Source organism: Thiorhodococcus drewsii AZ1, from assembly GCF_000224065.1.
Taxonomy (GTDB): domain Bacteria; phylum Pseudomonadota; class Gammaproteobacteria; order Chromatiales; family Chromatiaceae; genus Imhoffiella; species Imhoffiella drewsii.
In genome coordinates, this window is the sequence record NZ_AFWT01000015.1 from 1 (window position 1) to 115,343 (window position 115,343).

Here is a 115,343-nt window from a genome sequence, read left to right on the forward strand (position 1 = left end):
CAGGAACTCGCGATGGTCTCAGTATGCGCCGACTCAGCACTCGTAGGCTGAGCTTCGTAAATAATCAGGAGAGCTGATTTCCGTTTAATCCATCCATAATCACATCCCATGGCAATAAAAAATCTATTACGCTTCTCGCCACGTCCACCTGACTTCTTAGATCTTCATCAGGCTGGCCGACCGGCCTGGAGTGCGGGACGGGGAACGAAGCATCGCTTCTGACTGCTCATTTCAACTTGCCAATAACTACGCAGTAGAAGGCGGACTAAATACTCGCTCTTACCCGATTAGGCGATTGATGCCGCATTGATTTACTGACGAATAAAATGCTCTCCAGACCCTTTGATCAGGCATGATTATTTGATTATAGGGTATCAAGCAACCTAGAAATATTACCGACAGCTGTATCACAAGCACTGCTATCGACTGTGATCATTTCCAGCACTTGTGCTCCGAGAAAGCGAAGTTTTTCCTGTTTCGCAGTCGTCAGTTGACTATATACGATCCCACGCCGAGCTTGTTCGGCAGCAAAGGCCAATCCAACTTGAACCCGATAACCAAAACGTTCCATATCGCTTGCCGCTTCGGCATTCGCCCAACCGCCTTCAATCAAGGCGATGATCATTTGATTGCGCTGTACATGACCGGAATTGAGTTCGGCCAACCAGTACGCATAGCCAGCTTCATCTGGAGCGCGCCCGAAGAGATTCTGATAGAGCGAATCGATGAATGAGCCATAACCTTGGTCGATTGGATACATTTCTTGAACTAGTGGTCCATCAAAAAAACTCTGAGCCACATCATTCGGCGTCCAACTACCATTTTGAAGGTTATTCACCCAATATTGCAGCCCTTCGTTATCAGGAGCATATCCAAGGGTAGCCGTATAAATCTCGACTACACGCCAAGCTGAGTCGCGCTGGATATCTCTTCTACAAATATCGGTTGCGGGATTCCAATAATTAGCAGTGACAGCAAGCAAGGCGAGCAAATTAATAGAATCCTCGTAATAGTCTTCCGTTTCATTATGGATGTAAGTATATATTTCATTCAGAAAATCTTGTTGACTTCCATCTAGCATGGCAGCCACAGCAAAGGGTGCAGCAAAGAAAGTCGTGGAATAATCACCTATCGCTGAACCATCAAGCTTATAACCAGCCTTGATATTATTGGCGTTACTGTTGGTGCTGACAGCCAACCAACTAATCATTTTCTGTGCTTCTGCTCTAGATTGGACATCATCGTTTAATAAAGCGTCCAAACCGATACGCCAAGGGGCACGTCCTGCGTTGTAGTAATAGTCGCCATCATTAGGACCTTCAAGAAAGCTTTCATTGGCAGGACGGCAGTTATCAACGCTTTGACAATTAATAATAAAATCAGGCAGCAGACCTGTTGAGCTACTGTAGTTATTTTGAATACTATCAATGACTGCTTGAGAATTTATAACAATATTATTCCATACCGCATCACCTGTCGCACGGGCAAAGGCATGGAAATGCGCGGGCATAAAGTCTGAAGAGCGTGGGGTATACTGGTTGTAACGGCTACCAGAATCATCTGTCCAATCCCCTAGCTTTGGCAGAAGGCTGTCTGCCCCAATGGTTGAAGCCAAAATACCATCTATGACTTGAGCCGCCTCCGCTTGGTAATTGAGATCACCGGCACTGCCCCATTGTTCATGAGCAAGAAGCAGACCATAGGCAATATCAACATCACCATCAAATGCACTGTCATTCCTCCCAACAATACTTCCGTTCTGAATTTTCCAGCTCATTAGACGACCATCTATGCCACTTGGGAATTCACGTGAAAAATACCAGAGCCCATCAAACAAATTTTGTGCGTCGGGATCATGCCCCGCCATCAGAGCCACAATAACCATTCCATAGCCCTGACCTTCAGAAACAGTGACATCAGAACCTTGTCCAAAAGCAACTCGGTACAAAATCTTTCCTGCTGAGTTTGTTCCAGCAGAAACTAGATAATGGCTTTTCCAGTAATCATAAAAATTACGTACATGCTGGTCCTGTTGAGCTTGAGAAAAATTAGAAGGATAAATCGTGCCAGAAGCATAACTGACATGTTGAGGAAAAGGACGTTTTGGGTCTGCAAGAGAAATTGAAGAATAAAACGACAAAAAACTGTATATGACAAAAGTTATTGTTGTGAAGAATTTTAAAAACACACAAAGTTCCTCTATGATTTTTATCAAGCGGAAAACCAAATATACTGGCAATAGCAAGGAGAAAGAAGCATCAAGCTTCACATATCTGACGTATTGGAGCTATAAATTTCAATAAAAAGAGTTTCAGTTATGGGACAGATTACCTCTCCATAACCAACTGTTACGTCCCGCGTGATTATCTGCCGCAGCGGAGCTATCCTTTGTTCCGAGCCCGCGAGGTGCTAGGCCATCTGGTTCACGAAGCCGCCGCTCGCGGAACGACAGTCTACAGCCCTCGACCCTTGCGATGTGATCCGCCCATCCGATGCTGAACCCGTCATTCCGCAACGTCTCGATGTTCATTTCGCGCGCTCCCATCCGTTTGAGGACACCAACCGTACTGCACCGACATATTTCCCTCAGGGGTTTAATTCTTATGAATAATTAGCGAGCGATACAAAGCAATCGTTGCAACCCGCATGTGACCGATAACGCTTTGCCGGTTATCGGATAACAGACTACCCTTAATCGTTGCCCGATAACGAAGGCAAGGGTATCCCATGGCTACCAACGCAGAACGTCAACGCGCCTACCGCGAGCGTCTAAAAACGCGCGGATTGATTCGGGCAACGCTTTGGTGTGACCCGAAAACAGCCAGCGCACTAGGCAGGATGAGACCGGAAGAACTCACGGCTCTGGTGGCGGGAGCCAATCGCCCACCTGTTACCGACAACGCCGAACTGAAAGCCGCACGCGCCGAGATTGAGCGCCTGAAACGCGACATTTCAGTTATGAGCGCGATGATTCAAAATCTACCGCCCGAGCGTCGCCCCGCTCCCGCGCCAGCACCTAGCAGGACACCCCCCTACCCGGACGACGCCAAAGCCATAGCGGTCAGGATGAAGAGCGAGGGGCACGCTTACCGCGACATCTGCGCCATGCTGGCCGAGCGGGTCGGACGCGCTCCGAACCCGTCGAACATCGGCAGGCACCTGAAGAAATGGTCTGCCGATCCCGCCGTCCTGGCGATCTTGAACCACCCTACATCACACAATGACATTGTGTGATGTAGAGGAAGAGACGGTGAACGAAGTCGATGCCATCGCCAACAAAGCCGAGATCGCGCTAATCCGGGAAACCCGCCGATGCGGTTTTTTGTTGTCCGCGCACTCTCAATACCTCGCAACATGCACGGCGACCAGACCAATCCCGGCAAGCTATTTGGCTTGAACGCCAGTTCATGTCGATCATTCTCCTTGGGAGTCAGAACCGACCCTTAAAGCCGGCACAAGATGACCAGCCTTGCCGCCCTCGCCCCTCGTCCCTATAGTTGACTCCATGCGAATCCCCCGCCGCCCAGCCGCTCTCATCCTGATGCTGACCCTGCTCGTGCTGCAGGCGCAGGTGTGGGCGGCAGCGATACTGGGCTGTCGGCATGAGGGGCAGATGACCGCGCAGACGATGACGATCTGCCAGCATCATCTACCGGGCAGCATGTCGCCGGAGCCAGCACGCTCCTCGCTCTTCGACTGCCAGAAGTGCGCCCTGCACAGCCTGGTCACAGTCGCCGTGCCGATGACATTCGCGCTTGCGGTTCCCGACCGTTTCGATCCGCCAACGCCTGTCGTCCGGGCGGAACAGCATTTCTATCGCTTCGTCCCACGACTTCCAGAACGACCTCCACGCGCCTGACGTCCTTGCGAACGACCGATGCGGTGATGGCCCCGAGCCGCCACCGCCCTTGACGTTTGTCTGCGGGAGACACCCATGTTCACCCATTCGAAGACCCGCATTGGCGCGGGCCTCGCCGGGGCTGCTGCCCTGGCGCTCATCTGTGCGGCCCTCTCCGGCTGCGACGGACCGGCATCCGATGTCGGCTCGACCGACACAGAACACTCGGCCCAGGAGACGGCGCTGGAGCACGCCGCCAAGCATCTGGACCCCACCTACATCTGCCCCATGCACCCGCAGATCCAGCAGGACCATCCGGGAACCTGCCCCATCTGCGGCATGGATCTGATCGAGAAGCGCGTCACGCCGAAGACCGCAATGCCGAAGGTCGATCCGCATCCCGAAGTCGCGCTCAGCGGCACCATGCAACAACGCCTGGCGGTGCGCACCGCCAAGGTGGAGCGCGGAACGCTCGCCCGCCAGATACGGGCCGTCGGCCGGATCGCCTACGACGAGACCCGCCTGGAGCATCTGCATCCGCGCGCGACGGGCTGGATCGAGAAGCTGAACCTGCGCGCCGAGGGCGAACCGATCACACAGGGCCAGACACTCGCAGAGCTCTATGCCCCGGACATCCTCTCGGCGCAGGTCGACTTCCTTATCGCGCTGGAACGACAGGGCGGCAACGCACCCAGGATCAAACCGGACAAGGCTCGCAATATCCTACGTCTGCTGGGGGTGCCCGAACCGGTGATCCGCGACATCGAGCGAACCCGTCAGACCCGCAATACCATCCCGGTTCTGGCCCCATCGGATGGCATCGTCACCCGGATGACGGCCCGCGACGGCATGTACGTGACCCCGGCGAGCGAGATGTTCACCATCGCCGCGCTCTCTGACGTCTGGGTCATGGTCGACGTTTTCGAGCACCAGCTGGCCTGGGTCCAGCCCGGCATGAGCGCAGAAATGCGGGTGCCGGCCTACCCCGGTCGGACCTGGACGGGCAAGGTCGACTACCTCTATCCGGATCTGGACCCCGAGACCCGCACGCTGCGGGTGCGACTGGTCTTCGCCAACCCAGGGCTCGATCTCAAGCCCAACATGTTCGCCGACCTGGTCATCGCGGGCGAACCCAGGCCGAACGTACTGAAGATCCCGCGCGACGCACTGATCGTCACCGGCGAGCGCGAAAGCGTCGTCAAGTCGCTCGGCGAGGGGCGCTTCCAGCCGGTCGACGTGGTGAGCGGGATGGAGTCAGAGGACCAGGTCGAGGTGATCTCGGGTCTCGCGGCGGGCGATGAGGTCGTCGTCTCCGGACAGTTCCTGATCGACTCCGAGTCGAGTCTCCAGGCCAGCTTCCGGCGGATGCGGTAAGCCTATGAGTCAGATCATCGACTGGTCGATCCGCAACCGTTTCCTGGTCCTGCTCGCCACCCTGATCCTGACGCTCTGGGGCATCGCGGCGGTCAAACAGACCCCGTTGGACGCCATCCCGGACCTCTCGGACGTGCAGGTCATCATCCGCACCAGCTTCCCCGGCCAATCGCCGCAGGTGGTCGAGGATCAGGTCACCTATCCCATCACCACCACCATGTTGGCGGTGCCAGGGGCGCAGACGGTACGGGGCTATTCCTTTTTCGGCGACTCCTACGTCTATGTCATCTTCGAGGACGGCACGGATCTCTACTGGGCGCGCTCGCGGGTGCTGGAATATCTGAACCAGGCGGCCTCGCGCCTGCCCGATGGCGTGAGCCCACGGCTGGGACCGGATGCCACCGGGGTCGGCTGGGTGTTCAGCTATGCACTGGTCGACCGAACCGGCCGGCACGATCTGGCCGAGCTGCGTAGCCTCCAGGACTGGTTCCTCAAGTTCGAACTGCAGACCGTCCCCGGCGTCGCCGAGGTCGCCTCGGTCGGCGGCATGGTGCGCCAGTACCAGGTGGTGGCCGATCCGGAGAAACTGCGCGCCTATGGCATCCCGCTCGCCAAGCTGTCGAGCGCCATCCGCAACGCCAATCAGGAGGTCGGCGGCTCGGTCGTGGAACTGGCGGAGGCCGAATACATGATCCGCAGTCGCGGCTATCTGCAATCGGTCGCCGATATCGAGACCATCCCGATCGAGGTCACGCCAGAGGGCACGCCTCTGCTGCTGCGCGACTTGGCGCGGGTCCAGATCGGGCCCGAGATGCGCCGCGCGGTCGCCGACCTCGACGGCGAGGGCGAGATCGCAGGCGGCATCGTCGTGATGCGCTACGGCGAGAACGCGCTCAGCACCATCGCGGCGGTCAAGAGCAAGCTGAACGCGCTCGCACAGGGGCTGCCCGAGGGCGTCGAGATTGTCCCGACCTACGACCGCTCCGAGCTGATCCTGCGAGCGGTGGACAACCTCAAGGACAAGCTGCTGGAAGAATTCATCGTCGTGGCACTGGTATGCCTGGTCTTCCTCTTCCATCTGAGGTCGGCCTTCGTCGCCATCGTCAGCCTGCCACTCGGGGTCCTGGCCGCCTTCATTCTCATGCAGCACCAGGGGATCAACGCCAACATCATGTCGCTCGGCGGGATCGCGATCGCCATCGGGGCCATGGTGGACGCCGCCATCGTCATGATCGAGAACGCCCACAAGCACCTGGAATGCTATCGCCATACCCACGGCAAGGCGCCGCGCGGCGAGGCGCACTGGCGCGTCATCGGCGCGGCGGCGACCGAGGTGGGGCCGGCGCTCTTCTTCTCGCTGCTGATCATCACACTGAGCTTCCTGCCCGTCTTTGCCCTGGAGGCTCAGGAGGGACGCATGTTCGCGCCGCTGGCCTTCACCAAGACCTACGCGATGGCGGCAGCGGCCGGACTCTCGGTGACCCTGGTGCCGGTGCTGATGGGCTATTTCATCCGGGGGCGCATCCCGAGCGAGGACGCAAACCCGTTGAACCGTACGCTGATCTGGATCTATCGCCCGCTGCTGCGGGCTGTGCTGGCGGCGCCGCGCACGACCATCCTGATCTCGACCCTGATCGTGGCGAGTCTGCTGGTGCCGCTCCAGGGCGTCGGCGGTCTGCTCGCACCCCTGAAATGGCCGTTCCAAGCGGCCGAACTGGTCCGCCAGGATGCAGGGGCCTCGACGCTGGAACGCCTCGACGGCTGGCAAAAGGATCTGTCGAACGGCTGGCGCGGCCTGACCAGCGGTCTGCCTTGGCTTCAGCGGCTGGGGACAGGGCTCGGCTCCGAGTTCATGCCCGAGCTCGACGAGGGCGATCTCATGTACATGCCGACCACCTTACCGGGACTCTCCATCGGCAAGGCCCAGCAGCTGCTGCAGCAGACCGACCGCATGATCGCCTCGCTGCCCGAGGTCAAGCGGGTCTTCGGCAAGATCGGCCGGGCCGACACCGCCACGGATCCGGCACCACTGACCATGATCGAGACCCTTATCCAGCTCAAGCCGCGCGATGAATGGCGCCCCGGCATGACGCTGGACAGGCTGATCGAGGAACTGGACGCGACCCTGGACATCCCCGGGGTCACCAACGCCTGGGTGATGCCGATCAAGACGCGCATCGACATGCTCGCCACCGGCATCAAGACCCCGGTCGGGATCAAGGTCGCGGGACCGGAGCTGGACGAGATCGAGCGTATCGGCGAAGAGATCGAACGTGCGCTGCGTGAGATTCCCGGCACGGCATCGGCCTTCTCGGAGCGGGTCGCCGGCGGTCGCTATATCGAGATCCAGCCAGACCGGGTCGCAGCGGCGCGGGTCGGGCTCAACATCTCGGACATCAACGCGGTGGTGGCCGCCGCCGTCGGCGGCGTCAACATTACCCAGACCGTCGAGGGGCTGGAACGCTACCCCGTCAATCTGCGCTTTCCGCGCGAAGAGCGCGACGACCCGCACAAGCTCCGCGAGCTGCCGATCGTGACCCCGACCGGCGCACAGGTCCCGCTCGGCCAGATCGCCAGGGTCGAAATCGTCGACGGCCCCCCCATGCTCAAGAGCGAGAACGGGCGGCTCAACGGCTGGACCTTCGTCGACATCCGGGGCGTGGATATCGGCAGTTATGTCGCCGCCGCACAGATCCGGATCCGTGATCTGGTCAAGCTGCCGCCAGGCTATTCCATCACCTGGTCGGGACAGTACGAGTACATGCTGAGGGTGAAGGAGCGGCTGACGCAGGTCGTGCCCTTCACCCTGGTCATCATCTTCGTGCTGCTCTATCTGATCTTCCGCCGGCTCGGCCAGGTGTGGCTGGTGATGCTCTCGCTGCCCTTCGCCCTGGTCGGCGGATTCTGGCTGATCGCGGTGCTGGGGTATCACCTCTCGGTCGCGGTGGCGGTCGGATTCATCGCCTTGGCCGGCGTGGCGACCGAATTCGGCGTGGTGATGCTGGTCTATCTCGACAACGCCCTGAACGAACGGCGTGCACGCAAGGCACTGCGCGACTCCCGGGATCTGGAGGCCGCCATCATGGAGGGCGCGGTGCTGCGGGTGCGGCCCAAGGCGATGACGGTCGCGGTCATCATCGCCGGCCTGCTGCCCATCATGATCGGACATGGAACCGGATCGGAGGTGATGCGGCGCATCGCCGCCCCCATGGTCGGCGGAATGCTGACCGCCCCCCTACTCAGCCTCTTCGTCATCCCGGCCATCTATCTGGTCTGGCAGCGCAGGGGCCTGAGCAAGACGACCGACGGCCGACCGCCCGAGGCCGACGACACCATCGACACGACCAAACGAGGAAACGGATGAAAACGCTGATCGCATTGACAACAGTAATAAGCCTGAGCGCCTTTCCGGCCGGCGCCCAGACCATGGACCATCAGACGATGGGCCACGAGGCCATGGGATCCATGGAGCAGTCCGAGCAAAGTGGCGTGACCATGGGGAAAGGGGTGATCAACTCGGTGGATGCCACCAAGGGCGAGGTCAACATCAGCCACGACCCGATTCCGGCCCTGAGCTGGCCGGCCATGACCATGGACCTTCCGGTCACCGAGCAGGTCGATCTAACGGGTGTGAATCCGGGCGACAAAGTCGACTTCGGCATCCTTCTGGGTGACGACAACGTCTACCGCATCACGGAGCTGAAACCGCGCGACTAACCTCGCTCGCAGCAAACGTCGAGCCGGCGCTCAGACCGGCTTGGCGTTCATCATCCAAATCGCGATGATGAGAGGGACGCTCGCGATGATGCCCCAAACCACCCAACGTAGCGCGTCGCGTTTGTAGGTCGCCGGGATATCGCCATCGACCGCGAAGACACGGGCCTGACGCGCTTGTCGAATCTGTGCGGGAACCAGTATGCCGAGCCAGAGCCCGCCGGAGAGGAAGAGCATCGCCTGCCCCCAGACCAGCCAGGTGCTGCCGAAGAGGTCGAGCCCGCCGACTGCGGCGGCCCCGTAACCGCCAACCATGAGGAACGCAGCGCCGCCGACGGTGAACCACCAGTCGGTGAGCGTGACCAGACGTTGGCCAAAGGCAACGAGTCTCGGGTCGTCGGTACGATCTGCGGCCATCTTCCAGATCATCGTGACGATGGCGTTGCCGAGCAGCATAATCACGCCGAATACATGAAGGGACTTCAACAAGGCGTACAGCATCCGTATCTCCTGGCTTTCCGAACAGTAAGTGGAGCCGCATCCCAGTTGCGCGGCGGGTTTTTCAGCTCATTCGCTTATGAGATACTTTCGAGGTAAATAGGGCAGCCTGATCGATCCTAACAGGATCGTTGAGCCTGACGATGGCGGAGCTCGATGGCCTGCGGTCGGAAAACCTGGGACGACATCCGCACCCTCCTCCCGCACAACCTCCGCTGCCACCGATCGACCGGAGGTACCCACGTTGCTTTCCCTCCTATCCATCTTTTCAGGCGCCGGACTGGGCGCGCTGCTGCGCTGGTATATTGGGGCGCGGCTGAACCCTGTTTTCCCGACCCTACCGATCGGGACCCTGACGGCCAACCTGCTCGGCGGCTTCCTGATCGGCCTGGCGATCACCTGGTTCGCGCGTCACCCGACCGTGCCCCCGGAACTGCGCCTGATGGTCGTCACCGGATTTCTGGGCGGGCTGACCACCTTCTCGACCTTCTCGGCCGAGGTGGTCAATCTGCTGATGCGAGGCGAGTATCTCTGGGGACTCGGCGCCATCGCCGCGCATCTGACCGGATCGCTGAGCATGACCGCCGTAGGCATCGTTCTGGCTCAGTTGCTGATGCGAACCTGAGGGAATGCCCGGCTGGCCTCCGCAGGTTTTGCGGTGCTCCACCCAGGCTACGGAATGAAGTGAAACCTGGACGACCCGAACGTCCGTCACTGTTGCCATGACCGAGAGGGCCTCAACCATGTCTGGCTGTTTTCTCAAATTCTACGTGGCCGAAAACCGCCACCACCAGCACAAGCTGGCCTATGAATGGCTGCTGGAGGAGGCGCAGACGTTCGGTCTGAGCGGAGGCTCCGCCTTCCGCGCACTGGCCGGCTTCGGTCGGCACGGACGGTTGCGCGAAGAACATTTTTTCGAACTCGCCGGAGACACCCCGATCGAGGTCGGCTTCGTGCTGACCGACGACGAAGCCGACCGTTTCGTCGCCCATATCGGCCAGCAGGGACTGAACCTCTTCTACCTGCGGGTACCGGTCGAATACGGATTCACCGACACCAAGCAGGACTGAAAAAGGCGCGAAGAAAAGACGGCTCCGTATCGCACGCATGCCTTGACGCTGGCAGCCCCCGACCGCGAGCTGCATGCCGTTGCAGCTCGACACTAGAACCCATTCCACCATTCGCACCGTACGTGCGATTCAACCCACCAAGGAGACATCCCAATGCCAAGCGTCCCGAGCAAATCGCTCGAGATCTTCCCCAATCCGCAACCGGAGCGCGACTACACCATCCGCATCCGGGTGCCCGAATTCACCTGTCTGTGCCCCAAGACCGGCCAGCCGGATTTCGCCGAGCTGACCCTGGAGTACATCGCCGAGCAACACTGCGTCGAACTCAAATCGCTCAAGACCTATGTCTGGTCTTACCGTGACGAGGGCGCCTTCCATGAGGCAGTCACCAACCGCATCCTGGACGATCTGGTCGAGGCCACTCAGCCACGCTTCATGCGCCTGACGGCAGACTTCAATGTGCGTGGCGGAATCTACACGACGGTGGTCGCCGAGCATCGGGCCAGCGGCTGGCAGGCACCGACGCCCGTATCGCTGCCCTGATTGCCCCCTAAGGAATCGTCGAAAGACAGATTCCCGATTTTCATAGGTGCGAATGTATTCGCACCTCTGCCGTCTCACCCCGCACCAACCATCTCCATCGACTTCGGACAGTCCGTCCGCTCGTCGCGAAATCTGCGTTCCGCCGGATAGGGAAAGACATCCTCCAGATGACCGGCGCGGATGTGCGCCTGGCGCTCGCGCCACCAGGCAGGATCGAGCAGTTCGCTGTGCAGCTCAAGGAAGACCTGGCGGATACGCGGATCCGTGAGCAGAAAGGTCTCGAACTCCTCCGGGAAGACGTCGTCCGGCCCCGGCGTGTACCAAGGCTCGTCGCTCATTTCCATCTCCGGATAGGGCGCCTCCGGGATATAGCGGAAGTTGCACTCGGTCAGATAGCACAGCTCATCGTAGTCGTAGAAAACGACGCGGCCGCGACGGGTCACGCCGAAATTCTTGAACAGGAAGTCGCCAGGAAAGATGTTGGCGGCGGCGAGCTGCTTGATGGCATCACCGTACTCGCGAATGGCGTGACGGACGTCCTCGTCGTCGGCGCCGTGCAGATAGAGATTGAGCGGCGACATGCGCCGTTCGATGTAGAGATGCTTGATGATGAGCTGGTCGCCGACCAGTTCGATGCTCTCGGCGCACTCGGTCTCCAGCAGCTCGCGTAGCTCGGGCGAGAAGCGCTCCAGCGGAAAGGCGACATGCGAGTATTCCCAGGAGTCGGCCATACGGCCGACCCGGTCGTGCATCTTCACCAGCTGGTACTTCTCCTTGACGCCCTCGCGAGTCATCTCCTTGGGCGGCGGGAAGCGGTCCTTGATGAGCTTGAAGACGAAGGGAAAGGACGGCTGTGTGAAGACGCACATGACCATGCCGCGAATGCCGGGCGCGACGACGAAGTCGTCCGATGAGTAGCGCAGATGCTTGAGGAAATCGCGGTAGAACTCGGCCTTGCCGAACTTCTGCAGTCCGATGGCGGTATAGAGCTCGGCCTTGCCCTTACGCGGCATCAGCGGGCGCAGGAAGTCGACGACCGCCGCCGGCGCCTCGGTGTCCACCATGAAATAGGCGCGCGAGAAGCTGAAGACGTCCGAGATCTCGTCCGAACCGGTAAGCAGGCTGTCGATATAGAGCCCGTTGCGCTCATCGTTGAGGATGGGAATGGCGAACGGGATCTGGTCGGCGCCATTGATGGCCTTGCCGATGATATAGGCGCCCTTATTGCGGTAGAAGGGCGCGCAGAGCACGGCGAGCTGGAAATTCTGATGGATGGCGCGATTGGTCGGAAAGCGCGTGCGAATCGCGAGCAGCAGGCAGCGGATGTCGCATCTCAGATCGCGGAAGGGCCGCTTGAATCCCATGTCGCGCAGAATGCGGAAGATAATCCGGGTAAAGCCGTCGCGCGCGGGATAGTAGGGCCGAAAGATGGGGACCTGAGCCTCCAGATGCTCGGTCGAGATCAGAGGCCAGACGAAGATATAGCTGTTGTTGTAATAGTGCCGGTCGAACAGGCGGCAGAAGACCGAGTTGTAGAAGGTCTCGGCCAGCTCGGGCTGATTGAGCTGAGGCAGCAGACGCAGATACTCGACCTTGATCCGGCGCCAAAGGATGTCGCCCGGATCGCGCAGATGAAACTCGCGCTGCAGCAGCGCCACCGTTTCGCCGACCCGCGTGTCGTAGAAGCCGATGCGCGCGCGCGCGGCGCCCTGAACGGCCGGCCAGTCGGCGGACTCGAAACGCGCCTGCGCGCCCTCGCTGATTTCTCGGAACAATCGATAGTGACGCTCGAACCCTTCGAGGATGGCCTCGGCGATGAGCTTGGCTTCGGTCCAGGCCATGTCTCTCCTACAACTCTAGAATCGGACGATATCAGCCAAGCAGCGACTGTTCGGCGACCAGGATACCGTCCTCGTCGCAATAGACCTGATCGCCTGAGGCGAAGCGCACGCCGGCAAAGGTGACTGGGATGTCGCGTTGGCCCTCGCCTCGGCGCTGACTCTTGCGCGGGTTGGTGGCAAGGGCCTTGACGCCGAGCGGCATCTCGGCAATCTCGGCGCTGTCGCGCACGCAACCGAAGAGAATGACTCCCGCCCAGCCCTGCTCCACGGCGCTGGCGGCGATGAGATCACCGAGCATCGCGCAGCGCAGCGAGCCGCCGGCATCCACGACCAGGACCCGCCCCTCACCGGGCTCGGCCAAGGTCGATTTGACGAAGGAATTGTCCTCGAAGCACTTGACCGTGACAATCGGACCGCAAAAGCGGACCCTGCCACCGAAGTCGCGGAAGATGGGTTCGCAGACACGGAGCGACTCGCCGTGGCTGTCGTAGAGATCGGCCGTTTTGAAGTCCATAACACCCTCACTGACACTGACTGATTCCAACTCCAGGCAGGGTGCAATAGGCCGCCTTCCATTGGCGACGGCATCACGCGGCCGTCGGTGACGTGCTTCATGATCTGCGCCGCCCGAACGTTTGAGGCGGCCGTATTGCGCCGGATGCGGGGCGGCGGAGGGTTCGATCGAAACCTCACCGCCTGTCACATACGGCGCAATACGCTGTCGCTATTGCGCCCGACTCTGGATCAGAGTCCGTACCCCTCGGGGATCAGAACTGCTCTTCCTCGGTGGAGCCGGTCAGCGCGGTGACGGAGGAGATGCCGCCCTGGATCACGGTGGTGACGTCGTCGAAGTAGCCGGCACCCACCTCCTGCTGGTGCGAGACGAAGGTGTAGCCCTTGTCGCGCGCGGCGAATTCGGGACCCTGCACCTTCTCGACATAGTGGCGCATGCCCTCGCCGCGGGCGTAGTCGTAGGCGAGGTCGAACATGTTGAACCACATGTTATGGATGCCGGCCAGGGTGATGAACTGGTACTTGTAGCCCATGTCGGCCAGCTCGTCCTGGAAGCGGGCGATGGTCGCGTCGTCCAGGTTCTTCTTCCAGTTGAAGGAGGGCGAACAGTTGTAGGCCAGCAGCTTGTTGGGATTCTTCTCGAGCACCGCCTGGGCGAACTCGCGGGCGAACCCGAGATCCGGGGTGCCGGTCTCGCACCAGACCAGGTCGGCATAGGGCGCGTAGGCCAGACCGCGGCTGATCGCCTGCTCCAGGCCGTTCTTGACCCGGTAGAAGCCCTCGTCGGACCGGGCGCCGGTCACGAACGGGCGGTCGTTGTCGTCGACGTCGCTGGTCAGCAGGGTGGCCGCCTCGGCGTCGGTCCGGGCCAGCAACAGGGTCGGCACGCCCATGACGTCGGATGCCAGACGCGCGGAGATCAGCTTCTGTACCGCCTCGCGGGTCGGCACCAGGACCTTGCCGCCCATATGGCCACACTTCTTGACCGCGGCCAGCTGGTCCTCGAAATGAACCCCGGAGGCGCCGGCGGCGATCATGTTCTTCATCAGCTCGAAGGCGTTGAGCACACCGCCGAAACCTGCCTCGGCATCCGCCACGATCGGCAGGAAATAGTCGACGAAGCCGTCCTGGCCAGGCTCGATGCCCTTGGCCCACTGGATCTCGTCGGCGCGCTTGAAGCTGTTGTTGATGCGCCGCACCATGGTGGGCACCGAATCGTAGGCGTAGAGCGACTGGTCAGGATACATGGTTTCCGAGGTGTTACCATCGGCAGCCACCTGCCAGCCCGACAGGTAGATGGCCTCGATACCGGCCTTAGCCTGCTGCATCGCCTGACCGCCCGTGATGGCGCCCATACAGTTGACGTAGCCCTTCTTGGCCTCGCCGTGGATCAATGTCCAGAGTTTCTCGGCACCGCGCTTGGCATAGGTGTGCTCCGGCTGAACCGATCCGCGCAGACGCACGACGTCTGCGGCGGAATAGCCGCGAGTCACGTCAGTCCAACGAGGATTCTCTGCCCAGTCCTGCTCGATAGCGTTGATCTGATCTTGGCGGGTCATCTGCAATGCTCCTTGGATAGTCGTTGTCGGCCGCTCGATACACACTTTCAGATCGACTAGACGCAAGTCTCAGTGGTGATATCCGGAAGCGAAGCGACCTTTTGTTTGACCAACATACTTGGTCTTAGATCAAAAACCTACCGGGACGTTCAGCATTTGACGAGTCAATTATCCTAATTTCTTTTATTGGAATTGATAATTTTCAATGAACCCTTATAAGACACATGGTCTTCACCAAACCCCAAAAACACGCGCATTCACATACAGCCGTCAGGAGCGCGCATGAACGCCAACCCGGAGACCCTAAGACGCGAACTGATGGCGCACGGCCTATCCCACTCAGAGCTCGACGCCGACCCGATCCGACAGTTCCAGAGCTGGTACGAACTTGCCATCGGCACGGATCTGCCCGAACCCAACGCGATGAGCCTCTGCACGGTCGGCCCCGACGAACAACCCTCGGTGCGCACCGTGCTACTCAAGCTCTACGACGCGCGCGGATTCGTCTTCTTCACCAACTATGAGAGCCGCAAGTCACGCGAAATCGGACAGAACCCTAAGGTCGCCCTACTCTTTCCCTGGGTCGCCCTCGCCCGTCAGGTTCATATCACCGGACGCGCCGAGCGCATCTCCAGCGCGGAGTCGCTCGCCTATTTCGTCACCCGTGCGCGCGGCAGCCAGATCGGGGCCTGGTCCTCGCCACAAAGCCAGGTGATCACATCGCGCTCCTTCCTCGAATCCAAGGTCGCCGAGATCACGCGCAAATTCTCGCAAGGAGAGGTCCCGCTTCCGGATTTCTGGGGTGGATACCGGGTGGTACCCGAGTCGATCGAGTTCTGGCAGGGACGCGACAGCCGGCTGCACGACCGCTTCGTCTATCGTCGTTCGAATGAGGAAGAGTGGAGGATCGAACGTCTGGCGCCTTGAGCCGAGCGAGCGACTCGCCCAGGCATCCGAGGATCAGAGCGAACGGCCGCTCGGCGTATCAGCGACCAGGATAGGGCCGGACGTCGCAGCGGATAGCGTTGCTCACGCGGTGCTTTCCAGGCTTGGGACCTCGTCGGCCTCGTCGCCATCCTGGTCATCCAGAATCTGAAGCGCGCGCGGGTTGCGGATCTCCCACCGCTGCCCAGTTGGAAAGAGATCACCGCGCAAGGAGATCGCCGATTTGTCCTGGAAGGCTTGGATGACCTGCGGATAGACCGCTTCCTCGAAACGCACCCGCACCCGGCGCGGTCGCTCGTCGATCAGCACACGCAAGGTGGCGTTACCGTCGAACTGGTCGACCGGGCGATCGAGGGCAACCACAAACCCTGTCACGCGACGGTCCGTCATCGGCTCCGAGCGACGAAAGATCGCTGCCGCCTCTCGCAGCACCTCACCCACCTCGGGGGTAAAGTGGACGCTTTGGCGTGGTCGTCCCGCAGGTCGGGTACGCGCCCAGGTCAGACCGATATCAACCCCGCGCGCCGTTTCAGCCAAGCGGGCAATCGCGTCACACAGATTCGCGCTCACTCCCTGCGACACAGCGGCATCAAAGGGGTCAAAGGCATTGTCGGCGAGCGCGCGATCCGCCGCGCGCTTGGCGGCGCTCAAGGCATCGGCCAACCTCAGAGTCACCGTGCGCGCGAATGGCTCCTCACCCAAATCGAGTTGTTGCTGACGACCGAGACGCGGCTGTACCGGCGACAAGACGGTCAGCACATAACTCCCACGCTCGCTCGGCCCGAGACGAACCGTTTTGAGATAGTCGGTCGCCTCGGTTACCTTGCGCAGATGGTAATTGCGTCGCGCATCGACGACCGAGCAGGCCGCCGACAACATCAGGTTTTCGGTCTCGCGATAGAGCACCACACCGTCCTCGATGGCAATCGCACCACTCGCATCGGCGCCCGGCGCACACAGCCGCACCACGTCGAGCCCCGAGGTTGTGAGATCACGATAGACAGCCAATGCCGAGCGTTCCTCCCGCTCGGCGAGGATCTGGATGGCCTCAGCCATGCGTGAGGCATAATCGCCCAGGTCATCCCGGGCCGGTACCAAGATTTCCACCGCATCCGTCGCCGTCGGATCAGGCACATAGACCAGCGCCTTGTCGCCGATGCGCCCGGTCAGATGCCACCCTTGAGCGTCCAGATAGGATTTGAGGTCGCCCCATGGGAGTTGCCGCAAGGCGGATTGGTCCGTCAGTTCGAGTTTCATAGACAGCCCTTCGCTTCGATCCAGCTCATCATTGTCCGCAACATCTCGGGCGTGAATCGCTGTGCACGGGGAATACGGACGGTGACACTGGTCGAATTCTCCCGCTCGGGTGCACCGGCGAGCGAAAGCCAATACCCGCAGTGACGAATGATCAGCGCGTCCTCGCTGTGACTCAGCCAGTCCTCCTCGCACTCGGGCAGCACGACCAGAATCAGCAGGCGCGGGATAATCACATCCATGCGCAGGTCGTTGTAATTCTTCATCGGCAACGGGAAGGTCACGACCTCGTCGCCAACCAGATCGCGCGCCGTGGCCTTGGCCTGAAACTCAAGCCGGGGGCGGCGTCCCTGGTGAGCGAGCAACATCCCATCGACACTGTCGATATCCACCTTCGGCTCGACCACATCGAATCCGGCGTAGGCGGCAACCGCGTTGATGTAAGCCAGTGAGAATCGGGCCTTGCGGTCGTTCGAGTGCATCAGTGCTGCCTACTCCCCATCGAGCCAAGCGCAAAATCTCAGCTTAGAGAACCTCTTTCGATCCGATGCCGCCCGGCATGCTTGGCGGCGTAGAGCGCACGGTCGGCGGCCTCGACGATCTCGCGTGGGCTTGCATGCGCGTCGGGTACCGAGGTCACCACCCCCATGCTGAGGGTGACCCAATCAGCGACGCGACTGGCCGAGTGAGGTATGGCCAGTTCGTCCACGGCGCGATTCAACTCCTCGGCGAGATGCCAAACCTGTTCCTCGTCCGTATAGGGCAGCAGAACCATGAACTCCTCGCCGCCGTAGCGGGCGATGAAATCACCCGAGCGACACAGCCTTTTGGACAGCGTCGAGGCGAGACGCCGCAGACAGTCGTCGCCCGCGCCGTGACCATAGGTGTCGTTGAACTGCTTGAAATGATCCACGTCGAGATAGATGAGCGAGAGCGGACGCCCCGAGCGCTGCGCGCGGTTCAGCTCGCTTTCCAGCATCTGATCGAAGCGGCGCCGGTTGCCGACCTCGGTCAGCGCGTCGACGAAGGCGTAGGACTCCAGCAGTTCGTACTTGTGCTTCAGGTCCAGGTGCACTTTCACCCGCGCCTTGACCATGGGCGGATGGAAGGGCTTGGTGATGTAGTCGACCGCCCCGGCGGCGAATCCGCGCGTGGAGTCCATCACCTCGGAGACGGCGGTGACGAACACCACGGGGATCGACCGCGTCGCCTCGTCTTGCTTCAGGAGGGCGCATAACTCGTAGCCGTCCATCTCGGGCATGAGGATGTCGAGCAAAATGATATCGGGCGGGGTCTCGGCATGGGCGAGCTTGAGCGCGCGCTCCGGCTTGGTGGCCGCGCTGACGCGAAACTCTTCGCGAAAGACCTCCATGAGGAGATCGATGTTCTCCTTGGTGTCGTCGACGATGAGAATCCTGGGTCGGTCATCCCGTTCGGTCAAGGTCCAACTCCTCGGCTAGCGTATGCAGGGTTTCGATGGCGGCATCGATGTCGAAGTCCTCGATCTGATCCAGGATCGACTGAAGCCGCTCCGAGCCAAACCTGCGCTCCAACGGGGCGTGCAACCGATCTAGACGGTCGCGAGCCTGGGCCAAATCCTCGTCGAGCAGCCGGCTCAGCTCGACGATCGCCTCCTTGAGCGCGTCGCCACTCATCTCTGCCTCGGCACCGGAGGCAACGGGCTCGCGCACGGTCTCGCCGGGCAGGGCGCTCAAACCATCGAGCACCTCGTTCAAGGCGACGGCCAAGTTCCGCCAGTCATCGGAGTCGGCATCGCAGCCGCCACCCGAGGCGATTCGCTGTTCGACGATCTGGGCGGCCTCATAGAGTGCGACCGCGCCGATGTTTCCCGCAACGCCCTTGACCGAATGAATCCGTCGACGGGCCTCTTCGAGCCGGCCGGCCGAGAGATCCTCGCGCGTTTGGACCAGCGTCTCGCCCCAAGCCGAGACAAAGCCGCGCAGCAGCTTCAGATAGAGCGCCGAGTTCTGGTTGGCGCGCGCCAGCCCCATAGCGACATCGATCCCCGAAAAATGCAGCCTTGAGAGCCCCTCATCGGGAGACACTTCGACATCCGGCGTCTTGTCCGGAACGCCGGGCGTAACCCGACCGCTCGGGTTGACCCAGCGCGCCAACGCGGCGAAGAGTCGATCCGGATCGATCGGCTTGGCGACATAGTCATTCATGCCGGCATTCAGACAGCGTTCAAGGTCGCCCTTCAATGCATGGGCGGTCATGGCGATGATCGGTATACCGGCCTTCTCCGGATTGGCCCGGATGCGTCGGGTCGCCTCCAGACCGTCCATCACCGGCATCTGCAGATCCATCAGGATCACGTCGTAGCGTGCCGGATCGGCCTCGGAGACCGCTTGCAGACCGTTCTCGACCGACTTCACCTCGAAGCCCGCCGAGGTCAGCCACTCGATCGCCACCAGACGATTCATCTCGATGTCCTCGACCAGCAGAACTCGGCGCCCGGTGAAATCCGGCAGCCCGGTGTCGGTCTGGACGCCGCGCTGGAGCGGCGCGCCGGTAACGGCCGCGTCCTGATGGCCGAACAGCCCCATGATGGTATCGAACAGGAAGGATTGATTGACCGGCTTGTTGAGAAAGGCGTCGAGGATCGAGCGCTCCGCCGGCTGCATCAGATCCTCGCGCGCATAGGCCGACACCATGCAGACCACCGGGGTCTTGTCGAGCTTGAGATCGGCACGCAGACGGCGGGTGGTTTCCAGCCCGTTCATTCCGGGCATCTTCCAGTCCATGAGAACGAGATCGAACGCATGCGCCGGATCCGACATGAGCGCCAGTGCCTCCTCGCCGGAGGCTGCGGCCTGGGCTGACATCTGAAAGGATTCGAGCTGTCCGACCAGGATTTCGCGCGATGTGGCATTGTCGTCCACCACCAGCACCTTGAGGCCGCGCAGATCGAGCGGAGTGGTCGGCATGTGCTGCTGGCGCTCGGGCTGACGGCCGAGCACCAGGGTTGCGGTAAAGGTGCTGCCCTCGTCCAGCCGGCTTGCGACCGACAGGTCGCCGCCCATCAGCCGACTCAGATCGCGCGCGATCGCCAGCCCGAGTCCCGTGCCTCCGTGGCGCCGGGTGATGGTCTGATCGGCTTGAGAGAAGGACTCGAAGATAGCGCTCAGCCGATCCTCGGGGATCCCGGCCCCCGTATCGCGCACCTGGATACGCAGCATCGTCTGTTCTGGCACAAGATCCGGCGGCGGCGGATCGACCAGATCGACCGAGACCATCACCTCGCCCCGGTCGGTGAACTTGATGGCATTCGAGGTCAGGTTGATGAGGATCTGTCCGATTCGGGTCGAATCCCCGATCAGGGCGCGCGGTACCTGGGCGTCTGCCGAAACGATCAGCTCGATCTCCTTCTCGTGGGCGCCGTAGGCAAACATCTCGGTCAGATTCGCCAGTACCTCGTCGAGCGAGAAAGGAGCGCTTTCCAGCTCTAGCCGTCCCGCCTCGATCTTGGAGAAGTCGAGGATGTCGTTAATCACCGAGAGCAAAGATTTGGCCGCGATGCGCGCCTTGCTCAGATAGTCGCGCTGACGCTGATCCAGCTCGGTGCGCAGCACCAGATCGGTCAGCCCCATGACGGCATTGAGCGGGGTGCGGATCTCGTGGCTCATGTTGGCGAGGAAGCCGCTCTTGGCCTCGCTGGCGAGCCGCGCGGCCTCGCGCTCGGTCTCCGCCTGCTGGCGCTGGCGGCGATCGGTGTGATCCGACACCATGCCCTCCAGCATCGGCGGGCCGTCCGCCCGCTCGACCAGCCGCAACGAGATCCCGGCCCAGAAGCTGGATCCATCGATCCGGCGCAGCTCGACCTCAAAACCCGTCACGCTGCCTCGCTCACGGACCTCGGCCAGCAGACGCTCACGGTCCTCGGAACGGGCGTAGAATCGCTCGCCCAGACCGCCCACCTCGGTCAGATCCAGCGACAGCGTCTGATCGCCAAGCATGCGCCGTAGCGCGGGATTGACGGTGACCACCTTGCCGTCCAGTGTGGTCTGAAAGATACCTTCGGCGGCATACTCGAAGATGCCGCGATAGCGAGCGGCGCTTTCCTCGATTCGGATCCGGCTCTCCATCAGCCGTTCGGCCATACGGTCGAAGGCCCGCGCCAGGGTACCGATCTCGTCGTTGCGCGCACTGTTCAGCCGCACGCTCAGATCGCCGCCGGCAATGCGTTCGGCACCATCGGTCAACGTCGCGATCGGCCGCGTCAGCACACGCCCCATCCACCAGCCGGACAGCAGAATCAACGGCAGAGTGGAAAGAAAGACACCCATGGTGAGCCAGATCAGACTCCGCCCGTAGGAGCGCACCACCTCGGCTGAAATATCCGCTCCGAAGACCCCGACCCGCGTGCCGTCGGAGGCGCGGATAGGGGCATAGGCCGAGAGCCAGGTTCCCCAGGGATCGGTATAGAACTCGGTCTCCACCAGCGGGGCGTCGAGGGTCGCGAAATTGGCGCGGAGCAGGTCACTGGCATTCGTATAGAGCCCGCCTAACGGAACCGCCCGCTCCGGGTCGTCCTCGGCATCGACGGCGAAGCGAATGCCACCGCTCGCATCCGCGCGCATACTGTACACATCGTCCAGATCGGGAACGCTGGCGAGCATGGACTGGAATGTCGCCTGCAGGCGTCGGTAAGGTTCGCTTGTGGTTCCCGCCGCGAAGGACAGACTGCGATGCAGATCGCCGTCCAGATTGGCAGCACCCACTCCGACGATGTTCGCCAGCCGCAACCGCAGGACGGACAGGGCGTAGTCGCTCTCCACCCGATAGACTGCGGCCGAGATGACTGCGGCGACCAACAGGGCGATCGCGAAAAAGGTCAGCGAGAACTTCCCTTGAAGACCGAGCCGGCGAAACCCCTTAGCTGGAAAAGACATGAAACTCAAGATAAGCCGTCGAGCAACAAGAAAGGCACAGAATACACCACCGAGCGTCCGGCGGCCGAACCGTCATCGGGGCGAAAATGCCGTGAGCGGTATGCCCTCTCGACTGTGCATGCCAGGGATCTGAGACCAATACACCCCATACCAGACCCACGCAAGCCAATGACCCAGTGCCAACACCCTGAATCGGTCCTGCTCGCTGCGGCAGATTTCGTCTCAGCCAAGATCCGCGACTCCTTCGTCGAGGACCTGGTCGCGCATGCCGCGCGCACGCTCGGACTGGACCACGTGCACATCGCCCTGCTCGACGCCAGCGGTGAACGGATCGAGGTCCGCGCCGCCTGGCACGATGGCGAACCAGTTGACACCTGGACCTACGACATCCCGGATTCGGCCGGCGGCGCCGTGCTGCGCCAAGGCCACCATCAGATCGAGTCCGGGGCGCAAACCGCTCACCCTCGCGACCGCGACCTTCAGCGGCTGGCGGCCGAAGCCTATATAGGCGCGGCCATCCCCGACGCCCACGGACGCGCCGCCGGCCTGATCGTCGGCATCAGCCATGCGCCGCTGAAGCGGCCCGATCTACCACTGTCGGCGCTGCGGATCCTCGCGGCCCATGCCGGAGGCGTCCTCACCGTCTCCGCCACTCATGAACGACTGCGCCTGAAACAGGAGACACTCCAGCGCATGCTCGACCGCGCCGAGCGTCAGATCCGCGAAAGCGAACGCCATTTCCGCCTGCTGGCCGATTCGGGCCAGGCCCTAGTCTGGACGAACGGAACCGACAAGGGCTGCGACTACGTCAATAAGGTCTGGCTCGATTTCACCGGACGTACGCTCGAACAGGAATACGGCTACGGCTGGACAGAGAGCATCCATCCGGACGACCGGCAAGGCTGCATGGATATCTACGTAGCGGCCTTCGATCGACGCGAACGTTTCAGCATGCAATACCGGCTGCGCCGTCACGACGGCGAGTACCGCTGGATCCAGGACGATGGCTGTCCGCGCTATGACGAACATGGCACGTTCATCGGTTACATCGGCCATTGCCTGGACATCACGGCGGCGCGTCGGAGCCAGGAGGCGCTGGCCCAGAAGGAGCGCTACCAGCAGGCCCTGCTCGACAACTTCCCGTTCGCGGTTTGGCTGAAAGACACCGAGCGCCGCTTCCTCGCGGTGAATCAGGCGCTCGCCGACTCGGTCGGAGCCGCGAGCACGGACGCGCTGATCGGAAGAACCGAGGACGATGCGGTCATCTGGCCGACGGGGATCTCGGATCAGCCCATCAGCGATCACGAGGTGATGGACGGACGGCGCAAGCTCAATGCCGAACACGAGATCCTCGGCCCAAGCGGCTCGACCTGGATGGAGATCTACAAGGCCCCGGTGGTCGACGCCAACGGCGACCTGCTCGGGACCGTCGGCTTCACACGCGATATCAGCGACCGCAAGCAAGCCGAACAGGCATTGGTCAAGCAACGTGAGCGCATGCGGCTCATCCTCGACAACGCACCGTTCGGCATCTGGCTGCAACAGCCGTCCGGGCGCCTGGAGTTCGTCAATCGAACCTTCTGCGAGGCGACTGGAATTCCGGAGGAGACATTCCTCGCGCTATCTCATTACAGAGAGGTCATACCCAAGGAATCCATTGAGCAGTGCCTGGAGTCGGATGCACGCGCGATGGCCGAGCCAGGCGTCGTCGTCGCCCATGAGCGTAAGGCCTTCGCGGACGGAAAGATCCACGATCTTAGGGTGTTCAAGCGCGTCAAACGCAACGAACAGGGCGAACCCGAGGCGCTCGTCGGCATCTGTCAGGACATCACCGACGAGTTGCGCAACGAGCGGGCGCTGCGCGAAAGCGAGGCCAAGTTCCACACCATGCTGGACTGGAGCCACGACTGGGAGTACTGGATCCTGCCCGACAGGCGATTCTGTTATATGACCCCCTCCGCCGAACGCGTCACCGGGTATCCGGTCGAGGCGTTCGAGCAGGACCCTGGACTGATCGATGCCATCATCCATCCCGAAGACCGTCCCGCCTGGGATCGACACATCCAGCAATCGCTGAAGGCGACACCGGACCATGACATCTGCGAGTTCGAGCTCCGCATCCGGAGGCGAAACGGCGATTTTTTCTGGGCGACGCACCGCTGTCGCCAAGTCCGGGATGCGGCTGGAAACGACCACGGCCGACGCGTCACTGTGCGCGACATCAGCGCGCGCAAGGAGGCCGAGGAGCAGATCCGCAACCTCGCCTACTTCGACTCACTGACCGGACTGCCCAACCGACGCCTGCTGCTTGAGCGGCTCGGACACGCGCTCATTGCCAGTCGCTGCAACCAGCATTACGGCGCCTTGCTGATGATCGATCTCGATCACTTCAAGACGCTCAACGATACCCAGGGACACGAAAAGGGGGACCGCTTACTGATCGAGGTCGCGCACCGGATGAGCCAGATCATACGTGCACAAGACACGGCGTCGCGTCTGGGCGGAGACGAATACGTGCTGCTGCTGGAGACCCTGGGTCAGGACGAAGCAACGGCCGCCAACAGGGCGGAAGGCATTGCGGAGAAGATCCACCACAGACTCAGCGCCCCCTATGTCATCAGCGGGGACGACAAGACGCACTATTGCACATGCAGCATCGGACTGACCCTGTTCAACGGAGAGGAGGAGCAGACGGTCGAGGTACTGCTCAAACAGGCCGACGTCGCGCTGTACCAGGCCAAGGACGCCGGGCGCAACACCACGCGCTTTTTCAACCCGGCGATGCAGATGGCCATCGAATCGCGAATGGCGCTGGAGACGGCGCTGCGTCAGGCGCTAGCGCGCGACGAGCTGCAACTCCACTACCAGCCCCAGATCGATCAGAACGGCCGTTGCATCGGGGCTGAGGCACTCCTACGGTGGCAGCGACCGGATCTGGGACTGATCTCTCCGATGCAATTCATCCCGCTGGCCGAGGAAACCGGCCTGATCTTTCCGATCGGACGTTGGGTCATCGACACGGCCTGCGCGCAACTCAAGACGTGGGAGGCACAGCCGGCGACCCGCTCGCTGCAACTCGCAATCAACGTCAGCGCCCGCCAGTTCCACCAGCCCGATTTCGTGGCCCAGGTGAGTGACAGTCTCGAGCGTTCGGGCGCCAATCCGGCACGGCTCAAGCTGGAACTGACCGAGAGCGTGATCCTGGAAAACGCCGATCCGGTGATCGAACGCATGCGACAGTTGCACGCGCTGGGCGTCGGCTTTTCCATGGACGATTTCGGAACCGGCTATTCATCGCTCTCCTATCTCAAACGTCTCCCGCTCGACCAACTCAAGATCGACCAATCCTTCGTGCGCGACATCACCACCGACCCCAACGACGCGGCCATCGTACGAGCGATCCTGGCGATGAGCCATTCGCTCGGATTGCAGGTCATCGCCGAGGGGGTGGAGACCGAGGAACAGCAGATCTTTCTGCGCGAGAACGGCTGCGACGCCTTCCAGGGGTATCTCTTCGGCAGACCGATTCCGATCGGCGAGTGGCCGCTCGATCCAAACCAGTCCGACTTCGTCGATACAATCGCTTCGGCAGAACGACTCCGGTCAGCGACGGGGGTCATCAACCGACCCTGAACACCCAAACCAGGCGAAGTCGACCGTCCGTCCACGACCCGACCGACCAGCGTCGCCGAGCAGACTCGGCGACGCATCGCCCGGAATCGGGCTCAGAACCTCGGCTTCGGTGTCGTTGCGGTTTCGACCGGCAGGATCGGATACTCGACCTTGGGCATCTCGCCGGTCAGCGAATTGAGGAAGGCAACGATCTTGCCGGCCTCGGCCTCGTCGATCTCCGCCCCCAGTTGCGCCGCTCCCATGACCTCGACCGCCTGCTTCAGATCCCACACCTGGCCCGAGTGGAAGTAGGGCGCGGTCAGCGCCGTGTTGCGCAAGGGCGCGGCGCGGAAGACGTATTCGTCGGAAGCGGAGTGGGTCACCTTGAAGCGTCCCTTGTCGTTCGGCGGCAGGATGTCGGCGCCGGGGCGCTTGATGAGACCGAAGGGGAAATAGCTCTGACCACCGACGTTGACACCGGTATGACAGGCGGTGCAGCCACGGTCGACGAAGAGTCCCAGTCCATCCTTCTGTTCCGGGGTCATGGCGGCGTCGTCACCCTCCATGAAACGGTCGAAGGGCGCGCCCGGTGTGACGAGCGTGACCTCGAATGCCTCGATGGCCTTGGCCATGTTGTCGAAGGTGACCGGATCGGCCTCACCGGGGAAGGACTCACCGAAGCGCTCGACATATTCCGGCATGCTCGAAAGCGTCTCCACAACGAATTCAGGCTGATTGGCCATCTCGACGCCCGCCTGAACTGGCCCCTTGGCCTGTGCTTTCAGATCCTCGGCGCGGCCGTCCCAGAATTGGGCGACATTGAACACCGCATTGAAGACGGTGGGCGCGTTACGCGGCCCCCTCTGCCAGCCGTGACCGATCGAGGTCGGCAGATTGTCGTCCCCCCCCATCCCCAGGTTGTGGCAGGTATTGCAGCTGATGAGTCCGCTGGCCGATAGGCGTGGATCGAAGAAGAGCATCTTGCCGAGCGTGATCTTCTCGGGCGTGATGGGATTATTGGCGGGCTGCGGCATGGTGGTCGGGAGCGCCTTCAAACCGGCCGAGGCAGCCTTTTCACGCAAGGATTGGTCGTCCGCAGAGGCGGGCGCGGAGGCGATGGCTGCGAAGATAACGAGCGCGAGGACGGATGTCTTCATCTGAGATCTCCTTCGTTCGAGTGGTGAGACACACGTCGAATTCCAGAGATTCATAAAATGATGAAATACTGGATGCGTGTACATCAACCCTAGAAAAAGGATGGACTCAGGGCCAATTCGGATTATCTATCGTGACCATCGGCTAACTCGATGCACGTATGCCGCTGACCGCTCGGGCGAGGGAGGCCGACCCTCGATACCGAGGGTCGACCTCAGGATCGGCGATCAGAGCCCCATGCAGTTGGCGTAATAGGTCACGGTCGCGGGCCAGTCGGAGAAGATGCCATCGATACCGACGTCCCAGGTCAGCACGTCGAGCAGCCTGTAGGTATCACCGTCGTTGTCGATGGCGTCGGTGATCGACTGATAGTAGTAGCCGCCCCCGTCCTTGAGCAGACCGGAGCGCTCGAGTGTCCAGGCGACGATACCCAGCCCGGCCGCCTTGGCCTGCTGGGCATAGACCGAGGGCACGATGTTTTTGTCGGCATCCAGCGTAACCAGCATCCAGGTCGGCGGGGCGATGATATTGACCCCCATGTCGGCCAACTGCTGCATGCTCGGCGACCAGGTCGAGGGCTTGGAGGTATCGAAGGCGGGATCCGAGTCACGACCGTCGAGATAGACCGCCTGCCGCCCGAACGCCGGATCCGCCTTAAGCCAGTAGAGCACGTCGTCCAGGTTGAACGACTGGGCGAACACTCGCTCGGGACGCACCCCCAGACTCTTGTACTCGTCGATCATCTGCTGGGCGTAGGCCTCCTGCGTGTAGTCGCCCTGGAAGGGCATGGTCACGCTGGCCTCCTTGAGTTCAGGGGTGAACTTGGCGCCGAGCGAGGCGATCAGCTCGATACTCTCGCGATGGGTCATGACCGTGCCACAGGTCGCATAGAGATCGGTACGGAAATTGGGCGTGCCGCCCATATAGTCCTCGACCGTGAGGGCATCTGGATCGCTGGCGTCCATCTTGCCGCAGAGCGACTTGAACTCGTCCAGGGTGATATCGCTGGTGCAGCAGACCGCGGACGCGGCCTTGGTGCGCTCGCCGTTGGCGTCGAACTCGGCCGGGGTGAAGGGCTGGGTGCATTTCGCCGCCAGTTCGGGATGGGCGAGGATGTCGGTCGTGGTCTGCAGATCGCACTGGGAGTGACGACAGACCAGCTGACGATCCTTGGTGAAGGTCACGTCGCACTCGATGATGCCGGCACCCATGCGGGCGGCGGCGACATAGGACTCACGCGTGTGCTCAGGGAATTGCAGGGCTGCGCCGCGATGACCGATCGAGAAATCGCTCTTGGTCATCGACATGTCGCGACAGGAATCGAGGGTCGACTTCAGCCAACCATTCTCCATGTCGTCGATCAGATAGAACGGCCGAGGCCCAATTTGGACGTCGGCGAACAGGGTCGGCGCGACCAGGAGGGCGCCAAGTCCAAGGATCCTGCTTATCGTGCGCATTGCGGACTCCGTTATGGCGAGAGAGAAACCGAGAAAAGCGGAGCCTGCAACGATATAGCGCCTCGATGACACGCGTATGCCGCTTGTGTGACGATCACACCTAACGTGCCACGCGGGCTAGGCGCGCGGCGATGCCGATGATTCAGCAGGGCCGAGCCATTTGAGCAGGACGGCATAGACACGCCCAGGTTCGAACGGTTTGCCGATATGGTCGTTCATACCCGCCGCCAGACAGTCAAACCGATCCTCGTCGAAGGCATTGGCGGTCATCGCCAGAATGGGGAGATCACGCGCTCCGGGCAGCGCCCGGATATGGCGGGTCGCCTCGAATCCGCCCATAACGGGCATCTGCACGTCCATGAGGACGAGCGCGTATCCACCCAGCCCCACCCGCTCGACTGCCTTGGCCCCGTTATCGACCACGTCCACCTCCAGCCCCGTGTCCCGCAGCAACTCGACCGCAATCATCCGGTTCACCGGATCGTCCTCGACGAGCAGGATGCGTCGGCCGCGATGCTCTTCGACGAGTAGACGCAGATCGGACTCCGTGCGTGTCTGCTCCACCGCAAGCGGCTCTCCGACGGGAGCACGTCCGAAACGCGCCGTCATCCAAAAGGTGCTGCCGACCCCCAGCGTGCTCTCGACGCCAACCTCGCCCCCCATGAGTTTGGCCAACCGCTTGACGATCACCAGCCCCAATCCGGTTCCGCCATAGCGTCGGGTGGTCGATTCGTCCGCCTGGGTGAAGGCGGTGAAGAGACGCTCGCACTGGCCGGGCGAGAGGCCGATCCCCTGATCCTCGACCGAAATCCGCAGCAGCACCAAATCGACAGCCTCCTCGACGAGCGCGCCCCTGACCCAAATGGTGCCCCGCTCGGAGAACTTGATGGCATTGCCGACAAAGTTGAGCAACACCTGACCGAGTCGCATGGAATCGCCGAGCAACAGTTCGGGCACACCGGGATCGAGCTCCTGGGTCAGGACCAGTCCCTTCTCTCGGGCAGACGCGTCGAGCAGACCGAGCGCCTGATCGAATACACGCGCGATCGAGAATACCCGCTGCTCCAGCGTGAGGCGTCCGGCCTCGATCTTGGAGAGATCCAGGATGTCGTCGATGATGCGCAGCAGATCCGCCGCAGCCTCGCCCGACGTACTCAGCAGATCGCGCATCTTGGGATCGGTCACGTCCCGCAACAGCAAATGATTGATGCCCATGATGGCGTTCATAGGCGTGCGAATCTCATGACTCATGTTGGCGAGAAAGGCGCTCTTGGCGCGATTGGCCGCATCGGCAACATCGCGTGCCTCGATCAATTCATGGGTGCGGGATTCGACGAGGGACTCCAGATGAGAGCGATATTGCTCCAGCTCCGCCTCGGCCTCCTTGAGCGAGCTGATATCGAAGAAGGTCACGACGATCTGGTTCAATCGGCCTTCCTCGTCCAAGAGCGGGTGGGCCTCGCACTGGACCCAGATCGCAGAGGGGTGCCCCTCGTTCGGTCTTCCGATAACAAGCCCCTGCTGCGCCTGGCCGGAAGCCAGCACACGGTTGACCGGATACTCGGGAGGTGACAGACGGCGTCCGCGCTCGTCAAGCAGATGCAAAACCAACTCCTCAGGACAACAACCGATCAGCCGATCCGCGTCGATTCCCATGAGACACGCCGCCATCGGATTGACGAATCGAATGCGTCCATCGGGTCCATGCACCACGACCCCCCCATGCAATGTATCGATGAGTCCGCGATAGTTGCGCTCGCTCTCGCGCAACGCGATCTGGGACTCGAAGCGCTCGATGGCGTCGGCCACGGTATCGGCCACCGTGCAAAGCATCTCCAGCATGGCGGGCGCATCGGGACGACGACGGGAATCCGCTAGGGACAGCGCTCCGAAACAGCGCTCGCCCAGCACCAGCGGAACGCAGACGAATGAACGTACCCCCAGCCGTCTCAACGCATCGAAGCGGTATTCGGGACGGCTGCCGGCATCCAGTTCCACCAGAGGTTCACCGGTGCGCACGACCTGACCGGAGAGTGTGTCGTCGCGCGGCACCCGCAGGCCCGCAAATGCCCCCGGCAGCCCCGTAGACCCGGTAAAGCGCATCTCCGCGCGCTCGGCATCGTAGCGCTCCAGAACCACGATCGGGAACCGGAGACGGGATGTGAGCAGCGGGGGAAGCGCGCCCCGGAAGGCATCGAGCGAATCGGAGGAGACGGCGAGCCGCGCCACGGCGCCGAGGGTCTCGCGCGATAGATCGGCCGCTATCTGCTCGCCGATATCACGTAGGGTCAGAAGGTATCCGTAGCCCTCCAGCGACAGCAGCGTCACCGTGACGCTGAGCCAGGCGACCGAATCATCTGCGCGCAGCAGACCGATCTCGGTTTGATACTCTCCATTCAGGGACTGGCGAGCGCACACGCAAGGAATCTCGTCCGGTGGCATGGGGGTGCCGTCGCGGCGAATCATCCAGCCCGAACGGGACTCGACCTCATGCAGCAGATTGGCCCCTATCGGCAGACCGATCAGACGCTCGGCGGCCGAATTCTGCTCTACGATCAGGTTCTCCACGTCGATGACCACGACTCCGAGGGACAGGCTCGCGAACAGGGTTCGATACTTGGTGAGGGCGACGTCGCGCGACAGTTCAGCGCGCTTGCGCTCGGTGATGTCGGTCATAGAGCCGCGATAGAGGCTGACGCGGCCAGTGGAATCGCGGATCGCCGAGGCGTTGATGGAGACCCAGAACTCCGAGTCATCGCGCCTGCGGCCCCGCACCTCGAACCCCTCGACCTTCCCGTTCATTTCGAGCAGATGCCCCAAGCGCGCTCGGTCCGCCAAATCCGCATACACCTGCCGACCGATGTCCTCGACCTCCGCTCGGAGCAGTGAGGGACTGTCGAAACCAAGGATCCGAGCGAAGGCGCTATTGACGTCCAGATAATGCCCCTCGGGAGAGGTTTGATAGATGCCCACCAACGAGGTCTCGAAGATCTCGCGATACTTGCGCTCGGCCTCAAGCAACGCCCTTTCGGTCTGCTCGTGCGCCGCCAGTTCGCCGCTCAGACGCCGCGTTTGATTGCGCGAGCGTGACAAGGCGAGCGTCAAGGCGACGAGCAACAGGGTGACGACCGTCCCGAAGAGCGCAATCGAGAGCACACGCGGATCCATCCACGCCTGATGTTCACCCTCAATCCAGGCGAACAGCAGGGTCCAGCGATAGCCATTGAAGTCGAGCGACAGACGCTCGGCTCTGGACGAAAATCGTTCGCCCGAACGCGTATCGTAGAGCAACCGGGTATCGGAGATTCGATCGCCGTCATAGATGGCGAATCGGAATGGACGCCCCTGCTCCGGCAGATGCACCGCCGGGATACCCTGCATCAGGTCGCTCGGTCGAAACGTTCCGAAGACCCAGCCGATCAGCGCACGACGGCGCTCATCCACGTCGCCCACCGGGGCACCCGAGCGGTAGACCGGAACGAACATGCGCAATTCGACCCCGGCATCCGAATCCCGCCCAAGCCGGCTGGCGACCACAGCCAAGTCCTCATCCCCCGAAACATCCATGGCAGAGCGCCAAGCCGGCTCGGAGAAGAGGTCGCGTCCGAGGGCTTGAGGATCGCGATCGGAGAAGGACATCCGATAGAGGATAGGAGCATGTGGCGCGTCCCCTGCCCACGCCTCCTCCTCGGCGGCGTGCCCCGACGACACCAGATGCGCGAAGCCGATGTCCTGGATGCCGGCCCCCCCCGGATGGGAGCGGGCGATCTGGACGTAGGCCTGCCAACGCTCGCGCGACACATGACTCGTGACGGACAAAAAAGCGGATGTGCCCCGCAGGAACTGGGCGTGATCCTGCAACCGTTCCCGGACCCAAACTGCCAACTCATCGCCGAATTCGACGAGGGCATGACGATGCACCGCCACCACATCCGACCAGGCGTAGAAGGTCGCAAACGAGGTGATGCAGGATCCGAAAACCAGGATCAGCCAAATCCTCCAGTGACGATACGACAGGAAGCCGATTCTGCTCATCACATCCATCCTCGGCCGCTATTGAGGCGACGCTCGAATCAGGGCGAAGCGGCAACCCGCCCACACAGAGTTCAGGCGTTTAAGGCGAGCCCGACATTCGCCAGCGCCTCGATCAGCCCCAGAAGATCGCGCTCCAGATTCATGATGCCGGAGTCGATGACGGCTGGCGCCGCGCCCTCGCGCAGTGCCAGCTCGATCTCGGCGGCGCGCTGACGAACGGCCTCCGCGCCTAGCGTTGCGGCGACACCTTTGAGCGTATGGGCGAGCAACCTGGCCTCGGCCGGATCTCCCGCGACCAGAGTCTGGCGCAGCTTGGCCGCGTCATCACCGTGGTTGGCGACGAACCGACCCAGCAGCTTGAGATAGATGGTCTGGTTTCCCGCGACCGAAGCCAAGCCTCGGGCCGTGTCCAGGCCAGCAATGACGACGCCATCCAGCGACGCAGGAGGCGTTGCTGGCGTCTTGGAGGCAGAGGCGGCATCGGTCCTCCCCGAGCCGCTCGGAAGCCAGCGCAGAAGCGCCGCGTAGAGCCGTTCCGGCTCGACGGGCTTGCCGATATGATCGTTCATACCGGCCGCCAGACACTGCTGGCGATCCTCGTCGAAGGCATTGGCGGTCATGGCCAGGATCGGCAGGTCGGCCCTATCCGGCAGGCGCCGGATCGCGCGCGTCGCGGAGAGCCCATCCATGACCGGCATCTGCATGTCCATCAAAACCAGGGCGTAATTCTCCTCGCGTACCTTGGCCAACGCCTGCTCGCCGTTGTCGGCGACATCGACCACCAGGGCGGTATTCTTGAGCAGCGCCAAGGCGACCTCCTGGTTGATGAAGTCGTCCTCAACCAACAGAATGCGCGCCCCGGCATGACGACGAGCCAGAATCAGATCGGAGGGCGGCACCGAACCGTCGGATCCGGAAACGGACGGCTCCCCGACCGGAGTCTCGTTAGCCAAATCGAACGGCAAGCACACCCAAAAGGTGCTGCCCCGGCCCACCTCGCTGTCCACGCCGATGTCTCCACCCATGAGCGAGGCCAGACGCTTGCAGATAGCCAGCCCCAGACCCGTGCCGCCGAAACGGCGGGTCGTCGAATCGTCGGCCTGGACGAACGCATGGAAGAGCCGCTCGCGCTGGTCATCGGTCAGGCCGATCCCCTCGTCGCGCACCGAGAGCCGAATCCAGCAGCGCTGCTCCGAAACCTTTTCGGCACGGATCTCCACCAGGATTTCGCCCGAATCAGAGAATTTGACCGCGTTGCTGATAAAGTTGAGCAGGATCTGTCGGAGCCGCAGCGAGTCGCCCCACAGCGCCTGGGGCACCTCAGGCGCCACGCGACGCAGCAACCGCAATCCCTTGGCGTTGGCGCGATCCGCCACCAGGGCGCAGGCGTCTTCGATCAAACGCTCGGGAACAAATCGACTCCGTTCCAGGACCAGCTGGTCCGCCTCGATCTTGGAGAAATCCAGGATGTCGTTGATGACGTCCAGCAGATGGTTGGCTGCCTCCTTGATCTTGGCCACATGCGCGCGCGGGTTCCCCGCCGTAACCTCGCGTTCCAGCAGATGGGCGAGCCCGATGATGGCATTCATCGGGGTACGGATCTCATGGCTCATGTTGGCCAGGAAGGCGCTCTTGGCCTGATTGGCGACCTCGGCCGCCTCCTTGGCCTCGGCCAGCGCGATCTCGGCCCGTCGGCGCATCCGGATCCGCCAGAGGTCCTCGGCGAAGAGCCGCAACTGCCGAACGTCGCTCGCTTCGTAGTCGTTGGGTTTATTGCCGACCCCGACCAGCAGGCGCACCTTCCCGCCCTCCAGCACCGGAACGACGAGATGTCGGATCAGATCGCACTGCCCCAAGGGATATCCGCCTTGGTCGGGAATCTCTCGACAGTCGTTATGCAACACCGGCCGTCGGTCGCGTACCGCGTCCGCCCAAAGGCCCACCCCAGAGACCGCATCCGGGATCTCGTGGCCCACCGAGCACAGCCGCTCGGCACCGCTCGACCAGACGCACAAACCGATGCGTTCCTGATCCTCCTCGACGAAGCACAGATAACCGATCCGGCTCTCGGAGATCTCGACCGCAGCTTCGACGCCCCGTTGCAGTAACGCCTCCTCGTTCAGATCGAAGGCGAGCTGCCTCAGCTCGAACAGCACCTCAAGCCGGCGGTCGTTCTTACGTAGCGCCCGATTCGCCGCTTCCAGCTCGTTCGTGCGCGAATGCACCAGCGCCTCAAGACCATTGCGATGCCGGTCCAATGCCTCCGCAGCCTGCTTGCGCTCGGTGATATCGCGAGCGATTCCCAGCACGCCGATCAGACGACCGGAGGTATCGAACATCGGGGTCTTGGCGGTCTCGAACAGTCCCCGGTAGCCATCCGTCGCAAAGGTCAGCCATTCCTCGTTGAGACGAGGCCCGCTGGATTTCAGCGCCTGGAGATCATTCGTGCGAAAGAAGTCCGCGAGTTCCCGGTCGACGAATTCGTAGTCGGTCCGCCCGATGATGGCCGCCCTCGGAGCCCCAAAGAGCCGCTCGAAGGCCGGATTGCAGGCGAGGTAGATCCCGTTCGGATCCTTGAGCCAAACGAGATCCGGAACGGCATCCAAGATCGCCTGCAAGCGATCCTCGGTCGCCAGGATCTCGGATACCTCGCTCGCGAGCTGGAGGCCATGCTCGGCGAGCGGCGTATCGTTCGACGGACGATCGACCTGATACCAGGCGTGATTCTGCAGCAGGATCGCACTGATCCGCTCCATCAAGCGATGCAGCGTCACCATTCCGATCAGTAGCCCATCCTCGTCGACGACCGCGAGATGCCGCACCTGCAGGTCCTGCATCAGCCGAGCGGTCTCGGTCACCGAGGTGTGGTGCGCGATGACCTGGACCGGCGCCTGCATCACCTCGTGCAGCAACAGCTGACGGCCCGTATAAAGCATCCCGGAGGCGAGCAGCCGCGGGATATCGCGCTCGGTGAGGATACCGCGCGCCAGTCGTCCGTCCGCCGCCAGTGCATAGGAGGTGCGTCGCTGCATCATGAGCGCCAAGGCATCGTCCAGCGGCGCCTCCGGGGAGAGGAGCGGCAGATCGCGGTCCATCGCATCGGTGAGATCGTCGAGTCGGCGCAGGAAACTGAATCCCAGGTGGCGCCGGAAATCGGTCTCGGTGGCGACCCCGACCAGATCGCCCGCGTCATCGACCGCGATCAGATGGCGCACCCGCTGGGCCAGGGCTGTGCGATAGGCATCGGGGAAGGATATTTTCTCAGAGAGCGTGATGACCGGGGAGGTCATCAGCTCGGAGACGGGGGTTCGCGGATCCCTGTGCTGGTGCGAGAAACGCAGCAGATCGCGCTCGGTCATGATCCCGACTGGATGGCCATCCTCCAGCACCAGAAGCGACGAGATGCGCGACACGGCCATCTGACTCGCCGCCTCCTCCAATGGGCAGTCTGGAGGAACATGCCGAATCCGCCGATTCATGATATCCGCGAGCGTCAGATCGGTCACCGAAAGCATGCGCAAATCCCTACAGCAAAAAGAAAAGGGCGCGATGTCTGTGTCTGACAAAGGCGGACACTGCGCCGGATCCCATAAAGATAATGAAGCCCCAGTACTGGCGCCCCACCCCTGCCGCTCGAAACGCCGAACGATGGATGCCGCAGATGCGATGACGGTGAAATGGTCCAGTCTGCCCGTGATCGAGCATCCCCGGCGTCACTGGAATGCGCTCAAGAACCCCTCGCGCTCTTGCGGCGCATCCTAGCATGGCGGCGCAGGTCGTCACCCTATCGTAACAGCCCTACCCCATCCGTCAGGGGTCCACCGATCCGATCCGAGCCGCGCCACGTCGCGGTCGCGCATGCCGAGCAGATAAAGGATGCCGTCGAGGCCCACGTTGGCGATGGAGTGACGCGCCTGTCGGGTGACGATGGGCTTGGCGTGGAAGGCGATGCCCAGACCGGCGATGGAGAGCATGGGCAGATCGTTCGCACCGTCGCCGACCGCGATCACCTGTTCGAGCCGGATACCCTCGCGCTCGGCGATCTCGCTCAGCAGATCCGCCTTGCGCCGACCGTCGATGATCTCACCCGAGACCTCGCCGGTCAGCTTGCCGTCGCGGAAATCGAGCCGGTTGGCATAAACGTAGTCGACACCGAAACGCCGCTGCAGATGCTCGGCGAAATAGGTGAATCCGCCCGAAAGGATGGCAACCTTATAGCCCAACCTTTTGAGCGACGCGATCAGTCGATCGGCGCCTTCGGTGATCGGCAAACGCTCGGCGATCCCGGCCAGCACCGACTCGTCGAGCCCCTTGAGCAGAGCCATGCGACGGCGAAAACTCTCCTGGAAATCCAGCTCGCCACGCATCGCCGACTCGGTGATGGCCGCGACCTGATCGCCGACACCTGCGGCGGCGGCCAGTTCGTCGATCACCTCGGTCTGGATCAAGGTGGAATCCATGTCGAAGCAGACCAGCCGTCGGTTGCGCCGGTAGATGTCGTCCTCCTGCACCGAGACGTCCACGTCGATCACCCGCCCCAGTGCCAGGAACTCCGCGTGCAGGTCGGCCAGACTCTCAACCGCGCCGCGCACCGAGAGTTCCACGGAGGCCAGTGGATGCTCGCGCCGATCGCGCCGCGAGATACGCCCGGTGAGCCGCACGATACGATCGACGTTGAGCCCACGCGCCGCGACCACGCCGGTCACCTTGGCGATATGTCCCGCGTCGATCTCACGTCCGAGCAACGTGAGGATATGGCGCGGTCTGCCCTGTTCATGGACCCAGTCCTCGTAGGCCTCGACGGCGATCGGGGTGAAGCGGATGTCGAGCCCCATTCCGTGGGCGCAGAAGAGAAGATCCTTGAAGACGCCGCAGTCGGCTCCGGCGGCGGGGAGTTCGACCATCAGGCCGAGCGCCAAGGCGTTGTGGATGGTCGACTGGCCAATGTCGAGGACGGGGACGTGATAGCGGGCGAGGATCTCGGTCAGGGAGGCAATGATACCGGGCCGGTCCTCGCCGGTGACGTTGATCAGGACGATTTCGCTCATCGTTGGAATCAGACTGCACTCAGCGAAAAGCGCCTATTGTAGGCGCTCGGCGCCAGCCTGGAACCGCCGAGTTGCACTCGGCGGTTTCACAAGACCCGATGCGACGGACCTCACAGAGGGAGGATCTCGGCCCAAACCCAGAGAGGATCGGGCAGGACCCGGCCAGTGCTATTCCCCAGCGATGGTCATGCGATCGATGAGCCAGGAGCCGGTGCGGGTGCCTCCGGGGAAGTCGCAGTCGTTACCGACCGCGACCAACCCGGCGAACATGTCCTTGAGATTGCCCGCGATGGTGATCTCCTCGACCGGGTACTGGATCTCGCCGTTCTCGACCCAGAAGCCGGAGGCCCCACGCGAATAGTCTCCGGTGACGTTATTGACCCCGTGCCCCATGAGTTCGGTGACCAGCAGTCCCGTCCCCATCTCGCGCAGCATGCCGGCGCGGTCCAGCTCACCCATCTCGATGCGCAGATTGCGCACCCCGCCGGCGTTGCCGGTGGTCGGCATGCCCAACCGACAACCCGAATAGGTATCGAGCACATAGGTCTGCAGGATGCCGTCGCGCACCAGATCCTTGGCGCGGGTCGCGACGCCATCCCCATCGAATGGCGCACTGGAGAGACCGCGCCGCAGATGCGGCTCCTCGTGGATACGGACGAACTCGGGGAAGATGCGTTCGCCGAGCCGGTCGAGCAGAAAGCTGGAGCGACGATAGATGCTGCTACCGCTGATCGCTCCCAGCAGACTGCGCAGCAGCCCGGTCGCCACCTCGGCCCGGAACATGACCGGCGCCTCGCGGGTGTCCAGACGCCGACCGCCAAGCCGCGCCACGGTGCGCGCGGCGGCCCTCTCGCCAACCGAGCGGGCCGTATCGAGATCGGCGGCGCAGCGCGCCGTAGTCCACCAGAAGTCGCGCTGCATCGCGTCGCCGTCCTGTCCGATCACGGCGCAGTTGAGACCATGCCGGGTGGTGGGATAGCCGCCGATGAAGCCCCGACTGTTGCCGGCGATATGGATACCGAAGTGGGTCGAGAGGCTGGCGCCTTCGGAATTGACGATACGCGTATCGTAGGCGCGGGCGGCATCCTCGCAGCTCACCGCCAGCTCGATGGCCTCATCCACCCCGATCGACCAGGGGTGATAGAGATCCAGATCTGGGACCTCGGTCGCCATCAGCTCGGCCTCGGCGAGATGGGCGCAGCGGTCCTCCTGGGTATGGGCGGCGATGGCGCAGGCCGCACTCACGGCGTCTCGGATCGCGCCAGGACTCAGATCGGAGGTGCTGGCCGACCCCTTACTGTGGCCGAAATAGACGGTGACGCTCAGACCGTTGTCGCGGGTGTGCTCGACCGTCTCCACCTCGCCGAGCCGCACCGCCACTTCCAGCCCGGCGCTGCTGCCGACCGATGCCTCGGCATCGCTCGCGCCCTGGCGCTTGGCCTCCTTGAGCATGTCTTCGATGATCTCTTGCAATCGGGTCAGGCGCTCGGCCGTGTCCTCGGTCGTCAGGATGGGCATGGCGGGTTCGAGTCCTCGGATAGACGAAATTGAATGATGAAGCCGGCACTTGCTGGCCGGCTCAAATAACCTGTTGGGTATGCTCTGCGATGCGAACCAACGGCCGAAAGATGGCCGAGTATCGAACGCACGTTACTGGCTGGTTCCACCGACGGTCAGACTGTCGATGCGCAGCGTGGGCTGGCCGACACCGACCGGCACGCTTTGCCCCTCCTTGCCGCAGGTCCCGACGCCCTCGTCGAGCTTGAGATCGTTGCCGATCATGCTGACCCGGGTGAGCACATCCGGACCGTTTCCGATCAGCGTCGCACCCTTGACCGGGCGGCCGATCCGGCCGTTCTCGATCAGATAGGCCTCGCTGGCCGAGAAGACGAACTTGCCGGAAGTGATATCCACCTGACCGCCGCCGAAGTTGACCGCGTAGAGCCCCTTGTCGACCGAGGCGATGATCTCCTCTGGATCGCGCTCGCCAGCCAGCATGTAGGTGTTGGTCATGCGCGGCATCGGCAGATGGGCATAGGATTCGCGCCGACCGTTGCCGGTGGAACGGGTGCCGGTGAGCCGTGCGTTGAGCTTGTCCTGCATGTAGCCGCGCAGGATACCGTCCTCGATCAGGACGGTGTTCTGGGTCACCGTACCCTCGTCGTCCATGTTGAGCGAACCGCGCCGACCCGGCAGGGTGCCGTCGTCCACCACGGTGACGCCCGGCGCGGCGACGCGCTGACCGATCCGTCCGGAGAAGGCCGAGCTGCCCTTGCGGTTGAAGTCGCCTTCGAGCCCGTGGCCGATGGCCTCGTGCAGCAGCACGCCGGGCCAACCGGCCCCGAGCACAACGGTCATGGCGCCGGCCGGCGCGTCCCCAGCCTCCAGGTTGGTTAGGGCGAGACGAACCGCCTCGCGGGCGAAGGTCAATGCACGATCCTCGATTAGGAAATAGCCCAGATCGGCACGGGCTCCGCCGCCGCTCGAACCCTGCTCGCGCCGCCCGGCCTCCTCGGCGATGACGTTGACGCTGAGGCGCACCAGCGGACGCACGTCGGCGGCCAAGGTCCCGTCGTCGGCAAGCACCAGAACCGTGTCCTGGACCGCGACCAGACTGGCGACGACCTCGCGCACCCGCGGATCGATCCGACGCGCCTCGGCATCGACCCGTTGGAGCAAGGCGACCTTATCCGGATCGGACAGACTGGCGATGGGGTTGAGCGGTTCGTAGAGACGGCGCTCGGCCAGGGCCTGACCGATCTTGGCACTGCCGCTCTGACCGGCGCGAGCGATTGCACGCGCCGCCTCGGCCGCCTGAGCCAGGGCCGGAAACTGCAGCTCGTCCGAATAGGCGAACCCGGTCTTCTCGCCACTGATGGCGCGCAAGCCGGCGCCCTGCTCGATGCTGAAGTTGCCGTCCTTGATGATGCCGTCCTCCAGCACCCAGGACTGCAAACGGCTGGATTGAAAATAGATATCGGCGGCGTCGACCGAAGAACTGGCCAGCGTGCCCAGCAGGCGATCGAGATCCCGATCGAGAAGTCCGGCCGGTTCTAGGATGCTCTCGCGGGCGATGACGATAGGGTCAGTCATAATGGGGATTGGCGACTCTCGGTCAGTGATCGGAAGGGGCCGGAGTCCGAGTCGATCGGTCGCGCTCGCACACATGAAAGGGGCGAAACGGCGGTCTTGCGCGCCGTATCCACGCCAATCGGACTCTCGGCCTGTTGGCTGGTGACTTGCGGACTCAGCCGCCGCATTTCAAACGACGGTGGTCGATGGTGGGGAAGCTGCGGCGAACGGAATCCTGAAACTCCTCGTCGATCGAAGCGCAGATGCAACCGGCTCCGCGCGGCAACTGGGCCAACACGGCACCCCAGGGATCGACGATCATACTGTGACCATGGGTCTCGCGACCGTTGACGTGGAAACCGCCCTGAGCCGCTGCGATGACATAGACGAGATTCTCGATCGCGCGAGCGCGCACCAGCGTCTCCCAGTGGGCCTTGCCGGTAATCGCAGTGAAGGCGGAGGGCAGGGCCAGGATCTCCATGCCAGCGTCAAGCATCTGGCGGAACATCTCGGGGAAACGCAGATCGTAGCAGACCGCGACCCCGAGTCGGCCGAAGGGGGTGTCGAGCACCAGCGGATCGCTGCCCGCCTCGATGGTCGCCGACTCGTGATAACGCTCGTCGACCCCCGGCAGGTTCACGTCGAACAGATGGATCTTGTCGTAACGCGCCACCCGCTCGCCGCGAGCGTCGTAGACCAGGCAGGCGGAGCGCACCTTCTCGGGATCCTCCGCAACGAGCGGAATGGTCCCACCGACCAGCCAGATCCCAAGCTGCTTGGCGACCCGCGCCAGGAACTCCTGCAGTGGACCCTCTCCATCGACCTCGCGGATGGCGACCTGATCCCGATCTTCCTTGCCCATGAAGGCAAAATTCTCGGGCAGCACGACCAATTGCGCCCCTTGGTCGGCCGCCTCCTTGATCAACCGCTCCACTTCGAACAAATTGGCACTGACATTGGGGCCGGTCGCCATCTGAACCGCGCCCATCTTATATTTCGTTTTCATGGCATTCACCACCCAGACCAAACAGGGCTGCAAAGCGAACCCGACCGACGAGCCCAGTCGTCTCCAGGACGCAACCGAGACTCGACAGGGTTGACTCAGCGTTGTTGGAACCGTCGGCGTGCACCGCGCGCCGATCGGTCCCGAAATTGTTGCAACGATACCACCAGAGCGGGCCGGTCGAAAACGCGCGGGCACGGTGCGGCCAGCAACAACCTCAATCCACGTCCAAAAAGAGATTGCGTTCCTTGACCGGCGCCGACTTCGCGTCGGACGCATCCGAAGGAGCCGCACCACCCATCCCGGTGAGCGGTTCCCAACCCATCCGACTCAGCTCGGGCTCCCCCCAGGGGCCGGTCACCCGATAGCGATAACGTCCCAGACGATCGATCGGATTGCCTGCGACCTGATCGACCAGATAGACGGCGGCGCCAACCACGGGACCACCGGCGACCGCGCTCGCGAGCGCCACGCTCGACCCCAGCTTGGGCTCGACCGTCACGGTCTGATCGAAGGTTTGAGTCGCGAGATCGGACTGGCCCGCGACCATGATCGTGCCCGCCGGACCCTCGATCACGAAATCGTCGAACCGCGCCTTGCCGGCACCGAGTGCGATACGACCATGCATCCCCTCGAAGGCAAACCCCTGACCGTAGAGATCGGAGAAATCGAGCGCCAGACGCCTTCCGAGCGCACTGAAATTGAGGAACCCCAGGATACGCCCGACGCCAGGTTCGACCTCCAGGAAACGCCCTTTTCCAACCTGCAGATCGATCTCGCCATTGACCTTGGGCAGCGAGAACGCCTCCGGGGCACCAGGCCAGTCGAGCCTCAGTCGCGCCGAGCTGCGCCCCGCCTCCAGGCTGCTGCGTGCATCGAGCGTCTTGAGCAGCGCGCCCAGATCGGGCGTATTCAACACCAGACCGATCCGGCTGCGTCCCCCATCGCCCGAGGAGCGCCAATCTCCGCTGCCCTCCAGCGTCAGGCCCTTGCCGTCGAGACTGAGCTTCGGCAACTCGATGCCCTCCGCGTTCCGTCGCAGATCCAACCCCAGGGTCCCGAGCGAAGCCCCGTGCCAGCGCAGATCGCGCACCCCAAGATCGAGCGAGGGCAGATCGGAGAGGTGCGGCTCGTCCGTGCGCTTGGCGGATCCCGCCGCTCCGCTGCTCTGGTCAACCAGGGCCGACAGATCCAGCCGATCCAGCCGAATGAGGAGCGGCTGCCCGGCTCCCGTTTCGGGAACCACGACCCGTCCATCCAGCGCGTCCGAGCCCAGTTTGAGGTGCCAGCCATCGTCGCGCGGATTGGCGTCCAGCGACAGGTGCGAAAGCTGCAGATCGCCCAGGCGCAGCCGCTCGATCTGTAGCTGCGCGCCGCTCAAGGCGATCTCCGAGCCCTTCGAGCGCGGCGGGAAACGCGACGTCAGCGCCTTGGTCCAAGCCTGGAGATCCAGCTCGCCGAGCGTGCCGTCCAGGAAGAGACCGTTCGTCTCGGACGGGGGGGCTCGGTCGGCCCCGAAACGCAGACGCCCCGAAACCAGCCGAGGCGATCCGCCCTCAAGGTCCAGATTGAAATTCGCGGCCAGCTCCGGGGTTCCACCAGTCAGCACGAGCGAGCGGCCCGGCACGAGGGTCCCCTGGAGCGACAGTGCACGCGCACGCTTGGCCGTCTTGCCCAGCGGACTGGGAAGATCGATGCCCAGACCGCGCAGGTTTGACGAGAGCCTGAAGTCCAGCGGCAGATCGCCCTGTTTGACGTGCCGATTCTGCAGGGTCACGCCCAGATCCCAGGCCAACTCCCCGCTGAGGTCGCGCCACAGCGGCGAGGGGAAACGTCGAGCCAGATCCGCAACCTGGGAGCGGGATGTCGCCTCGACCAGGGTCGCGGATCGATTGGGGTCTCCGGCTCTGCGTGTCTCGATGGAGAGCTTGACCCGGCGCCCCCACAGTAATGCCTGCAAATCATCCGCACTCAGACTGTTCTCGGTGAAGCGCAGAACACCCTTCAAGCGGGACAGCGCGATGGGGCTTCCAGCAATGTCCAAGGTCGCCGGCCCGGGCCAGGTCAGGCTGCCGGACACCCCCAGCTTGCCACCCTTGACCAAGGGCAGGTCGATATCGAGCGCCAGATGCGACTGTCCGCTGACGGTCAGCGCCTTGCCGAGATTTCCGAGATCGGACGCCAGCGGGGTCTCGTTCAAGACGCGGCGCGCATCGGCGAAAGGGCCCTCGGCCTCGCCGTGAATCGGCAGGACATGGGGCCCCCAGAGATCGGGGATCTCGGCGCGACCCGCCGAAAAGGCGCTGTCGTAGATACGCCCGCGATCGACCTGGATCGACAGCCCTTGATCGAGAAAACGCAGATGCCCGGCGGCGGAGCGAATCGGCGGCCAGCCGTCCTGATAATCGAGCAGCAGATCCTCGAAATCCAGCAACAGCTCGAAACGTCCCTGATGCGCGCGAAAGGGAAAATCGGCGAGCCTGCCACGGAAGCTGGCATCGCCCTGCGCCAACCGCCCCGAGACGATCGAGTGCTCCAGCCAGTGGAGCAGATGCTCATGAATGATCCCAGCAGGCAGATAGGGCCGGACGTTGGAGGCGTCGCCGCTGAAATTGGCGCGCAGATCCAGGAAGGGACTCGACCCGTCCGCCGGAATGTCGAGCGCGAGCCGCAGTCGACCGGCCAGATCGTCGGTCTCCAGGCTCGCCGTGCGCACGGACATGGCGAGATCGCCATTCGGGGAACGCCGCCAGCCCAAACGCCCGCTGGCGGCATTCAGATGCAGCGGCAAGGTAAAGAGCGGATTCAGGTCCAGATCGAGCCCGAGCGAGCCGAAACGCAGTTCGCCGCCGGAAGCGTTGGCGGCAAAATCGGCGTTCAGCCCCTTGAAGCCGGGCAGACGCGCATGCTGCTCCACGGCCAGGTCGCGGACCGAACCGGACGCGCTCCAGTCCCACTGTCCGACGAGATCGCGCTCGGCACGGACCCTCAGCGCGGTCGCCTGCCCCTGCAGACGCGCGGCAAGCACCTCGACAGTCGGTTTGGAGTGCGCCCAAGGTCCAGCCCCGAGGATTCCGGTCAGGGCGGAGAGATCCAGACGATCCCCCGACACGGCGAACCGATCCAGACGGCCGGAGTCGGAGAGATCCAGATCCGCTCGGACGCCCGCAAGCTCGGCTCCGGCGACCCTGGCATTCAGATCCGAAAGCTGCAGCCGCCACGCCCCATCGATCCGCTGAAGACGCGCCAACAGACGCGCATGCGCCACCGCGAGCGACCTCTGCGATGCGTCGCCGACAGGTGTGTGGAGCAGCGCCCCGGCCACATCGGCACGCACGAGCGACTGGACCAGGTGTCCCGAACCGATCCGCGACCAGCTTTCCAGAGAGACCTGCTCGGTATCGAGGCGATAGCCGTGCGTGAGCGAGGGCGGCAACAGGCGCCCTAGATCGGTCCCGTCGAAACGGACATAGAGACGACCGCTCCAGGTGCGAAGATCGGCAGGCGGTCCATGCAGCTCCGCGATCAGATGCAAACGATCGCCATCGTCGCGCCGACCCGTGCGATCGGACCGCACGGCCGTGCCTGCCAGGGGACGCGGAGGCACCAGATTGGCCGAAAGCTCGGCGAAATGACGCTGCCCCGCGTTGCGCAGATCGAGGCGGACCCCACGCAGACGCAGGACACGGGCATGCGAATCCGCGTCTTCGATCAGCACCTCGCTGTCGACCAGGGTCAAGGCACCCTGGTCGAGGAAGCGTTCGAGCGCCTTCGGATCGGCGCCCTTCAGGGCACCGAATCCGGCCAGCTCGAACCGTCCGTCCGGCATGCGCTCGACTCGGAGTCGCGCGCCGACCAGGGTCAGGGCACCGATGCGCGGAACCGAGTCGCGGATCGAGTCGAGCGCGTCCAGGTCCAGTTCCATCGCGCGCAGCTTCAGGACAACCGCCCTGGTTTCGCGATCCGAGAACCGGACCTGCTTGAGCACCAGACGGGGTCTCGCGCCAAAGAAGCTCAGTCCCATCCCGCCGATGCTGACCCGATAGCCGAGACGCTGGCTCAGATGCCCGGCCAATGTGTCCGCGTAGTCCGCCGCCAACGGCGCCAAGAGATTGAGGACGGTCAGGGTCAGAGCCAGAATGACCGCCAAGATACCGCCAGATCGCAGAAGGAAGGCCGGAAGGCGTTTCAAAAATCGCATCGAATCAGAGTGGGGTCGAATCGGTCTGAGCATGAGCCCATCGATTTGGAAGCGCAAACCGGACGGACGCGAGGTCGAGTGCACAACAACGGCGGAAGGCCGGCCGGACTCCTAGCCATCGATTCGGGTGGACGTTAGAGCTGGAGACGGGCATGCCGAAACCGCCTCAGGATTGATCGGCCGGATGCGAGGTGAAACGCGGCTCAGATGAGCACGACGTCATACTGTTCCTGCGTGTAGAGCGCCTCCGCCTGTAAGCGAATCGGACGACCGATAAATTCCTCCAACTCGGCCAAATGCGCCGATTCCTCGTCGAGCAGACGATCCACCACCTCCTGCGAGGCCAGTACCAGCAGGGTCTCGACGTCGAACTGGCGCGACTCGCGCAGGATCTCGCGAAAGATCTCGTAGCAGGTGGTTTCGGCGGTCTTGATCGAGCCGCGCCCGCCACAGCAGGGACAGGGCTCGCAGAGCACGTGCTCCAGGGATTCGCGCGTGCGCTTACGGGTCATCTCGACCAGTCCGAGCGAGGACACCTCGGTGATGTGGGTCTTGGCATGATCGCGCGCGAGACACTTCTCCAGCGCGCGCAACACCTGACGCTTGTGCTCCTCCTCGGTCATATCGATGAAATCAATGATGATGATGCCGCCGAGGTTACGCAGACGCAGTTGGCGGCAGATCGCCTGGGCCGCCTCCAGGTTGGTCTTGAAGATGGTCTCTTCGAGATTGCGGTGACCGACGAAGGCGCCGGTGTTGACGTCGATGGTGGTCATGGCCTCGGTCTGGTCGATGACCAGATGGCCGCCGGACTTGAGACTCACCTTGCGCTGCAGCGCCTTGCGAATCTCCTCCTCGACCCCGTAGAGATCGAATAGCGGCCGCTCGCCCTGATAATGCTCGATCCGATTCTGGATCTCGGGGATGTACTTGGTCGCGAAGGGCAGCGCCTTGTCGATCATGATGCGCGAATCGATACGGATGCGCTCCACCTCCGGGGTCACCAGATCGCGCAGCGCCCGCAGCGCCAGCGGCAGGTCGTCGTGGACCAGTCCGATCTGACTGACATAACCGCAGCGTTCCTTGACGCCCCGCCACAGCTTGGCCAGAAAGGCCATGTCCTTGAGCAGAGCCAGATCGCTGACGCCCTCCGCTGCAGTGCGGGCGATGAATCCGCCGTCGCCCTCGTGGGACTCGACATAGCCCTGCAGGATCTCGCGCAGTCGGCGGCGCTCTTCCTCGTCCTCGATCTTCTGCGACACCCCGGTGCTGGCCAGTGCCGGCATACACACCAGATAGCGCGAGGCGATCGAGATGTTGGTGGTCAGACGCGCCCCCTTGGTGCCGAGCGGATCCTTGACCACCTGGACCACGATCATGTCGCCCTCGTGGACCAGTTCGTGGATCTGATCGCCGCGCGGCTCGCCCTGGGGACCGATGATGTCCGAGGCGTGGAGGAAGGCGGCACGCTCCAGCCCGATGTCGACGAAGGCGGCCTGCATGCCGGGCAGCACCCGGCAGACCTTGCCCTTGTAGATACTGCCAACCAAACCGCAACGCTCGGCGCGCTCGATGATGATCTCTTGCACCACGCCGTTCTCGACGACGGCGACCCGGGTTTCGGGCGGTGTGACATTGATAAGGATCTCTTCGCTCACGGATTTTTATTCTCAGTGGATGTCTTGTCATTTATGCCGTGGATGCGACAGCGGGCAAGCAGTCCCGGGCGATGTGCGAAGTCACCGATGACCGAACGCGGACACCGGATTGGGAAAACGACGTCCCTCAACGAGCCATCGATGCAATGCCTGCCTCCAACAGCAGGCGGCCCGTCTCGAACAACGGAAGCCCCATGACTCCCGAATAGCTGCCTTCCAGATTGGCCACGAAAAGCGCGCCGTACCCCTGGATGCCGTAACCGCCGGCCTTATCGGCAGGCTCACCGGTCGCCCAATAGCGGCGCGCCTCCTCCTCGTCGATCTCGCGAAAGTGCACGCGGCTCTCGCTGAGCGCGGTCCGCTCCTGGTCCGGAGTCATGAGCGCAACGGCCGTGAGCACCCGATGGGTCCGGCCCGACAACTCAGCGAGCATAGCCCGCGCATCGGCCGAATCGCGGGGCTTGCCAAGGACGCTGTCGCCCAGGACCACCGCCGTGTCGGCCGCCAGGACCGGCAGGAGATCGCCTCGGCTCAGCCGATCGCGGCCGGCGCGCCCCTTCTCGACAGCGATCCGCAGGACGTAATCCTCCGGGGATTCGTCCGCGAGCCGCCGCTCGTCCGTCTCCAGTGACAGCCGCGCAAATCGCACCCCGATCTGAGTCAGCAACTCCGCGCGGCGCGGCGAATTCGAGGCCAGATAGATCTGAGTTCGAGGGTCTAGCACGCGTCAAATGTCTCCGTCTGCTGCGCGGCGACCCAACGTCTCCACACGGTCGCACCGGCCATCCCGCCGAGGAAAATGGACGGCTCTAATGGAAAGCCGCTGATCGAGCGAAAAGGCGCTCGGATGCCTGCGCTAGGGCGCTGAAAAGCGACCGTTTCATTCAAATCGACGCATCGCCCCATAAACCTCAGCGTCGAAAGCGATCCTTTCAACCGCCCCGATGATAGGGGTGCCCCTGGTTCAGGGTCCAGGCGCGGTAAATCTGCTCGGCGAGCACCACGCGCACCAGTGGATGGGGAAAGGTTAGCGCAGAGAGGGACCAGCACTGATCGGCGCGATCGAGACACTCTCGGGCCAGACCATCGGGGCCACCGACCAGCAAGGCGCGATCGCACCCAGCGCCGAGCCAACCCGTCAGATGGCCCGCGAGCCGCTCCGTGCTCCAGGACTGCCCGAGCACGTCGAGCACCGTGACCCCAGCGCCTTTGGGAATCGCCTTGAGGATACGACGCCCCTCTTCCTCGCGTGCCTGCTCGGCGGAGGTCGAACGTCCACGACGAAACGGCTCGATCTCGATCAGGTTCAAGGCGCATTCGTGCGGCATCCGCTTGGCGTATTCCGCATAGCCGTCCTCGACCCAGCCAGGCATGCGCCGGCCGACACTGATGATATGTATTCTCACCTCTGGCCGTTTTCCCTCGCTGAAATGGTTTGCCATGATCGCCCATGCGATCACCCGACGTAAATCCACGAATCCCCGGCTTTTCGGTCGAGTTGGCTTCGGTTATGATTCCAGGGTTAAATTTTAAGTGCGTCCGCATGGTGGACGCGAACTGAAAAGTCTTCACGCACGGGCTAAGGCACAGCGGAGAAACGCATGGGATTCGGTGGCATCAGCATCTGGCAGCTCCTGATCGTTCTAGTCATCCTCCTCCTGTTGTTCGGCACCAAGCGCTTGAAAAACGTCGGCTCCGACCTGGGCGACGCCATCAAGGGCTTCCGCCGCTCGATGGCGCGAGAGGACGACGAAAGCGACGCGCCCAGCACCCCTGATCCGCTCGAACAGGGCACCGCGCGGCGGACCGATCAGTCGGGCCCCGGTACCCAGAGCACGCGCGAAAACGATCGCGACCGCACCTGAAGACATCGCATCGAAACCATCGCTAGCGACCATCAGAGAGACCAGGATTCCCTATGTTCGACATCGGCTTCACTGAACTGCTGCTGATCGGCGTCGTGGCGCTGGTGGTACTGGGTCCGGAGCGCCTACCCAAGGTGGCTCGCGTGGCCGGCATGTGGGTCGGCAAGGCCCGCCGCACCCTGACATCGGTCAAGCAGGAGATCGATCGCGAACTGAAGGCCGAGGAACTCAAGAGCATCCTCGAACGCCAAGCCCAGATCGATCCGCTCGAAAGCATCCTAGAGGAGCCCCCCAAAACGACCTCCTCCCAATCCACCCCGAACGCCAAACCCTCCCCAGCCAAGCCGGAACCTCCCCCGCACGACTGAGCATCCAGGATTTCCCGTTGCGCCGCCGCGACACCCTCGCTTGTCGGACGGCTAGATACTCCATCCGTCCATCGCTATACACCCAGACGACGAGGTCTATCCTTGAATCCGCTGACCACCCAAGAGTCCGGAAAACCGGCTCTAAAATCGCTTTTACCCTGGCGCCGGTCCGCCGTCGCGCTCTTAGCACTGACCGCACTGGCGGCGCCCATCGCGCTCTACGCGGCACCGCCCGGCACCCAGGTGACCCTGCTCGGCATCCCGCTCGAATTCCTGCTCTTCGCCCTGACGCTGGTCGGCGTGGCCGTCTTCCACAACCAGACGCTTCTGGTGGCGCTCACCGGCCTGACCGCCATCACCGCCTACAAATGGGGTATCGCCGGCTTCGAGCAGGGTATGGGGCTCGACGGACTGCTGCACCATCTCAACCATGAGTGGGTCATCCTGACCAACCTGCTGGGACTGCTGCTCGGATTCGCCCTGCTCGCACGTCACTTCGAAGACAGCGGCGTGCCCCGCGTGCTGCCGCGCTTCCTGCCGCAAGGGGCGCTCGGCGCCTTCACGCTGCTGTGCCTCATCTTCGTGATGTCGGCCTTCCTCGACAACATCGCCGCCGCGCTGATCGGCGGAACCATTGCCGCAAGCGTCTACAGATACAAGGTCCACATCGGCTATCTCGCCGCCATCGTCGCCGCCTCCAATGCGGGCGGAGCAGGCAGCGTCGTGGGCGACACCACGACCACCATGATGTGGATCTCGGGGGTTGGCCCACACGAGGTTCTACATGCCTTCATCGCCGCAGGTGCAGCCCTCGTGTTGTTCGGCATACCGGCCTCGATCCAACAGAGCCGTACCGCCCCCATCGTTCGCGATACCTCCGACGATGTGCGGATCGACTGGGACCGACTCTGGATCGTCGGCGGCATCCTGGCTGCAGCCGTCGCCACCAACGTCATCGTGAACTGGGCCTTCAAGGACATTGCCGAGAGCTTCCCCTTCCTGGGCGTCGCGGTCTGGGTCGCCATTCTGGCCGCCATGCGCGTGCGCCAGCCCGAATGGGGCCTGCTGCCCGAGGCATTCAAGGGCAGCCTCTTCCTCTTGTCCCTGGTGTTCTGCGCCTCCATGATGCCAGTCGACAAGCTGCCCGAGGCATCCTGGTACTCGGCCCTGACGCTGGGCTTCGTCTCCGCCGTATTCGACAACATCCCGCTGACGGCCCTGGCCATCGAGCAGGGCGGATTCGATTGGGGCGTCCTGGCCTTCGCGGTCGGTTTCGGCGGCTCCATGGTCTGGTTCGGCAGTTCGGCCGGGGTCGCGCTTTCGAACATGTACCCGCAGGCGAAATCGGTCAGCGCCTGGCTGCGCAACGGCTGGCACATCCCGATCGGCTATGTCGCCGGTTTCACGCTGCTGCTGCTCATGCTTGGCTGGAGACCTGAAACGCCGCACCAAACCACCCATGAGGTCGGCGCCACCACCGAACAGGGCATCGCGCAGCTGGAGCAAAAACCAGGGGCACCGCTTGCCTACCAACCTCAGCATGCTCAGGAGTCGATCCAATGATCAAATTTCTGGTCCCTGTCGATGGCTCGGAATTCGCGGATCGCGCCGTCAAGTACCTGATCAAGATGGCCCAATGCCAGCAGCCGGCCGAAATCCACCTGGTCAATGTGCGTAAATCGATCGATGCCTGGGAGGTCCGCCGCTTCCTCAAGGAGCACGAGATCGCCGAGGCACAGCAGAGCGAGGGCGAAAGCGACATGCAATCGGCTCGCGCCCTGCTCGATGAGGCGAAGATGGACTACAAGGCCCATGTGCTGGTCGGCCCCGTCGCGCCGACCATCGCCAAGCTCGCCGAGGATCTCGGCTGCGACACCATCGTCATGGGAACCCACGGACGGGGCGAGCTGGCCAACCTGGTCATCGGCTCGGTCGCCGCCAAGCTGATCCATCTGGTGAAGATACCCATCACTCTGGTCAAATAACGACCCTCTCGGCCGAGCGCCGCACTGACGTGGCGCTCGGCACTGTGCCGAACGCGCATCCGCCCCCACCTAGGGGTCAACAACAGCTACCTAGAAGTCGTCCGATGCTGCGTCGCCTATTGCCCGTCCTCATCCTCTGCGCCGGAGTCGGTGCCTTTTTCATCCTCAAAGCAACCCGTCCCACCCCACAACCGGTCGAACCCAAAGAAAAGGTGTGGCGCGTCCAGGTCCAGGCCGTCACACCATCGGACCATCAACCGTTGCTGCCGCTGTTCGGGCAGGTCGAAGCGCCGGACCGCATCCGCGCCACCGCACCTGTCAGCGGCCAACTGATCGAGGTCCAGGTACGCGACGGCGAGCAGGTCTCGGCCGGGACGCTGCTCGCCCGACTCGACCCGCGCGACCTGGAGCCACGCCGGCTCAGGGCACGCGCCCAGCTGGAAAAGGAACGGCTGCGCCAGACGCACGACCGCGAGGCGCTCGAACAGGAACGCGAGCTGCTGCAATTGGCCGAGGCCGCGCTCGAGCGCGCCGAGCGGGTGCAGTCCAAGAAATTGGGCTCGGCCTCCAGCGTCGACGCCGCGCGCGAGACCCTGGCCCGCGCACGCCTGTCGGTCACGCTGCGCGAACAATCCATCGCCGAACAGCCCGCGCGAACCGCCATCCTGGAGGCCGAACTGGCCGAGGCCGAGCGCGATGCCGCGCGTGGCGAGATCCGCGCGCCCTTCCCCGCGCGCATCGGCACGGTCGAGGCCGCCGCCGGAGATCAGCTGAAGGCCAACCAGGCGATCCTGACGCTCTATCCGCTCGACGGACTCTATGTCCGCGCCAAGATACCCGGCGCCTACGGCCCCGAACTACGCCAAGCGCTCGCCGCAGGCACCCGACTGGAGGCCCACGGCATGTGGGCTGGCCGACCCGTAACGGCCGTGCTGGAGCGCATCTCGGGCGAGGCCGACGCGCGCGGCGTGGATGCGCTCCTGCAACTGGCACCGGAGACGCAACTGCCGCTCGGCGCATTCGTCCAGCTGCGACTCCAACGACCGATCGCACCGGACACCATTGCAATCCCCTTCTCCGCGCTGCATGGAGGCGACCGTCTGTTCCTCGTCGAGGACGGGCGGCTGCACGCGGTCCAGGTCGAACGCATCGGCGAACTGAACGGCGACGATGGTGCCCAACAGGCGGTGCGTGCGCTCGGTCTAGCGGACGACTCCAAGGTGATGATCACCCATCTGCCCAACGCGGTGGAGAGCCTCAAGGTCGAAACGATCCAGTGACGGGAGAACGAGCGTGAGACGAGGTCTGATCGCGATCTTCGCCCGCCACAGGTTGCTCGCCAACCTGCTGATGGGCGTCATCTTCATCCTCGGCGCCATCGCGCTGAGCCGCATGAACGTCCAGTTCTTCCCCACCTTCGCGCTCGACATCGTCTCGGTGCGCGTAATCTGGAGCGGTGCCGCCGCCGAGGACGTCGAGAACGGCATCGTCATCCCCCTGGAGGAGCGGCTAAAAACGGTCGACGGGCTCAAGAAGCTCACCTCGACCGCCGCCCAGGGCGTCGCCAGTCTCTCGCTCGAACTGAAGGAGGGAACGGACCCGCTGCTCGCGCTCGATCAGGTGCGCCAACGGGTGGACGAGTTCCGCAACCTACCGCAGGACGCAGAGACGCCTCAGATCGTGCGGGTCTCGCGTTACGACTCGGTCGCGCGGCTGCTGGTCTCGGGACCGAACCTGGCCGATATTCGGCCCTGGGTACGACAGTTCGAGCGCGAACTCCTGGCGCGCGGCCTCGACCGCATCGACATCACCGGCCTGCCCGAGGAACGGATCGCGATCGAGGTGCCGGGCGCAGCGCTCGAAACGCTGGATCTATCGCTCGACGGAATCGGCGAACAGGTCAACCGATTGGCGCGCGACATCCCTTCCGGGATCGCCGGCGACGCCGACGGCGCACGCGAGCTGCGCGGACTGGAACAGCGTCGCGACCCGCTCGCCTTCGAGGATCTCGCCATCCTGAGCGACAACCGCGCGCTGACCCGGCTCGGCGATGTGGCCACCATTCTGCGCGAGCCCCGACCGGGTAGCCTGACGCTTTCGCAGATCCAGGACGACGCGACGGCGGACGAACCGGCGACGGTGGAGCTGCTGGTCCAGCGCGCCGAGAACGGCAACTCGCTCACCGCCGCGCGCATCTTCGACGACTGGCTCCAGGACACCAAGCCGACGCTGCCACCCAGCATCGAGCTGACCGTCTTCGATGCCCAGTGGCGCACCATCAAGGACCGCATCGACCTGCTCATCCACAACGGACTGCAGGGCTTCACACTGGTGATGCTGCTGCTCTTCATCTTCCTGCCGGGACGGGTCGCCTTCTGGGTGGCGATGGGCATCCCGACCGCCTATCTGGCGGCGCTGACGCTGCTCTGGGCCTTCGGCGGCACCATCAACATGATCAGCCTCTTCGGCCTGCTGCTGACACTCGGCATCATCGACGACGACGCTATCGTGATCGGCGAGTACGCCGAATCGCGCTTCCGTCAGGGCATGGCTCCGGCCGAGGCCGCCATTGCCGGCGCGCGGCGCATGTTCTGGCCGGTGATGGCCTCGGCTCTGACCACCATCGCCGCCTTCCTGCCGCTGATGCTGGTCGGCGGCATCATGGGCAACATCCTGGGCGACATCCCTTTCGTCGCCATCATGGTACTGATCGCCTCGCTGGTAGAGGTGTTCCTGGTCATGCCGGCCCATCTGCGCACCGCCTTCGCCCATCAGGTCCGCCAGCAGCCCCCCGCCTGGCGCCGCAGGGTCGACGCCGGATTCGATTACGTCCGCGACCGGCTCTATCGCCCCCTGGTCACAGCCGCAGTGCACAACCGAGGCATCACCGTAAGCCTGGTCGCGGCCATGCTATTCCTGGCGATCGGTCTGATCGCCGGCGGACGCATCCAGTTCGTCTTCTTCCCGACACCCGAATCCCAGTCCGTCTTCGCCAATGCCACCTTCGTCGCCGGCACGCCGCGCGAGCGCACCAGCGAGTTCCTGGATGAGATGCAGCAGGCACTGCTGAAAACCGAGCGCGAGCTGGGCGACGATCTCGTCGAATCCGCTGTCGCCCGTCTCGGCGCGACCGTCTCGGTCGACGTCGGCCCCGGCGCCAAGGGCGATCAGCTCGCCTCCGTCCAGGTGCAGCTCGTGCCTTCCGAGCAACGCGATGTGCGCAACGAACGCTTCCTCAAGACCTGGCGCGAGAACATCCAGATGCCCGCCGGGCTCGAAAGCCTGGTCCTATCGGCGCGGCGCGCGGGTCCGCCCGGACGCGACCTGACCGTCCGTCTCACCGGCAACGACGCCATGCCACTCAAATCGGCCGCACTGGAACTCGCCCAAAGCATGGAGGGCGTGCCGGGTGTCTCCGATATGGTCGACGACATGCCCTACGGACGCGAACAGCTCATCTACCGACTGACCCCGGCCGGACAGGCGCTCGGCCTCACCACCGAGAGCCTCGGCCGCCAGCTGCGCGCCGCCTACGACGGTCATCTGGCGCAGCTGGTCCAGGCCGGACAAGATGAGTTGGAGGTCCGCGTTCTGCTGCCGCGCGGCGAACGCGCCCGACTCAATTCGCTGGAACAGCTGCGCATCCGCACTCCCGACGGCCGGTTCGTCCCGCTGACCACGGTCGCCTCCTGGGAGACCCGACAGGGCTTCGAGGCCCTGCGACACGCGGCCGGACGACTGGCAGTGGAGGTCTCGGCCGACATCGACCGGGCGCTCGCCACGCCGGACAACGTGCGCGAGGCGCTCTCGCGCGAATTGCTGCCGAGACTGGCCAAGGATTACGGCATCGAATACAGCTTCGAGGGCCGAGCGGCCGACCAGCGCGAAACGCTGGGCGACATGAAGCTCGGGCTCATCCTGGGGCTGGGGATGACCTACATCATCCTGGCGGCCGTCTTCTCCAGCTGGGGCTGGCCGCTGGTGGTCATGACCGCGATCCCGCTCGGACTGATCGGCGCGATCGCCGGACACTGGCTGCTCGGGCTCGACCTGACCCTGCTCTCGCTGTTCGGCCTGTTCGGGCTCTCGGGCATCGTGGTCAACAACGCCATCATCCTGGTCAGCATGTACCACGAGCTGCGCGAGACCGGCATGGAGGTCGACGAGGCGCTGATCGAGGCCGCCAGCTCACGACTACGGGCCATGCTGCTCACCTCGGCCACCACGGTCGTCGGCCTGGGACCGCTGATCTTCGAGACCAGCCTCCAGGCCCAATTCCTCATCCCCATGGCCGTCTCCCTGGCCTTCGGCGTGACCTTCGCCACCGTGCTGGTGCTGCTCTTCACCCCAGCGCTGCTCTCGCTGCACGAGAGCCTGCACCAGCGCATGAGCCGGCTCTGGGGCTGGCTGCGGGGCGGAGTCGACTTGCGCAAACCGGCAACCGGCTCCTGATCCGAACGGGAGAATCGAACCGCAAAGGCGCAAAGGACGCGAAGAGAGATCAGGGTTCGTAAAGCGTCCGTCCCCCATCTCAAGGATGAGCGTCAGGTACCAAGCAAACCATTGAATCCTTATGCGAACGGGAGAATCGAACCGCAAAGGCGCAAAGGACGCGAAGAGGGATCAGGGTTCGGAAAGCGTCCGTCACTCATCTCTAAGATGAGCGTCAGGTACCAAGCAAGCCATTGAATCCTTTGCGCTCTTTGCGCCTTCGCGGTTCAAACCCCCTTTGCTGAAACGGGGGGATCGGAGGCGAGGCCGTCTCAGCCTAAACGGCCTGACGGCGCTGCCACAGGTAGTAACCGATCAGGATCAGAACGACGAACCCGAGCGCGGCGGCGGTCACCAGCGGCAGATTGCGTTGCAGCAGCTCCTCGTTGCCGCCGATGAAATAGCCGAGCGCGATCAGAACCATCGACCAGAGTCCGGCGCCGAGCGCGGTGTAGGCCGTGAAGGTCGACAGACGCATACGGCAGAGCCCGGCGGGCAGCGAGATCAATTGGCGGATCCCAGGAATCAGGCGTCCGGTGAAGACGGAGATGGCGCCGTGCTTGGCGAAGAAGGCGTCCGACTTGTGCAGCATCGTGGGACGGATGAAGAAATATTTGCCGTAGCGCTCAAGAAAGGGCCGTCCGAGCATGAGTGCGAAGAAGTAGTTGAAGAAGGCCCCCACCAGACTGCCAGCCAGCGAAGCGGCCAGGATAAGGCTCAAGTCCATCTTACCCTGATAGGCGAGATAGCCCGCCGGGATCAGCACCACCTCGCTGGGAAAGGGGATGAAGGAGGACTCGATCGCCATCAGGGTGAAGATACCCGCGTACCCCCAGCCATGGACCGTCATCAGGATCCAGTCGATGAATTCGTGCAGCATTCCAGAAAGACCTCGGTCGGATTGTGATTGGGATTCGTCGAATGGACGGTCGGCCAGCCCTTTGGGAAAACCCCGGGACGCGAATGATACCCTCAATTGGAGCGGGTGAATGGGAGACCGCCGAATCATCTCGGGGCGGGCAGCAGACAAGACCAAAGGGGACGCTATGAGCAAACCCATCGTTCAGCAGGACCTGGATTTCGATCGCTGCCGCCCCTGAGAGGAGCAGACCGCCGAGCTCGAGGCATTCAGCCCAAGAGGCATTGTAGAGCCGTAAGTGAACTGCTCGACACGAACACCTGCATCACCAAGTAGGGCGCAATAGTGCAACGTATTGCGCCGCATGACGGATTGCACAGACGCTAACACAAGAATCGAGCCAGCGTGGTCGGTCCATTCCATTCGGCGGAATACGCTATCGCTATTCCGCCCTACGACGCTGGAACGCCGACCATCCCTGGTAATCGCTCCGCTCGTCCCGATACTTGTCTGGCTCAGGTTCCCTGAACTCGGGCGCAACGGAAGCCGAGGTTGCCGAAGCAGAGGTCGGACGGGTACCCCTCGCGAACCGCAGAACGGCAACACCTCGCCTCGACGCTCCAAGAGCCGCCGCGGACCACTCGCAGCGCGCTGGCGACTGCGGAGGAGCCTATCGGATCAACCTCGAGGCGAGCCTGATAATCCCGTTGGCCGTCGGCACACCATTCCCAAACGTTACCGAGAATGTCGTACAGCCCCCAGGGATTGGGCTGCTTCCTGCCGACCGGATGGGTGCCCGATCTTGGATTCCGATATTGCATCTCGGGCCAGGAAGAGGAGTCGTGACCCTCCTCGAGCTCGAAGTCGACCCTGCTGTTGCCGCCGTACCAGGCGATCGGATCCAGCGCCGGGGCATTGTTTACGCCGAGGATTTCGATCGGGCCGGAGTACAGCGCCGTCTCGGTCCCGGCCCGACAGGCATGCTCCCACTGCGCCTCGGTCGGAAGGCTCAGCCCGAGATTGGGAATCCTGCTATTGATCTGGGCGATGAAGGTCTGCGCTTCGTCCCAGCTCACCTGCTCGACCGGTCGCTCGGGAGTCTTGAAGCGGCTCGGATTCCCGCCCATCACGACCTCCCACAGCGCCTGAGTGCAAGGCGTGTCGAACAGCCAGAAACCCTGTGTGATGTAAACCTCATGCCGGGGATGCTCGCGTTCGAGCCAATCGCGCACCCGCTTCTCTTCGGTAAGCCCACGGGTCTCTTCCTCCGGCGAGCCCATCCAGAAACGCCCCGGGGGAATCCAGCGCAGCCGCTGGGTGACCGCCTCCAGGGTGAAGGCGACGAAGACACCGTAGCGGTCCTCGCCCCACTCGCTGGCCCAGGCGGGGGGACAGCCCGCGGCCAGCGGGTGCCAGGAGAGATCGATCTTGAGGACGCCGGTCATCTCGACCCACCTAGGTTTGGAATGGGATCGGCCCGCCGGCGAGGGTTCGCCGCGCATCGGCTACGGCTACTGGCACACCGGGGCATTGAGTTGCGGTGACCTCGGAAACACACACGTAGGGCGCAATAGCGCAGCGTATTGCGCCGCACGCCAGATCACGCAGGCGCCAATACGAGAATCGAGCCAGCAAAAGATAGCTCCATTCCATTCGGCGGAATACGCTATCGCTATTCCGCCCTACGACAATGCGCGCCAAGGACACATCCAGCTCCTCGGCGACCGACTCGCCGCCATGGATGGGGATGGTGAAGAAGCGCAATTGCATCGGCGGTGTCATCCGTCGTCGAACGAAAGCAGAACAAACAGATAGCGGCGCCAAGGACACCTGCCAACCGCTCCGCGAGCGATCCCGGCCAGGCCCGGCCTGATCCGCTCCGCGGGCCGGTCCAGTCCGGGACCCCTCGCTCCGCTCGTCCCGATGCCTGACCTGCTCACACCTGAACTCGGGCGCACCGGAAGCCGAGGTCGTAGTCGCGGGCGTCAGGCGCGCGCCTGAGGCGGTAGGCGGAACGGCAGCCCCGCGCGGGGTCGCTCCAGGAGCCCCCGCGGATCACTCGGCCCGCGCCGGTCGCGGTCTCATCCCAGGCTGTACCGTCGGTGGGTGCCTCCTGGTAATTCTCATGCCAGGCATCTTGCGTCCATTCCCAGACGTTGCCGAGCATGTCGTAAAGCCCCCAGGGATTGGGCTGCTTCTTGCCGACCGGATGGCTGCCAGACTTCGGATTCGGATACTGCACCTCGGACCAGCCCGACGAGTCGTCACCATCCTCCAGTTCGAAACCCACTCCGCTATTGCCCCCGTACCAGGCTATCGGATCCAACGCTGGAGCATTCCGTTCGCCCCGAATCTCGATCGGCCCGGTGTAAAGTGCCGTCTGCGTCCCCGCCCGGCAGGCATACTCCCACTGTGCCTCTGCTGGCAGAACGAAGCCTGGAAGACGCTCATTCAGCGCCGGAAGGAACCGCTGCTGTATATCGTCCCAGCTCACCTGCTCGACCGGCCGTGCCGGATCCTGAAAACGACTCGGATTCTTCAGGCCCAAGGCCACCCAAAGCGCCTGGGTGCAGGGCGTGTCGAACAGCCAGAAGCCCTGTCCGATGGTGACCTCATGCTGCGGACCCTCGTCATCCCACCGCCCCGGCTCGTCCTCCGGCGAGCCCATCAGAAACCGCCCAGGCGGTATCCAGCGCAGGCGCTGGACGACGGGCTCTCCGCTGCTGGGCTCGATACGGATCTCGGCCCAGAGTCCGAAACGGTCGCGGCCCATGGCGCTGGCCCAGGAGGGCTTGGCGCAGCGGTACAGGAGCAGCGTCTCGCGGTCGGAGCGGATCTCCAGCGCCGGGGCGTCCGGCAGCTCGGCCGACGCCGAGACGGCAATGTCGAGACGCAGCAGACGAGGCCACTCACCCTCCCGTCCGGCTCCGCGAGACGGATCCGTCCCGCCCCGGCCTGATCCGCTCCGCGGGCCGGGTCGAGCCAGCTCCGTTCGCTCCGCCTCTGGCCTGCCTGGCTCACGGACCTGAACTCGGGCGCACCGGAAGCCGAGGTAGTCGCTGCGGATGTCGGGCGCGAACCTGCTGCGGCAGGCGGAACGGCAGACCCGCGCGGTGTAGCTCCAGGAGCCCCCGCGGATCACTCGGTTCGCGCCGGCCTCACCAGCCCCCCAAGCCGAACCGTCAGTAGGCGCGCCTATGTAATTGTCGTGCCAGGCATCCTGAACCCACTCATCGACGTTACCGTGCATCTGGTAAAGACCCCAGGCGTTCGGCGTCAACGCCTTCGCCGGAATGGTCTCCTGGCGATAAAGATCTTTCTTTCCACCTGCGTAAGGAAAGTTGCCGTCATAGTTGACCTGCTCCGGAGTAATGTTCGTGCCAAGGCTGAAAGGGGTGACGGTCCCCGCCCGACAGCCATACTCCCACAGCGCCTCGCTCGGCAGGCTCAGCCCGAGACATGGAAGACGCTCGTTGATGGATTCGACGAAGTGCTGAACAGCGTTCCAGCTCACCTGCTCGACCGGGCGATCCGACCCTTTGAAATGACTCGGATTCTCGCCCATCACCGCCTCCCACAGCGCCTGGGTGCAGGCGGTGTCGAACAGCCAGAAACCCTCTTGGATCCGCACCTCGTGCCGTGGGCCTTCCCATTCCATGCGCTCCGGCTCGTCCTCTGGCGAGCCCATGAGAAAGCTCCCCGGCTCGATCCAGCGCATCCGCTGAATGACGCTCTGGCCTTTCTTGCCCTCGATCCCAAATTCGACCCAGGCGCCGTAGTCGTCCCAGCCCCAGTCGCTGGCCCAGGAGGGCACTTCACAGGTCATCCAGAAGCCCGGCGCCCGCTCCCACGACGGCGTCACCCGGACTAGACCGTTCTGCGTCCAGATCTCAGCCAGCGGACTATCCTGGCCGGATATAGGCTCGGGATCCGCCGACACCCTCAGTTCGAGCAGATTCCCATGCTGTCCCAGCTTCAGACGTTTCGGCGAGACGCCGGGTGTCTCGACCGCAGCCGGATCCAGCTCATAGGGCGGACGGAAATCCGGATCCTCCTGATGAATCCTCCAGCTCAATCGCTGGAGCGAATGCCCCACCTCCGGGTCCCCCCAGAAGGCAGCCCCGGCGCGCCGTTCGAGACGCTCGAACCAGCTGCGGTCGGCACCGGACATGCGTTCGATCGCACCTTCGGAGTCCTGAGCGAATCCAGCGAAATAGCGTCGCGCCAGTGCCTGATCCTCCGCCAGATCGGGATGGGTGCGCAGCGGCTCCGGGAGGTTGAGAAGCTCTTCGAACCAGATCTCTTCGGGCAGATGAGCCCGCCAGGCGCGGAGCAGACGGGCGAAGCCCAGTTGCAGATCGGACGGAAGGCGTTCGGCAAAGAGACACCGAAGCCGGCGCGTATGCTCCGGGCTCAGACCGGCACCAGCAGGCGAGCGGGCCAGCAACTCGCTGCGCTGCCAGACATCCGATTCGGTCCCCGCATCCGCGGCACCGGGCGGCAACAGCAGACGCGCGGCACGGAGCAGACCCGGCTCGATACGCACCGCGGGCGACACCAGGATCAGAAGACGCTCGGCGCGCTTCTCCCGATCCTCCTCGGGCGCGCGCGGGCGCGGGCGCTCCCAAGGGATGAGATCCCAGACCCTGGTCAGCGCCACCGGGCAAAGCTCCAGAGGGGCCGGCAGCAAGGCGACCGGGACACAGCCGGCGGCCCGCAGATCACGACCGAATCGCTGCCAGGCATGGACCAGCTCCGACCGCATGCCGGCGAGACATCCCAAATCCCCGAGCACCAGCACCAGCGATCCGGGGGGCGGCAGCCCCTGCCCTGCCGCGCCGGAAACCGCGAGACGGGCGGCCGGATCCTGCCCCTCGTGCAGGACCAATCCCTGCAGCGCATGCTCGGGAAGGAGCTCGCTCAGCGCATGCTGCACGGCGAATTGGTCACTGCGGTAGGGGACCAGCCGTTCGGCCCGATCCTGGATCAGATAGAGCCTGGGTCCCCAACGGCGGCGGCGCTCGGGCGGCAGCCGGTCGATGAAGCGACCACGGCTGATCCGGTGCACGGCGGAATCCAGATCGGGTCGGCGGCCCGGCTGGAACAGACAGAGCACCCGGCGCAGACGCGGCTCGAGCTCGCGCCATTCGGCCAAGGGGATCAGCGCCGGAGCGGTCCGTGGCCGGTTGGTCCAGCCGCTGTAGGGGGCCCCCCCGACATCCGGCCGAATGATCTCCGTCGGGGCAATCGGAAGGTTGGACTCGAGTGTCTGCACGCGCCAGAAGCGGGCCGGAGACATGGGCAGGGCATCGATCTGGGGTACCGTGACCGATGCAGCCGCACCGGACCCGGCGGCCAGGGACTGGGTCAGCGCACGGGAATCCGCCACCTCCGTCTCGGGCGAAGGCGGAGACCAGATCCGTCCGCTCAGCTCGGCGATGGCACGCGCCGTCTCCAGGTCTCCGGCCGCCAGCGCCTCGACCAGATCGGCCCTGGCGCAAAGGCCGGCCGGACTAGTCCTGGTCCTGTTCTGGGATCTGCTTGAAGGCATCCGGATGCTTCTTGAGGACGAATTCGGCCACCTTGTCGAGCAGCGCCTCCTGCTCCTTGGCCTTGGAGACGCTGGTGACGACGGCGCGCACCAGATCCAGATACTCGGCCTGACCGGGTAGCGGGAGCCAATGGTTCTCGCGCGCGGTATCCCGATCCTCGATCAGCAGCTCGGCCGCCCGCTCCAGCACTCTGGCCGATGCCTTGCGGCCGAAATGGACCCGGCCACGCCCGACCAGCAGCTCGGCGAGCCGCTTGGGATCGGTCGGCAGGCGCAGATGCAGCACCAGACAGCGCCGAATGAAGGCATCCGGCAGCGCACGTTCCTCATTGGTGGTGATGACGACCAGCGGCGCCCGTCCCACGGCGGTCACCTTCTTGGACCAGCCCTGGGGCTGGAAGCAGCCGGCACCGAGCGCCTCGAGCAGGCCGTTGGGGACGTCGGCCTCGGCCTTGTCGATCTCGTCGATCAGGACGACGGAGCCCAGGGCGGCATCGCCCGCGTCCGGCTTATCCGGCGGCTGGATGCCGACCCGTTGGGCCTGTTCGAGGGCTCCTGACCAATCGAAGGCCCACCAGAGCACGCCGGGCTGCAGAAAGCGGCCGACGGCCAGCCGTTCGCGCGCCTGCCGCTCCGCCAGGTCGCACCGAGCCGCTGGATCCGCCGGCGCGTCTGGGCCGCAGGCACCGAGCCCCAGACCAGCCGTCGCGCCGATCAGCTGGGCCTCGGCAAGCCGGGCAATGGCATCGAAATGCCACAGAAGGTCGCGCGACTCGGTGCGGGCATCGACGGTGTGGACGACGAAGGCCCGACCGAGACGTTTGGCGGCCGCACGCGCGAGCTGCGACTTGCCGATCCCCGGCTCGCCGCGCACCAGCAAGGGCCGGCGCGCCGCCAGGGCCGCGTTGACGGCGCTCACCTGGCGCGGGGTGAAGGCATGAACGGCCTCAGGCATATCGCCCGTCGCCGCCAAGCGCACCACCGGGTCGTCTCCGATCTCCAGAAGGTTCATGGCGCTGATTCCGGTGGTTCGTAAAGGATGGAGCGCAGCCGACCGTAGCGGGCCGTCTCGGCGGGCAGGGGCATCTCGCCGGCCAGGCGCAGAAAGACCAGATGGGGGAAATCCCGCTTCAAGGCGGCGATGTCGGCCTCGCGCTGGCGGCGCACGTCGGCACTGTCGCCCCGCGTAAAGGGCACGATGTAATAGAAGGTGACAGGCCGATCTTTATCTTCGGACCGGGATTGGAGTTCAAAGGCAACGGTGTCGAGCAATTCCTGCTCGGCATCCGCCCATTCGGCCGAGCGCAGGTCGCGCTGGATGAATCTCTCCTGCAGATATCGGCGGAAGAGACCGGCGAAACGTCCATCGTCCCTGGCGAATGCCTCGATGAGCGCGGCGCGCCAATCCTCGCGAAAACGCTGCCCGTCCGCGTCTCGACCTCCTTCGGGCGGCTCCGGCAGATGGCAGGACCCTTCCGGCCACTGGGCTTCGGTTGCGGCCGGCAGGCATTCGGCTGGCCGCTGATCTGCCGCCGCCATGATGATCTCGGCCAGCGTCTTGAGTTTGGTCGGTAGCGCCAGAATCGGGACCTGCTGCGCCGCCCGGTCGCGACGGACTTGGGCAACGACCGATGCCTCCTGGAGCACGGGCAGGATCGCGAGCGTGAGATCCCCTGCGAGCCTGGCGCCGGTCCTGTCGTCGGCGTCCCGAAGCCGACCCTGAACATCCAGAACCAGCGAGAAGAGATCATCGAGCGGCGGCGTCTCGTCGAGAATCCTTTTCACGAGGGCATCGATCTCGTGCGCGCAGTGAAGGGCCAAGGCGAGCTCGCGGGTCAGGGCCTCGCTTCGGGTCAGCAGCTTGAGGAGATAGCGTCCAGCCCGCTCGCGACGCTCCCTTGCCTCGTCGAGACCGAGCAGTTCCCGAAACCTAGCGTTTTCGAGCAAACGAAAAGAGGGAACCGCCTCCAGCTTCTGCCCCCGGTAATTGGACGGAACCTGCTTGACGACGCCCAAGATTGCGCCGTCGACGAACACCGGCATCCCGGACGCACCTCGCCAATCCTGTTCGCACTCGGGCGGAGCCCGCTCGATCACTTCGAAGAAGGCGGCGTTTTCGGCCATGGAGCGCAGAGTCCCATCGAAATTGCCGGGCTCGCGGACCCCGTTGCGCTTATCGGCACGGGCGAATCCGACGCTCTGCCAATAAGCATCCGGTTGAGGAAGCGTCTCGGTCAGTCGACCGCAGGGATGACGACCGACTGCATCGGGAATGGGGCAGCAAATCAGGGCCGCGTCGAGATCGCCCTCTCCTTCCCAGACGACAGCGTCATTGTCGATCGACTGCCAACATCTATCGGAGGCACAGCTTCCGCTTCCCGGGCGCGCGTAGTACCAGCACACACGGATCTTGGCCCGTCGGTTGCGCCGAGGCGGATTCAAGACATGGGCCGAGGTCAGAACGAGGTCGGCGGCCACCGGATATCCGGTACCCAGGCTTCCATGATGACGGCTGCTCGAACTCCCCGAGTCGCTCACTGTAGGGACGAATATGGCGACGATCAGATCCTTGTGCATCGCTTGTCCTCCGAACCGCTCCCGATCAGCCCGGGATGTCGTCCTCGTCGGAGATCTCGAAGGGCGCCCCGTCCTCGGCCCGATGCGGCTTGAGTCTCAGCCTGAGACGATGGGTGCGGACGTCGGAGGCTTTGACATTGGCCTCGGCTTCGTAGACCCAGAACTTGACCCCACCGCCGCCGCCCGCCTCTTTGGTCGTGGCGATATCGATCTCCAGTTCGACGTCCGCGACCTCGAAGCGTAGCTCGGAGTCCTCTCCTTCAGAGCGTGCCGCAACCAGCTCGGCCCTAAGATCTCTCAGCATCTCGGACAAGGCGATTTTGCCCATACGGCTTACCTCTCAGTCGTGTGAATACCCGTCTCAAATCACCCCGATCGCGTGGAGGAAAACGATCACCACCAGTGTCGGCGACACATAGCGCACCAGGAAGCGCCACCCGCGATAGGCGAAGGATTCGCCCATCTGGAGCTCATCGCGCGTCGAGGCGCGGGACATAATCCAGCCGGCGAAGAGCGCGATAAAGAAACCGCCGAGCGGCAGCAGTATGTTGGCGGTTAGATAGTCGACCAGGTCGAAGATCGTCTTGCCGAACAGCTGGAACTCTTCGCCCGACATCACATTGAATGACAGCAACGTCCCAAGCCCCAGGAACCAGGCCAAGGCGCCGACGAAGACGGAGGCCGAGACGCGCTTCATGCCGTGATTCTCGACCAGCCAGGCAACGGCCGGCTCGATGATCGAGATGGCGGACGACCAGGCGGCGAAGACCAGCAACACGAAGAAAAGGGTGCCGAAGAGCTGGCCGAAGGGCATGGCGCCGAAGGCGATCGGCAGGGTCTGGAAGATGAGTCCGGGTCCGGCGGCCGGCTGCAATCCGTTGGCGAAGACGATGGGAAAAATGGCCATACCGGCCAGGAGAGCGACGGCGGTATCCGCAATCACGATAGCCAGCGTCGCGCGCGCGATCGAGGCATTGCCCGGCATGTAGGAGCCGTAAACCATGATGGCGCCCATGCCGAGACTCAGGGTGAAGAAGGCATGGCCGAGCGCGACCAAAATGGGCTCGCCGCTGAAGCTGCAGACCTCGGTACCGACCGCATCCAACTCGCAATGAAAGAAGACCTTGCCGAAATCGGGACTGAAGAGAAAATCGAGCCCCTTGCCGAAGGCGCCCAGACTCATGGAATAGGCCACCAAGATCAGCAGCAGCAGAAAGAGCGCCGGCATCAGTAAGGTAACGGCCCTCTCCAAGCCGCCTCTCACACCGCGCGCTACAACGAACATGGTCATGACCATGAAGAGGCTGTGCCAGACGAGAAGGGTCGCGGGCGAGGCGAGAAAACCGTGAAACAGATCCACGACCTGCTGGGCGTTCGCGCCCGTAAACGAGCCGGCTGCGGTCTGAAAAACGTAAGAAAGCGCCCAACCGGCGATGACGCTGTAATAAGACAGGATCAGAAACCCTGTGATGACGCCGCCCCACCCGAGCAGGCTCCACGCCGGATGTGCGCCCTCATCCTTGACCAGCGCGCGCATCGTGTTGATCGGGCTCTGACGGCCTCGCCGACCGAGGAGGATCTCGGCCGTCATGATGGGCGCACCGATCGCTGCGATACAGCAGAGATAGATGATGACGAAGGCGCCGCCCCCGTTCTCTCCGGTGATGTAAGGAAATTTCCAGATGTTCCCCAGCCCGACGGCCGAGCCGACGGCCGCAAGGATGAAAACGAACCGGGACGACCATTGGCCGTGAATGGAGCTTCGCTGTTCCGACATAGTCGCTCGCCCACCACTGACTGTTGCTGACCCGCCACATTTTCCGTGAAGCGGATCGGCGTAACAAGTTGAATAACCTTGAAACCAAGCGACGAAAACGGGCACCACACAGGTGCATAACGCACCAGGACACGCGCTTGCATCGCACATAAAAGAAGAGCGCAACCCGAGGGGTGCGCTCCATGCTGGTGTTGGCCGGGGCATGCCCCGGCCAGACGCACTGGATCAGAGCAGAGGAACCAGCAACAAGGCCACGATGTTGATGATCTTGATCAGCGGGTTGATCGCCGGACCTGCGGTGTCCTTGTAGGGGTCGCCGACGGTATCGCCGGTGACGGCCGCATGGTGGGAATCGGAGCCCTTGCCGCCGAAGTTGCCTTCCTCGATGTACTTCTTGGCGTTGTCCCAGGCACCACCGCCGGTGCACATCGAAATGGCGACGAAGAGACCGGTGACGATGGTACCGATCAACAGGCCGCCCAGTGCACGCACGCCAGCACCGTCACCCATCAGGATATTCATGCCCACGGCGATCGCCACCGGCACCAGGATGGGCAGCAGCGAGGGGATGATCATCTCCTTGATGGCCGCGCGGGTCAGCAGATCGACGGCACGCGAGTAGTCGGGCTTGCCTGTGCCTTCCATGATGCCCGGAATTTCCGCGAACTGACGACGAACCTCGACCACGACCGAACTCGCGGCACGACCGACCGCTTCCATCGCCATTGCACCGAAGAGGTAGGGAATCAGACCACCGATGAAGAGACCGATGATGACGGCCGGATCGGAGAGACTGAAGAGTTCCAGCTTGCCGGCCGCTTCGAGGTTATGGGTGTAGTCCGCAAACAGCACCAGCGCGGCCAGACCGGCCGAACCGATGGCGTAGCCTTTGGTGACCGCCTTGGTGGTGTTGCCGACCGCGTCGAGTTCGTCGGTGATCTGGCGCACCTCGGGAGGCAGGCCGGACATCTCGGCGATACCGCCGGCGTTGTCGGTGATGGGACCATAGGCGTCGAGGGCGACGATCATGCCGGCCATGGAGAGCATGGCGGTGGCGGCAATGGCGATGCCGTAGAGACCTGCGACGCTATAGGACGCCCAGATGGCCGCACAGACGGCCAACACCGGCAAGGCGGTGGATTTCATCGACACGGCCAGACCGGCGATGACGTTGGTGGCATGCCCCGTCTGGGATGCCTCCGCCACATAACGAACCGGCGCGTACTCGGTCGCGGTGTAGTACTCGGTGATGACGACCAGGGCTGCTGTCAGAACCAGACCGATCAGGCCGCAGAAGAACATCGAGAAGAAGTGATCGCCCATGAAGATGGCCGTCATGATGGCGAAGCCGATCAGGGCCAATCCACCGGCGACGATCATGCCGCGATAGAGCGCATTCATGATCTTGCCGCCATCGCTGGCCTTCACGAAGAAGGCACCGACGATGGAGGCCAGAATGGAAACGCCGCCAAGCACCAGCGGATAGAGGATGTAGCTCATGTCGATCGAGCCATCGGCCGCCTTGAACAGGAGTCCGCCCAGAACCATGGTGGCGACGATGGTGACCGCGTAGGTCTCGAAGAGGTCGGCGGCCATACCGGCACAGTCGCCGACGTTGTCGCCCACGTTGTCGGCGATGACCGCCGGGTTGCGCGGATCGTCCTCGGGGATACCGACCTCGACCTTACCGACCAGGTCGGCGCCGACGTCCGCGCCCTTGGTGAAGATACCGCCGCCGAGACGGGCGAAGATGGAGATGAGCGAGCCGCCAAAGGCGAGACCGATCAAGGCATGCAGCGCGGCCTCATCGGCACCGAGGAAGGCGAAATAGCCGGCGACGCCGAGCAGACCCAAACCCACGACCAGCATGCCGGTGACGGCGCCACCGCGAAAGGCGACTGCGAGCGCTTGGTTGATACCCAGCGTAGCGGCCTGCGCGGTGCGCACGTTCGAGCGCACCGATACGTTCATACCGATGTAACCGGCCAGCCCGGAGAGTACGGCACCGATGGCGAAGCCACCGGCGGTCGCGAGACCAAGCGTGAGCCAGAGGATCAGGAAGAGCGCGGCACCAACCATCGCAATGGTGGAGTACTGACGATTGAGATAGGCCTGAGCACCCGCCTGAATGGCCGATGCAATTTCCTGCATGCGTTCCGAACCAGCGGACTGCTTAGTGATCCAGGCGACGAAGACCAGGCCGAAAATGACGGCTAGGGCTCCGGCGCCGATGGCGAACCAAAGGGCAAAGTCTGTCATGAACATCCCCCCGTTACGGGTTTTCTCGTTGGTTTGAGCCGAACGATTGGGCGGCAATCACAACGTCGGGATACGGACGACGACGCGCCGACCGCCGCTAAAACGGCACGGAACTTTAACATAAAGGTCTTGGTGTTTTTCCGATCGCCCCTTGTTTATCAGGCGCCCGAGCACTATCGGGCCCTGCCGGGCTGAAAACCCAACGAGACACCCGCCGCCAACGCCCCGAATCTCGCCAACTCACCCACCGCGCAAGCCCAAATTTTTCATCGACTTGCCACCAAGCGGCCCCATCGGAAGACTAAGAGCATTCAACACATGGGTTCCAAGCTCCAGGTTCCCGAACGGGTGAAAAAATTCGTTAATGCTCTGTATTGGCTCAAAGACCAAACACAGCTGGCGTTGATGGAATAAGAGACGATTGCGGCGACATGGGTGCAGTCAGCCGATCAAGCGGGAGAATGAACACCTGACGTGACAGCCCCGGCACGGTTGCACCGCAACGATCATACGATGCCCCAAGACAAGACCGGCAAGACCGAAGGTAGAGACCTGGGAATGGCTGTAAAAAGGCGGGATCGGAAACGCGAAAAAACCAAACGACAAAAGGCCGGGAATAATCCCGGCCTTCGTTTCTCGGTGGATCCATTCGATTCAGCGGATCAATGCGCGATCGAGACGGATCCCCTCGAACATGCGGCGCTACACGGTTAAGCCGCCTTGGCCGCCTCCTGCCGATCCGAGGCATCCTCGATCGCCGGACCCTGCTCGCCGCCACGGATCTCGATACGACGCGGCTTCATCATATCCGGCACCTCACGCACCAGATCGATGTGCAGCAAGCCGTTCTCCAGGCTGGCGTCGACGACCTTCACATAGTCGGCGAGTTGGAACTTACGTTCGAAGCCACGGTTGGCGATGCCGCGATACAGGAAGTTGCCCTCCGCCTCGGTCGCCTTGCGCTGACCGGACACCGTGAGCATGTTTTCCTTGGCCTCGATATCGAGTTCGGAGTCGGTGAACCCAGCGACCGCGAGCGTGATGCGGTAGCTGTTCTCGTCCTGGACCTCGACGTTGTAGGGAGGGTAGCCGCCCGGTTCGGTCCGGTAGGCAGTTTCCAGTGAATCGATCAGACGATCGAAGCCGATCATGGAGCGGAACAGCGGCGAGAAGTCGAGCGTTGTCATGACATATCCTCCAATGAGCAATATGAGCCATATAGGCAATATCAACGATGAAAGTGGCGTTCTTGCGAACCGCCGGTTTCGCAGCCCCCAAGCGGGCGACTGCTTACGTTATGTAAAGTAGAACCTGATTAGCACTCTGTCAAGGGGAGTGCTAAACCCTGCGCTCGACTACACGTCGTATTCGGCGATGCGTCGCTTGAGTGTCGAGAGCGGGATACCAAGCTCGCGTGCGACCGCTGACTTGTTGTGGCGGTTGCGCTGCATGGCGTCGAGGATCATCTGACGCTCGATCGCCTTGAGCTGCGCGGGCGAGTGGACTGAGACCGGAGCGACCTCCTCGATCGTGGCCGGCTCCTGAGTGCCGCTCAGATCGACCAGGCGCAGATGCTCGGGTCGGATCTCCTCGCCGCGACAGAGCACCGCCGCGCGCTCCATGACGTTACGCAGTTCGCGCACGTTGCCCGGCCAGGCATAGCCCATGAGCGCAGTCAATGCCTCTGGAGTCACGCGACAGGGAAGCCCCAGCGTCTCGCCGAAGTTCTGGATCAGGAGCGGGATGTCCTCCTTGATATCGCGCAACGGCGGCACACAGAGACTCATGACCGACAGACGATAGTAGAGGTCGGCGCGGAAGGTCCCCTCCTCGACCATGGCCTCCAGATTGCGATGCGTCGCGGCGATCACGCGCACGTCGACCTTGACCGGGCGGTCCGAGCCGACCGGCGCCACTTCGCGGCTTTCGAGCGCGCGCAGCAGACGCGGCTGCAGATCGAGCGGCAGTTCGCCGATCTCGTCGATGAAGAGCGTACCGCCGTCGGCGCAACGGAAGGCCCCCTCCCGTCCCCCGGTCGCTCCGGTGAAGGCACCCTTGATATGGCCGAACAGATCGTTGCGCACCATCTCGGGATCGGCCACCGAGGCATCGAACACCACCAGCGGCCCCTTGCGGCCCGACAGGGCGTGAAGGGTCGTGGCGACCATCTCCTTGCCGGAGCCCGATTCGCCCCGGATCAACACCGTCGTCGGGGTCGGAGCCACCACCCGAATCAGACCATAGAGCTCGCGCATCGGCTCGCTGCCGCCCACCAATGCGCAGAGACCGGATTCCCGACCGACCTCATAGGCGCGCTCCTCCATCCCCATGCGAACACGAATCTCGGATCCGCCCAGCGAGAAGAGGGTCGAGGGTTCGAGAAAGGCCTCCCGGACCCGGAGATCTCGTAGAAAGATCCCATTGGTGGAACCCAGGTCGCGCACCAGCAGCCCCTCGGGGAGCGTGCGAATCTCGGCATGATGACGGGAAACGGTCCGATCGGTGAGCACCACATCGTTGTCGGCCGCCGTACCGATACGGATGCAGGGCAAGGCAAGTCCGAATTCGCGACCGGCGTCCGGGCCGGACAAAACCTCCAGTTCGATTTTATCGAACAGGATTTTACGCTCGGAACGAGCCGTGGCCGGCATGATATAGGTCGAGTTGGGATCCAGATTCGACATCGATACTCCCGAAAACGCTGACGCGCCTGTCTATCAACAATCTTAGCAATCACCGCGACCACGGCGTGCAACGGTGTCGTCTCGGTTACCATCGACGACCGCAAGGGGCCGACAGCCGAGGAGACGATAATCCGTTCCAGACAGGGCCCCGCACGACGAACCAGCTAGAGGACACATGTCAATGCACGACTCCCCGTTCGAGCTCGCCAATGATGCTGCCTACCAACACTGGCGCGATGAGAAACTGAGACAGGCCCCGACGGATCTTTCACAGCTTATCGTGGAGATCGGCGATCCTCGCGAACTCAGCGCCACGGAACACCAGGCCATCCTAGAGCGCTGTCGCATCGCCAACATGGCGATCTATGTCGGCAAGACGGGAGACGATCCGGCGAAATCCATCCCGCGCGACCTAGGGGCCAGATTTGGACTCACTCGGCTGGACCATAACCCCGGAGCCGATGAGGACGCCATCACCTCGCTGACCGTGCAGACCGACCGCCAGCATCGCGACTTCATCCCCTACTCGAACCGTCCCATCTCCTGGCATACCGACGGCTATTACAATAGCCCGGACCGCCAGATCAGAGGTCTGCTCCTGCACTGCGTCCGACCGGCGGAACAGGGCGGCGCCAATGCCCTGCTCGACCACGAGATCCTCTACATCCTACTGCGCGACCGTAACCCCGATCATATCCGCACCCTGATGCATCCGGAGTGCATGAGCATTCCGGCACATCATGTCGATGGAGAGGAAGCGCGCCCGGAGCGCACCGGCCCCGTGTTCTCGGTGCAATCGGATGGATGTCTGCATCTGCGCTATACCAACCGCGCGCGCAATATCCGCTGGCGCAACGATCCGGGGACCGGCGCCGCCGTCGCCGCGCTCAGGGAGATCCTAGAAGAAGAGTCGCCCTGGCATTTCAACGCACGCCTGGAGCCCGGCTGGGGCCTGATCTGCAACAACGTCCTGCACACCCGGACCGGATTCGACGACGGAACCAGCCAGCGCCTCATCTACCGGGCACGTTATTACGATCGGATCAGCGGAACCTGAGGCGCTCAGATCACGGCCTTCAGCGCCTCGACCATGGCTGCATTCTCCTCGGGCAAACCGACGGTCACGCGCAGACAATCGGCGAGCATGGGATGCGCTCCGTCGAGATTCTTGATGAGGATCTTGCGTTCCTTGAGGCCGTCGAAGATGGCGCCCGCCTGTCCGGCCGGGGCACGCATCAGGATGAAATTGGCCTCGCTTGGAAAGAGATGCAGTCCGTCGATCCCGCTCAGCGCCTCGAACAGATGCACGCGCTCGACACGGATGGATTGGGTCTGGGCATCGAAGAGCGGCTTGTGCTCAAGCGCGAAGGTGGCGGAAACCTGGGTGAGGACGTTGACGTTGTAGGGCAGACGTACCTTGTCGATCTCGGCCAGCCAAGGCCTGGGACCGACCAGATAGCCGAGCCGCAGACCCGCCAGCCCCATCTTGGAGACGGTGCGCAGGACCAGCAGGTTCTCCCAGTCGCCGAGCAGCCCCAGGAAGCTGCAGTCGGTGAAGGGTGCATAGGCCTCGTCGACGATCACCAGACCGGGAGCGGCCTCAATGATGCGAACCATGTCGTCCGCATCGAAACGGTTCCCGGTCGGGTTGTTCGGATAGGCCAGATAGACCAGCGCTGGCTGTTCGCGCTCGATGGCCTCCAGCATCGCCGGCAGATCCAGCGAGAAGTCTTCGGCCTGAAGCGGGACGCTGACATAGTCCATCCCGGCGAATAGCCCGATCATGCGATACATGACGAACCCTGGATCGACCGAAAGCACCTTGCGTCCGGACTGTGCGACCGTCAGGGCCAGCATCTGGATCAGCTCGTCCGAACCGTTGCCGAGCAGCACCCCCATGTCGTCGGGAATCCTCATGGCCTCGCGCAGTGCATCCTGAAGCAGCTCGCATTGAGGATCCGGATAGCGGTTCAGCTCGACGCTGCGCAGCGCTTCAAGCCACTCGGAGACCAGGGATTCGGGCCAGCCATAGGGGTTTTCCATGGCATCCAATTTGATCAGGCCAGCGGCCTCGGCGACATGATAGGCGTCCAGCGCGAGAATTTCGGGCCGAACGAGTGACTCGATCCGTGCCTTCAAGTCTCCTCCTCGCCTCGATATTCGGCCGAGCGGGCATGAGCGGTCAACCCTTCGCCACGCGCCAAAACGGATGCGGTGCGCGAAAGCGTGGCTGAGCCGGCGCGCGAGGCCATGATGAGACTCGAACGCTTCTGGAAGTCATAGACGCCCAGAGGCGAGGAGAAACGCGCGGTGCGGGAGGTCGGCAGCACGTGGTTGGGGCCGGCGCAATAGTCGCCCAGCGCCTCGGCCGTGTAGCGGCCCATGAAGATGGCGCCGGCGTGACGGATACGCCCGACGATCGCCTCGGGATCCTCGATCGACAACTCCAGGTGCTCCGGGGCGATCTCGTTGGCGACCCCAATGGCATCGTCCAGATCGCGGGCCAGGATGAGCGCGCCACGCGCACGCAGCGCGGAGGCGATGATCTCCTGGCGCTCCATGGTCGGCAGCAGTTTGTCGATGCTGGCGGCAACGCGGTCGAGGAAGGCGGCGTCCCAGCTCACCAGGATGGACTGGGCGTCCTCGTCGTGCTCGGCCTGGGAGAAGAGATCCATGGCGATCCAATCCGAATCGGTCCCGCCGTCGCAGACGACCAGGATCTCGGAGGGACCGGCGACCATGTCGATACCGACCTGACCGAAGACGGCGCGCTTGGCGGTGGCGACATAGATGTTTCCAGGCCCGACGATCTTGTCCACGCCCGGAATCGTCTCGGTGCCGTAGGCAAGCGCTGCGACGGCCTGCGCACCACCGACCGCGAAGGCGCGATCGACGCCAGCGACGTGCGCCGCAGCAAGGACCAACTCGTTGAGCTCACCGTCGGGAGTGGGCACCACCATGATGAGTTCGGAGACGCCGGCAACCTTGGCCGGAACGGCGTTCATCAGCACCGACGAGGGATAGGCTGCCTTGCCGCCCGGCACATAGAGCCCGGCGCGATCGAGCGGCGTGATCTGCTGACCCAGCAGGGTGCCGTCGTCCTCGCGATAGCTCCAACCGGCCATCTTCTGATGCTCGGCATAGGCACGAATGCGCTCGGCGGCCAGCTCCAGCGCCTGGCGCTGTTCGGCCGGAATGGAGGCCCAAGCCCGAGCCAGACGCGAGCGCGGCAATTCCAGATCGGCCGCAGATGCCGGCGTCCAACGGTCGAATCGGGTGGTGTATTCCAGCAGCGCGGCATCGCCACGCGTACGAACTTCGCGGATGATCTCGGCGACGGTGCCTTGCACCCGATCGTCGGAGACCGAATCCCAGGCTAGCAAGGCCGCGAGTTTGGATTGGAAATCGGCGTCCTGGGTGGAGAGACGTTTGATATCGGTCACGGTTGTCTCACTCATGTTTGATTGGTAGCTGCCAGCTTCCTGCCACCAGCCACCAGCGGATGTATGTCTTTATGGACGACCCCTTTCCTCATCCAGCCAAGCATCGGTCAAGGGATCGAGATTGGAAAGCGGCTCCAACCAAACTGGCAGCTGGAGGCTGGCCGCTGGAAGCTGGCCACTCCCCAATCACTCGCCGTCGACGGACTCGCGCAGCGACGCCAGCAGGGCGCTCACCGCCTCGTGCTTCATCTTCCATGAGGCCTTGTTCACCACCAGTCGCGAGCTGATGTCGGAGATGTGCTCAAGCGGCACCAGGCCGTTGGCCTTGAGCGTGTTGCCGCTCTCGACCAGATCGACGATCAGGTCGGCCAATCCGACCAGAGGCGCCAGCTCCATGGAGCCGTAGAGCTTGATGATCTCGACCTGCTGTCCTTTCGCGGCGAAATAGCGCTCGGCGCTATGCACGTATTTGGTGGCGATGCGCAGTCGACGGGAGGTCGGCGTCTGGGTATCCGGCAATCCCGCCACCATCAGACGGCAGCGCGCGATCTTGAGATCCAGCGGCTCGTAAAGCCCCTCGCCGCCGTGCTCCAGCAGGACATCCTTACCCGCCACACCGAGGTCGGCCGCGCCATATTGGACATAGGTCGGCACATCGCTGGCGCGGATAATGACGAACTTCACCTTGGGATTGCTTGTTTCCAGAATCAGCTTGCGGCTGGTTTCCGGATCGTCCAGCGGCTCGATCCCGGCATTCGCCAGCAGCGGCAGAGTCTGCTCAAAGATCCGCCCCTTCGACAAGGCAATGGTGAGAGAGGCATTCAAATTCATGGTGCGATCATCCTCTGGCCCCCGCGATGCGCTGGATGCTCGCACCCAAGCCCAGGAGCTTGTCTTCGATGTTCTCATAGCCGCGATCCAGGTGATAGATGCGGTCGATCAGGGTCTCTCCCTCGGCCACCAGCCCGGCCAAAACCAGGCTAGCCGAGGCACGCAGGTCGGTCGCCATCACCGGCGCCGCAGTCAAACGCTCGACACCATGACAGATGGCGATATTGCCCTCGACGCGGATGTCGGCGCCCATGCGCTGCAATTCAGGGACATGCATGTAGCGATTTTCGAAGATGGTCTCGGCAATCGAGCCGACACCCTCGGCGATGCTGTTGAGCGCGCAGAACTGGGCCTGCATGTCGGTCGGGAAGGCCGGATGCGGCGCCGTGTGGATGTCGACAGCTTGCGGACGTCGGCCGTGCATGTCCAGCTCGATCCAATCCTCGCCAACACGCACCTCAGCACCCGCTTCGCGCAGCTTATGCAGCACGGCATCGAGACAGTCGGGGCGCGTCTCGGTGACGCGCACGCAGCCGCCGGTCATGGCGGCCGCGACCAGAAAGGTCCCGGTCTCGATCCGATCGGGCATCACCCGATAGCGCGCCCCCGACAGCCGCTCCACACCCTGGATCTGAATCCGGTCGGTGCCGGCGCCCTCGATCCGCGCGCCCATGGCATTCAGAAAATCGGCCAGATCCGTGATCTCGGGCTCGCGGGCCGCGTTCTCGATCAGGGTTTCACCCTCGGCGAGGGCGGCGGCCATCATGAGGTTCTCGGTCCCGGTCACCGACACCAGATCCATCACCACGCGCGCACCGCGCAGACGCCCGGCGCGCGCGCGGATATAGCCGCCCTCGACGTTGACGTCCGCACCCATGGCTCGCAGACCCTCGATATGCAGGTTCACCGGACGCGCCCCGATGGCACAGCCCCCAGGAAGCGAGACGTCGGCCCGGCCATAGCGCGAGACCAGGGGGCCGAGCACCAGAATGGAGGCCCGCATGGTCTTCACCAGCTCATAGGGCGCAACGAAGCTGGTGAGGGTGCGCGGCTCGACCTGCACCACACCCTCGCCTTGCGGTGTCAGGCGCGCACCCATCCGGCCCAACAGGTCGAAGGTCGTCGAGATGTCCCGCAACTGCGGGACGTTGTCGAGCGTCACCGGCGCATCGGCGAGCAAGGTCGCCGCCAGAATGGGCAGCGCGGCGTTCTTGGCGCCGGAGGCTCGCACCCGACCATTCAGGGGAGTGCTACCGGTGATGAGGAGCTTGTCCATGGTTTTCGTTGAATCGAGAACAGAGAGGAATCGAGAGAAACGGCAGGGGATACACGGGGTCGAGCGCGCGCCGATTCAGGCGGCAACCGGCAGCAGATCCTGCAGATTCGAGAAGGCCGCGATCCGCAGCAGCGAATCGGGGACGTTGGCGTAGGATAGATGAATGCCACGGGCACGCGCCATGTCCGACCACTCCAGCAGCAGGGCGAGCCCGGCGCTGTTGGCCGACTCGACCTCGGCGAGATCCAGGATCAGCGCGCCGCCTGGAGCCGGACCGGAATCCTTGAACAGCCGTTCGCCCGCTGTGGCCAGACGGGGCACGGTTGTGAAATCCATGGTCCCCGCCAGACGCCACCGGCCGGATTCGACCGGCGTCAAACGTGTCTCGGTCACTCCTGCCCTTTCCTGTTCATCTCGTCCAGCTTGGCGATCAAACCATCGATGCCGTTCTGGCGGATTTCGTTGGCGAAGCTGCTGCGGTAGTTGCCGACCAGACTGGCATTGTTGATAACGACGTCGTACACCTTCCAGCCGCTGCCGTTGTCGAACATGCGGTAGTCGACCGGAATCGGCGCCGCGCCCGCCTCGCGCACCTCGGTCGGCACCGTAACCCTATTCGGGCGACTCCCCGGCTTGGCGGGAAGATAGCGGATCTCCTGGCCGGAATAACTGAGCAGCGAGCGCGCATAGGTGCGAACCAGTACCTGCTTGAATCCATCGACCAGTTGGCGCTGCTGAGCAGGCGTCGCCTGACGCCAGTATTGGCCCACAGCCCCCTGGGTGATGCGCTCGAAATCGAAGTGCGGCGCCGCGATGCTCTCGATCATTCCGTAGATCAGGGACGGATTGCGCTCCGCCTCGCCCCGCCGGGCCTCCAGGGTTGTCAGCATACGGTCGGCGGTTCGCTTCACCAGCGCGGAGGCGTCCTCCTGGGACGCGAAGAGGCTGCCACTCCACACCAGCGGCATGAGGACCAGCAACAATAGGAAAACATGACGTTTTTGAAGCATTAGCCGCTTTCACCTGCTTTCTTGAAGAGAAACTGCCCGATCATCTGTTCGAGGAGCAGTGCCGATTGCGTGTTGGCGATTTCATCGCCGTCGCGCAGGAAATCCGGACTTCCGCCAGGCTCCAGCCCGATGTACTGCTCGCCCAGCAATCCGGCGGTAAAGATATTGGCGAAGGTATCTTCGGGAATCGAGTCAATACCCGCATCGATACGCATGGTCACCAGCGCCTCGTAGCGCGTCTTATCGAACCCGATCGACTCGACCCGACCGATACGCACACCCGCCATGGTCACGGGAGAACGAACCTTGAGACTGCCGATGTTCGAGAAACGTGCCGTCAGATGGTAGCCGTCGCCGCTGGATGCCTGGCTGAGATTGCTGACCTGCATCGCCAAAAAGAAGAGCGCGACGACGCCCAGTACCACGAAGGCCCCGACCGTAACCTCGATCGTGTGCCGCTTGCCCATTGTCATCAGCCTCCAAACATCAACGCCGTCAGGACGAAATCGAGCCCCAGCACCAGGAGCGCGGAATGCACCACAGAACGCGTGGTCGAGCGACTCACGCCCTCCGAGGTAGGAACGGTATCGTACCCCTGGAAGAGCGCGACCCAAGTAATGGCGACACCGAACACGAGACTCTTGATGACGCCATTGACGATGTCCTCCTGAAAGTCGACCTTGGCCTGCATTTGATTCCAGTAGGCACCGTCATCGACACCAAGCAGCCCCACACCGACGAAATAGCCGCCAAGCACGCCGACCGCACTGAAGATCGCCGCCAGCAACGGCATGGCGACCACGCCCCCGTAGAAACGCGGCGCCAGGATGCGCCGGATCGGATCGACCGCCATCATTTCGAGACCCGCAAGCTGTTCGGTCGCCTTCATCAGACCGATCTCGGCGGTCAGCGCCGACCCGGCGCGACCGGCCACCAGCAGGGCCGCAACCACGGGGCCGAGCTCACGCACCAGCGAGGCGGCGACCATAATACCAAGGCTCTCGGCCGCACCGAACTGCGCCAGCACATAATAGCCCTGCAGCCCCAGCACCATACCGACGAAAAGCCCGGAGACACCGACGATGAGCAACGAGAGGACACCGACATTGTAGATCTGCTCGAACAGCAGGCGCGGATGGCGCAGGACCTCGCCGCTGCCGGCCAGGATCGCGAACAGCAGCAGATGCGCCCGCCCCAACCGTTCTAGCGCGCCCAATACACCACGACCGAGCACGGCGAAGGCCTCGAATCTCATCGTTTTCTCCCCTGGGCACTCAGATCCTCGGCCAGCGGCGGTGCCGGGTAATGGAAGTGGACCGGCCCGTCGGGCAGACCATCCATGAACTGACGCACCGATTCGGATGCATCGAGGGCAATCTCTTGCGGCGTCCCCTGGGCGATGACACGCCCTTGAGAAATAAGATAGAGAAAATCGGCGATACGGGTCGTCTCGCGCACGTCGTGCGACACCAGGATACTGGTCATGCGAGAGGCGTCGTTGAGCTGGCGAATCAGCGTCACCAGCATGCCCATCGAAATTGGATCCTGACCGGTAAAGGGTTCGTCGTAGAGGATCATCATGGGATCGAGCACAATCGCGCGCGCCAAGGCGACGCGGCGCGCCATGCCGCCGGACAGCTCACTCGGCATCAGATCCCGCGCGCCGCGCAGGCCGACCGCCTCAAGCTTCAGCAAGACCAGCTTGCGCAGCATCGAGGGGCTCAGATCGGTGTGCTCGCGCAGCGGATAGGCGACGTTCTCGAAGACGCTGAGATCCGTGAGCAGCGCGCCGCTCTGAAACAGCATCCCCATGCGCCGGCGCAGCCGGTAGAGTCCTGCCTTGTCCAGCCGCAGCACGTCCTCGCCATCGACCTCAATGGTGCCCGCGTCGGGATGCAGCTGTCCGGTGATCAGCTTGAGCAGCGTGGTCTTGCCCGTACCGCTCGGCCCCATGACGGCGGTCACGGAACCTCGGCGGATATCGAGATCCAGGTCCTCGAAGATGACGCGGGATCCGCGACTGAAATGGAGCCCGCGAATCTTCACCAAGAGATCTTGATCGGCCAGATCGCGATCGGTCTCACCGGACATGAGCATCCCCCGCCGTCATCGAAATCGGCATCGATTCATGGATGAGCGCATACAATGCCCATGCGCGACCTGCCGCGCCCCGAGCCCTCGCTACCGCCCCTCGCCTATGCATGATGATGGATTCGCGCAAGACGCGTCATTGACGAAAAATAGGTGATTCTCGCGACCGAACCCATGGGCGTCAAGGCGAACCGTACGGCCCGAATCCCCGGAGACGGCGCATCATCGACGCAAATGCCGGGGCGCAGGGGACATCCGAGCCGCCCATAGTGTATTTTTGTGCATCATCCGAACCCCATGACGACGAACACGCGCTAACCCAGGACCCCGGCAAGCATGACAGAACGCAGACAACTCGGCGCGCGCGAGGCCGTGCTGGCCGACGGCCAGGCCGAAAAGATCCTCGAACTCGGTCGCGCCGTGATCGAAATCGAGGCCACCTCGGTCGCTGCTCTGGGCGCGCGCATCGATGCGACCTTTCTCCGCGCCTGCCGCTACATGCTGGCGTGCGAGGGACGCATCGTGGTGCTCGGCATGGGCAAGTCGGGGCACATTGGCGGCAAGATCGCCGCGACCCTGGCCAGCACCGGCAGCCCGGCCTTCTTCGTCCATCCCGGCGAGGCGAGCCACGGCGATCTGGGCATGATCACGCCGCGCGACGTGGTGCTCGCCATCTCCAACTCGGGCGAGACGAACGAGCTTCTGGTCATCCTGCCGATCATCAAGCGGCTCGCCGTCCCCATGATCTCCATGACCGGCCGACGCGACTCGACACTGGCGCGCGAGGCCGATGTCAGCCTCGACATCAGCGTCGCCAGCGAGGCCTGTCCGCTCGGCCTGGCCCCCACATCGAGCACCACGGCCGCACTGGCCATGGGCGACGCACTGGCGATCGCCCTGCTCGAAAGCCGTGGCTTCACGGCCGAGGACTTCGCGCGCTCGCATCCGGCCGGAACGCTCGGACGACGACTGCTGCTGCACGTCCGCGACGTCATGCACCACGGCGAGCGACTGCCGACGGTCACGCTGGGCACCAGCGTCATGGACACGCTAGAGGTAATGTCGCGCGGCGGCCTGGGGATGAGCGCGGTCCTGGCTGACGACGGCACACTCGCCGGAATCTTCACCGACGGCGATCTACGCCGCACACTCGATCGCGGAATCGACGTCCACCAGACGCGTATCGATTCGGTCATGACGCCCGACTGCGTCACACTCTCGCAAGACGCGCTCGCCGTGGAGGCCGTACGACTGATGGAATCCCTGTCCATCAATGGCCTGCTGGTACTCGACGCCCAGCGCAGACCGATCGGGGCGCTCAACATGCACGACCTGCTCCGAGCGGGCGTGGTGTGACGCCGACAGACGGCGTGCCGGGCACCCAGCCCCCCATCCGATCCACAGCCAATGAGGTCAGCCAGCCATGCAGGACATTCGAGAACGCGCATCCCGGATCCGACTGGTCATTTTCGACGTCGACGGCGTGCTGACGGACGGGAGTCTCTATCTCGGCGACGACGGACTCGAGTACAAGGCGTTCAATTCGCGCGACGGTCACGGTATGGTCATGCTCCAGCAGAGCGGCGTGCGGCTGGCCGTCATCACCGGACGCACCTCCAATGTGGTCCAGATGCGCATGGCGAGTCTCGGGGTCTCCGACGTCTTCCAGGGCTATCGTGAAAAGCTGCCGGCCTACGAGGAGCTCAAACAGCGTCTTGAACTGCCAGACGAGACGATCGCCTATGTCGGCGACGATGTGGTGGACCTGCCCGTGATGCGCCGTGTCGGACTCGCGGTGGCCGTCGCGGACGCCCAACCGCAGGTCCGCGACCTGGCACACTGGTGTACCACCGCACCCGGCGGGCGCGGTGCGGCGCGCGAGGTGTGCGAGATGATCATGGATGCTCAGGGCACGTTCGAGCAGATGATGTCGCGCTATCGATGAGCGCCTATTTCGGCTATTTCGACCGCCCCTTCTGGAGCGGACGGCAACTGATGCTCGCGATCCTGTTCGCGATCATCGGGGCCATCGCCTGGTGGCAGCTCAAGACACCGGACGAGGATGCCGGCGCGCACCGGACGCGCCCCCGACTGCCCGACTATGTCGTCGATCGATTCTCGGCGGTCGAGACCAACGACAGCGGACGGCCGATCCGTCATCTGAAGGCGATCGAGCTGCGGCACTACGCGACGGAAAATGTCTCCGAACTGGACCAGCCGCGCCTGGAGCTGTACCAGATCAAAGGACCGTCCTGGCACGCTAAGGCCGACCGAGGCACCATCTACGCGGACGGCGATCAGATCCGCCTGGAGGGCAATGTCGAGCTGAATCGAGCGGGCGACGACGAAAACCGCCCCGCGCATTTCGAGACCGAACGCCTGGATATCTGGCGCAAACAAGGATTGGCCGAGACCGATCTCGAAGTACGGGTCAACAGCGATGGCGACGTCCTGACCGCCAACGGAATGCGTCTCTGGTATAACGAACCGACCCGCACCACATTCCATGGGCGCGCGCGCATCCGGCTCGCGCCCGAGTCCGATCCCGAGCAGGATCCGTCCCCATGATAACCTTCAAAGCCGACCGGACCCGCACACCCAGGCCCATCGCACGCCTACTCCTAGCCGCGCTCACCGTCTTGAGCGCCGGACAGTCCTGGGCGCTGAAGGATGACGCCAAACAGCCGATTCTGATCGAGGCCGACGACGTCGAGGTCCGCGAAAGCGACAGCACCAGCGTGTATGTCGGCAACGTCCAGGTCGACCAGGGCAGCATGCAACTCCTGGCCGATCATGTGACCGTCTACCATCGCGAGGACCGCCAACCCAAGTTCATCATCGCGCTGGGCAAGCCGGCACGCTACAAACAGCGGCTCGACGGCGACCAGGGCGAGGTGCACGCGTTCGCCAAGCGGATCGAATACAACGCCGACAAGGACGAACTCGTCCTGATCGGCGACGGCGTGCTGATCCAGGGAGAGGACCGACTGACCAGCGAGCGCATCATCTACGACCGCGCCCGCGCCCAATTCCGCGCCGGAGGCTCGGGACGGGTCAAGATCACCATCACCCCCGAAGAGCAATAAGGCACCCGCGATGAGGAGGCCCGTTTGATCGCACTGCGCGCCGAACATCTGAAGAAACACTACCGTCGGCGGCAGGTGCTGCAAGACGTCTCGGTCGAGGTCGAACCAGGCGAGGTCGTCGGCCTGTTAGGACCCAACGGTGCCGGCAAGACGACCTGCTTTTACCTGATCGTCGGGCTCATCGCGGCCGACCAGGGCCGGATCCTGCTGAACGACCAGGACATCACCCGCATGCCGATGCATGCGCGCGCGCGCGCCGGACTCAGCTATCTGGCACAGGAGCCCTCGGTCTTCCGCAAGCTCTCGGCACGCGAGAACATCCTGGCCATCTTGGAGACCCGACGCGATCTCAAGCGCGCCGAGCGCGAGACGCGCTGCGAGCAACTGCTCGAAGAGCTAGGCATCGCGCATGTCGGCGATTCGCTCGCCCTGAGCCTCTCGGGCGGGGAGCGAAGACGGCTCGAAATCGCCCGCGCGCTTGCAGTGGATCCGGTTGTCATGCTGCTCGACGAACCCTTTGCGGGCGTCGATCCCATCGCTGTGGGCGATATCAAGGCCATCGTCTCCCATCTGCGGGACCGGCGCATCGGCGTCCTCATCACGGACCACAATGTCCGCGAGACACTCGATATTTGCGATCGAGGCTACATCATCAGTAACGGAAACGTAATCGCCTCGGGCCAGCCGCACGAGTTGCTCGCCAACCAGCAGGTTCGAGACGTCTATCTCGGCGCCGACTTCTCGATGTAGACGGCGATCTCACGAAGCATCCATGACCCGATATATCGCAACCAGCCACCAGCCGTCAGCCGCCAGCGCCAGTCCATCATGGACGTGGCGGTGCTCGACCTCGCCCCCCACTTATCGGCCGAGCGAAGACAATAAAATTCTTTCAAAGCAACCGCTTAATCTAGTGACCGGCGACTGGCGGCTCTTTTCGCCGAAATGGGCTAGAATGGCGATAGGCACTCTTATTGCTTTAGACCTCAAGCGGTTCACCTCAAGGCGCATACGCGATCGATGAAGCAATCCATCCAGCTTCGCCTCAGCCAACACCTCACCATGACGCCCCAGTTGCAGCAGGCGATCAAGCTGCTGCAACTCTCGACGCTCGAGCTCCAGAAGGAGATCCAAGAGGCACTCGAAACCAATCTCATGCTCGAAGAGGGTGACGAGAACGAACGTTTCGCGGCCAGCGAACGGAGCGACGCCCGGCTCGACCAGAGCCAAGCCGAGGCGGAGCCCCAGCACGGCGAACAGGACATGGCCGTGGATCGCGAGATCCGCGCCGAGTCGAACGAGATGCCAAACGATCTTCCGGTCGACACCCAGTGGAACGACGTCTTCGACAGCTATCTGCCGCCCACCTCGCACGGCAGCGACGACAACTCCGATTTCGATCCGTTCGCCCAGCAGAGCCGCCCGCAAAGCCTGCAAGACCATCTCGCCTGGCAGCTGAATCTGAGCCGGCTGAACGAGCGTGACTTCATGATCGCTCAAACGGTCATCGATTCGATCGATCAGGCCGGCTATCTGCGCGCGGACGTCGACGAGCTGCTCGCCTCCATCGACAACCCGGATATCAGCGTCGAGGAGATCGAGACGCTGATCCACCGCGTCCAATCACTCGACCCGCCAGGCATCGGGGCGCGCAGCATCCAGGAATGCCTGACCATCCAACTGCGCCAGTTGTCTGACCAGTTTCCCGCGCGCGATCTGGCCGTCAGGGTCTGCGTCGAGGGTTTCGAGCATTTGCCGAGAGGCGACCTTGGCGCGCTCGCCCGTCTGCTGAAGGAACCGGAGGAGCGCATCGCTGAGGCGATCGCACTCATCCGCCAACTCAATCCGAAGCCGGGGACCTTGATCGAAGAGGCGCCGCCGGAGTACGTTGTCCCCGACATCTTCGTCCGTAAAGGGGAGGGTCGCTGGCACGTCGAACTCAATCCGGAGTCGACGCCGAAACTGAGAGTGAACGCGGATTACGCGCAACTGATCAGGCGCTCGGATCAGAGCGCGGACAGCACCACGCTCAAGAGCCATCTGCAGGAGGCGCGATGGTTCATCAAGAGCCTGGCCAGCCGCAACGACACGGTTCTGCGCGTGGGATCCAAGATCGTGGAGATGCAACAGGACTTCTTCGAACTCGGCGACGAGGGCATGCGCCCCATGGTTCTGCGCGACATCGCCGAGGCGCTCGAACTGCACGAGTCCACCGTATCTCGGGTCACCACCCAGAAATACATGCACACACCGCGAGGCACATTCGAGTTCAAGTATTTCTTTTCATCGCACGTCAACACCGCTTCTGGCGGCGAGTGTTCATCCACGGCGATCCGCGCCCTGATTCGCAAGCTGATCTCAGGGGAATCCGCCAGAAAGCCCCTGAGCGACAGCAAAATCGCGCAGGAACTCGCTGATCAGGGCATCAAGGTCGCACGCCGAACAGTCGCCAAATATCGCGAGGCAATGGGCATCCCACCCTCGAACGAGCGCAAACGCCTAGCATGAGCAGGCTGTTTGAACCTAAGGAGTCAAATGATGCAGATTAACCTGACGGGTCACCACATCGACGTAACCGAAGCGCTGAAGAGTTATGTCGACAGCAAATTCGAACGTCTAGCACGACATTTCGACCACGTCATCAACGCCCATGTCGTCCTCAGCGTTGAAAAGCTCACCCAGAAGGCGGAGGCGACACTCCACATCAATGGAGGCAAGGTGTTTGCCGACTCCACTCATGAAGACATGTACGCGGCCATCGACGGGCTCATCGACAAGCTCGATCGACAAGTGATTCGCTACAAGGAGAAGAAAAACAGCCACCGACCTGGCGCACCGATCGTCACCGCCGAGGAGGAATGAGGCGATTGCCGGAAACGCTCATTCCAGATGACGCCGAATTGGCGCTCGTTCTCTGAGAGCGTCGGCGGGAGCATGGCCAAGCGCCGTGCCCCTAGCCCGACACCGAGGACGAACGTCAAGACACGCCAGCTCACATGAACGTTGACCGAAATCGCCCACGATCCCGATACGCATTGATCTGACCGCTGCGCCGACTCGCTAAGGCGCGCGACACCTCGGACGGACACAAGGAAGGCCGTTCGAGGTGTTTTTCATTGAGACGATGACGACTGAGCACATATGATGCACCCGTCATCCCATGCACCCGTCATCGGGCCGATTTCGAGGAAACCACGACTCATGACCAGAACCACTTGTCCGCGATGCCTCTGGCAACCATCGCCAAGCGACACGATCGCCGTGAAACGCGCCGGTGCCTGACAGGAGTTGACCCCATGTTCAGCCCCGATCTGATCAGCGAATCCCGCATCGGATGCGGCCTTGAGATCTCCAGCAAGAAGCGTCTGCTCGAAACACTGGCCGAACTCCTGGCGACCGATCACCCTCGACTGCAGACCGAGACCGTCTTCGAGCGCCTGCTCGAACGCGAGCGTCTCGGCAGTACCGGGCTCGGTCACGGGATCGCGCTGCCTCACGCGCGCCTGAAGGAGGTGTCCGACGTCATCGGCGCCTTCGTCCAGATCAGGCAAGGGATCGATTACGATGCCGCAGACGGCGAGTCCGTCGACCTGGCCTTCGCCCTGCTCGTCCCGGAGGCGGCGAACGAGGAGCATCTCCACTTGCTCGCCCATCTGGCCAGCCTCTTCAGCGACCCCGAGATCCGAGCGCAACTGCGCGAGGCCGACTCCGCAGCCCGCCTTCTGAGCGTTCTGAACGCACGATAGACCGCCCGGCGAGACGCCAGCAATGATCGACAGTCTGCAACTCCTGATCGCTCAGACGGCGCCGCAACTCAAGCTCCGTTGGCTCACACCCGAGCCCAAGGAGCCACGCCCGCTGCGCGGCGAGACCCCCGCGCATGGGAGTCAGTCTCTGATCGGGTCGCTCAACTGCATCCACCCCAACCGACTGCAGGTGATCGGCCATCCCGAGCAGATCTATCTGACCGAACTGGGAAGCACCGCCTTTACCGAGACCATCGAAAAGCTCTTCGCCGATCGTCCCGCAGCGGTGCTCTTCTCCGATGACATCGAGCCGGATGCCGCCCTGCGAGAGGTCGCCGAGCGTACCCAAACCCCGCTTCTCAGCTCATCGCTCGGCGATCAGGATCTGATCAACCATCTACGCTATTTCCTGACCCACGCCTTGGCAGAACGCGAAACCGTTCACGGCGTCTTCATTGAGGTGCTGGGCATGGGCGTGCTGCTGGTGGGCAATCCTGCGGTGGGCAAGAGCGAGCTGGCCCTGGAGCTCATCACGCGCGGTCACCGCATCATCGCCGACGACGCGCCTCGATTCGCCCGCATCGCGCCCGAGGTACTGGAGGGAAGCTGTCCCGAGACACTCCGAGACTTTCTTGAGGTCCGCGGACTTGGCATCCTCAACATCCGGGCCATGTTCGGCGAGGGCGCGGTGCGGCGCGACAAGACGCTCAACCTCATCATCGACCTGCAGCCACTGGACCACCAACAGCTCGAAAGCATCGACCGGCTCAGTGGAAGTCTCACGGCAATGAACATCCTGGGCGTCGCCATCCCTAAGATCGTGATGCCGGTCGCCCCAGGCCGCAATCTGGCCATCCTGGTCGAAGCGGCGGTGCGCCACCAGATTCTACGGATCAGGGGCTATGATGCCGGAGTGGATTTCATCGACCGCCAGGCTAGAGCGATCAGCATCGACCGACCGGATCCACCGGCACTCCGACGCTGAAGTCGCTGGACCTCACATCCAAATGTCTCACATCAACGATACCCGACGCGAAGACATGCGATGAAACTCATCATTCTCAGTGGCCTCTCAGGCTCCGGAAAGAGCGTTGCGCTCCACACGCTCGAGGATCTGGGGTACTACTGCATCGACAACCTGCCGCTCTTCCTGCTGAAGGATTTGGCGCTGGGGCTCCACAACACGCTGGATACCGCCTTCACCAACACGGCCGTCGGAATCGATGCCCGAACCAACAGAGAGGCGCTGGTCCAGCTCCCCGAGTTGGTGATGACGGCATTGGAGCAAGGCATCGACTGCCATGTACTCTTTCTGGAGACCCAGACCGAGACCCTCATCAAGCGTTTCAGCGAGACACGCCGCAAGCATCCGCTGACGCGCGGCGATCGCCCCTTGAGCGAGGCCATCCAGCTGGAGCGCGAACTGCTCAAGCCGATCCGGGACTGCGCCGATGTCCAGATCGACACGACTCAAACCAACATCCACGAACTTCGCGACCGGGTTCGCGGCTGGGCGATGGGCAACGCCTCGCCCAAGGCATCGATTCTGCTTCAGTCGTTCGGCTTCAAGCACGGGGTCCCACAGGACGTCGACTTCGTCTTCGACGTGCGCTGCCTACCCAATCCCCATTGGCAGCCCGAGCTCAAGCGACTGACCGGATTGGATCCGCTGGTCGAGGCGTTCCTGGAAAAACACGCCGAGACCCGAGACATGCGCGACGACATCCTCGCCTTCTTCGAGCGCTGGATCCCGCATTTCGAAACCGACGGCCGAAGCTATCTCACCATCGCCATCGGCTGCACCGGAGGCCAGCATCGCTCGGTCTACATGACGGAGCAACTGAGACGCCATTTCGAGCAACTCGGACATAGCGTCATCGTCCGACATCGAGAACTGGCGTGAGCGTCGGCGTTCTGCTCATCACCCACAGCCCGCTCGCCGGGGATCTGCTGCGGATCGCAGGCGAGATACTCGGCACCGACCCAGCCGGTGTCGAGGGTGTGGAGGTCGTCAACGATACGCCGCGTGAGGATCTGATCGAGGAATGCCTGCGCCGCCTAGATCGGCTCAACGAGGGCGACGGTGTGCTCATCCTGAGCGACCTCTTCGGCTCTACACCGTGCAATGTGGCCAACAGGCTCCAGGAACTACGGACCAACGTACAGGTGCTCACCGGCGTGAATCTGCCCATGCTGTTGAGAGCGCTGAACTACGCCACCCTCGATCTGGATGCCGTGACCGAGAAGGCACTTCAGGGCGAACGCGATGGCGTCCAACTCTGCAAACACGACTGAAAACCGCGATGGGACCACTCGCGCAACAGGGATTCATGCCGGATGATTCGCAAAGAATTCGAAATCTGTAACAAGCTGGGCCTGCATGCGCGGGCTGCAGCCAAGCTGGTGCAATGCGCCGGACGCTTCAAGAGCCATATCGAGATCGAACGCCGAGGCCAGAGCGTCAACAGCAAGAGCATCATGGGCGTGATGATGCTGGCCGCCAGCCAGGGCACCAAGGTGAGGGTTCAGGCCGAGGGCGAGGACGAGCAGGAGGCCATCGACGCGATCGAGACGCTCATCCGCGACCGTTTCGGAGAGAGCGAGTGACGATCGCGTTCCAGGGCATCGGGATCGCCTCGGCCTGCTCGATCGCCCTGGGCCCTGCCTTCATCGACGCCCGCGACCAGCATACCGCCGCCCATCGAGCCATCGCGGCCGATCAGGTCGAGGCCGAACTGACCCGATTCGATCAGGCCCTTGATGCCGCGCGCCAGGCGCTGCGAATGGTGCGGGACCAGATTTCGACCGACAGCCGGATCCATGCCGCCGAATTCCTGGACGCGCATCTCCTGATGCTCGACGACCCGATGATGACCGGTGCGATCCAGCACATCGTCCAGAGCCAATTGTGCTGCGCCGAATGGGCGCTACAGATCCACTGCGAACGACTGATGCAGGTGTTCGACGAGATGGACGACACCTATTTGCGCGCGCGCGGGGACGACGTCCAGCACCTAGTGCGTCAGATTCAGGGATTCCTGCGCGAGGACGCCGCCCCACCCGTGCTCGCCGATCAGGACCTGATCGGCCATATCGTGGTCGCTCGGGATCTCACCCCGGCCGACGCCATTCTGCTCCACCAGCGTGGCGCCGCTGCCTTCGTGACCGAATACGGCGGGCCCACGTCGCACACCGCAATCCTGGCCCGCAGCCTCGGTATCCCGGCGATCGTTGGGATCCACGAGGCCACGCGCTATCTGCGACCGAACGAGTTCCTGATCGTCGACGGCGAGACCGGCACACTGCTGGCCAGCTCGGATGACAACACGCGCCAGCATTTCCGCCAACGGCTGCGGGCTATCGAGCAACGTCAGCGCCAACTGCGCGACCTGGTGGACCTGCCCTCTCGGACCCGCGACGGTGTACCCATCAAGATCATGGCCAACCTGGAGCTGTCCGAGGATGTCCAGGTCGCCCGGGCCGCAGGGGCGGACGGAGTGGGCCTCTACCGCACCGAGTTCCTCTACATGAATCGGGACGACCTCCCGGACGAAGAGGAACATCTGGCCAACTACATCGAGATCCTGGAGGGACTCGATGGAATCCCGCTCACCATCCGCACGCTCGATCTGGGCGTGGACAAACGCACCGACGCCATGCCCGGCCCGAGTGACAACGCGACCAATCCAGCGCTCGGACTGCGCGCAATTCGGCTCTGCCTCAAGGAACTCGAACTCTTTCGCCCGCAGCTGCGCGCCATACTGCGCGCCTCCGCGCTCGGACCGGTCAGACTCATGCTCCCCCTGGTGACCAATCTGCATGAGGTGGACACGGTCCTCGACCTCATCGGCCAGATCAAGCGCGAACTCGACGCAGACGGACTCGACTACGATCCCCGGATGCGGATCGGTGCCATGATCGAGGTGCCAGGCGCCGCGCTCGCGGCCAGACCCATCGCCCGCCGACTGGATTTTCTCTCCATCGGCACCAACGATCTCATCCAATACACGCTCGCCATCGACAGACTGGACGACGCGGTCAACTATCTCTTCGACCCAACCCATCCGGCCATCCTGCGGCTGATCCGCATCATCATCGAGGCCGGCGCAGCCGAGGGCGTCCCTGTCAGCATGTGCGGCGAAATGGCCAGCGACCCCCGCTTCACCCGACTGCTGCTCGGAATGGGATTGCGCGAATTCAGCATGCAACCAGGCGCTATTCTAAATATCAAAGAGACCGTGCTGAACGCCGACACCCAGAAGCTGAACGCGCGCGCCGAGTTCCTTTTCACGCGCCTGGACGACGCCGATCCGAGTCTTCTGCTCGATGCCCTGAACGCCGACTGAGTTCGCGAAGATCGCCGCTCGGCTCTGGTAGCATAGGCGCCATCACGGCATTGCGTCCGCCATCTCGCGACCGACAGGGCTTCTATGACCGTCCCCGTTCCCAGCAACCCCGACAACACCCGACTCGAGGATCTGCAGCAGGTTCTGCAGCAGGGTGGGATGCGTCGGGCCGCGCGCATGCTCAACGCACTACAGCCGGCCGAAATCGCCCATCTGCTCGAATCGCTCCCACCCAAGGAACGCGAACTGGTGTGGAATCTGGTGGAGGCCGAATACGACGGCGAGGTCCTCACCTATCTCCACGACGATGTCCGCGAGCATCTGATCCGGCTGATGGACACCGGCGAGCTGATCGCCGCCATGGGCAGCCTGGACACGGACGACCTGGCCGACATGCTGCAGGACCTGCCGGTCGCCATCACCCAGGAGGTGGTCAAATCGCTCGATCAGCAGCGACGCGACCGTCTCGAAAAGGCCCTGTCGTTCGACGAAGACAGCGCCGGCGGTCTCATGAACACCGACACCGTGACGGTGCGTCCCGAGATGACGCTCGACGTGGTGATGCGCTATCTGCGCCGACTCAAGGACGGACTGCCGGACATCACCGACAACCTCATCGTGGTCGACCGCAAGGGTCACTATCTCGGGGTCCTCTATCTGACCGACCTGCTCACCCACGACCCGGAGGACACGGTCGCCGAGGCCATGACGCTCGACGTACAGGCCATTCCGGCCTCGTGGAGCGCGCGCGAGGTCGCGACCCGATTCGAGCAACACGATCTGGTCACGGCGCCGGTCGTGGACGAGGACGGAAGCCTGCTCGGACGCATCACGGTCGACGACGTCATGGACGTCATCCGTGAGGAGGCCGATCACCAGTTCCTAGGACAGGCCGGTCTGTCGGAGACCGAGGACATGTTCGCCCCGGTCCTGCTCAGCGCCCGCCGCCGAGCGCTCTGGCTCGGCGTCAACCTGCTCACCGCCTTCCTCGCGGCCTGGGTCATCGGACGCTTCGAGGCAACCATCCAGCAGGTGGTGGCCCTGGCCGTGCTGATGCCCGTGGTGGCCAGCATGGGCGGCATCGCCGGCACACAGACGCTCACGCTTGCCATTCGCGGGCTCGCGCTCGGACAGCTCTCGATCAACAACGCACGCTGGCTCCTGTGGAAGGAGATGGCGGTCGCCGGCATCAACAGCGTCATCTGGGCCATCGTCGTCGCGCTGGTCGCCAAGCTGTGGTTCCACGACACCGACATCGCACTGGTCATCGGCGCCGCCATCAGCATCAACCTGCTGGCCGCCGCCTTCTCCGGCGCCCTGCTCCCGCTGGCACTCGAACGCTTCGGAATCGACCCCGCGCTGGCCGGTGGCGTCATCCTCACCACGGTCACCGACGTCATCGGCTTCCTCTCCTTCCTCGGCCTGGCGACCATCTTCCTGCTGTAAACAGCTACCAGCTACCAGCTACCAGCTACCAGCTACCAGCAAGATTATAGTGCTGGCGGCTGGCGGCTGGCGGCTGGCGGCTGGCGGCTGGCGACAAAATCATCGCCGCCAGCTTGCGAGGATATCCATGCAGGTCGCGTTCATGTCGCGGGCCCGCTCCGGTGAGTCGGCCTCGGTATAGGCGCGCAACTCGGGTGCGTTGCCCGAGGGACGCAGATGGGCGATCTCGCCGCTGGCGAATGTGATCCTCAGACCATCGGTGACATCGGTTGATACGACTGAGCCAAAAGACTCGCCGAACAGGGCTTCGATTGCGACCTTGTCTTGGGGGAAATCGCCACTGACCAGCGTGGCGATGCGCGCCTGGCTGATATGGGTGGGAAAATCCTTGAGCCGATCGCTGTAGGTGAAGCGGCGCGGAAGATCGCTCGCCAGGTCCGAGAGCGGCTTGCCCTGCTCGACCGAGGCCTGCAGGATGGTGACGGCGACCAGCACGGCGTCGCGTGTGGGTAGGGGCGCCAGCCTGCGTCCGTCGATCTCGATGGGACTGGCGAGCAGGAAGCCACCGTTCGCCTCGTAGCCGACCACCGGACTCAGTCCCCGATCGATCAGCGTCTGCATGCCCTCGATAACGAAAGGCGAACCGATACGGGTCCGCAGGACGGACTGAAAGCAGCCGCATTTCTCGACCGCCGTGTTGCTGCTCACCGGCGTCACGACACCAGTGGCGCCCAGCTGCCGGGCACAGAGCACGCCCGCGATATCGCCGCGCAGCCAGATACCCTGCTCATCACCGATCAGCGGACGATCGCCGTCGCCATCGGCCGAGACCAGGGCATCGAAGCGGTCGTTCGTCGCCCATTGGCGCGCCAGATCGATGTCCTCCGGGCGGATCGCCTCGGTATCGACCGGAACGAACTGCTCCGAGCGCGCGAGGCGGACGATCTCGGCCCCGAGACCGCCAAGTACATCGGCATAGGCCTCGCGCGCCACGCTCGAATGCTCGTAGATTCCGACCCGCAGACCCGCAAGGCAACCCGACGGGAAGAAGTCGAGATAGCGGGCGATATAGTCGCGATAGGCCGAATCCTCGCGCGGGGGGAGCCGGGCGGCATTCGCATCGATGAAGGCGCCAGCCGCATCGAACAGTCCGTGCGGCCGCTTGACCTCCTGCTCACGGATGCCCTCCTCGTCCTGTTTGAGGATCTCCCCGGTCGGTAGATTGAACTTGATGCCGTTGCGATCGTCCGGGATGTGACTCCCGGTTACCATGAGCGAAGGAATGCCGTGCGCGATGCCATTGGCTGCAAGCGCCGGACTCGGGATGAACCCGAAGTTGACCGGCCGGCATCCCTGGTCCAGCACCGCCTGTGCGCAAGCGGCCATGATACGCGGCGTGCTCGGACGCAGATCGCCCGCGATCCCGACCGCCTGCCCCGCAACCAGGACGCCGACCTCTTGGAGATAGCGCAGAAAACCAACCGTATAGGCATAAGAGACCCAGTCGGTCATCTCCGAGGCAAGACCTCGGGCACCGCTGGTGCCAAATTTGACCCCACTTTCGGCCATCAAATCGCCAATATGCATGTCGCTCCCTTGGGCGGATCGCGCTCGCCGCCAATCGCTGCAATGAAAATTCGATTCTAGCCTAGGCGCTCCAGGTTGCTCGCACAGGCCACCGTGACATCGCGCCAAGCGGCGTCCGGCCAACTCTCTCAGTTCGCCGGCGGTGGCACCTCCAGCCAGCGGTCCAACACCCCCTGAACCGACTCGACGCCCTGGCGCTCCAGGGCCGAGAAGAGCTGCACGCTGACACGATCGCTGTGATTGGAGACGGCGCGCTCCACCGCGAGCTGCGCCGAGCGCGCCGGGCCGCGCTTGAGTTTGTCCGCCTTGGTCAGCAACAGGAGCAGCGGCATCTCGCCCTTCAGCCCCCAGGCCAGCATCTGACGATCGTAGTCGGTGAGCGGGTGCCGAATGTCCATGACGATCACCAACCCCACCAGCGAGCGCCGACAGTCCAGATAATGCGCGAGATGCTGCTGCCACTCGCGCTTGACCGACACGGAGACCTTGGCGAAACCGTAGCCGGGCAAATCGACCAGACGCCGTTCCTCGTCCAGCTCGAAAAAGATCAGTTGCTGGGTGCGTCCCGGAGTCTTACTGGTCCGAGCGAGCGCATTCTGATGACAGAGCACATTGATAGCACTCGATTTTCCAGCATTGGAACGACCGGCGAAGGCGACCTCGCGACCGCTGTCGGCCGGGGCGTGGTCGAGGCGGCTCGCGGCCGAGAGAAAATGAGCGCGCTGATAAAAGGGATTCATCGTCGGAACGCATCCTGGATGTAAAACGAGAGAAAGACGGCGGGTGCCCGCAACGATGACGGAGAGGATCGAAAGGCGGGATCAAGGATTCGGGACAGAGGCATCGGGATCGCGCCTCCAGAGCCCGGAGCGGCCTCCCGACTTCTCGACGAGCCGGATATCGGTCATGCACATGCCGCGATCGACGGCCTTGCACATATCGTAGATGGTGAGCAGCGCGACCTGAACGGCGCACAGCGCCTCCATCTCCACGCCGGTCCGGCCGTTGGTCTCGACCGTCGCGCTGCACTGCACGGCACACTCGCCATGCCGAAGCTCCAGTGCGATGTCGACCCGGCTCAGACTCAGCGGATGACAAAGCGGAACCAGGTCAGCGGTCCGCTTCGCACCCATGATTCCGGCGACGCGCGCGATTGCGAGCACGTCGCCCTTACCATGTCCACCCCGCTCGATCAGCGCAAGCGTCTCCGGCTCCATCCGGATCCACCCCTCGGCCACGGCCCGACGTCGGGTCACGACCTTGTCGCCCACATCGACCATGTGGGCGTCGCCCGATGGAGTGAAATGGGTCAGAGACATCAGAAGGCCGGCTTATCCGGGGCGTCTTCGAACATCTTGACGCTGTTCATGATCTCCTGATACGCCTCTTCCCGGCCGCCCCAACCGCCGACACGGACCCACTTGCCTTCGTCGAGATCCTTGTAGTGCTCGAAGAAGTGCGCGATCTGATCGAGTAGATGCTGCGGCATGTCGCGGAAGCTCTCGATCTGACGATAGCCCTTGTAGAGCGAATCGACCGGAATGGCCAGGATCTTGGCGTCGTCGCCCGACTCGTCGGTCATCTTGAGCACGCCGATCGGCCGGCACTTGATGACCGAGCCCGGGATCAGGGAGTACGGCGTGGCCACCAGCACGTCCACCGGGTCGCCATCCGGAGACAGCGTATGCGGCACATAGCCATAGTTGCAGGGATAGTACATGGCGGTGGACATGAAACGGTCGACGAACATGGCGCCCGTCTCCTTATCCATCTCGTATTTGACCGGATCGGAGCGCGCCGGAATCTCGATGATCACGTTAAGCACGTGGGGAAGATCGCCCCGGGAAACCTTGGAAATATCCATCAATGACCTCTGAAAGTCTAAGTAGAGAGGGTGAGTTGAAAAACTGTTCGGGTGATTGTCGAAATGTCCTATCCGGTTGGGGCGAGCGAGAGCGAATCCCGACAGCGGCGCACTCTTGGGGTTCGTTTCTCACCCCAAGCGGCAGATGGGATGTTTTTCGTCATTCACCTTTAGGTCTCTAAGGATGGTGCCAGCAGGGACGTCGAGGCCAAAGAAAAAAGGCCCCGGAAGGGCCCGCTGGAACGTTTAGCCGGCAATTGTAGTCTATCGAGCCACCGAAAATCCCAATGCTTGAGATTTTCAAGGAATTGTTGCGGCCCGATTGCGAATCGATGACGCCCGAGACGGCAACGGAGGATGCCGCATCCGACGGCAGCCTCCGCGTGCGGAACCACAGCGCGGTCAGAGCTCGAAGGACGGCAGCCTGCGCTCGACCGAGGCGTTCTTCAAGGTGACGTACTTGGGCAGCCCCTGCTCGAACGGCGGATAGTCTTCGCCCTGGATCAGCGGAATCAGATACTCCTTGCAGATGGGCGTGATGCCGAAACCGTCTTCCGAGATGAAATCGCGCGGCATGAATTTCTCGACGTTGGCAACCTCGGACAGCGGCGCCTCGCCAACTTCCCAGGCGTAGGGATCGCTGCTCAAGCGCTTGACGGTCGGCATCACGGCATTGTGGCCGGCGAGCGCGAACTCGACCCCGGCGCGCCCCATGGCATAGGCCTGTTCGACATCGGTCTTGGAGGCCAGATGACGTGCAGCGCGCTGCAGATAGTCCGCCACCGCCCAGTGGAACTTATAGCCGGTGGCATCCTTGATCATGTTGGCCACGACCGGGGCCGCACCACCGAGCTGGGCATGACCGAAGGCGTCCCGTGTCCCCTGCTCGGCCAGGAAACGTCCATCGGGATACTTGGCGCCCTCGGACACCAGGATGGTACAGAAGCCGGAGCGCTCGACCTTGTCCTTGACCGAGGCGAGGAAACGCTCCTGATCGAATTCGATCTCGGGGAAGAGAATCATGACCGGGATGTCGTGATCCTCGATCAGTCCGCCGGCGGCGGCGATCCAGCCGGCATGACGTCCCATCACCTCCAGGACGAAGACCTTGGTCGAGGTCTTGGCCATCGATCGCACGTCGAAGGACGCCTCCAGGGCCGAGGTCGCGATGTATTTGGCCACCGAGCCGAAGCCGGGGCAGTTGTCCGTAATCGGCAGGTCGTTATCCACCGTCTTGGGGACATGGATCGCCTGCACCGGATAGCCCAGTGCCTCGGAGAGCTGAGAGACCTTGTAGCAGGTATCGGCCGAATCGCCACCACCGTTGTAGAAGAAATAACCGATGTCGTGCGCCTTGAAGACCTCGATCAGACGCTCGTATTCGCGCCGATTGGCCTCCAGGCTCTTGAGCTTGTAGCGGCAGGAACCGAAGGCGCCGGACGGAGTGTAGCGCAGCGCAGCGATGGCCTCGTCCGACTCCTGGCTGGTGTCGATCAGGTCTTCCGTCAATGCGCCGATGATGCCATTGCGCCCGGCATAGACGTTGGCGATCTTGTCGGTGTGACGGCGGGCGGTCTCGATCACACCGCAGGCCGAGGCGTTGATGACGGCGGTGACCCCACCGGACTGGGCATAAAAGGCATTCTTCGCAGACATATTCGTCCCCTCTCGTTCTGATTCAGCGTAAATGAAAAACGGCACCGGCCGCGTCAGTCGCGCCGCGCGGGCAAATCGCCCCGCTACTCGGCGGCTTGACCGGCCTGGGCCTGCAGCAGAGCGACGGCACATTCGGCGCTGCCCTGCTGCATGTAGGATCTATAGAAGAACGGGCAGCGACAGGTCCGTTCGCCGGCCTTGAAGATGACGAAGCTGCGGCCGAAACGGCGGCAAGCCTAACCAAAAGCGGCGGTCGGTCCAAATCGAAAATTCCGCCGCATGGATGAATCGAATCGATCAGTGCCCGATCCAGGGCCGCGCCAGCGGCGGCAAATCCTGGCCGAGTCCAAGCGCCCGGTCCATGAAGCGACGCTTGAGCGGAGCGAACCGGTCCGCAATCCGCAACCCCAGCCCACGCAGACTGACCATCGGCTCGCCATCCTGACCGAACAGCCGCTTGAAGGCATCCATGGCCGCGAGCATCGCCAGATTGTCGCCGCGCCGAGCACGCTCATAATGGCGCAGGGTCCAGAGACCGGCCGGCGAGCGCCCGGCGGACTCGGCCAGATCGAGCGCGGAGGCCAGCTCGGCCGCGTCCAAGAATCCAAGGTTGACACCCTGCCCCGCCAGCGGATGAATGGCATGCGCGGCATCGCCGACGAGCGCGAGTCCGGGCCGGACGTACTGCTTGGCATGTTGGAGCCTGAGCGGCACCGCCGCCCTAGGTCCATCAAGGGTCAGGCGCCCCAGGCGCGACTCGGAGGCGGCGGTCAGCGCCTCCGAGAAGGCGTCCTCGTCCATCGCCAAGAGCTCGGCGGCACGCGCATCGTCGGCCGACCAGACGATGGAACAGCGTCCGTCGGCAAGCGGAAGCAGGGCCAGCGGGCCGGTCGGCAGAAAGCGCTGCCAGGCGGTCTCCTGATGCGTGCGTTCCGGCCTCACGTTGGCGACGATCGCCTTCTGGCCGTACTCCCAGCCCTCGGTCGCGATCCCGGCGAGTTCGCGCACCAGCGAGTCGCGCCCATCGGCGCCGACCAGCAGCGGGGTCTCGACCGAGCGGGCATCGGTGAGCAGCAGACGCCATCCAGCTTGCGTCCGCTCCATGTCCGAAATGGCGGCCGGACAGAGCAGGACTACATCCTCGGCGGCCTCCAGCTCCTCCCAGAGCGCCAGCTGGATCACTCGATTTTCGACGATGTGTCCGAGATCGGCCTCGCCGACGTCCCGGCTGTCGAAATGGATCTCGCCACCGCCGAGCGCGTCCCAGACATGCATCTGGCGATAGGGGCTGGCGCCCAGTTCGCGAATGCGATCCCAGGCATCGAGTCGCTGCAGCATCCGTTGGCTCGCACGGCTCAAGGCGGAGACACGCAGATCGATCTCGCCCTCAGGCCACTGGCGGGCCGGCTCGCGCGGCTCGACGACGGCGATCGAGCGCCCCTGCCCCGACGCGGCGAGTGCGAACGCCGCGCCGACCATGCCGCCACCGACGACCACCAGGTCGAATGTCGCATCGGCTTCTGTCATGAACGACCTCCATCGAGCGAGAGTCCGCAGGCCAGGCGCGGTTGACGGCCGCCCAGCCCCATGAAGCGCCTGGCCAACAGGTGACGGGCCGGAGGGATGAGATCCACAGCCAGCATGCCGGCGGCACGGGCCATGATCAGCGGCGTCCAGTCGGGCACGAAGAGTCGCGCGAGTGCATCCGTCATTCCGGCGGTCGCCATCTGGTCGCGACCGCGCCAGCGCCGATATCCGGCGAGCGTCTCGGTCGCGCCCGGATCGTCCCCGGCGGCCGCGCAATCCGCCAGCACCTCGGCCAAACCGGCGACATCCCTCAGACCCAGATTGAACCCCTGACCGGCCACCGGATGCAGGGTATGGGCCGAGTTCCCGATCATGACCAGACGATCCTGAACCGAATCCCGTGTCAGCACGAATTTCAAGGGATAGGCGCGGCGCGACGCCACCTGCCCCAACCGACCGAGCCGAAAACCGAAACGCACCTGCAACCGGTCCAGGAAGTCCTGGTCGGACAGCATCAGCAGATCTGCGGTCTCGGAATCGCGACAGGTCCAGACCACCGAATAGCGCCCCGCCGTCATCGGCAGCATGGCCAGGGGACCCGTATCCGTGAACCGCTCGAAGGCGACACCGCGCAGAGGACGGTCCGGGGTGACGGTGGTGATGATGGCATCCTGTCCGTAGGCATGCTCCCTCACCTGCAGATCCAGTCCGGCCCGAATCCCGGACTGACCGCCATCGGCCGCGACCAGCAGCCGAGTCCGCAAGGAGACCGACTCGCCGTCGGCGAGCAGGTTCAGCTCGACGCCATCGGCGCCGACACGATGGGTCAGCAGCTGGGCCGGACAGAAGATCTCCAGGTTGCCCGCATATTTGAGCGCGGTTTGGATCGCCGCCCCCATGGCGCGGGCCGGGATCACGTAGCCAAGCGCCTCGACGCCCTCCTCGGCATGATCGAGTCGCGTGAAGGCGCAATGCCCGCGATCGGAAACCCGCACCTTGAGGATCGGCTCCGCCTCGGGAGCCATCTCCGGCCAGACCCCGATCGCCTCGAAGATGCGCTGGCTTCCCAGGGAGAGTGCGATGACACGCTCGTCATAGCTCGGACGCGCGCGCGATTGCTGAGAGACCGCCTCGATCAAGGCGACCCTGAGCCCGGTATTGGCCAGGGCGCAGGCCAGACTGCCGCCGACCAGACCGCCTCCGACAATGGTGACGTCGTATTGGTACATGTCGTTCACACCTGACTTGATTCGATCCAAGAATGGGTTGGGGTCGGCCATCACTCGGGCCAAGCCCGCGAGGACAGCAGGGCAGCGACTCCTGGAACGAGACAGCGAAACGCGCCTGTAGATCCCGGCCCGGCTAGCGGGCCATCAATGCCTCGATCTCGTCCGGATCCTTGGGCACGTCGGCGGTCAGGATCTCGGTGCCGTCCTCGGTGATGAGGATGTCGTCTTCGATGCGGATACCGATACCGCGATAGGGCTTCGGCACGGCCTTAGTGTCCGGCAGATAGAGGCCCGGCTCGACGGTCAGGACCATACCGGGCTCCAGCGCACGCCAATCGCCACCCGACTTGTAGTGACCGACATCATGCACGTCCATCCCCAGCCAGTGACCGGTCCGATGCATGTAATAGGGCTTGTAGGCCTCCTCCTCGATCAGTTTCCCGACCTTCCCCGACAGGATGCCCAACCGAACCAGGCCTTTGGTGAGCACCTTGACCGCCGCCTCGTGCGGCGCGTTCCAAGACACTCCGGGACGCGACGTGTCGATGGCGGCACGTTGCGCCTCCAGCACCAGTTCGTAGAGCGCTCGCTGCGGCCGGGTGAAACGGCCATTGACCGGAAAGGTCCGGGTGATGTCCGAGGCGTATCCATCCAGCTCGCAACCGGCATCGATCAGCACCAGGTCGCCATCGCGCAGGGTCGCATCGTTCTCGACATAGTGCAGAATGCAGCCGTTGATGCCGCCACCAACGATGGATGGATAGGCGAGATGGCGCGCGCCCTGCTCGGCGCAGGCATGCTGGAACTCGGTTTCCAGGTCGCGCTCCTCAAGCCCAGGGGCCGCGAGGCGCATCAGCCGGCAGTGAGCCTGGGCCGAGATATGGGCCGCGCGACGCATGACCTGCTGCTCGGCGCGGCTCTTGCGCAATCGCTGCTCGTGCAGGAGCGACTCGATCGCGACGAAGGTATCCGGGGCGGTAACACCGAGCCTGACCTTGGAACGCACCTTGTTCACCCAGCCCATAACCTGTTGGTCCAGACCGGCATCCATGCCAATGGGGTAATAGAGCCGCTCGCAACCCTCGATCAACTCGGGCATGCGCTCATCGAGTTCGCTCAAGGGATACGCCTGATCCGCACCGCAAACGGCAACGGCCCCCTCCACGCCGAGCCGCCGACCGTTCCATTGCTCGCGCTCTGGATCGCTCGGGCGGCAGAAGAGGACGAATTCGCCATCCTTGCGCTTGGGAATCAGAACGGCAAAGGCGTCCGGCTCGGGGAATCCGGTGAGATAGGCAAAATCGCTGTCCTGGCGAAAGGGATAATGGACGTCGCGATTGCGCACCACCTCCCGCGCCGCAGGCAGGATGACGACCGCACCTCGCCCGAGCGCCTTGGCCAGGGCACGCCGGCGGCGCTTGTGCTCGGCCGCTGTCATGTCGGCTCCCCGGCGGACGGCAGCGGCGGGGCACTGCGCTCCTCCTGGATGAGCATGGCGGCGACCCGGACGAACTCGGTGATTTCCACGAGCGCCTCCTCGTTTTCCTCGGTCTCTTCTAGATCGGAGAGGTCCATGCGCGTCAGGTCGGCGAAATCGCGGATGACCTCGCGACTCTGATCCGAGAGGTCGTTCTCTTTCAGCTCGAGCACGCCGACAGCATAGAGAAAGCCGCGCACCCAGTCGTAGATTCCGGTCGCGCGCTCCAGCAGCGGCCCCTCCTCGGACGGCAGCAACAGCGTCAAACCATCGCCGCGCGCCTGAACCTCTTCGGCAACCGAGTGAGCGAACACCTGGAGCCCGCCACGCGCCTCGGACAAGGCGTCATTTTCGGCCTCCTGCTCGGAGAGTAGATGGTCGAGCCAGAGCGCAACGGGATCTTCCGCTCCAGCGCACACGAAGCCAACCAGGATGCCGTGCGCCTCGCTCGGAGACGGGACGAGATGGGTGGCCCGCAGCAGTTGCTCGACCTCGTCGTATTGGTTATCCGTGGAATCCCCCCGGCGCAATGAAAACGCCTGATTGCTGTATCGACGCTCGATCATAGCATGCGCTCCGACGCGATTGACCGCTCACGGCGCCCCTTCTATAGTGCGCAGAATTTCAACGGAGTCGTGGACTTTGGCCAGCTTTGACCTCGACCAACTGGAGCAGCAGGTGACCGCCCTGATCCACCTGAACCGACGGCTCCGAGACGAAAATACTTCGTTACGGGCGCGCCAGGACAGCCTGGTCGCCGAACGTAGCGAGTTGATCGAAAAAACCGAGCAGGCACGGAGCCGCGTTGAGGCAATGCTGTCCCGGTTGCGCGCGATGGAGGAAAATCTGTGATAGAAGAGCCCTTGCAAGTCAGCATCAAGATTCTCGAAAAGGAGTATCGCATCGCCTGCGAATACCATGAGCAGGACGACTTGAGGGCGTCGGCCCGTCTACTCGACAACCGTATGCGCGAGATCCGCCAGTCCGGCCGCGTCATTGGCACCGACCGGATCGCGGTCATCGCCGCCCTGAACATTGCGCACGATCTCATTCAGATCCAACGCTCGCGGCCGAATTATGGCGAAGACACCAATCGGCGCCTCAGACAGCTTCAGGATCAGGTCAATGCCGCACTGGTTACCGAGCATGACGAGCAGCACCCAGAGCCGCAGCGAGACGCCGAACAGCACACCGCCCAGACGAGCACCGAGCCCCCTCTGGACGCATCGGACGAAAGAGTATAGCCTTGCTTTCAAGACACCCCCTGTAGTGTTCGACAGCGGCCTGGGTATTTTCTTGAGCCTAATCACTACCCCGGGGATATGACGGAATAGCTGTTGCGCAAGTCCGCCTTCGAGCGGAAAGCCTGAAGCGGCTACGACTGTCCCCACTTGAACCGTCTGGTTCAAGAACGAAGGCCCGCAACGGCACAAATGGGGGGTGTCCCTTCCTCTCCAATGCAGTCACTCCCATCGACAAGACGCGCGCTGAGGCACGCAAGGCGCGCACTGAGCCCACGAGAACAGCGGCGCCACGCCATTGCTGTCGCCAGACGACTCCGGCGAACCCCCCTCTTTCTGCACGCACACCGCATCGCCTTCTATTGGCCGGCGGACGGCGAGCTCGACCCCATCCCCTTGATGGAGCATGCGCTGACGCTTGGCAAAACCTGCCTCCTCCCGATTCTGGATCGGGCATCCAACAGCACATCACGCCGTCGACTCCAATTCGTCCGCTTTCGGAGCGGCGACCGGATGCGCCCTAACCGATTCGGCATACCGGAACCGAGCGCCCGAGGCCGACACCTGACACCAAGCCAGGCCATCGATCTGATCATCATGCCGCTCGTCGGATTCGATGAACGCTGCAACCGAGTCGGAATGGGCGGCGGCTATTACGACCGCACCCTCGCCTTCCTAAGACGACCCAAGCGCTGGCGGCACCCGAGGCTAATCGGAGTCGCACATGAGTGCCAGCGTCTGGAGCGAATCGAGCCGCGAGCGTGGGATATTCCGCTCGATGCCGTTGCCACCGAATCCAGTCTCTATACACCGAGACGACGGAAAGAGATCGATTCCAAGGGCGCTCTGATATGATCGGCACCCCAAAAATAACCAGACCGGAGGACCAAAGATGAACCAGGACGACCTCAAGCGACAGGCCGCAAAGGCAGCGCTCGACTATGTCGAGGGCGGCGTGATCGGCGTAGGAACGGGTTCAACCGTCAACCACTTCATCGACGCGCTCGCGACCGTCAAAAATCGCATTGAGGGTGCCGTTTCGAGTTCGGAGGCATCGACCCAACGTCTGCGCCAGCACGGCATCGAGGTGCTCGACCTCAATGCGGCCGGCGAACTTTCGCTCTACGTCGATGGCGCCGACGAATCCAACGCACGCCTCGAATTGATCAAGGGAGGTGGCGGCGCGCTGACGCGCGAGAAGATCGTCGCCGCAGCGAGCGCACGATTCGTCTGCATCGCGGACGAATCCAAACTGGTCGATCGGCTCGGGACCTTTCCCTTGCCAGTCGAGGTCATCCCCATGGCGCGGAGTTATGTCGCTCGAGAGATCGTACAGATCGGCGGAACCCCCGCCTGGCGAGAGGGATTCGTCACCGACAACGGCAACCTCATCCTCGACGTGCACAACCTCCAGATCGACGCGCCCGCCGAGCTGGAAACCCGGATCAACGATATCGCTGGGGTGGTGACCGTCGGCATCTTCGCGTTGCGACCGGCGGACGTCCTGATCCTTGGCTCGACGCAGGGAAACAAGACGCTGACCCGCGACTGAGGAGCACGCCACACGATCGCGCTCGCCCCGTCGAGACGAACGATCCGAAGCAACGAAAACGGGGCCCGAAGGCCCCGTTTTTCTTCTCAAGCGATGAGCGGATCGCTTAGAAGTTGTGGATCATACCGACGGAGAAACCGTCCCAGCCAGCATCAGGCGCATCGTCGTCGACCTGGGTGTAAACCGCATAGGCCTTGGTACGCTTGCTCAGGCTGTGATCGAATGCGATCGCCCAAGTGTAATAATCGCCTTCGATGGAGTCCTTGAACTCATCGATGGTGTTGGCGTCGTTGAAGCGACCGTCACGATTGCCGCTGCCGTACATGGCCTTGACCATGTTGTTGCCGAAGGAGTAGCCGGCCTGGATCTGCCACATCTTCAGCTTCTCGGGCTCGGTCGAGGGCGAGAGCTGGCCACCCGGAAGGTCGGAGTCTTCTTCGTAGATACCGGTCAGGGTGAAACCGTTCCAGTCCATCAAGCCAAGACCAACACGCCACTTGGTGTAATCGTCATCGACGTAGTTGGGGCTCAGCTTGCCCAACTCGCTGGCGGCGGAGTTCATGAACAACTCGTTGCTGAACGACTCGTAGGCCAAGGACGCGTAGAAGGGGCCGTTGCTATAGATACCGGCAACGGAATAGGCCTCGGCCAGGCTGTCGGAGTTGATGTTCTCGCCATAACCAGCGGTGGAGGAACCACCAGCGACGACAGCAGCAGCCAGCTGGAAGCCGCTCAGGCTGGGGCTGATGTAAGCGATGCCGTTGTCGGCGCGCACGTCGTCGAAGCCGACGGTGCCGTTGTAGTCAGCCATGGTGTCGGAGAACAGATCCAACTTGCCGGTGGAGATCTTCATCGGGGTGTCGTGACGACCCACCAGGAAGGTACCCCAGCCGCCGGCCAAGCCCACGTAGCTGTTACGCATGGTGATGGAGTCGTTGCTGCCGGAAGCGAGGTTGCCGGAAGAACTCTCCTCGGTCATCTTGACGCCGAGCTCGACCTGGTAGATGGCCTTCAGACCATTGCCCAGATCCTCGGAACCCTTGACACCGATGCGGTTGGCACGACCCACGCCCGGAACAGAGCCACCACCGTTGAGGCCCCAGCCTTTGAAGCCAGACTCGACATCGGCATAGTCAATGGACATGTGCAGCTTGCCGTAGAGGATCGCATCGGCCATCGCGGCGGTCGGAGCAACCATCGCGGCGGCGACCGCCAGGGTAAGAAGTTTCTTGTTCATGCTGTTCTCCGCTATGTTGTGAATTTGTCAGATTGACTGCAGAAACCGAGCGCAATCATGCTTTGCGCTGTGAACTATAGAGGACGACATGGCGTTTTGCAACAGATTGGGCGGAAAAAAGACACACCAGGCAATTGTGTATCTTTTTTGCACTCATCAAGCCCTCGAATCGCTGTACGCACGCCTTAACGGCTTGAAAAATGACCCATCGATCGATTGACGTCAACCTGCCAAATACCCTAATCACGTCTCAAGAAAGCCCCTGATGCAGATCAGGTCAGTCGAACCCGCCCCATACCCTCGGCATGTGACGCAAAACAACGAGACAGGAACTCGGCTCCCACCGAACGCATGACGAGCCGCGACACAGGAGCATATCAGTAGCCCAATTCGCCTCCCGAGTCGCCACACAAACCGGCGTGGATCTCCCGCGATACAGATCGCAAACGTGGGCCCTATTGCGAACAGAGCACCGAGACGCGCTCGGATTCTGTCGCCCAAGGGGGCGATCACATGCGATCTGATTCCCCCCTGCATCCAAGGATCTAAAATCATTGGGCGGACGGTATCGTCGAGCATCCAACGCAGACAGGCTCGGTTGCGGAATGCGCGATGATTTCGAAGGCTCGCACGGACAATACGGCTTGGCCTTGTCGACAAGTCCAGCGTACAAGGGAACTTGTTGCTCGCTGAACACCCACGACCAGGCTCATCATCCAGGAAACCGCATATGGCCAGAAAGACCCGATCTGGCGGGGATTCCCCTACGCCAACGCAACCCGACGTATCGAAGCCGTCCTCTACCAACGGAAGCGACAACGACGCGTCGAAGGCACCCACAGCGTCTTCTAGCCCATTGGCACCGGACGCCATTCACATCGCATCGACCGAGCAACGCTTCCCGGTTGTCGGCATCGGCGCCTCGGCCGGCGGTCTTGCGGCATTCGAGTCCTTCTTCTCCGCCATTCCAGTGGATACGGAGACCGGCATGGCCTTCGTGCTGGTGCAACACCTCGCGCCCGATCACAAGAGCATCCTGACCGATCTGGTGAAGCGCTACACCTGCATGCAGGTCAGCGAGGCCGAGGATGGGATGGCGATCGAACCGGACCACGCCTACATCATTCCGCCCAATATGGACATGGCCCTCTTCAAGGGGGTATTACATCTGCTCGAACCGAGCGCGCCACACGGATTGCGCCTACCGATCGACTTCTTCTTCCGCTCGCTGGCCCAGGATCAGCATGAACGGGCGATCTGCGTCGTACTCTCCGGCACCGGCAGCGACGGCACCCTGGGAGCACGCGCCATCAAGGGAGAGGGCGGTCTGGTCATGGTCCAGGCGCCGAACACCGCAACCTATGACGGCATGCCGCGCAGCGTCATCGCTACCGGGCTGAACGACTTCGTGCTCGCGCCGGCGGAGATGCCCGCGCAGCTCATGGCCTATGTGAACCACGCCTTCGGCAAGAGGACACCGACGGTCGCCGCGAGCGGCAGCACCGAAGATGCACTGACCAAGATCTGCATCCTGCTGCGCGACACGACCGGGCACGACTTCTCCCAGTACAAGCAGAGCACGCTGGTACGGCGGATCGACCGACGGATCGCGCTGCATCAGCTCGATCGTCAAGGCGACTACCTGCGCTATCTACAGCAGGACCCCGAGGAGATCGAGGCCCTGTTTCGCGATCTTCTGATTGGAGTCACCAATTTCTTCCGCGACCCCGAGGCCTTTGCCGCCCTTCAGCGAGACGTCATCCCACGGCTGTTCTCCGATAAGCCTGCGGGAACGCCCGTGCGGGTTTGGGTCTGTGGCTGCTCCACCGGCGAAGAGGCCTATTCCATCGCCATCCTCTTGCAGGAACATCTGGAGACCCTGAAGAAAACCTATCGGGTCCAGGTATTCGCCACGGACGTGGACGCGCGCGCGATTGAGCAGGCCCGTAGCGGCCTCTATCCGGCCAGTATCGCCGCCGATGTCTCCCCAGAGCGTCTCGCCCGCTATTTTTCACAAAACGCGGACGGCGAGGGCTATCGGATTCAGAAGGTGGTCCGCGATCTCCTGGTGTTCTCCGAGCAGGATCTGATCAAGGATCCACCCTTCTCCCGGCTGGACCTCATCAGTTGCCGCAACCTCCTGATCTATCTCAACAGCGATCTGCAAAAGCGGCTCATCCCACTCTTTCACTACGCACTGAACGCGCAAGGGGTGCTGTTCCTCGGCAATTCGGAAAGCATCGGCGAATCCTTGACCCTCTTCAATCCACTGGACCGCAAGTGGAAGATCTACCTCCGACGCGAGCAGGTCGTCGGCCTCCCGTCGACCAGCCTGGGTCAATTCCTGCCGGCCGCCTCGACCGCGCGCACCACCCCGCCGACGGCGCCCGCGCAGGAATGGCGCAAGAGCAAACCCGATCTGCGCGGTCTGACCGAACAGGCGTTGCTCGACCACTATGATCCGGTGGCGCTTTTGATCGGTGGACGGGGTGAGATCCTCTATATCGTCGGCCGCACGGACGCCTATTTCAAACTCCCGACGGGCGATGCCGACATGAACGTCCTGACCATGGCACGCGAGGGCCTAGCACGGCCCCTGACGACCGCCCTGCATCGGGCCGTCGCGGCCAAGGAGGTCATCGAGATACCCAACGTGCGCGTCGAGATCGATGACACTGTCACGCGCGTCAACCTGACCGTGCGCCCCCTCCCGCCCCAATCGCCCGACGACACGCCGCCCGATCTCTATCTCCTGGTCTTCGAACCGACGCCAGCCGCCGATCCCACATCACACCCTGATGCCGTGGCGCCCGATGAGGGGGCCGCGAGCGCCTCATCCAATGCGCGCATCACCAAGCTTGAACGCGAGTTGCAAGCCAAAGAGGAATACCTCCAAAGCACCCTGGAGGAGATGGAGACCGCCAACGAAGAGCTGAAATCGACCAACGAGGAGATGCAATCGGTCAACGAGGAACTCCAATCCACCAACGAGGAACTGGAAACCTCCAAGGAAGAGCTTCAATCGGTCAACGAGGAATTGGCCACCGTCAACGTCGAGCTGCAAACCAAGGTCGCCGATCTCTCGCGCGCCAACAACGACATGAACAACCTGCTCGCCGGCACTGGCGTGGCAACCCTGTTCGTCGATCACCAGTTACGTATCACCCGCTACACACCGACCGCCACCCAGTTGATCAAGCTGATCCAATCCGACATCGGGCGCTCGGTCGGCGACATCGTCTCCAACCTCGTGAACTACACTCATTTTATCGAGGATGTCGAAACCGTCCTAAAGACATTGGTCCCGCACGAGCAGGAGGTTCAAACCCAGGAAGGGGCCTGGTACCTCATGCGAATCGGCCCGTATCGCACACTGGACAATGTCATCGAGGGCGCCGTCATCACCTTCGCCGACATCTCCGGCAGCAGACGGAGCGAAGACGCCCTGCGCGTCGCGCACCACTTCGCCGAGACCCTCTTGGACGCCGTGCCCACCCCCCTGATCGTATTGAACGAGGATCTGTGCCTGATGTCCGCCAACCAGGCCTTTTACAGCTATTTCCAGATCGCTCGGACCGACATCCAGGGCCAAAGCCTGTTCGCGCTCATCGATCGCCACTGGAACACCCCAGCGTTGCGCCAGCTCCTGTCTGAGGTCCAGTCGACGGGCATCGGCGTCGAGGGTCATGTGGTGGAGCATGAGATCCCGGGGCTCGGGCGTCGCTCGATCGAGCTGAATGTCAGCCGTCTCGATCCTGGCGAGAAACAGCCGGGGACCGTCCTGATCGCATTCGCGGATGTCACCGAGCGTACCGCTCGCCCAATCACTGACCCGTCCGAGCCACCAGGAAGTGACCATGAGCAGCCACGAGAATGAGCAACTGCGCCAGCGCGCCGAAGCCGCATTGCGGGAAGGCGACGAGCCACCGGAGCAGGCGATCACGGCCGAGAACGCCAAACGGCTGATCCATGAGTTGCGCGTGCATCAGATCGAGCTGGAAATGCAGAACGAAAACCTGCGTCGAGCCCAGGAGGCATTGGAGCAATCGCGCCGCCGTTACTTCGACCTCTACGACCTCGCCCCCGTCGGCTATGTGACGCTCACGGAACATGGACTGATCCAGGAGTCCAACCTCGCCGCCGCCAAGCTTTTCGGTGTCCTGCGCAGCGCGCTGATCGGCTGGCCACTGAGCCGATTCATCCTCCCCGAGGACCAGGACACCTATTACCACGACCACCTCGACCACGATCGCCCCTTATCCACAGGCACACACGATTCGGATACACTCCGTTCTTGCGAGCTGCGTCTAAGGCGCGGGGATGCGGCCACCATCTGGGTCAAATTGGATATCCATCTCGGCGCCCAATCCACAGACAAGCGATCCGTCCATTACGTCACCCTAACCGATATCGATGCGCGCAAAACCGCCGAGGCCGAACTCAAGCGACATCGCCAACACCTGGAGACACTGGTGGCATCGCGCACCCAGGAGCTGGTCGATGCCCGCGACGCCGCCGAGGTCGCGGCTCGGGCCAAGAGTACCTTTCTGGCCAACATGAGCCATGAAATCCGCACACCGATGAACGCCATCCTCGGCCTGAACCACCTCTTACTGAAAACAGTCGACTCACCGCTGGAGCGCGACCGACTGCTGAAGGTTGGCGAGGCGGCATCGCATCTGCTGCAGATCCTCGACGACATCCTCGATATCTCCAAGGTCGACGCCGGCCGCCTCACCCTGACGTCCCAAGCGTTCACGCCGGCACAGCTCATGGAACAGACCATCAGCCTGCTCGGCGAGCGCGCCAGGTCCAAGGGGCTGACCCTGATCCGGGTGATCGACCCCGACGTCCCACCCCAGCTGCTCGGAGATCCACTGAGACTCGGTCAGGTTCTGATCAACTTCCTCAGCAACGCCATCAAATTCTCCACGCACGGAGAGATCCGCGTGTCCATTGGGCTGGATCGGGACGAGGGCGAGACGGTCTGTCTGCGCCTGTCGGTCGCCGATCAGGGCGTCGGCCTGACGGCCGAACAGCAAGCCCACCTGTTCCAGGATTTCGTTCAGGCGGACGCCTCGACGACACGTCAATACGGCGGGACGGGGCTCGGCCTGGCCATTGCCAGACGCCTCGCCCACCTGATGGAGGGAGAGGTCGGCGTCGACAGCCAGCCAGACTGCGGCAGCACCTTCTGGATGACCGCGCGCCTGCACCGACCGCAGCATCCGAGTGCCGCGTCAACCAGTGCACTGGACGCCGACACGCACACAGACCATCTGGAACGACGCATCGCCCAGCGATACACCGGAGCGCGCATTCTTCTGGCCGAGGATGACCCGATCAATCAGGAGGTCGCGCTCTTCCTCCTCACAGACACCGGACTATCGGTCGATGTCGCCGACAATGGCCAGCGTGCCCTGGACTTGGCGCGCGAACGCGATTACGCCCTGGTACTGATGGACATGCAGATGCCGGTGATGGACGGCCTGGATGCGACCCGGGCGATTCGGGCGCTCCCTGGGCGCGAATCGCTGCCCATCCTGGCGATGACCGCCAACGCCTTCGACGAAGACCGCCAGGCATGCCTGACGGCGGGGATGAACGACCATATCGGCAAACCGGTGCAGCCCGCGCGGCTCTATGCGGCCCTGTTGCACTGGCTGTCGCCACCCGTCGCGAACGCGGAGGAAATGCCCCTAGATTGAGGTGAGGAACGAACCCCAACATGACGCCGCGCCCCATGCCGATCGTTAGGTCGCGTCAAATCCAGTAAGGCACGCAGTCAGACACGGACGTTCAGATCGATACAACGGCACCCAACGTGCCAGGAGATCAGCATGAACAGCCACACAAGGACGGGGCAGGATTCGCCAAAGGGCCAGGAACTGCGCCAGCGCGCCGAGAAGCATCTGAGGGAGACGCAGCACCCGCAGGATCGAACGTCCACGCCGAACGAAAGCGAGCGCCTGATCCATGAGCTGCAGGTGCATCAGATCGAGCTGGAGTTGCAGAACGAGGAATTGAGGCGCATCCAAGAATCCCTGGAGTTCTCCCGGGCGCGCTATTTCGATCTCTACGACCTGGCGCCGGTCGGCTACCTCACGCTCGCCGATCACGGACTGATCCGGGACGCGAATCTAGCCGCCGCCAGCCTGATCGGCGTGCCGCGAAGCCTCTTGATCGATGCCCCGCTGTCACGCTTCATTCACCCCAACGACAGCGATCGGCTCTACCATTGCCGCCAGGACATCATGGTCGCGGGCGGACGACAAAGCTGTGAGGTCGGTCTACGCCGAGACGATGAGACGACCCTGCCCGTCAGACTGGACATGAGCCTCGGGATCGACCGTGAAACAGGCCTCGCCCAATACCTGACCATGCTCACCGACATCAGCGAGCTCAAGTCAGCCGAGGCCGCGCGACAGGAGGAAGACCGCCGCAAGGAAGGATTCATCGCCTCGCTCGGGCACGAGCTGAGAAACCCGCTGTCCCCGATCCAACAGATCGCGAATCTGCTGGGTTCGGATGCGGTGCTCGATCCCAGCCAGATCCGACACGCCAAGGACATCCTCAATCGTCAGGTCGGCCATCTCACACGGCTGGTCGATGATCTACTCGATGTCGCCCGGATCGGCCGAGGCGGCATTCCGCTGGCCAAACGCGGCTGCGATCTGCGCGAGGTGGTACAGATTGCCGCCGAGCAGTTGCGTCCGCTGCTCGAACAGTCTGGCCAGCGGCTGGATCTGAGCCTGCCGGATACGCCAGCGAACGTGCATGGGGATCCGGTGCGACTCGCCCAGGCGATCTCCAACCTGATCCGAAACGCCAGCCAATTCAGCCGGCCTGAATCCAGGGTCACACTGGAGATGGAGTGCACCAAGAGCGACGTGCAACTGCGGGTGCGCGATCAGGGCGTCGGGTTCCCCGACTCCGCCTTAGACGGGTTATTTACGCCATTCAGACACACCGACCAGACGGAGACCTATTCCAGCGGCGGGTTGAGCATGGGGCTCGCGCTCGTCAAGGGACTGGTGGAATTGCACGGGGGAGAAATCACGGCCAGCAGTCCAGGACCCAACCAGGGCAGCACCTTCGAGGTACACCTGCCCTTATCGCGCCAGGAACCGGTCGACGTGATTTCGCCGCACCGGGGCGTACCGATTGCGCCTCATCGCATCCTGGTGGTCGAGGACAACCCCGATGTCGCCGAGGCCCTCCTGCTGTTACTGCGCATGCTCGGCCAGCAGGCCGAATCCGTGGCCGATGGACTCGCCGCACTCGCGGCGTCGAAGCGCCTGAACCCCGATCTGATCCTGATCGACCTGGGATTGCCGGGAATGGATGGCCTGGAGTTGGCCCGCCATCTGCGAACGACCGATACGGGACGACGGGCACGGCTGGTCGCCGTCACCGGATATGGTCGGGATCGCGAGCGCTCGAGACGGGCGGGGTTCGACGAACACCTGCTCAAGCCGGTCGGACAGGTCGCCCTGGTCGACATCCTGGCCGACTGTCCGTCGTCCACACTGAGGCATTGATCCTTTGCCTGGAGGGAACCATGAGCCACTCGAAGAAACCCGAGACCGAGCCACCGGCCGATTCCACACAGACGTTACAGACGTTGCGCCATCGCGCCGAGACGCAATTCGCCGTCTCGAACGCCCCAGCACTCAGCAACCTGACACCCCAGGGGGGCGACGAGCTGGTTCAGGAGCTGCAGATCCATCAGATCGAGCTGCAGATGCAAAACGACGAGCTGCGACGCGCACAAGAGGCATTGGAGCAGTCCCGCACACGCTACTTCGACCTCTACGACCTGGCGCCCGTCGGCTACATCACACTCGATCAGAGCGGAATCATCCAGGAAGCGAATCTCGCAGCCGCCTCGCTCACCGTTACCCCTCGAACCAGCCTGATCGGCCAACCGCTGAGTCGTCTCATCCACAGTGAGGATCAAGATATCTGGTATCTCAGCCGCCAACGGTTGCGATCAACGGGCGATCGCCAGCACTGCGAACTGAGGCTACAACAATCCAACGGAACAACCCGTTGGACGTGCATGGACACCCGCCTTGAGACACCCACCGATCCGAACACCTGCTCCTGGATCATCCTGACAGACATCACAGAGCATAAAGAGAGCGAACGCCAGTTGCTCGAAACGCAGGCACGCCTGCATCGGATGATGGAAATCGCCGAACTGAGCTTCTGGGAATGGACGCCTCACACCAACGCCATCTATTTCCCACCCGAATGGCGCCGCCAGACCGGGTACGGGGCGGGTGAGCTACCCCAGAGTTTCGAGGAATGGGCCACGCTCCTGTATCCACAGGACCGCGAACGGATGCTCGAACGTCTCGACGCGATCGCCGCCGGGCGGATCTCCACCTGTGAGATTCAATACCGACTGCGCCACAAGGACGGAGACTATCGCTGGTTCAGCGCGCGTCTGGAGCCGATCCTGAATGACTCCGGGCACATCGAACGGATCTTGGGCGTCCACCAGAACGTGACCCAACGCAAACTGGCCGAGGATCAGGCGCTCCAACTCGCCCAACATGACCCGCTGACCGGGCTACCGACACGCGGGCTGCTCGAACAGCTCGCCAACCGCATGCTGGTCAACGCCAAGCGTTCCGGGTCGCAGATGGCGGTCCTGTTCGTCGACCTGGATCGCTTCAAGGCCGTCAACGACACCTACGGGCACGCCGTCGGCGACCAGTTGCTGCAGTCGGTCGCGCAGCGGCTGCGCGAGACCTTTCGCGCCCAGGATCTGGCGGCACGCCTCGGCGGCGACGAGTTCGTCGTCGTACTGGCCGACATCCGCGATGGCGAGGACGCCGCCCGCGTGGCGCAAACGGCCATCGACTCACTGTCGCGCCCCTACCCGATCGATGGCTTGGATCTGATCGTACGCCCCAGCATCGGCATCAGCCTCTACCCCGAGGACGCCCAGACCATCGGCGATCTGATCCA

91 protein-coding genes and 1 other RNA gene (1 of these 92 running past the window's edge) are annotated in these 115,343 nt (G+C 63.1%); 41 read left to right on the forward strand and 51 right to left on the reverse strand.

Translation table 11 applies throughout. The features are described from left to right. Positions 1 to 364 precede the first annotated feature (364 nt). A complete protein-coding gene (locus tag THIDRDRAFT_RS24570) occupies positions 365 to 2,269 on the reverse strand; it encodes a glycosyl hydrolase family 8 (RefSeq protein ID WP_083827472.1) in 1,905 nt (634 codons plus the stop codon). Between the two features lie 458 nt (positions 2,270 to 2,727). On the opposite strand from THIDRDRAFT_RS24570, the gene THIDRDRAFT_RS11450 reads away from it, so the two are divergent. The 5 genes from THIDRDRAFT_RS11450 to THIDRDRAFT_RS11470 all read left to right on the forward strand — a co-directional run bounded on the left by THIDRDRAFT_RS11450 (position 2,728) and on the right by THIDRDRAFT_RS11470 (position 8,929). Then, positions 2,728 to 3,234 carry a hypothetical protein gene (locus tag THIDRDRAFT_RS11450; protein ID WP_007041009.1) on the forward strand — a complete coding sequence of 169 codons (507 nt, stop codon included), beginning with the start codon at positions 2,728 to 2,730 and terminating at the stop codon, positions 3,232 to 3,234. A gap of 271 nt (positions 3,235 to 3,505) precedes the next feature. Next, positions 3,506 to 3,859 (forward strand): hypothetical protein, encoded by a 354-nt coding sequence (locus THIDRDRAFT_RS11455; protein WP_007041010.1) that lies wholly within the window; start codon positions 3,506 to 3,508, stop codon positions 3,857 to 3,859. Positions 3,860 to 3,934: 75 nt separating this feature from the next. Next, complete coding sequence (locus tag THIDRDRAFT_RS11460) at positions 3,935 to 5,212, forward strand: efflux RND transporter periplasmic adaptor subunit (RefSeq protein ID WP_007041011.1); 1,278 nt, start codon at positions 3,935 to 3,937, stop codon at positions 5,210 to 5,212. Positions 5,213 to 5,216: 4 nt separating this feature from the next. Continuing rightward, entirely contained in the window at positions 5,217 to 8,576 is a 3,360-nt protein-coding gene (locus THIDRDRAFT_RS23805; RefSeq protein ID WP_007041012.1) for an efflux RND transporter permease subunit, read from the forward strand. Continuing rightward, entirely contained in the window at positions 8,573 to 8,929 is a 357-nt protein-coding gene (locus tag THIDRDRAFT_RS11470) for a copper-binding protein (RefSeq protein ID WP_007041013.1), read from the forward strand. Before THIDRDRAFT_RS23805 ends, THIDRDRAFT_RS11470 begins: the two co-directional genes overlap by 4 nt. A 30-nt stretch (positions 8,930 to 8,959) precedes the next feature. Here THIDRDRAFT_RS11470 and THIDRDRAFT_RS11475 read toward each other — a convergent pair whose 3' ends face one another. Then, positions 8,960 to 9,427, reverse strand: coding sequence for a DUF2269 family protein (locus THIDRDRAFT_RS11475; protein ID WP_007041014.1), 468 nt, complete (start codon positions 9,425 to 9,427; stop codon positions 8,960 to 8,962). Positions 9,428 to 9,668: 241 nt separating this feature from the next. Here THIDRDRAFT_RS11475 and crcB point away from each other — a divergent pair, with 241 nt between their 5' ends. The 3 genes from crcB (at position 9,669) to queF (ending at position 11,037) form a co-directional block, all read left to right on the forward strand. Continuing rightward, the gene (crcB, locus tag THIDRDRAFT_RS11480; RefSeq protein WP_007041015.1) at positions 9,669 to 10,049 is read left to right on the forward strand and encodes a fluoride efflux transporter CrcB; all 381 of its coding nucleotides are present in this window, start codon (positions 9,669 to 9,671) and stop codon (positions 10,047 to 10,049) included. A 118-nt stretch (positions 10,050 to 10,167) separates the two neighbouring features. Beyond that, on the forward strand, positions 10,168 to 10,494 hold the full coding sequence (locus THIDRDRAFT_RS11485; RefSeq protein WP_007041016.1) for a DUF190 domain-containing protein: 327 nt from the start codon (positions 10,168 to 10,170) through the stop codon (positions 10,492 to 10,494). Positions 10,495 to 10,647: 153 nt separating this feature from the next. Next, positions 10,648 to 11,037: a preQ(1) synthase gene (gene queF / locus THIDRDRAFT_RS11490; protein ID WP_007041017.1), complete on the forward strand. Its 390-nt coding sequence runs from the start codon at positions 10,648 to 10,650 to the stop codon at positions 11,035 to 11,037. A 74-nt stretch (positions 11,038 to 11,111) separates the two neighbouring features. On the opposite strand, the gene aceK is transcribed toward queF, so the two are convergent. The 3 genes from aceK to aceA all read right to left on the reverse strand — a co-directional run bounded on the left by aceK (position 11,112) and on the right by aceA (position 14,950). After that, positions 11,112 to 12,878 carry a bifunctional isocitrate dehydrogenase kinase/phosphatase gene (aceK, locus tag THIDRDRAFT_RS11495; RefSeq protein WP_007041018.1) on the reverse strand — a complete coding sequence of 589 codons (1,767 nt, stop codon included), beginning with the start codon at positions 12,876 to 12,878 and terminating at the stop codon, positions 11,112 to 11,114. A gap of 31 nt (positions 12,879 to 12,909) precedes the next feature. After that, positions 12,910 to 13,392, reverse strand: coding sequence for a ribonuclease E activity regulator RraA (gene rraA, locus THIDRDRAFT_RS11500; RefSeq protein WP_007041019.1), 483 nt, complete (start codon positions 13,390 to 13,392; stop codon positions 12,910 to 12,912). A 253-nt stretch (positions 13,393 to 13,645) separates the two neighbouring features. Beyond that, positions 13,646 to 14,950 (reverse strand): isocitrate lyase, encoded by a 1,305-nt coding sequence (gene aceA, locus THIDRDRAFT_RS11505; RefSeq protein ID WP_007041020.1) that lies wholly within the window; start codon positions 14,948 to 14,950, stop codon positions 13,646 to 13,648. A gap of 282 nt (positions 14,951 to 15,232) precedes the next feature. Between aceA and pdxH the strand changes: the two genes are divergently transcribed. Next, positions 15,233 to 15,877, forward strand: a complete 645-nt coding sequence (pdxH, locus tag THIDRDRAFT_RS11510; RefSeq protein WP_007041021.1) for a pyridoxamine 5'-phosphate oxidase — start codon at positions 15,233 to 15,235, stop codon at positions 15,875 to 15,877. 102 nt (positions 15,878 to 15,979) lie between these two features. On the opposite strand, the gene THIDRDRAFT_RS11515 is transcribed toward pdxH, so the two are convergent. The 4 genes from THIDRDRAFT_RS11515 to THIDRDRAFT_RS11530 are packed head-to-tail and all read right to left on the reverse strand — an operon-like array spanning position 15,980 to position 22,062. After that, positions 15,980 to 17,152 (reverse strand): hypothetical protein, encoded by a 1,173-nt coding sequence (locus THIDRDRAFT_RS11515; protein ID WP_007041022.1) that lies wholly within the window; start codon positions 17,150 to 17,152, stop codon positions 15,980 to 15,982. Beyond that, complete coding sequence (locus THIDRDRAFT_RS11520; protein ID WP_007041023.1) at positions 17,149 to 17,631, reverse strand: DUF4365 domain-containing protein; 483 nt, start codon at positions 17,629 to 17,631, stop codon at positions 17,149 to 17,151. Before THIDRDRAFT_RS11520 ends, THIDRDRAFT_RS11515 begins: the two co-directional genes overlap by 4 nt. Before the next feature lie 38 nt (positions 17,632 to 17,669). Continuing rightward, entirely contained in the window at positions 17,670 to 18,590 is a 921-nt protein-coding gene (locus THIDRDRAFT_RS11525; protein ID WP_007041024.1) for a GGDEF domain-containing response regulator, read from the reverse strand. Next, a complete protein-coding gene (locus tag THIDRDRAFT_RS11530) occupies positions 18,574 to 22,062 on the reverse strand; it encodes a response regulator (RefSeq protein ID WP_007041025.1) in 3,489 nt (1,162 codons plus the stop codon). The genes THIDRDRAFT_RS11525 and THIDRDRAFT_RS11530 overlap by 17 nt, the downstream gene beginning before the upstream one ends. A gap of 168 nt (positions 22,063 to 22,230) precedes the next feature. Between THIDRDRAFT_RS11530 and THIDRDRAFT_RS11535 the strand changes: the two genes are divergently transcribed. After that, positions 22,231 to 25,695 carry an EAL domain-containing protein gene (locus THIDRDRAFT_RS11535; protein WP_007041026.1) on the forward strand — a complete coding sequence of 1,155 codons (3,465 nt, stop codon included), beginning with the start codon at positions 22,231 to 22,233 and terminating at the stop codon, positions 25,693 to 25,695. A 92-nt stretch (positions 25,696 to 25,787) separates the two neighbouring features. On the opposite strand, the gene THIDRDRAFT_RS11540 is transcribed toward THIDRDRAFT_RS11535, so the two are convergent. The 12 genes from THIDRDRAFT_RS11540 to rlmH form a co-directional block, all read right to left on the reverse strand. Next, complete coding sequence (locus THIDRDRAFT_RS11540; protein WP_007041027.1) at positions 25,788 to 26,831, reverse strand: cytochrome-c peroxidase; 1,044 nt, start codon at positions 26,829 to 26,831, stop codon at positions 25,788 to 25,790. A 225-nt stretch (positions 26,832 to 27,056) separates the two neighbouring features. Further along, positions 27,057 to 28,286: a glycerophosphodiester phosphodiesterase family protein gene (locus THIDRDRAFT_RS11545; RefSeq protein WP_007041028.1), complete on the reverse strand. Its 1,230-nt coding sequence runs from the start codon at positions 28,284 to 28,286 to the stop codon at positions 27,057 to 27,059. A 117-nt stretch (positions 28,287 to 28,403) separates the two neighbouring features. After that, positions 28,404 to 32,321: a PAS domain S-box protein gene (locus THIDRDRAFT_RS23810; RefSeq protein WP_007041029.1), complete on the reverse strand. Its 3,918-nt coding sequence runs from the start codon at positions 32,319 to 32,321 to the stop codon at positions 28,404 to 28,406. Between the two features lie 71 nt (positions 32,322 to 32,392). Further along, the gene (locus tag THIDRDRAFT_RS23815) at positions 32,393 to 35,836 is read right to left on the reverse strand and encodes a CBS domain-containing protein (protein ID WP_007041030.1); all 3,444 of its coding nucleotides are present in this window, start codon (positions 35,834 to 35,836) and stop codon (positions 32,393 to 32,395) included. Positions 35,837 to 36,100: 264 nt separating this feature from the next. Next, complete coding sequence (serB, locus tag THIDRDRAFT_RS11560; protein WP_007041031.1) at positions 36,101 to 37,369, reverse strand: phosphoserine phosphatase SerB; 1,269 nt, start codon at positions 37,367 to 37,369, stop codon at positions 36,101 to 36,103. Between the two features lie 168 nt (positions 37,370 to 37,537). Then, a complete protein-coding gene (gene pmbA / locus THIDRDRAFT_RS11565) occupies positions 37,538 to 38,887 on the reverse strand; it encodes a metalloprotease PmbA (RefSeq protein WP_007041032.1) in 1,350 nt (449 codons plus the stop codon). Positions 38,888 to 39,019: 132 nt separating this feature from the next. After that, on the reverse strand, positions 39,020 to 40,462 hold the full coding sequence (gene tldD / locus THIDRDRAFT_RS11570) for a metalloprotease TldD (protein WP_007041033.1): 1,443 nt from the start codon (positions 40,460 to 40,462) through the stop codon (positions 39,020 to 39,022). A gap of 154 nt (positions 40,463 to 40,616) precedes the next feature. Then, positions 40,617 to 41,447, reverse strand: coding sequence for a carbon-nitrogen hydrolase family protein (locus THIDRDRAFT_RS11575; protein WP_007041034.1), 831 nt, complete (start codon positions 41,445 to 41,447; stop codon positions 40,617 to 40,619). Positions 41,448 to 41,661: 214 nt separating this feature from the next. Beyond that, positions 41,662 to 45,636: a YhdP family protein gene (locus tag THIDRDRAFT_RS11580; RefSeq protein ID WP_159105404.1), complete on the reverse strand. Its 3,975-nt coding sequence runs from the start codon at positions 45,634 to 45,636 to the stop codon at positions 41,662 to 41,664. A 212-nt stretch (positions 45,637 to 45,848) separates the two neighbouring features. Next, positions 45,849 to 47,303 (reverse strand): ribonuclease G, encoded by a 1,455-nt coding sequence (gene rng, locus THIDRDRAFT_RS11585; protein WP_007041036.1) that lies wholly within the window; start codon positions 47,301 to 47,303, stop codon positions 45,849 to 45,851. Positions 47,304 to 47,430: 127 nt separating this feature from the next. Beyond that, entirely contained in the window at positions 47,431 to 48,027 is a 597-nt protein-coding gene (locus THIDRDRAFT_RS11590; RefSeq protein WP_007041037.1) for a Maf family protein, read from the reverse strand. A 208-nt stretch (positions 48,028 to 48,235) separates the two neighbouring features. Continuing rightward, the gene (gene rlmH / locus THIDRDRAFT_RS11595; protein WP_040844695.1) at positions 48,236 to 48,709 is read right to left on the reverse strand and encodes a 23S rRNA (pseudouridine(1915)-N(3))-methyltransferase RlmH; all 474 of its coding nucleotides are present in this window, start codon (positions 48,707 to 48,709) and stop codon (positions 48,236 to 48,238) included. 195 nt (positions 48,710 to 48,904) lie between these two features. Between rlmH and tatA the strand changes: the two genes are divergently transcribed. The 6 genes from tatA to THIDRDRAFT_RS11625 all read left to right on the forward strand — a co-directional run bounded on the left by tatA (position 48,905) and on the right by THIDRDRAFT_RS11625 (position 55,973). Then, entirely contained in the window at positions 48,905 to 49,168 is a 264-nt protein-coding gene (gene tatA / locus THIDRDRAFT_RS11600) for a twin-arginine translocase TatA/TatE family subunit (protein ID WP_007041039.1), read from the forward strand. Between the two features lie 53 nt (positions 49,169 to 49,221). Continuing rightward, complete coding sequence (tatB, locus tag THIDRDRAFT_RS11605) at positions 49,222 to 49,536, forward strand: Sec-independent protein translocase protein TatB (RefSeq protein ID WP_007041040.1); 315 nt, start codon at positions 49,222 to 49,224, stop codon at positions 49,534 to 49,536. 102 nt (positions 49,537 to 49,638) lie between these two features. Beyond that, positions 49,639 to 51,099: a hypothetical protein gene (locus THIDRDRAFT_RS11610; RefSeq protein ID WP_007041041.1), complete on the forward strand. Its 1,461-nt coding sequence runs from the start codon at positions 49,639 to 49,641 to the stop codon at positions 51,097 to 51,099. Continuing rightward, on the forward strand, positions 51,096 to 51,521 hold the full coding sequence (locus THIDRDRAFT_RS11615; protein WP_007041042.1) for a universal stress protein: 426 nt from the start codon (positions 51,096 to 51,098) through the stop codon (positions 51,519 to 51,521). Before THIDRDRAFT_RS11610 ends, THIDRDRAFT_RS11615 begins: the two co-directional genes overlap by 4 nt. Positions 51,522 to 51,625: 104 nt before the next feature. Further along, a complete protein-coding gene (locus THIDRDRAFT_RS11620) occupies positions 51,626 to 52,801 on the forward strand; it encodes an efflux RND transporter periplasmic adaptor subunit (protein WP_007041043.1) in 1,176 nt (391 codons plus the stop codon). Between the two features lie 13 nt (positions 52,802 to 52,814). Further along, positions 52,815 to 55,973, forward strand: a complete 3,159-nt coding sequence (locus THIDRDRAFT_RS11625; protein ID WP_007041044.1) for an efflux RND transporter permease subunit — start codon at positions 52,815 to 52,817, stop codon at positions 55,971 to 55,973. Positions 55,974 to 56,289: 316 nt separating this feature from the next. Here THIDRDRAFT_RS11625 and THIDRDRAFT_RS11630 read toward each other — a convergent pair whose 3' ends face one another. The 9 genes from THIDRDRAFT_RS11630 to THIDRDRAFT_RS11675 all read right to left on the reverse strand — a co-directional run bounded on the left by THIDRDRAFT_RS11630 (position 56,290) and on the right by THIDRDRAFT_RS11675 (position 69,041). Continuing rightward, positions 56,290 to 56,892 carry a DedA family protein gene (locus THIDRDRAFT_RS11630; protein ID WP_007041045.1) on the reverse strand — a complete coding sequence of 201 codons (603 nt, stop codon included), beginning with the start codon at positions 56,890 to 56,892 and terminating at the stop codon, positions 56,290 to 56,292. 494 nt (positions 56,893 to 57,386) lie between these two features. Further along, a complete protein-coding gene (locus THIDRDRAFT_RS11635; RefSeq protein WP_007041046.1) occupies positions 57,387 to 58,316 on the reverse strand; it encodes a formylglycine-generating enzyme family protein in 930 nt (309 codons plus the stop codon). A gap of 10 nt (positions 58,317 to 58,326) precedes the next feature. After that, positions 58,327 to 58,641, reverse strand: a complete 315-nt coding sequence (locus THIDRDRAFT_RS11640) for a hypothetical protein (RefSeq protein ID WP_007041047.1) — start codon at positions 58,639 to 58,641, stop codon at positions 58,327 to 58,329. A 166-nt stretch (positions 58,642 to 58,807) separates the two neighbouring features. Next, the gene (locus tag THIDRDRAFT_RS26740) at positions 58,808 to 62,422 is read right to left on the reverse strand and encodes a formylglycine-generating enzyme family protein (RefSeq protein WP_007041048.1); all 3,615 of its coding nucleotides are present in this window, start codon (positions 62,420 to 62,422) and stop codon (positions 58,808 to 58,810) included. After that, complete coding sequence (locus THIDRDRAFT_RS11655; RefSeq protein ID WP_007041049.1) at positions 62,385 to 63,434, reverse strand: AAA family ATPase; 1,050 nt, start codon at positions 63,432 to 63,434, stop codon at positions 62,385 to 62,387. Before THIDRDRAFT_RS11655 ends, THIDRDRAFT_RS26740 begins: the two co-directional genes overlap by 38 nt. Next, entirely contained in the window at positions 63,431 to 64,999 is a 1,569-nt protein-coding gene (locus THIDRDRAFT_RS11660) for a hypothetical protein (protein WP_007041050.1), read from the reverse strand. Before THIDRDRAFT_RS11660 ends, THIDRDRAFT_RS11655 begins: the two co-directional genes overlap by 4 nt. Positions 65,000 to 65,024: 25 nt before the next feature. Continuing rightward, entirely contained in the window at positions 65,025 to 65,327 is a 303-nt protein-coding gene (locus THIDRDRAFT_RS11665) for a trypco2 family protein (RefSeq protein WP_007041051.1), read from the reverse strand. A 33-nt stretch (positions 65,328 to 65,360) separates the two neighbouring features. Continuing rightward, positions 65,361 to 66,776, reverse strand: a complete 1,416-nt coding sequence (locus THIDRDRAFT_RS11670) for a sodium-dependent transporter (RefSeq protein WP_007041052.1) — start codon at positions 66,774 to 66,776, stop codon at positions 65,361 to 65,363. 225 nt (positions 66,777 to 67,001) lie between these two features. Further along, positions 67,002 to 69,041 carry a sodium-translocating pyrophosphatase gene (locus THIDRDRAFT_RS11675; protein ID WP_216725632.1) on the reverse strand — a complete coding sequence of 680 codons (2,040 nt, stop codon included), beginning with the start codon at positions 69,039 to 69,041 and terminating at the stop codon, positions 67,002 to 67,004. Positions 69,042 to 69,548: 507 nt separating this feature from the next. Between THIDRDRAFT_RS11675 and THIDRDRAFT_RS26505 the strand changes: the two genes are divergently transcribed. Further along, on the forward strand, positions 69,549 to 69,749 hold the full coding sequence (locus THIDRDRAFT_RS26505) for a hypothetical protein (RefSeq protein ID WP_216725633.1): 201 nt from the start codon (positions 69,549 to 69,551) through the stop codon (positions 69,747 to 69,749). Here THIDRDRAFT_RS26505 and THIDRDRAFT_RS11680 read toward each other — a convergent pair. After that, positions 69,746 to 70,222 (reverse strand): Hsp20 family protein, encoded by a 477-nt coding sequence (locus THIDRDRAFT_RS11680; RefSeq protein WP_007041055.1) that lies wholly within the window; start codon positions 70,220 to 70,222, stop codon positions 69,746 to 69,748. The two genes, THIDRDRAFT_RS26505 and THIDRDRAFT_RS11680, sit on opposite strands and share 4 nt — an antisense overlap. A gap of 168 nt (positions 70,223 to 70,390) precedes the next feature. Continuing rightward, positions 70,391 to 71,719: a sigma 54-interacting transcriptional regulator gene (locus THIDRDRAFT_RS11685; RefSeq protein WP_007041056.1), complete on the reverse strand. Its 1,329-nt coding sequence runs from the start codon at positions 71,717 to 71,719 to the stop codon at positions 70,391 to 70,393. Positions 71,720 to 71,900: 181 nt separating this feature from the next. Between THIDRDRAFT_RS11685 and THIDRDRAFT_RS11690 the strand changes: the two genes are divergently transcribed. Next, positions 71,901 to 72,776 carry a TauD/TfdA family dioxygenase gene (locus THIDRDRAFT_RS11690; RefSeq protein WP_007041057.1) on the forward strand — a complete coding sequence of 292 codons (876 nt, stop codon included), beginning with the start codon at positions 71,901 to 71,903 and terminating at the stop codon, positions 72,774 to 72,776. A gap of 5 nt (positions 72,777 to 72,781) precedes the next feature. Here the strand turns inward: THIDRDRAFT_RS11690 and hisC are convergent, their stop codons facing one another. From hisC to THIDRDRAFT_RS11735, 9 genes are all read right to left on the reverse strand, one after another. Further along, positions 72,782 to 73,858, reverse strand: a complete 1,077-nt coding sequence (gene hisC / locus THIDRDRAFT_RS11695; protein ID WP_007041058.1) for a histidinol-phosphate transaminase — start codon at positions 73,856 to 73,858, stop codon at positions 72,782 to 72,784. After that, positions 73,855 to 75,177, reverse strand: coding sequence for a histidinol dehydrogenase (hisD, locus tag THIDRDRAFT_RS11700; RefSeq protein ID WP_007041059.1), 1,323 nt, complete (start codon positions 75,175 to 75,177; stop codon positions 73,855 to 73,857). Before hisD ends, hisC begins: the two co-directional genes overlap by 4 nt. A 171-nt stretch (positions 75,178 to 75,348) precedes the next feature. Further along, a complete protein-coding gene (gene hisG / locus THIDRDRAFT_RS11705; RefSeq protein WP_007041060.1) occupies positions 75,349 to 75,993 on the reverse strand; it encodes an ATP phosphoribosyltransferase in 645 nt (214 codons plus the stop codon). 7 nt (positions 75,994 to 76,000) lie between these two features. After that, positions 76,001 to 77,269: a UDP-N-acetylglucosamine 1-carboxyvinyltransferase gene (gene murA, locus THIDRDRAFT_RS11710; RefSeq protein WP_007041061.1), complete on the reverse strand. Its 1,269-nt coding sequence runs from the start codon at positions 77,267 to 77,269 to the stop codon at positions 76,001 to 76,003. A 75-nt stretch (positions 77,270 to 77,344) separates the two neighbouring features. Continuing rightward, positions 77,345 to 77,662 (reverse strand): STAS domain-containing protein, encoded by a 318-nt coding sequence (locus tag THIDRDRAFT_RS11715; RefSeq protein ID WP_007041062.1) that lies wholly within the window; start codon positions 77,660 to 77,662, stop codon positions 77,345 to 77,347. Then, a complete protein-coding gene (locus THIDRDRAFT_RS11720) occupies positions 77,659 to 78,279 on the reverse strand; it encodes an MlaC/ttg2D family ABC transporter substrate-binding protein (protein WP_007041063.1) in 621 nt (206 codons plus the stop codon). The genes THIDRDRAFT_RS11715 and THIDRDRAFT_RS11720 overlap by 4 nt, the downstream gene beginning before the upstream one ends. Continuing rightward, positions 78,279 to 78,746 (reverse strand): outer membrane lipid asymmetry maintenance protein MlaD, encoded by a 468-nt coding sequence (gene mlaD, locus THIDRDRAFT_RS11725; protein ID WP_007041064.1) that lies wholly within the window; start codon positions 78,744 to 78,746, stop codon positions 78,279 to 78,281. Before mlaD ends, THIDRDRAFT_RS11720 begins: the two co-directional genes overlap by 1 nt. Positions 78,747 to 78,751: 5 nt before the next feature. Beyond that, on the reverse strand, positions 78,752 to 79,534 hold the full coding sequence (gene mlaE / locus THIDRDRAFT_RS11730; protein WP_007041065.1) for a lipid asymmetry maintenance ABC transporter permease subunit MlaE: 783 nt from the start codon (positions 79,532 to 79,534) through the stop codon (positions 78,752 to 78,754). Further along, positions 79,531 to 80,370, reverse strand: a complete 840-nt coding sequence (locus tag THIDRDRAFT_RS11735; RefSeq protein ID WP_007041066.1) for an ABC transporter ATP-binding protein — start codon at positions 80,368 to 80,370, stop codon at positions 79,531 to 79,533. Before THIDRDRAFT_RS11735 ends, mlaE begins: the two co-directional genes overlap by 4 nt. A gap of 336 nt (positions 80,371 to 80,706) precedes the next feature. Here THIDRDRAFT_RS11735 and THIDRDRAFT_RS11740 point away from each other — a divergent pair, with 336 nt between their 5' ends. The 14 genes from THIDRDRAFT_RS11740 (at position 80,707) to mgtE (ending at position 92,994) form a co-directional block, all read left to right on the forward strand. Further along, the gene (locus THIDRDRAFT_RS11740) at positions 80,707 to 81,726 is read left to right on the forward strand and encodes a KpsF/GutQ family sugar-phosphate isomerase (protein ID WP_007041067.1); all 1,020 of its coding nucleotides are present in this window, start codon (positions 80,707 to 80,709) and stop codon (positions 81,724 to 81,726) included. 67 nt (positions 81,727 to 81,793) lie between these two features. Beyond that, positions 81,794 to 82,315: a 3-deoxy-manno-octulosonate-8-phosphatase KdsC gene (kdsC, locus tag THIDRDRAFT_RS11745; protein WP_007041068.1), complete on the forward strand. Its 522-nt coding sequence runs from the start codon at positions 81,794 to 81,796 to the stop codon at positions 82,313 to 82,315. Next, a complete protein-coding gene (lptC, locus tag THIDRDRAFT_RS11750) occupies positions 82,312 to 82,938 on the forward strand; it encodes an LPS export ABC transporter periplasmic protein LptC (protein ID WP_007041069.1) in 627 nt (208 codons plus the stop codon). The genes kdsC and lptC overlap by 4 nt, the downstream gene beginning before the upstream one ends. After that, positions 82,935 to 83,456 carry a lipopolysaccharide transport periplasmic protein LptA gene (lptA, locus tag THIDRDRAFT_RS11755; RefSeq protein WP_007041070.1) on the forward strand — a complete coding sequence of 174 codons (522 nt, stop codon included), beginning with the start codon at positions 82,935 to 82,937 and terminating at the stop codon, positions 83,454 to 83,456. Before lptC ends, lptA begins: the two co-directional genes overlap by 4 nt. A gap of 24 nt (positions 83,457 to 83,480) precedes the next feature. After that, positions 83,481 to 84,206 (forward strand): LPS export ABC transporter ATP-binding protein, encoded by a 726-nt coding sequence (gene lptB, locus THIDRDRAFT_RS11760; RefSeq protein WP_007041071.1) that lies wholly within the window; start codon positions 83,481 to 83,483, stop codon positions 84,204 to 84,206. Positions 84,207 to 84,476: 270 nt separating this feature from the next. Then, on the forward strand, positions 84,477 to 85,964 hold the full coding sequence (locus THIDRDRAFT_RS11765; protein ID WP_007041072.1) for an RNA polymerase factor sigma-54: 1,488 nt from the start codon (positions 84,477 to 84,479) through the stop codon (positions 85,962 to 85,964). Between the two features lie 30 nt (positions 85,965 to 85,994). After that, on the forward strand, positions 85,995 to 86,318 hold the full coding sequence (gene hpf, locus THIDRDRAFT_RS11770; protein WP_007041073.1) for a ribosome hibernation-promoting factor, HPF/YfiA family: 324 nt from the start codon (positions 85,995 to 85,997) through the stop codon (positions 86,316 to 86,318). Between the two features lie 434 nt (positions 86,319 to 86,752). Further along, positions 86,753 to 87,202 carry a PTS sugar transporter subunit IIA gene (locus THIDRDRAFT_RS11775; RefSeq protein ID WP_007041074.1) on the forward strand — a complete coding sequence of 150 codons (450 nt, stop codon included), beginning with the start codon at positions 86,753 to 86,755 and terminating at the stop codon, positions 87,200 to 87,202. A 22-nt stretch (positions 87,203 to 87,224) separates the two neighbouring features. Beyond that, on the forward strand, positions 87,225 to 88,187 hold the full coding sequence (hprK, locus tag THIDRDRAFT_RS11780; protein WP_007041075.1) for an HPr(Ser) kinase/phosphatase: 963 nt from the start codon (positions 87,225 to 87,227) through the stop codon (positions 88,185 to 88,187). A gap of 60 nt (positions 88,188 to 88,247) precedes the next feature. Continuing rightward, the gene (gene rapZ, locus THIDRDRAFT_RS11785) at positions 88,248 to 89,105 is read left to right on the forward strand and encodes an RNase adapter RapZ (protein WP_007041076.1); all 858 of its coding nucleotides are present in this window, start codon (positions 88,248 to 88,250) and stop codon (positions 89,103 to 89,105) included. Beyond that, a complete protein-coding gene (locus THIDRDRAFT_RS11790) occupies positions 89,102 to 89,497 on the forward strand; it encodes a PTS sugar transporter subunit IIA (protein ID WP_007041077.1) in 396 nt (131 codons plus the stop codon). The genes rapZ and THIDRDRAFT_RS11790 overlap by 4 nt, the downstream gene beginning before the upstream one ends. Positions 89,498 to 89,539: 42 nt before the next feature. Next, positions 89,540 to 89,809, forward strand: coding sequence for an HPr family phosphocarrier protein (locus THIDRDRAFT_RS11795; RefSeq protein WP_007041078.1), 270 nt, complete (start codon positions 89,540 to 89,542; stop codon positions 89,807 to 89,809). After that, the gene (gene ptsP / locus THIDRDRAFT_RS11800) at positions 89,806 to 91,548 is read left to right on the forward strand and encodes a phosphoenolpyruvate--protein phosphotransferase (protein WP_007041079.1); all 1,743 of its coding nucleotides are present in this window, start codon (positions 89,806 to 89,808) and stop codon (positions 91,546 to 91,548) included. Before THIDRDRAFT_RS11795 ends, ptsP begins: the two co-directional genes overlap by 4 nt. A gap of 84 nt (positions 91,549 to 91,632) precedes the next feature. After that, entirely contained in the window at positions 91,633 to 92,994 is a 1,362-nt protein-coding gene (gene mgtE, locus THIDRDRAFT_RS11805) for a magnesium transporter (protein ID WP_007041080.1), read from the forward strand. 99 nt (positions 92,995 to 93,093) lie between these two features. Here the strand turns inward: mgtE and THIDRDRAFT_RS11810 are convergent, their stop codons facing one another. The 9 genes from THIDRDRAFT_RS11810 to THIDRDRAFT_RS11850 all read right to left on the reverse strand — a co-directional run bounded on the left by THIDRDRAFT_RS11810 (position 93,094) and on the right by THIDRDRAFT_RS11850 (position 102,900). Continuing rightward, on the reverse strand, positions 93,094 to 94,581 hold the full coding sequence (locus THIDRDRAFT_RS11810; protein WP_007041081.1) for a phosphomannomutase: 1,488 nt from the start codon (positions 94,579 to 94,581) through the stop codon (positions 93,094 to 93,096). A gap of 128 nt (positions 94,582 to 94,709) precedes the next feature. Continuing rightward, positions 94,710 to 95,321 (reverse strand): ribosome biogenesis GTP-binding protein YihA/YsxC, encoded by a 612-nt coding sequence (gene yihA, locus THIDRDRAFT_RS11815; protein ID WP_007041082.1) that lies wholly within the window; start codon positions 95,319 to 95,321, stop codon positions 94,710 to 94,712. A gap of 81 nt (positions 95,322 to 95,402) precedes the next feature. Beyond that, entirely contained in the window at positions 95,403 to 95,903 is a 501-nt protein-coding gene (moaC, locus tag THIDRDRAFT_RS11820; protein WP_086009930.1) for a cyclic pyranopterin monophosphate synthase MoaC, read from the reverse strand. Continuing rightward, a complete protein-coding gene (gene ppa, locus THIDRDRAFT_RS11825; RefSeq protein WP_007041084.1) occupies positions 95,900 to 96,445 on the reverse strand; it encodes an inorganic diphosphatase in 546 nt (181 codons plus the stop codon). The genes moaC and ppa overlap by 4 nt, the downstream gene beginning before the upstream one ends. 402 nt (positions 96,446 to 96,847) lie before the next feature. Next, positions 96,848 to 98,101, reverse strand: a complete 1,254-nt coding sequence (locus THIDRDRAFT_RS11830; RefSeq protein WP_007041085.1) for a 6-phosphofructokinase — start codon at positions 98,099 to 98,101, stop codon at positions 96,848 to 96,850. Positions 98,102 to 98,398: 297 nt separating this feature from the next. Continuing rightward, positions 98,399 to 99,628 (reverse strand): UbiH/UbiF/VisC/COQ6 family ubiquinone biosynthesis hydroxylase, encoded by a 1,230-nt coding sequence (locus THIDRDRAFT_RS11835; RefSeq protein ID WP_007041086.1) that lies wholly within the window; start codon positions 99,626 to 99,628, stop codon positions 98,399 to 98,401. Then, positions 99,625 to 100,857 (reverse strand): 2-octaprenyl-6-methoxyphenyl hydroxylase, encoded by a 1,233-nt coding sequence (gene ubiH, locus THIDRDRAFT_RS11840; protein ID WP_007041087.1) that lies wholly within the window; start codon positions 100,855 to 100,857, stop codon positions 99,625 to 99,627. The genes THIDRDRAFT_RS11835 and ubiH overlap by 4 nt, the downstream gene beginning before the upstream one ends. A 133-nt stretch (positions 100,858 to 100,990) precedes the next feature. Next, on the reverse strand, positions 100,991 to 102,295 hold the full coding sequence (gene pepP, locus THIDRDRAFT_RS11845; protein ID WP_007041088.1) for a Xaa-Pro aminopeptidase: 1,305 nt from the start codon (positions 102,293 to 102,295) through the stop codon (positions 100,991 to 100,993). Beyond that, positions 102,292 to 102,900: a UPF0149 family protein gene (locus tag THIDRDRAFT_RS11850; protein ID WP_007041089.1), complete on the reverse strand. Its 609-nt coding sequence runs from the start codon at positions 102,898 to 102,900 to the stop codon at positions 102,292 to 102,294. The genes pepP and THIDRDRAFT_RS11850 overlap by 4 nt, the downstream gene beginning before the upstream one ends. 76 nt (positions 102,901 to 102,976) lie before the next feature. Here THIDRDRAFT_RS11850 and THIDRDRAFT_RS11855 point away from each other — a divergent pair, with 76 nt between their 5' ends. The 5 genes from THIDRDRAFT_RS11855 (at position 102,977) to rpiA (ending at position 105,127) form a co-directional block, all read left to right on the forward strand. Continuing rightward, entirely contained in the window at positions 102,977 to 103,186 is a 210-nt protein-coding gene (locus tag THIDRDRAFT_RS11855; RefSeq protein ID WP_007041090.1) for a TIGR02449 family protein, read from the forward strand. Further along, positions 103,183 to 103,578, forward strand: coding sequence for a cell division protein ZapA (locus tag THIDRDRAFT_RS11860; RefSeq protein WP_007041091.1), 396 nt, complete (start codon positions 103,183 to 103,185; stop codon positions 103,576 to 103,578). Before THIDRDRAFT_RS11855 ends, THIDRDRAFT_RS11860 begins: the two co-directional genes overlap by 4 nt. A 14-nt stretch (positions 103,579 to 103,592) precedes the next feature. Further along, positions 103,593 to 103,778, forward strand: a non-coding RNA gene (gene ssrS / locus THIDRDRAFT_RS24575) — 6S RNA. A 13-nt stretch (positions 103,779 to 103,791) separates the two neighbouring features. After that, on the forward strand, positions 103,792 to 104,430 hold the full coding sequence (locus THIDRDRAFT_RS11865) for a 5-formyltetrahydrofolate cyclo-ligase (RefSeq protein ID WP_050984703.1): 639 nt from the start codon (positions 103,792 to 103,794) through the stop codon (positions 104,428 to 104,430). Between the two features lie 37 nt (positions 104,431 to 104,467). Then, on the forward strand, positions 104,468 to 105,127 hold the full coding sequence (gene rpiA, locus THIDRDRAFT_RS11870) for a ribose-5-phosphate isomerase RpiA (RefSeq protein WP_007041093.1): 660 nt from the start codon (positions 104,468 to 104,470) through the stop codon (positions 105,125 to 105,127). A 106-nt stretch (positions 105,128 to 105,233) separates the two neighbouring features. On the opposite strand, the gene THIDRDRAFT_RS11875 is transcribed toward rpiA, so the two are convergent. Next, positions 105,234 to 106,364, reverse strand: coding sequence for a porin (locus THIDRDRAFT_RS11875; protein WP_007041094.1), 1,131 nt, complete (start codon positions 106,362 to 106,364; stop codon positions 105,234 to 105,236). A gap of 730 nt (positions 106,365 to 107,094) precedes the next feature. Between THIDRDRAFT_RS11875 and THIDRDRAFT_RS11880 the strand changes: the two genes are divergently transcribed. The 4 genes from THIDRDRAFT_RS11880 to THIDRDRAFT_RS11895 form a co-directional block, all read left to right on the forward strand. Next, entirely contained in the window at positions 107,095 to 110,241 is a 3,147-nt protein-coding gene (locus THIDRDRAFT_RS11880) for a chemotaxis protein CheB (protein ID WP_007041095.1), read from the forward strand. Next, positions 110,222 to 112,072 (forward strand): response regulator, encoded by a 1,851-nt coding sequence (locus tag THIDRDRAFT_RS11885; protein ID WP_007041096.1) that lies wholly within the window; start codon positions 110,222 to 110,224, stop codon positions 112,070 to 112,072. The genes THIDRDRAFT_RS11880 and THIDRDRAFT_RS11885 overlap by 20 nt, the downstream gene beginning before the upstream one ends. A gap of 132 nt (positions 112,073 to 112,204) precedes the next feature. Then, complete coding sequence (locus THIDRDRAFT_RS11890) at positions 112,205 to 113,905, forward strand: hybrid sensor histidine kinase/response regulator (RefSeq protein ID WP_007041097.1); 1,701 nt, start codon at positions 112,205 to 112,207, stop codon at positions 113,903 to 113,905. Positions 113,906 to 113,925: 20 nt separating this feature from the next. After that, on the forward strand, positions 113,926 to 115,343 hold the 5' portion of the coding sequence (locus tag THIDRDRAFT_RS11895; RefSeq protein ID WP_007041098.1) for a putative bifunctional diguanylate cyclase/phosphodiesterase. 868 nt of this gene lie beyond the right edge of the window; the window shows 1,418 of its 2,286 coding nt (coding positions 1-1,418); the start codon lies at positions 113,926 to 113,928; the stop codon falls past the right edge of the window.

Bases quoted from the DNA above. Each gene is read 5' to 3' on its own strand.
- THIDRDRAFT_RS11890 (WP_007041097.1), top strand. From the start codon at position 112,205: ATGAACAGCCACACAAGGACGGGGCAGGATTCGCCAAAGGGCCAGGAA.
- serB (WP_007041031.1), bottom strand. From the start codon at position 37,369: ATGAGCGAAATCGTCCTGATCAACGTCACCGGCGAGGACCGGCCCGGT.
- hpf (WP_007041073.1), top strand. From the start codon at position 85,995: ATGCAGATTAACCTGACGGGTCACCACATCGACGTAACCGAAGCGCTG.
- THIDRDRAFT_RS11740 (WP_007041067.1), top strand. From the start codon at position 80,707: ATGACAGAACGCAGACAACTCGGCGCGCGCGAGGCCGTGCTGGCCGAC.
- THIDRDRAFT_RS11685 (WP_007041056.1), bottom strand. From the start codon at position 71,719: ATGTCGAATCTGGATCCCAACTCGACCTATATCATGCCGGCCACGGCT.
- THIDRDRAFT_RS23810 (WP_007041029.1), bottom strand. From the start codon at position 32,321: ATGAGCAGAATCGGCTTCCTGTCGTATCGTCACTGGAGGATTTGGCTG.
- rraA (WP_007041019.1), bottom strand. From the start codon at position 13,392: ATGGACTTCAAAACGGCCGATCTCTACGACAGCCACGGCGAGTCGCTC.
- THIDRDRAFT_RS11630 (WP_007041045.1), bottom strand. From the start codon at position 56,892: ATGCTGCACGAATTCATCGACTGGATCCTGATGACGGTCCATGGCTGG.
- THIDRDRAFT_RS11765 (WP_007041072.1), top strand. From the start codon at position 84,477: ATGAAGCAATCCATCCAGCTTCGCCTCAGCCAACACCTCACCATGACG.
- mlaD (WP_007041064.1), bottom strand. From the start codon at position 78,746: ATGGGCAAGCGGCACACGATCGAGGTTACGGTCGGGGCCTTCGTGGTA.
- aceA (WP_007041020.1), bottom strand. From the start codon at position 14,950: ATGACCCGCCAAGATCAGATCAACGCTATCGAGCAGGACTGGGCAGAG.
- THIDRDRAFT_RS11475 (WP_007041014.1), bottom strand. From the start codon at position 9,427: ATGCTGTACGCCTTGTTGAAGTCCCTTCATGTATTCGGCGTGATTATG.
- THIDRDRAFT_RS11620 (WP_007041043.1), top strand. From the start codon at position 51,626: ATGCTGCGTCGCCTATTGCCCGTCCTCATCCTCTGCGCCGGAGTCGGT.
- THIDRDRAFT_RS11775 (WP_007041074.1), top strand. From the start codon at position 86,753: ATGTTCAGCCCCGATCTGATCAGCGAATCCCGCATCGGATGCGGCCTT.
- THIDRDRAFT_RS11640 (WP_007041047.1), bottom strand. From the start codon at position 58,641: ATGCAATTGCGCTTCTTCACCATCCCCATCCATGGCGGCGAGTCGGTC.
- ubiH (WP_007041087.1), bottom strand. From the start codon at position 100,857: ATGTACCAATACGACGTCACCATTGTCGGAGGCGGTCTGGTCGGCGGC.
- THIDRDRAFT_RS11540 (WP_007041027.1), bottom strand. From the start codon at position 26,831: ATGAAGACATCCGTCCTCGCGCTCGTTATCTTCGCAGCCATCGCCTCC.
- THIDRDRAFT_RS11470 (WP_007041013.1), top strand. From the start codon at position 8,573: ATGAAAACGCTGATCGCATTGACAACAGTAATAAGCCTGAGCGCCTTT.
- pdxH (WP_007041021.1), top strand. From the start codon at position 15,233: ATGAACGCCAACCCGGAGACCCTAAGACGCGAACTGATGGCGCACGGC.
- rapZ (WP_007041076.1), top strand. From the start codon at position 88,248: ATGAAACTCATCATTCTCAGTGGCCTCTCAGGCTCCGGAAAGAGCGTT.
- rpiA (WP_007041093.1), top strand. From the start codon at position 104,468: ATGAACCAGGACGACCTCAAGCGACAGGCCGCAAAGGCAGCGCTCGAC.
- tldD (WP_007041033.1), bottom strand. From the start codon at position 40,462: ATGACTGACCCTATCGTCATCGCCCGCGAGAGCATCCTAGAACCGGCC.
- tatA (WP_007041039.1), top strand. From the start codon at position 48,905: ATGGGATTCGGTGGCATCAGCATCTGGCAGCTCCTGATCGTTCTAGTC.
- THIDRDRAFT_RS26505 (WP_216725633.1), top strand. From the start codon at position 69,549: ATGCCCCAAGACAAGACCGGCAAGACCGAAGGTAGAGACCTGGGAATG.
- lptA (WP_007041070.1), top strand. From the start codon at position 82,935: ATGATAACCTTCAAAGCCGACCGGACCCGCACACCCAGGCCCATCGCA.
- THIDRDRAFT_RS11865 (WP_050984703.1), top strand. From the start codon at position 103,792: ATGCAGTCACTCCCATCGACAAGACGCGCGCTGAGGCACGCAAGGCGC.
- yihA (WP_007041082.1), bottom strand. From the start codon at position 95,321: ATGAATCCCTTTTATCAGCGCGCTCATTTTCTCTCGGCCGCGAGCCGC.
- THIDRDRAFT_RS26740 (WP_007041048.1), bottom strand. From the start codon at position 62,422: ATGCCTTCAAGCAGATCCCAGAACAGGACCAGGACTAGTCCGGCCGGC.
- THIDRDRAFT_RS11460 (WP_007041011.1), top strand. From the start codon at position 3,935: ATGTTCACCCATTCGAAGACCCGCATTGGCGCGGGCCTCGCCGGGGCT.
- THIDRDRAFT_RS11670 (WP_007041052.1), bottom strand. From the start codon at position 66,776: ATGTCGGAACAGCGAAGCTCCATTCACGGCCAATGGTCGTCCCGGTTC.
- THIDRDRAFT_RS11680 (WP_007041055.1), bottom strand. From the start codon at position 70,222: ATGACAACGCTCGACTTCTCGCCGCTGTTCCGCTCCATGATCGGCTTC.
- THIDRDRAFT_RS11850 (WP_007041089.1), bottom strand. From the start codon at position 102,900: ATGATCGAGCGTCGATACAGCAATCAGGCGTTTTCATTGCGCCGGGGG.
- THIDRDRAFT_RS11535 (WP_007041026.1), top strand. From the start codon at position 22,231: ATGACCCAGTGCCAACACCCTGAATCGGTCCTGCTCGCTGCGGCAGAT.
- THIDRDRAFT_RS23815 (WP_007041030.1), bottom strand. From the start codon at position 35,836: ATGCTTTCGGTGACCGATCTGACGCTCGCGGATATCATGAATCGGCGG.
- THIDRDRAFT_RS11635 (WP_007041046.1), bottom strand. From the start codon at position 58,316: ATGACCGGCGTCCTCAAGATCGATCTCTCCTGGCACCCGCTGGCCGCG.
- THIDRDRAFT_RS11885 (WP_007041096.1), top strand. From the start codon at position 110,222: ATGAGCAGCCACGAGAATGAGCAACTGCGCCAGCGCGCCGAAGCCGCA.
- queF (WP_007041017.1), top strand. From the start codon at position 10,648: ATGCCAAGCGTCCCGAGCAAATCGCTCGAGATCTTCCCCAATCCGCAA.
- kdsC (WP_007041068.1), top strand. From the start codon at position 81,794: ATGCAGGACATTCGAGAACGCGCATCCCGGATCCGACTGGTCATTTTC.
- THIDRDRAFT_RS11735 (WP_007041066.1), bottom strand. From the start codon at position 80,370: ATGTCCGGTGAGACCGATCGCGATCTGGCCGATCAAGATCTCTTGGTG.
- THIDRDRAFT_RS11515 (WP_007041022.1), bottom strand. From the start codon at position 17,152: ATGAAACTCGAACTGACGGACCAATCCGCCTTGCGGCAACTCCCATGG.
- murA (WP_007041061.1), bottom strand. From the start codon at position 77,269: ATGGACAAGCTCCTCATCACCGGTAGCACTCCCCTGAATGGTCGGGTG.
- THIDRDRAFT_RS11455 (WP_007041010.1), top strand. From the start codon at position 3,506: ATGCGAATCCCCCGCCGCCCAGCCGCTCTCATCCTGATGCTGACCCTG.
- pmbA (WP_007041032.1), bottom strand. From the start codon at position 38,887: ATGCCCATCCTGACGACCGAGGACACGGCCGAGCGCCTGACCCGATTG.
- THIDRDRAFT_RS11485 (WP_007041016.1), top strand. From the start codon at position 10,168: ATGTCTGGCTGTTTTCTCAAATTCTACGTGGCCGAAAACCGCCACCAC.
- THIDRDRAFT_RS11830 (WP_007041085.1), bottom strand. From the start codon at position 98,101: ATGTCTGCGAAGAATGCCTTTTATGCCCAGTCCGGTGGGGTCACCGCC.
- THIDRDRAFT_RS11450 (WP_007041009.1), top strand. From the start codon at position 2,728: ATGGCTACCAACGCAGAACGTCAACGCGCCTACCGCGAGCGTCTAAAA.
- aceK (WP_007041018.1), bottom strand. From the start codon at position 12,878: ATGGCCTGGACCGAAGCCAAGCTCATCGCCGAGGCCATCCTCGAAGGG.
- THIDRDRAFT_RS11575 (WP_007041034.1), bottom strand. From the start codon at position 41,447: ATGAAAACGAAATATAAGATGGGCGCGGTTCAGATGGCGACCGGCCCC.
- THIDRDRAFT_RS11720 (WP_007041063.1), bottom strand. From the start codon at position 78,279: ATGCTTCAAAAACGTCATGTTTTCCTATTGTTGCTGGTCCTCATGCCG.
- THIDRDRAFT_RS11545 (WP_007041028.1), bottom strand. From the start codon at position 28,286: ATGCGCACGATAAGCAGGATCCTTGGACTTGGCGCCCTCCTGGTCGCG.
- THIDRDRAFT_RS11615 (WP_007041042.1), top strand. From the start codon at position 51,096: ATGATCAAATTTCTGGTCCCTGTCGATGGCTCGGAATTCGCGGATCGC.
- THIDRDRAFT_RS11520 (WP_007041023.1), bottom strand. From the start codon at position 17,631: ATGCACTCGAACGACCGCAAGGCCCGATTCTCACTGGCTTACATCAAC.
- THIDRDRAFT_RS11835 (WP_007041086.1), bottom strand. From the start codon at position 99,628: ATGACAGAAGCCGATGCGACATTCGACCTGGTGGTCGTCGGTGGCGGC.
- tatB (WP_007041040.1), top strand. From the start codon at position 49,222: ATGTTCGACATCGGCTTCACTGAACTGCTGCTGATCGGCGTCGTGGCG.
- THIDRDRAFT_RS11675 (WP_216725632.1), bottom strand. From the start codon at position 69,041: ATGTTCATGACAGACTTTGCCCTTTGGTTCGCCATCGGCGCCGGAGCC.
- THIDRDRAFT_RS11810 (WP_007041081.1), bottom strand. From the start codon at position 94,581: ATGCATATTGGCGATTTGATGGCCGAAAGTGGGGTCAAATTTGGCACC.
- THIDRDRAFT_RS11530 (WP_007041025.1), bottom strand. From the start codon at position 22,062: ATGTCTTTTCCAGCTAAGGGGTTTCGCCGGCTCGGTCTTCAAGGGAAG.
- lptC (WP_007041069.1), top strand. From the start codon at position 82,312: ATGAGCGCCTATTTCGGCTATTTCGACCGCCCCTTCTGGAGCGGACGG.
- THIDRDRAFT_RS11665 (WP_007041051.1), bottom strand. From the start codon at position 65,327: ATGGGCAAAATCGCCTTGTCCGAGATGCTGAGAGATCTTAGGGCCGAG.
- THIDRDRAFT_RS11795 (WP_007041078.1), top strand. From the start codon at position 89,540: ATGATTCGCAAAGAATTCGAAATCTGTAACAAGCTGGGCCTGCATGCG.
- hprK (WP_007041075.1), top strand. From the start codon at position 87,225: ATGATCGACAGTCTGCAACTCCTGATCGCTCAGACGGCGCCGCAACTC.
- mlaE (WP_007041065.1), bottom strand. From the start codon at position 79,534: ATGAGATTCGAGGCCTTCGCCGTGCTCGGTCGTGGTGTATTGGGCGCG.
- hisG (WP_007041060.1), bottom strand. From the start codon at position 75,993: ATGAATTTGAATGCCTCTCTCACCATTGCCTTGTCGAAGGGGCGGATC.
- THIDRDRAFT_RS11880 (WP_007041095.1), top strand. From the start codon at position 107,095: ATGGCCAGAAAGACCCGATCTGGCGGGGATTCCCCTACGCCAACGCAA.
- mgtE (WP_007041080.1), top strand. From the start codon at position 91,633: ATGACCGTCCCCGTTCCCAGCAACCCCGACAACACCCGACTCGAGGAT.
- THIDRDRAFT_RS11660 (WP_007041050.1), bottom strand. From the start codon at position 64,999: ATGCACAAGGATCTGATCGTCGCCATATTCGTCCCTACAGTGAGCGAC.
- hisD (WP_007041059.1), bottom strand. From the start codon at position 75,177: ATGAGTGAGACAACCGTGACCGATATCAAACGTCTCTCCACCCAGGAC.
- pepP (WP_007041088.1), bottom strand. From the start codon at position 102,295: ATGACAGCGGCCGAGCACAAGCGCCGCCGGCGTGCCCTGGCCAAGGCG.
- THIDRDRAFT_RS11655 (WP_007041049.1), bottom strand. From the start codon at position 63,434: ATGAACCTTCTGGAGATCGGAGACGACCCGGTGGTGCGCTTGGCGGCG.
- THIDRDRAFT_RS23805 (WP_007041012.1), top strand. From the start codon at position 5,217: ATGAGTCAGATCATCGACTGGTCGATCCGCAACCGTTTCCTGGTCCTG.
- THIDRDRAFT_RS11875 (WP_007041094.1), bottom strand. From the start codon at position 106,364: ATGAACAAGAAACTTCTTACCCTGGCGGTCGCCGCCGCGATGGTTGCT.
- ppa (WP_007041084.1), bottom strand. From the start codon at position 96,445: ATGGATATTTCCAAGGTTTCCCGGGGCGATCTTCCCCACGTGCTTAAC.
- THIDRDRAFT_RS11690 (WP_007041057.1), top strand. From the start codon at position 71,901: ATGCACGACTCCCCGTTCGAGCTCGCCAATGATGCTGCCTACCAACAC.